Raw genomic sequence first — 84,994 nt, 5'->3', positions numbered from 1 at the left:
CCTGACGCCTGTCTCCCTTGCGGTCCTTCCTTTCGGCCCGCATCCGGTCGTGCGCGGCGCGGCGTTCCTCGGGCGTGACCTTGCCGTCCTTGTTGCCGTCCATTCCGTCGAAACGCTGGAGCGCGGCGGCGACGAATTCCGCACGGGTGATGCTGCGGTCGCCATCGGCATCGGCCTTGCCGAAGCCCATCATCGGGCCCTTCATGCCGTGACGATCACCATGCCGGTCACCGTGGCCACGACGTCGCTCGGGATGATCGCGGGCCGGGCCGTCGCTTTCGGGACCGGCCATATTGGCGCCTTCGGGCGGCGGGGGCATGTCGCGCATCCGCTCTCCGTCGGGCCGGGGACCACGATCGCCTTCGGGGCCGCGATCGGCCAGGAATTCGGCCTTTGAGATCGAGCCGTCGTTGTTGGTGTCAAGCTGGTCGAACATCGCTTCGCGCATCTGCTGGCGGCGGGCGTCGCGGTCGGCGCGGTCTAGCTTGCCGTCCTTGTTCACGTCCAGACGGGCGAACATTTCTTCGGCGCGAGCCTGCGCTTCCGCGCGGGTTTCGGTGCGTTCGGGGCCTCTTTCGCGGGCGGGAGAGGGCGTTGCGGGCGCCTGGGCACAGGCCACGCCTCCGATCGCCAGCGCGGCGGCGGACATGCCGAGGGTGATCTTTGAAAAGCGGTTCATCCTCAGGGCTCTCCTTCTGCGGGAACTTGCGAAAGCCGTGGGGCGGGGAAGGGAGGGGGAAGAACGGCCCCGCGGCTTTCTGTGATCCTGTCTAATCCCGGCCTGTCGCTCAGTTGTGCCGAACGGCGGCTTTATTGTCGCCAATTGTCACAGGCTTGGCAGTCCGCCCGGCAGGAGGCAAGCCCTGCACCCGGTGGTCGCCGGACGTCATCGCGGGCGATGCTGCGTTCCCGCCCCGGCGGTAACGAACAGCGCCGTGGCCGACCCCTCGACATCGGCGGTATGCCAGGCGCCGGGCGGGTTGATCGCATATTCTCCGGGCCGCAGCATCACCGTGCGCTCGGTGCCGTCCACAAGCTCCTGATGCAAGGTAATGGTGCCGCCCAGGCACACGACCAGTTCATCCCCGGCCGGATGCATTTCCCAACTGTCCCAGCTTTCGGCGAAATCGTACATCGAGACGAGACGGCCTTCGGCGCCGTCGGCCGCCGTGCGCTCGATATAGCCGGCGTACCATTCCATGCCTGTGAAGGCCGGCTGCGACCGCGCCACGGCGCCCAGGCCGAGGTGGACCGGATGAGTCCTGAGATCGTGCACTTCGTCCGCCATGGCAACGACTCCTCCCGACACCAAGCTGCCGGGAGGATGCGCCATCACGGCGCTGTCGTCAAAAAGGCCCCCTCATCAAAACGGCCCCCTCATCAAAACGGAAGGCACTGCTGCTCCAGCCACGCCTTCACGTCGCCTTCCAGCTGCGGGCCGATCACATTGAGGACGCGGGCGTGGTAGTCGTTCCACCATTTCACTTCGTCGGCGGTGAGGAGAGCGAGGTCCACCAGGCGGCGATCGATCGGAGCGAGCGTCAGCGTCTCGAACCCGAAGTATTCGCCGTCCGCGCCGGGGAAGCTGCGCGGCTCGACCAGCACCAGGTTCTCGATGCGGATGCCGTATTCGCCCGCCTTGTAGTAGCCCGGCTCGTCGCTGAGGATCATGCCCGCGAGCAGTTCCTGCGAGGTTCCCGCCTGTCCGCCCGCGGGCTTGCCGATGCGCTGCGGCCCTTCGTGGACGGAGAGGAAGCTGCCGACGCCGTGGCCCGTGCCGTGGGCGTAGTCCAGGCCCACCTGCCAGAGGAACTGGCGGGCGAGTGCGTCGAGCTGGCCGCCGTTGGTGCCCTTGGGGAAGACCGCGCGGTCGATGGCCATGGTGCCTTTCAACACGCGGGTGAAGCGGTCCTTCACTTCGGTCAGCGGCTTTCCGTTCCCGATCCACACGGTGCGGGTGATGTCGGTGGTGCCGTAAGGGTACTGACCGCCCGAATCGACAAGGTAGACGCTCTCGGGAACCAGCGTCAGGCTCGATTCCTCGGAAACGCGGTAGTGCGGGCTGGCCGCGTTGGGGCCGGCGCCCGAGATCGTGTCGAAGGAGAGATCCCGCAGGTCGCCGCATTCCTTGCGGAAAGCGTGGAGGCGGTCCGAGGCGCTCATCTCGGTCACTTCGCCCTTTGGGCCTTCCACCGAGAGCCAGTGCAGGAAGCGGGTTACGGCCACGCCGTCGATCGCCTGGGCCTGGCGCTGGCCTGCCTGCTCGACCGGGTTCTTCACGGCCTTGGGCAGGATGGTGGGATCGCGTTCCTCGACGATGGTGGCGCCTGCCGAACGCAGGGTCTCGAACACGGCGGCCACGGCATTGTCCGGATCCACCGAGACGCGCTTGCCCGCGAGCTTGCCCAGACCCGCCACGAAGGCGCCGCGCGGCTGCACGGTCACGGCATTGCCCAGATGCCGGAGCAGTTCGGGCGTGACCTTTTCCTCGGCGATGTAGAGGTCGGCCGTGCCATCGGCATGGGCGACCACGTAGGACAGGGCGACGGGCGTGCGTTCCACGTCGGTGCCGCGAAGGTTGAGCAACCACGCGACCGAATCGAGCGCGGTGATGACCGTGGCGTCGAGGCCGCGCGCAGTCAGCCATTCGGAAACGGCGGCGCGCTTGGCCTTGCCCGACTGGCCGGCAAGGCCGTCATCATGGACGAGCGCGGGGGCGGGGGAAGGCGCGGGCTGGTCCTGCCACACCGCGTCGATGGGGTTGCCCTCCACCGCGACGAGCGTGCCGCCGCTACGGGCCAGCGCGGCCCTTGCGGCTTCCACCCAGGTCGAGCCGTGAAGCCAGGCGTCGTAGCCGATCTTGGCGCCTTTCGGCGCATTCTCGCCCAGCCAGCGGGCGGGGCTGGTCTGCGGCACGCTTTCATAGGCGTAGAACTTGCCGTCCACCTGTTCGCGCACCTGAAGCGTATAGCGCCCGTCCACGAACATGGCGGCGGCGGGCGAAAGCGTGGGATCGGTCAGCACCACGGCGCTGCCGGCCGATCCTCCGAAGCCGGTGAGCCAGGCGAGGCGCTGCGCATAAGCGCCGACGTACTCGCTCATATGTTCGTCCGAGATGGGGATCACGAAGCCGTCGAGGCCGCGCGACTTGAGTTCCTGGCGCAAGGCATCGAGCCGCGCTTCGTGGGTATTCATCAACATGAGGTGGGTATCCGGCTTGCGGGGGTCATGTGTGCAACATAGATGGAGGCAATGGCAGATTCCACCCAGGCCCTTGCAGGTCCTCCACAGGCGGCGAAGAAGCCGCATTCCTTCACTCACCACGGCCTGAGCGTGGAAGACGACTACGCCTGGCTGCGTGACGCGGGTTATCCCGAGGTCACCGACAAGGCGGTGCTGGACCATCTCGAAGCGGAAAACCGCTGGTTCGAGTCGCGCATGGAAGGCCGCCAGGGGCAGATCGACGCGCTGTTCAAGGAAATGCGCGCGCGCATCAAGGAAGCCGACAAGTCGGTGCCGCAGAAGGACGGCGATTTCCTCTACTGGATCGAATTCGAGGAAGGCGCGGAATACAAGAAGTGGTGGCGCCGCCCCGTCGGCGCGCCTGACGATGGCAGCGCCGACCAGCTGATCCTCGACGAAGTGGCGCTGGCAGAGGGCAAGGAATATTTCAACCTCGGCGCGATTTCCACCAGCGCCAACGGCAAGCTGCTGGCCTACGCCTATGACGACAACGGTTCCGAGCGCTTCACCGCGCGGATCAAGGATCTGGAAACCGGCGAGCTCCTGGCCGACGAGATCCCCGGCACGCTCTCCGCGCTCGTCTGGGTCGCGCAGGACAAGGGCCTGGTCTACTCGCTGGCCAACGAGCAGTGGCGCACCGACAATGCCCGCCTGCACTGGCTGGGCCAACCGCTGGAAAGCGATGTCGAACTCTATCACGAGGACGACGAAGGCTTCCGCGTCGGTTCGTCGCTGTCCTCCAATGAGAAGTGGCTGCTGATCGGCGCCAGCGATCACGAGACCAGCGAATGCCGCATGGTCCTTGCCGACGATCCGCTGGGCCTGCAGATCCTGGTGAAGCCGCGCGCCAAGGGCGTGGAATACGACGTGGATGAGCGCGAGGGCGTGCTCTACATCCACACCAACGACACTCATGAGAACTTCCGCCTCGCCACGGCCCCGCTCGAAAATCCGGGCGAGTGGACGACCCTGATCGAGGGTTCCGACGCCTTCTATCTCACCGGCGCCGACCTGTTCCGCGATTTCTATGTGATCGAAGGCCGCAAGTCGGCCGGGCAGGGCGCGGGGCTCGACCGGATCGAGCTGCGCTACTACGACGATCCCGCCCGCGTGGAGCCGATCGAGTTCCCGGAAGCCAGCTATTCGGCGGGCCTGAGCAACAATCCCGAATGGCACATGGACGTGCTGCGCCTGACCTACGAATCGATGGTCAGCCCCTCGTCCGTCTACGATTACGACGTGAAGGCGCGCAGGCTGGACGTGCTCAAGGTCCAGGAAATCCCCTCGGGCTATGACGCTTCGCTCTACGCTACCGAGCGGCTGGAGATTCCGGCGCGCGACGGCACCATGATCCCCGTCTCCATCGTCTATCGCCGTGACCGGACGGGTGCGGGCCCGCTCCATCTCTACGGATACGGGGCCTATGGCATCTCGATCGATCCCGGCTTCTCGACCTCGCGCCTCAGCCTGGTTGATCGCGGCTTCGCTTATGCCATCGCGCATATCCGCGGCGGCGACGACCTCGGCCGCGCCTGGTACAAGGCCGGCAAGCTGGAGAAGCGGGCCAATACCTTCAACGACTTCGTCGATGTGGCACGCGGCCTGATCGCGCGCGGCTTCACCGAGGCGGGCAGGATCTCGATCTCGGGCGGCTCGGCGGGGGGCGAACTGATGGGCGCGGTGGTCAACTCCGATCCCGAGCTGTTCGGCGCGGTGGTGGCTCATGTGCCCTTCGTGGACGTGCTGAGCACCATGCTCGACGACAGCCTGCCGTTGACGCCGGGCGAATGGCCGGAATGGGGCAATCCCATCGAGGACAGGGCGGCTTTCGAACTGATCCGCAGCTACAGCCCTTACGACCAGGTCAAGCCGCAGGCCTATCCGCCGCTGATGGTGACGGCTGGCCTCAACGACCCGCGCGTGACCTACTGGGAGCCCGCGAAGTGGGTGGCGAAGCTGCGCGAGCTGAAGACCGACGACAACGAACTGATCCTCAAGACCAACATGGGCGCGGGCCACGGCGGCAAGTCGGGCCGGTTCGAGAGCCTGAAGGAGACGGCAGAGGAGTTCGCCTTCATCCTCTGGCAACTGGGCGTGGAAGGATGAAGCCGCCATTCACCCGGACCTTCACGGCGCAGCCCAATGACATCGACATCATGGGCCACGTCAACAATGCGGTCTGGGTGCAGTGGATGGAGGCGCTCGCCACCGCGCACTGGGAGGCGGCGGCGCTTCCCGAGCATCAGGAGCAATACGCCTGGGTCGTGACCCGGCACGAGATCGACTATCGCGGCAATATCCGCGAGGGCGAGAGCGTGACCGGGGAGACGTTCATTCCCGAAGGCCCCACCGGCGCGCGCTTCGTGCGCCGAGTGGACTTCCGGAACGAGGCGGGCAAGGTGCTGGTCTCGGCCCGCACGACCTGGGCCATGGTCGAGATCGCCTCGCAGCGGCTGATGCGCGTACCGCCCGAGGTGGCCGCGCCTTTCTGGGGCGAGGGGGAATGATCGCCCGCGTATGAGCCCGTCGTCCCGGACTTGATCCGGGACCGCTGGCCTCGCGTCACCCAACTCTAGGCAAGGCGCCGTCCTGCAAGATGGCGCCTGAAGAATTGCCAGCGGTCCCGGATCAAGCCCGGGACGACGGGTTTATGCGGGCTTATGCGTCAGCCCAGAACCTCGCTCACCGGCACATAGTCGTAGCCAAGCTCGGTCGCGACCGCCTCGAACGTCACCTTGCCCGCATGGACGTTAAGGCCCTCGGCCAGATGAGGATCGGCCTTCAGGGCCGCCTTCCAGCCCAGGTTGGCGATCGCCAATGCATGGGGCAGGGTCACGTTGTTCAGCGCGTAAGTGCTGGTGCGCGCGACGGCGCCGGGCATGTTGGCAACGCAATAGTGGACGATGCCGTCGACCACGAACGTCGGTTCGGCATGGGTGGTGGCATGGCTGGTCTCGAAGCAGCCGCCCTGGTCGATGGCGACGTCCACCAGCACTGCGCCGGGCTTCATCGTGCCCAGCATCTCGCGCGTCACCAGCTTCGGCGCGGCGGCGCCGGGGATCAGCACGGCGCCGATCACCAGGTCGGCCTCGGCCACGCTTTCGGCGAGGTTTGCGGTGCTGGAGAAGCGGGTCTTGGCGCGCGCTTCGAAGTGGATGCCCAGGCGTTCGAGCACGTCCGGGCTACGGTCGAGGATGGTCACGTCGGCGCCGAGGCCCACGGCCATCTGCGCGGCGTTGAAGCCGACCACGCCGCCACCGATCACCGCGACCTTGCCCGGCATCACGCCGGGAACGCCGCCCAGCAGCACGCCGCGCCCGCCGTGCGCCTTCTCCAGCGCCGTGGCGCCGGCCTGGATCGACATGCGGCCCGCCACCTGGCTCATCGGCTTGAGCAGCGGCAATTGCCCGCCGGGGCCGGTCACCGTCTCATAGGCGATGGCGGTGACGCCGGACTTCACCAGGTCGGCGGTCTGTTCGGGATCGGGGGCGAGGTGCAGGTAGGTGTAGAGGATCTGGCCTTCGCGCAGCATGGCGCGCTCGCCCGCCTGCGGTTCCTTGACCTTCACCACCATCTCGCAGCCTTCGAAGACCTCCTTCGCGGTTGCGACGATCTTCGCGCCCTGGCGGGTGTAGTCGGCATCGCTGGCGCCGATGCCCTGGCCGGCGCCGCTTTCCACCCAGACCTCATGCCCGTGCGCCACGAGTTCGCGGGCGCTCTCCGGCGTCAGGCCGACGCGGTATTCGTGGTTCTTGATTTCCCTGACGGTCCCGACACGCATAATCTTCACTCCGGCAAAATTCTCTCCTGCCCGTGAGATACACCCATGGCCCTGCAAAGTTTCACCGAATTGGGCCTTGTCAGAATGGCGAACAGGAATATTTCCCAAGCTTGTAACAAACGGCAAGAGAATTTTCCATGGACCGGGCTGACCGCGCACTCATCGAAGCGTTGCAGGCGGATTCCTCGCGATCCATCGCCGAACTCGCCGCGCAAGTGAACCTGTCCTCCTCGGCCTGTCATCGCCGCATCCGGGCGCTGGAGGAACAGGGCCTGATCATGGGCTATGCCGCGCGGGTCGACGCGAAGCGGCTGGGGCTGTCGATGGAGGTCTTCGTGGAAATCACGCTGATCAGCCAGAGCCGCGAAGCCATGGAGCGCTTCGAACGCGCGGTGGGCGATTTCGACGATATCCTCGAATGTCACCTATTGTCCGGAGCGGCGGACTATCAGCTGCGCGTCGCCGCCTCGGACCTCGACCACTACGACCGCATCCATCGCGACTGCCTGGCCCGCCTGCCGGGGGTCTCCTCGATGCGGACCAGCTTTTCGCTGCGGCGGATCAAGCGGTTTCAGGGCTATTCGGTCCCCTGAAATGGCTTAATGTGCGTCGCGCAGGTCCTGGGTCAGGATATGGTCGCGGGCGGCGCGCAAGTCGCCGGTTTCGTACTGGATCGAGAGACGCTCCTTGTCGCTGGAGCGGTACATTTCCTCGGCATTGTCGATCTGTTCGACCGAAAGGCCGAGGTCTTCCAGAGCAGAGCGGGCCATGGCCACGGCCGATTCCATGACTTCGCGGACCATGAAGGTAACCGGCGCATCCATCAGCCGGATCATCGCGCGCCGGTCGTAGACGCGGGCGAGAATGCGGGCATCCGGGAATGCCTCGTGGACATTCCGGAGGAAGCTTTCGGAAAGCTGGTCGCCGTCGATGCAGAACACGATCATCTGCGCATGGCCCGCGCCCGCCTGGCGCAGCAAGTCGATGCGGGTGCCGTCCCCGAACCAGACTTTCGCGCCGAAGCCGCTGGCAACGTCGATCATCTCGATGTCAGTGTCGATCAGGGTGACCTGGATCTCGGCGGCGATCAGCACTTGCGCCACGGTCTGGCCGAAGCGCCCATAGCCGACCACCAGCGCGCTGGCGCCGTCCTTGCGGGGGCCTTCGCGGGTTTCCTTGGATGTGGGCATCTCGCGAATGCGCGCGGTCGCCATCATCAGGAACGGGGTGGTCACCATGGACAGCGTGACGATCGCGCTGAACAGGCTGGCGGCCTGCGGCTCGATCAGCCAGGCGTTCTGGGCCTGCGCGAACAGCACGAAGCCGAACTCGCCGCCCTGGCTGAGCAGCAGGCCAAGCGCGAGCGCGCTGCGCCAGTTCATCCTGAACAGCAGCCCGAGCCCGAAGATCACCGAAGCCTTCACCGCGATCAGCGCCAGGGCCATGGTCGCCACAAACAGCGGCCGTTCGGCAATGGCGGAAAGGTCCAGCATCATGCCCACGGACATGAAGAACAGGCCGAGCAGGATCGAGCGGAACGGCTCGACATCGGCTTCAAGCTCGTGGCGATAGGGCGTATCGGCCAGCATGACGCCGGCGATGAAGGCGCCCAGCGCGGTGGAAAGGCCCAGCACCTCCATCAGCGCGGCTGAGGCGATCACCGTGAACAGGGCCGCGAAGACGAACATCTCGCGCTCGCCGAGATTGCCGATCAGGCGGAACAACGGGCGGATCGCGAAGCGGCCCGCCAGGATCAGGCCGACGATGGCGGCCAGCGTCTCCAGCACCAGGATCCAGCCCGGAGGCCCCTCGGGCAAGTGCGGGTTGCGGTTCATCGCCGCGATGATCGTGATCAGCGGGATGATCGAGAGATCCTGGAACAGCAGGACCGCGAAGGAACGTTCTCCGAACGGCGTGTTCAGCCGTCCCGCGCTCTGGAGCATCGGCAGCACCTGCGCGGTGGAGGAAAGGCCCAGCGGCAGGCCCAGCGCCAGCGCGGCGGCGACGCTGAAGCCGGTCGAGTAGTAGATCACCGCCGAAACGGCGAGGCCGCAGAGCGTCACTTGCAGGAAGCCGAGGCCGAAAATCTCGTTGCGCATCCGCCACAGTCGACGCGGCGCCAGCTCCAGCCCGACGATGAACAGCAGCAGGGTGATCCCCAGTTCCGCGATCCCCAGCTTGTTCTCGGCATCGCCGACGAGACCGAAGGCGTAAGGGCCGAGAATCGCCCCTGCCAGCAGATAGCCCAGGGTGGCACCCAGGCCGAGGCGCCGGAACAGCAGGACGAAGGCCAATGCCGTGCCGAGCAGCAGGAAGCCGTCTTTCAGCAGGAAAGCCTGGGTGTGATCTTCCATCGGGGTCTTTCGGGCCGGAAGCGAAACGGTGTGGTGAAAAGGCTGCTTAGAGGCTCTCGCCGCGCTGCGTAACCCTGGATGATTGGAGGGGGAGCGTTATTCGTCGGAAGGGTGGATGTTGTTCGTCTTCCCGGACTTGATCCGGGACCGCTGGCCATGATCAGCCGAACCTTCGGCAGGGCGCCCTGCTCGCGGGGGTGCGCCTCAAGTATTGCCAGCGGTCCCGGATCAAGTCCGGGACGACGTACTGCTTAGCGTGCTACTCAGCGCGGCAGAACGCCGGTGCAGACGTATTTCAGCACCAGCCCGTCTTCCCCCGCCCATTGCACGCGGGAAACGGCGGGGCTGGCATCGCTCCAGTCGCGCAGGACCGTGCCGTTCGGCTGGACGATCCGCCAGTGATGGGACAGCACGCGGCTTCCGGCGCAGTCCACCGCGCGGTCGGTATAGAGCACGGTGCCTTGCGGATAACCGGCATTGGCGCGCAGCAGCACCTGCATCTGGCGGAACTGCCGCCCGATCAGGCCCGGCCCGACGCTGGCCTTGTCGATATAGATGCTGCGGCCGAGCGTGTTTTCCACGCTGGGCACGAACAGGCGCTGCCACTGCGGCGCCGGCTCGGCTGCAAGGGCGGGCGCTGCAAGCAGGCCCAGTAGCATCAGGCCGCGCCTCACCGATCGCATCAGAGCGGGCTGCCGTTCTCGTCGCGATAGATGTCGCGGCGGCCGACATGGTTGGCGGGGCCGACGTAGCCGTCGTTCTCCATGCGCTCCACCCACTTGGCGGCGGTGTTGTAGCCCACGCCCATCTGGCGCTGGAGCCAGGAGACCGAGACCTTCTGGTTCTCGAACACCAATTGGCAGACCTGCCGGTACTTGCGCTCTTCCGGCTGGTCCGAGGCGGTGGCGTCCAGGTCGTCGAAGCCGAACGAGCCTTCCTCGGGCTCGTTGGTGACGGCGTCGACGTAGTCGGGCTTGCCCTGGCCGCGCCAGTGATCGGCGACGTGCTCCACTTCCTCGTCCGAGACGAACGGGCCGTGGACGCGCTTCACCGGGTCGGAGCTGGGCTTGTAGAGCATGTCGCCCTTGCCCAGCAGCTGCTCGGCGCCCTGTTCGCCCAGGATGGTGCGGCTGTCGATGCGGCTGGTGACGGCGAAGGACACGCGGGTCGGCAGGTTGGCCTTGATGACGCCGGTGATGACGTCGACCGAGGGGCGCTGCGTCGCCATGATCAGGTGGATGCCCGCCGCGCGGCTCTTCTGCGAGAGGCGCTGGATCAGCACTTCGATTTCCTTGCCGACGGTGACCATGAGGTCGGCCAGCTCGTCGACGATGAGGACGATCTGCGGCAGCGTCTCGTAATCGAGCTGGCGGTCCTCGTAGAGTTCCTCGCCCGTCTCGGGGTCGAAGCCGATCTGGATGCGGCGGCCGAGCGGCTTGCCCTTGGCGGCGGCGGCCCGGACCTTTTCGTTGAAGCTGGCGAGGTTGCGGACGCTGATCTCGCTCATCTGGCGATAGCGGCGCTCCATTTCCTCCACCGCCCACTTCAGCGCGCGAACGGCCTTGGGCGGTTCGGTGACGACCGGCGAGAGCAAGTGCGGAATATCGTCGTAGCTCTTGAGTTCCAGCACCTTGGGATCGACCAGGATCAGGCGGCACTGGGCCGGCGTCAGGCGATAGAGCAGCGAGAGCAGGATCGTGTTGAGGCCGACGGACTTACCCGAACCGGTGGTACCGGCGACCAGCAAGTGCGGCATCGTCGCAAGGTCTGCCACCACCGGCTCGCCGGCGATATCCTTGCCCAGGATGATCGGCAGCATGCCCTTGTGGTTGGCGAAGGCTTCGGAAGCGACCATTTCCTTGAACGAGACCATCTGCCGGTCCGCGTTCGGCAGTTCGATGCCCATCACGGTGCGGCCCGGAATCGACGAGACGCGGGCCGAGATCGCCGACATGTTGCGGGCGATATCGTCGGCCAGGCCGATCACGCGGCTGGACTTGATGCCGGGCGCGGGCTCCAGTTCGTACATGGTGACGACCGGGCCGGTGCGGACGGCGGTGATCTCGCCCTTCACATTGAAGTCGTCCAGCACCGTCTCCAGCAGGCGCGCGTTGCGCTCCAGGCTGAGCTTGTCGATCTTCGGCTGCGAGTTCGGCGGCGGATCGTTCAGCAACTCCAGGCCGGGCAGCGCGAACTTGTCGAACATGTCCTTCTGGCGATTGCCGATATTGAGTTGCGCGGGCGTGGGGCTCGCCTTGGGGTCGCTGATTTCCGGGGCCTTGCGCGGCTTTTCGGCCGGACCATCGAAGCCGGCGGGGGCGGGCGCATCGATGCGCCGGGCAGGACGCGGCTTGTCCTCGGCCTCGTCCTCCGGCTTCGCGCGCTCGGCGGCGGTGGCGGCAATCTTGGCGGGAGCAGGAGCGCCGTCCTTGTTGAGGCGGCCGATACGTCCGGGCAGGGTCAGCAGGCGCAGCCAGTCGACCGCGAAGACCTGCCCGATCAGGGCGACCCCGGCAAGCGCGCAGAGCAGCGCCAGCACGAGCTTGATCCAGCCCTGCACCACTTCGGGCGCGAATGCGGCAAGCCCGGCAATGCCCTTGGCGCCGAGCAGGCCGGTGATGCCGCCCATCGAAGCGGGCAGCACGCCGCCGGGGGCGGTGAACACCATGGACATGACGGTGGCGATCAGGGTCATGGCGATGGCCAGCACCGCCACCGGGCGCCACCAGCGCTGGTTGGAATGCTCGATCTCGTTGTCGTCCTCTTCCACCAGCAGCCAGAGCTTGCGGGCGAAGACGTAGAGCAGGGGCACGAACAGCGCGGCAACCGGACCGAACAGCACCAGCGCCCGCTCCGCCACCCAGGCGCCGACCGGACCCATCCAGTTCTGCGCCGGACCGCCCGCCGCCGTGGAAGCGGAAGGGTCTGTCTGGTGATAGCTCACCAGCGACAGCGCCAGGAACGCCATGGCCGCGAACAGCGCCAATGCCCCGCTCAATTCGGAGGCGCGGCGCAGCGAGCGCTTGAGGACGGCGCGCCAGTTCGGCTTGGTGATGCGCCGTCCTGGTGCGAGGGGCCGGGTGGCCATTGGAAATTCCCCTGAAGATCGGGCCGTTGATCAGGCCTCGGATAATGCGCCGTGGCGGGACTCGCCGTCAAGAATGGATCGGGAACAGGCTTGTGGGCTAACCGGCAAGCCCCTGGATCGCGGCCCATTTCCGCGACGGCAATGTGCGCGCCCGATGCACCGTCATGCCGCCCAGTGCAATCGCCGGGACGACGGCACGCGCCGCGAGGAGGTGGAAACGCACCCGGCCGAGCGATACGGCGCCGGGATGGGAGCGGGTCGGGAACATCGGCGAAAGCAGCACGGCATCGGCGCGGGAGCGATGGGCGGCGGCCAGTTCGCGCAGGGAATGCACGGTGACGAGACGCAGGGTTGCTGGGCCGGAGGCCAGCTTTCGGGCCGCGCCATAAGCACCGTCCGCTTTCCAGGCCCGTGCTTCCCGTGCCGATCCGGATAGCACCACGCAGTGCCCGAAACGTCGCGCGATCCGGCGGAGAACCTCGAACCGGGCGCGCCGATCGGCGGGGGGGAGATGATAGTGCCGATAGATCAGCCCCGACCCGCGTGGCAGGCGGGCGAGTGTCCGCTCCAGCAGGTGGTCGTTGCGGGCATCGCTGATCAGCCAGATATGGGGAAGAGGCGGGTGGCGGTTCGGCACGAAGACGCTATAGCAGCGCGCCATGGATCAGCCAGCAACTCCTCTCGAAGACATTCGCGCTCGCATTGCCCAGGCCGCCCGCATCGCCGGACGCGCGCCGGGATCGGTCGAACTCGTCGCCATTTCCAAGACGCATCCGGCAGAGGCCATCGCGCCGCTCATCGCCCAGGGCCAGCGCGCGTTCGGCGAGAATCGTGTGCAGGATGCCGAGGCCAAGTGGCCCGCGCTGCGCGAGGAAAACCCCGAAGTGCGGCTGCACCTCGTCGGCCAGCTTCAGTCCAACAAGGCCGAGGACGCGCTGGGCCTGTTCGATTGCATCCACTCGGTAGACCGTCCCTCGCTGGTAGCCTCGCTGGGCAAGGCGATGGACAGGACGGGGCGCCGCGTGCCTTGCTTCGTGCAGGTCAACATCGGTGCCGAGGAGCAGAAGGGCGGCTGCGCTATTTCCGAAGTGCCCGCGCTGCTGGCTTCCGCGCGCGAGGCGCAGATCCCGGTGGAAGGACTGATGTGCGTGCCGCCGCTGGGCATAGAGGCCGCGCCGTTCTTCGCGCTGCTGGCGAAGATCGCGGCGGATAACGGCGTATCGCAGCTGTCGATGGGCATGAGCGACGATTTCGAGACAGCGGTGATGCTGGGCGCAACGCATGTGCGCGTGGGCAGCGCGCTGTTCGGCGCGCGGGGTTGATTAAAGGTTTGAAGTCCTCGTCGTCCCGGACTTGATCCGGGACCGCTGGCCGCGCCACGCTGCCTCGGATGGGCAGCGGCGGCTTCACCTACATGATGACGAACCGAGAATTCGGCGTGCTCTACGTCGGCGTGACGGCGGATATCCATGCAAGAATCGTGCAGCATCGCGAAGGGCGTGGCTCGGAATTTTGCCGGAAATATGGGCTCGACCGACTGGTGCTGGTCGAGCCTCACGCTACCATTCAGGAGGCTATTGCGCGCGAGAAGCAGCTCAAGCGGTGGCGGCGTGAGTGGAAAGTCGAGCTGATCGAGAGCGCCAATCCGCTTTGGGAGGACTTGGCGGCTTACTTGTAGGTGGGTGGGCGCGGCCAGCGGTCCCGGATCAAGTCCGGGACGACGTGTTATTACCTATCACACGGGTTATTACCCGATGACTCAGCCGCGCCCGCCCCCTCAGTTCGGCGTATCCAGCTCGTTGCCGGTGAGCGTCACGACATGCAGCAGGTTCGTCGAACCCGGCGTGCCGAAGGGCACGCCCGCCAGCGCCACCAGGCGTGTGCCGGCGGCACCGAAGCCGTGGCGCAGGGCCATGCGCTTGCCCTTGGCGATCATCTCTTCGAAGCTGCCGATGTCCTTGGTGGTCACAGCGTGCGCGCCCCAGAGCAGGGCGAGGCGCCGCGCCGTCTTCGGCGAAGGAGTGAGCACCAGCATCGGCGCGGCGGGACGCTCACGCGCCACGCGGCGCGCCGAGCCGCCTGAGCCGGTGAAGACGATGATGCCCTCGATCGGCAGGGTATCAGCGATCGTCGCGCAGGAGGCGGAGAGCGCGTCGGCGGTGGTGGCGTCGGGCGGGGTGTGGGTCAGGTGGATACGCTCGCGATAAGTGGAGTCGGTCTCCACCTTCACGGCGATGCGGTCCATGATCGTCACGGCCTCTACCGGCCACTGACCCGCCGCCGTCTCGGCCGAGAGCATGACGGCATCGGCGCCGTCGTAGACGGCATTGGCGACGTCGGACACTTCCGCGCGGGTGGGCGAGGGGCTGGTGATCATCGATTCCAGCATCTGCGTGGCTACCACCACCGGCTTGCCGATCGCGCGGGTCTTGGCGATGATGTGCTTCTGGATCGGCGGCACTTCCTCGGGCAGGAGTTCCACGCCCAGGTCGCCGCGTGCGACCATGATCCCGTCCGAAAGCTCGATGATGCCATCGATCGCATCGACCGCCGCAGGTTTCTCGATCTTGGACATCAGCGCGCAGGCCCCGCCGATCAGACGGCGCGCCTCGGCCACGTCCTCGGGACGCTGGACGAAGGACAGGCCGATCCAGTCCGCGCCCTGCTCCACCGAGAAGGCGAGGTCGCGGCGATCCTTGTCGGTCAGCGCGGGGACGGGGACGATCGCGTCGGGCACGTTCACGCCCTTGCGGTCGGAGATGAAGCCGCCGACTTCGGCAGTGCAGAGGATCGAATCGGCATCCGGCCTGATCACCACCAGGCGCAGCTTGCCGTCGTCGATCAGCAGGCGCTGGCCCTTCTGGAGGATGCCGAAGAGTTCGGGATGGGGCAGGCAGACGCGGTTCTCGTCACCCGGCGTGGGATCGCGATCCAGCGTGAAGTGCGCGCCGTGGCGGATGAAGGCCTTGCCTTCCGCGAAAGTGCCGACGCGCAGCTTGGGGCCCTGGAGGTCGCAGAGGATCGCCACGGGGCGCATCAGGTCTTTTTCCACCGCGCGGATATTGGCGATGGTTTCCCGGTGGGTATCGTGGTCGCCGTGGCTCATGTTGACGCGGAAAGCGTCGGCCCCGGCTTTCAGAAGCTTGGCGATCGTCTCCTTGTCGCGGCTGGCCGGGCCCAGCGTGGCGAGGATTTTCACCTTGCGCTGGCGCTTGATCCCGCGATGGTGCGGCGAACGGCGAAACGGAGGGGTGGTTGCCAAAATCTGTCTGCCTCTCTTTCGATATTTCGGCGACATATGGCAAAGGCGGCATGACAAACCAAGGACGATCGGCAGAAATATGAACGTAAACGACCAGATCGACGAACTCGACGACGCCGTGGCCGCCGCCGCGTTCCGCCGGCTCGTGCGTCACCTCCAGACCCGTCATGACGCGCAGAACATCGACCTCATGGGCCTGGCCGGGTTTTGCCGGAACTGCCTGGCGGACTGGATCCGCGACGGCGGGTTCGCAGGCGACAAGGCGGCGGCCCGCGAAGTGATCCACGGCATGCCGTTCGGCGCGTGGAAGGACGCATACCAGACCGAAGCGACGCCCGAGCAGCTCGCGCGCATGGAGGAAAGCCTGAAGAAAAACGATCCGGCGCATTGAGTGCGCGCCGCTCGCTTTCGAGGGTGGGGTTCAGGAACTCGCCAGCTTCATCAGGACCAGTCCGATCAGGATCATGCCGGCGGCGGCAAGACGCATGGCGCTGACGGTTTCGCCCAGCATGACGATGCCGAAAATGAAGGCGCCCAGCGCGCCGATCCCGGTCCAGACCATGTAGGCCGTCCCCAGCGGCAGTACGCGCATCGACCAGGAGAGCAGGGCGAAACTGGCGAACATCGCGACGATCGTGATCACGCTGGGCCAAAGCCGGGTGAAGCCGTGCGACTGTTTCATGGCCGAAGCCCAGACGACTTCGAACAGACCGGCGATGACGAGAACAATCCAGGGCATTACGGCAACCTTCTTCAACGGGTTGCCGGGCCGTCCCGGTCTTGAAACTCCGCCGCCAATCGATTTCGGTGACGAAGGCGGGAACGTTGTCGCCGCGCCGGGGGGCTCATAGAAGAACGGGGACGGAGAGGCAACTTCGTCACTTATTCGCTGTTTGCGCACAGGATTTCCACAGCCCCCCGCTTTGCCCGAATCCGCGACTGCCGCTATCAGCGCGCGCCATACCGATTCACACCAGATTTTTCCGGAGCATTACCCGATGGCCGAAACCACCGACGATCGCCTGCGCCTGCTGATCGAGCGCGTCGAGCGCCTCGAAGAGGAAAAGAAGGGCATCTCGGACGACATCCGCGACGTCTATAACGAAGCCAAGGCCGTCGGCTACGACGTCAAGATCATGCGCCAGATCGTCCGCATCCGTAAGATGAAGCCGGACGACCGCCGCGAAATGGACATGTTGCTCGACACCTACAAGACGGCGCTCGGCATCGACTGAGCGGACTGTCTGGAAGTTCGCTGAAGGTGAATTTCCAGACAAATATCATCCTGCGCTAACCACCAAGATGCACCAGCAGCATGGTCGCCGCATTGGCGCCGGCATGCTGGAGCATCGCGGCGGGCAGGCCGATACGCTGGCGGGTGAAGCCCAGCAGCAGTGCCGCCCAGAGCTGCGGCAATACCAGCGGCAGCGACAGCATCGAGATGCTCGGATAGTTCGACAGGTGCACGCCTGCGAAGACGAGAGCAGTGATCCAGAACACTGCGGGATAGGCTGCGACATACCAGCCTGGCGGTATCCGTCGCTTGCGCAGTGCGATCCAGCCGCCGATCGCGCCGACAAGCACCACCAGCACCAATCCACTCAGCACCAGCGGAGCCGTGGCTGCCGCCGAAGCGGTCAGGACCGCGAAAATCACGCCGCCGCCCAACAGCCATAGCGCGCGGGGATAGCCGGTCTGCCAGCCGCGAAAGGCAATTTCCTCGGCCACCGGGGCGATCAGGATCGTGAACGGCAACAGCCAGCCTGACGGCAGCTTCTCGAAGGCATCCGGGGTCGGCAGTTGCATGGCCTGTTGCCAGAACGTTATCAGCGGCAGCACCACCAGTAACAGACCGCCGACATGAAGCGCCTCCAGCGTGCCCAGGGCCGCCCAGCCTTCCCGCGAGCGCAGTCCCACGGGCGCGAGGATGACCGGACGTATCAGGTAATGCGGCAGTTCGCGCAGTACGCCGAGAGAAGGACGCGGTGCGACAGGGTTGGTCCGGGTAGCCATGAGCGCAATCTAGGCCCGTTTCCTTTTCAAATCGTTTGGGCACTTGCTGTCCCGCGCCCCGCCTCACCCTGAGCAGGCTCTACGGGAACGGGCGGTTGCCCTTGGGTGCCGCCCTGTTGTAAGGCGCGCCCTGCGTCATTTGGCACATATCATTCACCGGACCTCATTGACCGGGCCTCGCGGAAATCCGCAGGCAGGCAGACGAGCGAAGCAAGAGCGGACCCATGGCAGGCCATTCCAAATTCAAGAACATCATGCACCGCAAGGGCGCGCAGGATAAAAAGCGTTCGGCGCAGTTCAGCAAGCTCAGCCGCGAAATCACGGTCGCGGCGAAGATGGGCATGCCCGACCCGGACATGAACCCGCGCCTGCGCGCCGCCGTCAACGCGGCCAAGGCGCAGTCGATGCCCAAGGACAACATCCAGCGCGCGATCGACAAGGCCAGCAAGGGCGATGCCGAGAACTACGAGGAAGTGCGCTATGAGGGCTACGGTCCCGGCGGCGTCGCCCTCATCGTCGAGGCGCTGACCGACAACCGCAACCGCACCGCCACCAACGTGCGCACCGCGTTCTCGAAGAACGGCGGCAACCTTGGCGCATCGGGCGCTGTTTCGCATGGTTTCGAGCGTCTCGGCCTGATCGAGTATCCCGGCAGCGCGGGTGACGAGGACAAGGTTCTCGAAGCCGCCATCGAAGCCGGTGCGCAGGATGTCGAAAGCGACATGGGCGATGGCGACGAGAATCCGGGCAGCCACCAGATCTGGGTGCCGGTCGATTCCCTTCACGAAGTCGCCCGCGAACTGGAAAAGGTTCTCGGCGAAGCGGAAGGCGTGAAGCTGGCGTGGAAGCCCAACCTCTCCGTGGACGTCGATGCCGACACCGCCGGCACGTTGATGAAGCTGGTCGATACCCTCGAAGACGACGACGACGTCCAGACCGTCTGGGGGAACTACGAGATCTCCGACGAAGTCATGGAAAAGCTCGGCTGATTTGGCCCATGCCGGGCTGCGAATGCGCGTTCTCTGCGCTTCCGGTGCTCACGTACTGAAGTACGCTGCGCTCCGGTTCTCGATAACGCCCATTCTCGCTCCTGCTTGGGCCAAATCTTCTGCGAGGCGGATAGCATGATCATCATCGGGCTAGATCCGGGCCTGACCTGCACGGGCTGGGGTATCGTCGCCAAGAGCGGCAGTCGCCTCAGCCACGTCGCCAACGGACAGATCCGCACCGACGCCAAGGCCGGGATGGCCGAGCGGCTGGTCGAGCTGGACGCGGCGCTTACCGACGTGATCCTCCACCATCGCCCTGATACGGGCGCGGTGGAGGAGGTCTTCGTCAACGTGAATCCGCAGTCCACGCTCAAGCTGGGCCAGGCGCGGGGCGTCGCCATGCTCTCGATCGCGCGGGCTGGCCTGCCGGTGGCCGAATATTCCACCAAGGTCATCAAGAAGGCGCTGGTCGGCACCGGCGGCGCCGACAAGAAGCAGATCCAGCACATGCTCAAGGTCCTGCTGCCCGGCGTGAAGCTGGCGGGCGAGGACGCCTCGGACGCGCTGGCCGTGGCCATCACCCATGCGAACATGCTCGGCAGCCATCGCTGATCCCGATGCCGCGCCGCGCATCAACAGCCATGGCTTGACGGGGCTGGCGCGGGGCGATTGTTCCTGCCATAGGAACAAACCATGATCGCCAAGCTTACAGGTCTGCTCGACGACACCGGCCCCGACTGGGCGATCATCGACGTCAATGGCGTCGGTTATCTCGTCCATTGTTCGGCGCGGACGCTCGACCATCTCGGCATCCGGGGGGACAAGGTCGTCGTCCATACCGAGATGCAGGTTTCCGAAACCGACCAGCGCCTCATCGGCTTCACCAGCGGCGCGGAACGCAACTGGTTTCGCCTGCTGACGGCGGTGCAGGGCGTCGGTTCGAAAGTGGCGCTGGCGATCCTTTCGGCGCTGACCACCGAGGAATTGCAGCGCGCCTGCGCGGGCGGCGACAGCGCCATGGTAGCGCGCGCCAACGGTGTCGGGCCGAAGCTGGCGAGCCGCATCGTCAACGAGTTGAAGGACAAGGCGGGCGGCATGCCCACAGCGCCCGGAGCACCGGGCCTTGGCGCCGTCTCGGCACCGGCCGGCTTCTCCAGCGCCGATGCGGTTTCCGCTCTCCAAAACCTCGGCTTCAAGCCCGCCGTCGCCAGCATGGCGGTCGGCAAGGCGGTGGAAGAACTGGGCGAGGATGCCGGGCTCAACGATCTCGTCCGCGTGGCACTGAAAAAGGCTGCCGGGTGATCACGCCGCTTCACCAAACACCACGTCATCCTGAACTCGTTTCAGGATCCATTTCTCGACAGACGCCGAGCCTATGACCGATAACCCCATCCTCACGCCCACGCGCCAGCCTGAGGACGCCGATGCGGCGCTGCGGCCCAAGACCTTGGCCGAATTCGTCGGACAGGCGGCGGCGAAGGACAACCTTCGCGTCTTCATCGAAAGCGCCAAGTCGCGGCGCGAGGCGATGGACCATACGCTGTTCTTCGGTCCGCCGGGCCTCGGCAAGACCACGCTGGCGCAGATCGTCGCGCGCGAACTGGGCGTGGGGTTCCGCGCCACGTCCGGGCCGGTCATCGCCAAGGCGGGCGATCTTGCCGCGTTGCTGACCAATCTCGAACATGGCGACGTGCTGTTCATCGACGAGATCCACCGCCTCAATCCCGTGGTCGAGGAAGTGCTCTATCCGGCGATGGAAGACCGCGCGCTCGACCTGATCATCGGCGAGGGCCCCTCGGCGCGATCGGTGCGCATTGACCTCCCGCCCTTCACCCTGGTCGGCGCAACGACCCGGCAGGGTCTGTTGCAAACGCCGCTGCGCGACCGTTTCGGCATTCCGGTAAGGCTGCAGTTCTACACCGTGGAGGAACTGGAAAAGGTCGTCACGCGCGGGGCGGGCCTGCTGGGCATCGGCATGGACAAGGGCGGGGCGACTGAAATCGCCCGCCGTGCGCGCGGAACGCCGCGCGTGGCGGGCCGGCTGATGCGCCGGGTGCGCGATTTCGCTCATGTAGCGGGCAGCGATGTCATCACCCACGAGATCGCGGACGATGCCCTGACGCGGCTGGAAGTCGATTCCATCGGCCTCGACGCGCAGGACCGCCGTTATCTCAAGATGATCGCGGGGATCTACAAGGGCGGGCCGGTCGGCGTCGAAACGCTGGCGGCCGGCCTGTCCGAGCCGCGCGACACCATCGAGGAAGTGATCGAGCCCTATCTGATCCAGCTCGGGCTGATCGCGCGAACGGCGCGGGGGCGCTGCCTCAACGATCATGGCTGGCAGCACCTCGGCATGACTCCGCCCAACGGCGGTCCCCAAGGCGGCCTTTTCGATTCGGACGGAGACTGATCAAGGGACGTTTTTCGCGCAATAAACTGTCGGGCGCGTTTACAGATGGGCGGTCCGACAGTCCCGCTTCGGCACAGCTTCTCGGTTACCTCCGAAAACTAACGCATTTTCTGCATCGGCACTGTCGAATCTCGGTAAATGCCATTGTTCCGTTAGCCTCTCTCTGCGTTTGTTGAGTTCAAGTCGGCTCCGATTTTTCCCTGTGGGATATATTTCGGAGGGAGCGGGGCCGAACGGAACGAAGAGAGAGACGATCATGTCGGTTCGGATGGCCCTCGCTAAATTGTCTGCCTGCGCAGCGGGCTGCGCCATCATCGGTGGCGGTGCGGTGCATGTCGCCGAGACGCAGAGCAAAAAGGTCGAGTACCGCAAGGTCAAGCAGGCCAAGACCGCCAAGCCGGTGCGCCCGGCCAAGCGGCTGGTGCGCAAGGATCCGCCGCGCGAGATAAGCCGCGCGCGCCGTATCATCGATCGTCCGGCCATGCCGCAGACGGCCTATGTGCCGCTGCCTCCCGCTTATGTCCCGCCTGCGCCGGCCCCGGTCTATGCCGGCGGCGGAGGCGGCGCACCCGCCGTGATCGGCGGTGGCGGCGGTGGTTTCGGCGGCTTCGGAGGAGGCTTCTTCGGAGGGTTCTTCGGGGGCGGCGGGTCTGGCGGCGGCAATGTCATCATCTCGTCCACCTCCAGCGGCGGTTCGACTTCCAGCTCGTCCTCGACCGGGGGGCTGACGACCACTGGCGGATCGACTTCGACGTCCAGCTCCACGGGCGGCCTTACCACGACCACCACGGGCGGCTCGACCTCCACCTCCAGTTCGACGGGCGGCCTGACCACGACGACGACCACGGGCGGCATCACCTCGACCACCACGTCTTCCAGTTCGGGCGACGTCTCGACCAGCACCAGTACGTCGAGTTCCTCGTCCACCTCGTCCTCGACCTCTTCGAGCACGTCGTCATCGAGTTCGACGTCTTCCTCCACCTCCGGTTCGTCCTCGACGTCGACCTCGTCCGGCGGGGGCAATCCGCCGCCTACCGATCCGCCGACCGACGTTCCCGCGCCGCCGATGCTCATCCTGTTCGGTGCCGCCGCCGCCGCAGTGATCGGCCGCCAGCGTCTGGCCCGCAAGAAGTCCGCCTGAGGGGGCAGCCAGCCAAGAGCCGCGCAAGCTGGCCGGGCTGGAGAAGGGGTGAGCGTCGGGGGCGCTCACCCCTTTTTCGTGTCCTGCTCCTGCCGTGATCGGCAAACCGGTGTCATCCTGAACTGGGTTCAGGATCCATCGCGCCGCCCGCACTGTCCCTTGATCAGCAAGACGCCGTTCCCGCGCTTTGTTGCCGCTGTCCGGGGCAGGCTGTGAAATGGATCCTGAACCCAGTTCAGGATGACGAGGGATCGGAGGTCGGTCGGGCGCGCGCGTCCGGCAGCGGTCGCCCAACGAAAAACCCCGCCCCGCGTGAGCGCGGGACGGGGTTTTTTCTCAGCCTTGCGGCTGGCTGCGTTTTAGGCAGCCAGCTTGCGCAGCACGTACTGCAGGATGCCGCCGTTGTTGAAGTATTCCACTTCGTTGGCGGTATCGATGCGGCACAGCGCGGTGAAGGTGAAGGTCGAGCCATCCGGACGGGTGACTTCGACTTCCACGTCCTGGCGCGGCTTGAGGCTGGCGACGCCCTTGATCGTGAAGGCGTCGTCGCCGGTCAGGCCGAGCGACTGGCGGCTGTCGCCGTCCTTGAACTGGAGCGGAAGCACGCCCATGCCGACCAGGTTCGAGCGGTGGATACGCTCGAAGCTCTCGACGATCACGGCGCGAACGCCGAGCAGGTTGGTGCCCTTGGCCGCCCAGTCGCGCGACGAACCGGTGCCGTACTCCTTGCCGGCCACGACCACCATCGGCGTGCCCTGCTCCTTGTACTTCTGCGCGACGTCGTAGACCGGCAGAACCTCTTCACCGAAGCGGCTCATGCCGCCTTCGATGCCGGGGACCATCTCGTTGCGGATGCGGATGTTGGCGAACGTGCCGCGCATCATGACTTCGTGGTGGCCACGGCGCGAACCGTAGGAGTTGAAGTCCGCCTTGGCGACCTGGTGCTCCATCAGCCACTGGCCCGCCGGGCTGTCGGCCTTGATCGAGCCGGCCGGCGAGATGTGGTCGGTGGTGATCGAATCGCCGAGGATCAGCAGGGGCTTGGCCTCGATGATGTCGTTCACCGGCGCCGGGGTCATTTCCATGCCCTCGAAGTACGGTGGGTTGGCGACATAGGTCGAACCGGCGCGCCACGAGTAGGTGTCAGAACCGACGACGTTGATCGCCTGCCAGTGCTTGTCGCCCTTGTAGACGTCCGCATAGCGGGCCTGGAACATACCGCGGTCGACGCAGGCGTTCATCGTGGTGCTGACTTCGAGGTTGGTCGGCCAGATGTCCTTGAGGAACACGTCGTTGCCGTCCTTGCTGACGCCGATCGGGGTGGTGGTGAAGTCTTCCACCACGGTGCCCTTGAGAGCGTAGGCAACGACCAGCGGCGGCGAGGCCAGGAAGTTGGCGCGCACGTCCGGCGAGACGCGGCCTTCGAAGTTGCGGTTGCCCGAGATCACGGCGCTGGCGACCAGGCCGTTCTCGTTGATCGCCTTCGAGATCGGCTCTGCGAGCGGGCCCGAGTTGCCGATGCAGGTGGTGCAGCCGTAACCGACGAGGTTGAAGCCGATGTTGTCGAGGTGCGACTGGAGGCCGGCCTTTTCGAGGTAGTCGGTGACGACCTGCGAACCCGGCGCCAGCGAGGTCTTGACCCAGGGCTTCGGCTTCAGGCCCAGCTCGTCGGCCTTCTTGGCGACGAGACCGGCGGCAACCAGCACGCCCGGATTCGAGGTGTTGGTGCAGCTGGTGATGGCGGCGATCATGACGTCGCCGTCACCGATGTCGAAGTCCTTGCCTTCCACGGGAACGCGGGCGGCGGTCTTCTTGTAGGTCTCGGCCATGTCCTTGTTGAACACGTCGTCCACGTCGGGAAGCGCGACCCAGTCCTGCGGACGCTTCGGGCCGGCGAGCGAGGGCACGACGGTCGACATGTCGAGTTCGAGGGTCGAGGAGAAGATCGGGTCGGCGGCGGCCGGGTCGATCCAGAAGCCCTGCTCCTTGGCATAGGCTTCGACGAGGGCGATCTGCTCTTCCTCGCGGCCGGTGAGGCGCAGGTAGTCGATCGTCTTGTCGTCGATGCCGAAGAAGCCGCAAGTGGCGCCGTATTCCGGGGCCATGTTGGCGAGCGTCGCACGGTCGGCAAGGCTCAGCGAGGCAAGGCCCGGGCCGAAGTATTCGACGAAGCGGCCGACCACGCCGTGCTTGCGCAGCATGGCGGTGCAGGTCAGCACGAGGTCGGTGGCGGTCACGCCTTCCTTCAGTTCGCCGGTCAGCTTGAAGCCGACGACTTCGGGGATGAGCATCGAGACCGGCTGGCCGAGCATCGCGGCTTCCGCCTCGATGCCGCCGACGCCCCAGCCCAGCACGCCCAGGCCGTTGACCATGGTGGTGTGGCTGTCGGTGCCGACGCAGGTGTCGGGATAGGCGACCAGTTCACCGTTCTGGTCCTTGCTGGACCACACGGTCTTGGCGATGTTCTCCAGGTTGACCTGGTGGCAGATGCCGGTGCCCGGGGGAACGGCATAGAAGTTGTCGAGCGACTTGGAGCCCCACTTGAGGAAGTCGTAGCGCTCCATGTTGCGCTGGTATTCGATTTCCACGTTCTCTTCGAACGCCTTGGGATGGCCGAATTCGTCGACCATGACCGAGTGGTCGATGACGAGGTTCACGGGGACCAGCGGGTTGATCTTGCTGGTGTCGCCGCCGAGGGTGGCGATGGCATCGCGCATGGCGGCAAGGTCGACCACGCAGGGCACGCCGGTGAAGTCCTGAAGCAGAACGCGGGCCGGGCGGTACTGGATTTCCTCGCCCGTGGCAGGGTTCTTCTGCCAGTCGGCAATCGCCTGGATGTCCTTGGTGGCGACGGTGAAGCCGCCGTCCTCGAAGCGCAGCAGGTTCTCGAGAAGGACTTTCATCGAGAACGGAAGGCGCGAAACGTCGCCGATCTTTTCGGCGGCCTTCTTGAGGGAGTAGTAGGCGATCTGCTTGCCGCCGACTGTCATGGTGCTGCGGGTGCCGAGCGTGTCCTGTCCGACCTGGGTCATTTGGGTATTATCCCCTTCTGTATGGAGCGTGCCACGGTTGAAGCGCAGCTATCCCGAAACCCACTAGCCCAGGTTGCGGAAATGATCGCCGTGCTGCATCGCGACAAGCGGATTCTTCGGCCCCGCCGATGCGCGCTCGCGGCCATAAGGTCAAGGGGGCGCGGCGTGGTGACTAGGACTCCACTTTTGCGTTTCTTGCACCTATCCAGCAGCCGATAACGATCGTTATCGCACCGGCAACAGTCGGGAGATCGAGCCGCTCCCCGAACATGAGCCAGCCCAGCAGCGCGGCCCAGAGAAAGCCGGTATATTCGATCGGCAGCAGCACTTGCGTCTCGGCGCGGGCATAGCCCCAGGACAGGAACAGCAGCGCGGCTGTGGCCAGGGCTGCCCCGGCCAGGATCAACAGGAGGCTGTGAGGATCCGGTATCACCGGCAGCCACGGCGCGAAGATCAGAAAAATCAACGAAACCAGAAGGTTCTGGAACTGCGCGATCTCCACCGGCCCGGCAAGCAGCGCCTGCTTGCGCTGGAGGACGAGGTTCATCGCGTAGAACCCCGCCGAAAGCAGCACGGCCATGGTGCCCTCGACCGCCTGATCCGAGTACGTGCCCGAACCGAACCGTCCCAGGGCGATCACCATCACCCCGGCAATGCCGAGAAGCGAAGCGAGGACGGCCTTGGGGCGGATCGTTTCGCCCAGGACCAGCGCCGCGAAATAGAGGGCAATGATCGGAGAAACGAAGGAAATCGCGATTCCCTCGGCCATAGGAATTCGTACGAGGCCATAGAAAAAGAGTGCAGCCATCGCCGATGTGATCGCCGCGCGCAGGGCATGGACCTTCAGCACGGGGCGCGAGGGCATCGGCCGACCGACCATGAGCCAGAGCGGAAACGTCAGGAGGGTGCCGAAAAGATTGCGCAAAAGCAGCGCCGTATAGACCCCTACCGCGATCGAGGCGCCCTTGATCATGGCGTCCATGGCGCTGAAGGTGGCGATACCTGCCACTACCGCGAGCACCGGCAGAACGGGCCCGTGATCTCGGGAATCGGGGTTTGCACCTGTGCTCATCGCGTGGTGGCTGTTGCGGCCCGAGCGCTCGCGCGCAAGCGGCAATGCACGCAATTCATCGCAGCGACAGGCGAAATCCTTGAAGAAAGGATTATATGGGGGCAAAGCGGGATACCAGTTGCAGCCGATTTTTCGCGGCTGCGTTTCCTCCCATATCACTCCAGCATTACCAAGGGCGGGTTCAGATCAAGATGGCGAGTTTGAAGAGCATCGGTTGCAGCGTGCTGGCGGTCGTGGCGGCGACGGGTCTTGTTGCGCAACCTGCCCTGGCCCAAAAATCCCAAGCGAAGACGCAATCAGACGCAAAGACGCAGTCAGAAGCGAAGACCGAAGCGGCGAAGAAGGATGCGGGCAAGAAGAAGACCGTCTCTTCGCCGACGTCGATCCTGCCGACTACGCAACCGACCGCGACGCCAACCCCTTCGGCCAAGGCCTCCTCGAAGCCGAAAAGCCAGCAGGCGGTTCAGCCCGTGGTCCCGCCGGTCGCCGTGCCCACCGCGGTCCCCATGGTTTCGCAGCCCATGGTGCAGGATACGATCCTGGCCGAGCCGGTCATGGCCTGGTCGCTGGCCGATGCGAAGGCGCTGCTCTCCACCGTCGAATATATCGGCAAGGAAGGCCTGATCCCCGCCGACTACCAGCCATCGGCCCTGCGCGCCGCCGTCGCCAAGGGCGAGGGTGACGAACTCGACGCGCTGGCGAGCCGCGTGTTCGGCTGGCTGATCGAGGATCTGCGCGACGGCCGGACGCCGATGACGGCGCGCGTCCAGTGGTTCGCCGTCGATCCCGATCAGGACCTCATGCCCACCGCGCAGATCATGGCCCAGGCGCTTTCCGAGCACGACGTGCCCGGTGTGGTCGCCAAGCTGGCGCCGACCAATCCGGATTATGCCGCACTCAAGGCGGACCTCAACGCCACGCCCATGGCCAACAAGACGCGCCGCGCGCTGATCCAGGCCAACATGGACCGCTGGCGCTGGCTGGCCCGCGACCTCGGCGACGTCTACCTCATGACCAACGTGCCGGAGTTCCAGCTGCGCCTGGTGGTCAAGAACAAGATCATCCGCAGCTACAAGACCGTGGTCGGCAAGCCCGGCCGCACGGCGACGCCGCAGTTGGCCGAGACGGTGAGCGCGGTCGTGTTCAACCCCACCTGGACGGTGCCGCAGTCGATCGTGAAGGGCGAAGGCCTCGGCGCGAAAGTGCTGAACAATCCCGGCTGGGCGCGCTCGGCCGGTTACAAGGGCACCAAGAACGGCGACGGCACGATCACCGTCGTCCAGCAGCCGGGCCCGAACAACTCGCTGGGCCTGATGAAGATCGACATGCCCAACCCGCACGCGATCTATTTCCACGACACGCCCGCCAAGCAGTATTTCAACTCGGAAGTGCGCGCCTTCAGCCACGGCTGCATCCGCACCGAGCGCGCCGTGGAACTGGGCATGACCATGGCGATCCTGGGCGCGCAGAAGTCGGCCACCGAGGCGGCCGAAATCTCGCGCTCCGGCAAGTATACCAAGGTCGAGATGACCCGGACCTTCCCGGCCTACCTGACCTACTTCACTTACGCCCGCTCGATCGACGGCCAACTCAAGCCGTTCACCGATCTCTACGCCCGCGACAAGCCGGTGCTCGACAGCTTCGCCGCCGCGCGCCAGCTCAAGACCACCCAGCGCGCGAGCGAGGAAGAAATCATCAAGCTCGACAATCCGCTCTGATGCATTTCACGGCCCCCGGTTAACGCGAGAGCGATAGCCGGGGGCTTGCCTCCCTCCCTCCCGGTGGCCACCTAGATTGGCAGGAATGGCCGGGAGACGAAGGATGAGCGAGCAGACCACCGGCAGCGATGCCCGGATCGAGGAAGCCACTGCGCGCATCGTCGAACTGGAAGCCGAACTGGAAGCTTCGGGCACCACCACCCGCAAAGCCGCCGAACTGGCGCGGGCCAAGGCGCTGCTGCATGATTGGGTGGAAAGCGTCGTCGCGGTGGTGGCGACGCCGGGCGTGGGCCGCGCCGTCCTGATCCACGAAAACGGCACGGAATCCCGCATTGCCTCGCCGGACCTGCCGTTCCGGCTGGCCATCCCGGTTTCTTTCGAACCTCGCGAAGGTTAGACGGGAAACCGGCGCCGCAATTGCACCAGTGTCTGGTCCAGGCTGGAAAGATAGCGCGAACGGTCGGTCTTGCCGAAAGGCGGCGGTCCGCCCACTACGTCGCCGCCGGCCCTGAGGTCGGCCATGATCGCCCGCGTGGCTATGGCGCCGCCGATGGATGCCGTGGTGAAGGGCTTGCCGTTGGGGGCCAGCACTTCCGCGCCAAGCTTGAGGCAGCGGTCCGCCAGCAGAATGTCGGCGGTGATGACCACGGTGCCGGGCGCGGTGTTCTCGACGATCCAGTCGTCGGCGGCATCGAAAGCGTCGCTCACCAGCTTGCGCGAGATCAGCGGCGACTGCGGCACGCGGATCGGGCTGTTGCTCACCACCACGACCGGCACTTTGTAGCGCGCGGCGACTTTGTAGGTTTCGTCTTTCACCGGGCAGGCGTCGGCGTCGATCAATATGCGGATCATGCGGGCTCCTAGAGCATTTTCTAATCAGGTGGAATCACCTGATGACTCGGAAAATGCGTCAACCAGAAGGTCGGAGCAGTTGATCCGATGTAATCGGATCGGAAACTGCTCAAGCGCCCTCGCGGGCGGATTGCGAATGGCGGTAACGGCGTTGGCTTGAAAAGATCGTCGTCCCGGACTTGATCCGGGACCGCTGGCCGAGCCGCGCCTAACTCTGGGCAGGGCAATCGGCTTGCCCAGAGGCGTGTCATCGCAAGGGTGTGCCTAAAGATTTGACAGCGGTCCCGGATCAAGTCCGGGACGACGGCTGATCCGGGTTGGTTCAAAACTGCCGCAGCACGCCGAGAAACGCCTCGCCATAGGCTTCCAGCTTGCGAGCACCAATGCCGCCGATCTCGCCAAGCTCAGCCAACGAGGAAGGACGCGCGGCGGCCATTTCGCGCAAGGTGGCGTCGTGGAACACCACATAGGGCGGCACCCCGGCCTCTTGCGCGAGATCGCGGCGAAGTGCGCGTAGAGCGTCGAACAGTGGATCGCCCACGGGATTGGCGCCGCTGTCCGCCGCGCCGCGTCCGCCGCGCCGTTTCTTCTCGCGCTTGGGCGGAACGACGATCAGGACCGAGGCTTCGCCCTTGAGGATTTCGCGCGCGTCGCCGCCCAGCGACAGGCCGCCGTGCTCGGTCGGCAGCAGGCTGCCGCGCGCCTGGAGCGCACGGGCAAGAGGCTTGAGCAGCGGCTGCTCTTCAGCGGTGAGAATGCCGAAGACCGAAAGCTGGTCGTGCCCGCGCTGGAGCACGCGGTCGTCGCTGGCGCCGGTCAGCACTTTTTCGAGATGGCCCAGGCCATAGCTCTGGCCAGTGCGATAGACCGCCGACAGCAGCTTGCGGGCCAGTTCGGAAACATCGATCACGCCCGCCGGTTCGAGGCAATTGTCGCAATTGCCGCAAGTCTGCGCGGGCGTCTCTCCGAAATGCCGGAGTAGCACGGCGCGGCGGCATTCGGCTGTTTCGACAAGCCCGGCCAGGGCATCGAGACGCTGGCGTTCGCTTTGCAGGCGGTGCGGCTCGATCTCGGAAAGGCGCTGGCGGGCGCGGGCGAAATCGTCGGCACCCCAGAACATCACCGCCACGGAGGGATCGCCGTCGCGTCCGGCGCGGCCGGTTTCCTGGTAATAGGCCTCGATCGACTTGGGGATGCCCGCGTGGGCGACGAAGCGCACGTCCGGCTTGTCGATGCCCATGCCGAAGGCGACCGTGGCCACCATGACCATGTCTTCCGAAGCGACGAAAGCCGCCTGGTTGCGGGCGCGCACTTCGGGATCGAGCCCGGCGTGATAGGGCAGGACGCGGCGGCCGGTGGCCGAGGCGAGCGATTCCGCCAGTTGTTCCACGCGGGCGCGGGTGGGGGCGTAGACGATGCCGGGGCCGGGGTTCTCTTCCATCACCGCCTTCAGCTGCCGCATCGCATTGTCGCGTGGGCGGATGGTGTAGCGGATGTTGGGGCGGTCGAACCCGGCGACGATCAGGCCTTCCTCGGGGATGCCGAGCTGGGCGAGGATGTCGGTGCGGGTGTGATGGTCTGCCGTGGCCGTCAGCGCGAGGCGCGGGACTTCGGGGAAAGCTTCGAGCAGCGGCCTTAGCAGCCGATAGTCGGGGCGGAAATCGTGCCCCCATTCGGAGACGCAGTGCGCTTCGTCGATGGCGAAGAGGGCGACGCGCGACTGTTCCAGCAGTTCGCGGAAATGCGGCTGGCTGGCGCGCTCGGGGGCAATGTAGAGCAAGTCCAGCTCGCCCGCGCGGAAGCGGTCCATGGTGAGGCCGCGATCGGCATCGGCGCTGGTCAGGGTGGCGGCGCGGATGCCGTTGGCGGTGGCCGAGCGCAACTGGTCGTGCATCAACGCGATCAGCGGGGAGACGACGACGCAGGTTCCTTCCAGCATCACTGCCGGAAGCTGGTAGGTCAGCGACTTGCCCGCGCCGGTGGGCATGACGGCCAGGGTCGAACGGCCCGATAGCGCGCGGGTGACGACCTGTTCCTGCACGCCGCGAAAGGCATTGAACCCGAAGGTGGCGTGGAGCGCTTCGTGCGCGTCAGGCAGGAGGTCGGCGGATTGCACGCCAGCGCTTATGGCAGAGCGATGACGGGTCTGAAAACCGCTGAACCGATGATTTCCTCCGTTTCCGCCGCAATACCTTGCGATTCGACCGCGCGAGTAGTCGAAATGGTGCCAACGAGATCAGAGGAGAGAGATATGGCAGGTCGCGTGGCGGTCGTGACGGGGGCAAGCTCGGGAATCGGACTGGAGACGGCGCGGGCTCTGGTGGGGCAGGGGTTCCGGGTGATCGGTGTGGGCCGCGATCCGGGGCGCTGCGTCGAGGCGGAGGCCGATCTGGTCGCGAGCGGAGCACCCGTCGAGATGCTGCGCGCCGATCTTTCGCTGCTGGCCGAGGCCGAGCGGCTGGCGCAGGAGATCGCGGGCAAGGTCGATCGGATCGACGTTCTTGTGAACAATGCTGGCGGCATGGCGCGCGAGCAGGTGATGACCGGGGAGGGCTTCGAGGCGAATTATGTCGCCAATTTCCTCGCGCCATTCGTGTTGACCGCGCGTTTGCTGCCCCTCTTGCGCAAGGCTGCGGAGCAGGCCCCCGAAGGCAGCGTCAGGATCGTCAACACGGCGTCCGACGGGAGCGAGATGATCCCCGGCATCAATCTTGCCGACTTGCAGAACCTCGGCAACTGGAACCCGGGCGCGGCCTATTGCAGCGGAAAACTGGCCAACGTGCTCCACGCAAGGGCGCTGGCGCCGCGCCTGGCGGCAGACGGGATCGTCGCGCATTCGGTGCATCCGGGCACAGTTGGCAGCAACTTCTTCTCGCATACGCCCGACAGCGTGCAGGCGGCCTATGGCGACGCGCCGAAACTCACCACGGCGCAAGGCGCGGATACGGTGATCTGGCTTGCCACGGCAGAGGAGCCGGGCCGGTCCAGCGGGAACTACTGGTTCGAACGCGCGCCGCGAAAGCCCAATCCTCTGGTCGAGGATGAGGCTTTCGTGGAAGCATTCTGGCAGGCGGCGGAAACGCTGGCGGGGCGTCCGGGCACCTGAGGGAGGCCCCGCCCTTCTACTATAAGATGCCCTAGTCGAGGTTCGGGCGCAGCCAGCGCTCGGCCACGGCAACGTCCACGTCGCGCCGGTCGGCATAGTCTTCCAGCTGGTCGCGGCCGATGCGGGCGACGCCGAAATACTGGCTTTCCGGGTGGCCGAAATAGAAGCCCGAGACGGCGGCCGTCGGGAGCATGGCCTGGCTTTCGGTCAGGGTGATCCCGGCGTTGTCCTGTGCCTTGAGCAGGTCGAACAGGATCGGCTTCAGCGAGTGGTCGGGACAGGCCGGGTAGCCGGGCGCCGGGCGAATGCCGCGATATTCCTCGCGGATCAGCGCCTCGTTGGTGAACTGTTCGTCGGGCGCATAGCCCCAGAGCGTGGTGCGGACATGGCCGTGCAGACGCTCGGCGAAGGCTTCGGCGAAACGGTCGGCCAGGGCCTTGAGCAGGATGTCCGAGTAATCGTCGTGCGCGGCCTGGAAGCGTTCGAGGTGCGGTTCGATGCCGTGAATGCCGACCGCGAAGCCGCCCAGCCAGTCGCCCGCCGGATCGACGAAGTCGGACAGGCAGTAGTTCGCGCGGCCGCGGCTCTTCTTGAACTGCTGGCGCAGGAACGGCAGGCGCACGAAGTCAGGGCCTTCGTGAACGCCCTGCTGGATGGCGTCGTAGATGACCTGCGGATCCATGGCGCCGGTGCCGAGGATAACGTCGTCGCCCTTGGTTGCGGCCGGCCAGAAGGCGCAGACGCCCTTGGCGGTGAGCCACTTTTCCTCGACGATCCTGGCGAGCATGGCCTTGGCGTCCGCGAACAGGCTGCGGGCGCTTTCGCCCACCACTTCGTCATTGAGGATCGCAGGATAGGTGCCCGCGAGTTCCCAGGCGCGGAAGAACGGCGTCCAGTCGAAAGTCTCGACCAGTTCGTTGAGATCCCATTCCTCGAAGACATGGAGGCCGGGCTGGAGCGGTGCGCCGGGCTTCTGCGTGAAGTCTGCGCCGAAGGCATTGGTCCGGGCGGCGGCGATCGAAAGCAGTTCGCTCTGCCCCTTGCCTTCGCGGGCGACGCGGACCTTCTCGTACTCGTCGGCCACGGAGGCGACGAAGGGCTCGGCCTGGGTGTCGGAGAGGAGCTGGGAGGCGACGCCGACCGCGCGGCTGGCGTCCAGCACATGGACGACCGGACCCTTGTAGGCGGGGTCGATGCGCAGGGCGGTGTGGACCTTGGAGGTGGTGGCCCCGCCGATCAGCAGCGGAATGTTCATTTCGGCACGCTGCATTTCCTCGGCCACGGTCACCATCTCGTCGAGCGAGGGGGTGATGAGACCGGAAAGACCGATGATGTCGGCCTCGTTCTCGTTGGCCGATTCGAGGATCTTCGACCAGGGCACCATGACCCCGAGATCGATCACTTCGTAGCCGTTGCACTGGAGCACGACGCCGACGATGTTCTTGCCGATGTCATGCACGTCGCCCTTGACGGTGGCCATGATGATCCGGCCCTTCGCCTTGGTCTTGGCGTCCTTCTCCGCCTCGATGAAGGGGATGAGGTGGGCCACGGCCTTTTTCATGACGCGCGCGGACTTCACGACCTGCGGCAGGAACATCTTGCCCGAGCCGAACAGGTCGCCAACGACGTTCATGCCGCCCATCAGCGGGCCTTCGATGACCTCGATGGGCCGACCGCCGCGTTCGGCGATCGCCGCGCGGGCTTCCTCGGTATCCTCGACCACATAGGCATCGATGCCGCGCACCAGCGCATGTTCGATCCGCTTCACCACGTCCCAGCCGCGCCATTCCTCGGCGGCCTTCTCGGCGACGGTGTCCTTGCCCTTGTAGCTTTCGGCCAGTTCGATCAGGCGTTCGGTGGAGGTCTTGCCGTCCTCGCCCACGCCGGGGCGGCGCATCATGATGACGTCTTCGCAGGCTTCGCGCAGGGCGGGGTCGATCTGGTCGTAGACGTCGAGCTGCCCCGCGTTGACGATCGCCATGTCGAGCCCGGCGGGGATCGCGTGGTAGAGGAACACCGAGTGCATGGCGCGGCGCACCGTCTCGTTGCCGCGGAACGAGAACGAGAGGTTGGAAAGGCCGCCCGAGAAGTGGACGTGCGGGCAGGCCTTGCGGATCTCGACTACGGCCTCGATGAAGTCCAGCCCGTAGCGGTCGTGCTCCTCGATGCCGGTGGCGACCGCGAAGACGTTGGGGTCGAAGATGATGTCCTCGGGCGGGAAGCCGATGCCGGTCAGCAGGTTGTAGGCGCGCGAGCAGATCTCGATCTTGCGCTCGCGGGTGTCGGCCTGGCCGGTCTCGTCGAAGGCCATGACCACGACGGCGGCGCCGTATTCCATGCACTTGCGTGCCTGGGCCAGGAACGGCTCGACGCCTTCCTTCATCGAGATCGAGTTGACGATCGGCTTGCCCGACACGCACTTGAGCCCGGCCTCGATGACCTCCCACTTGGAGCTGTCGATCATCACGGGCACGCGGGCGATGTCCGGCTCGGCGGTGATCAGCTTGAGATAGGTCGTCATCGCGTGGACCGCGTCGAGCAGGCCCTCGTCCATATTGACGTCGATCACCTGCGCGCCGTTTTCTACCTGCTGGCGAGCCACTTCGATGGCGGCGGGATAGTCACCGGCCATGACCAGTTTCTTGAACCGGGCGGAGCCGGTGACGTTGGTACGCTCGCCGATGTTGACGAAACGGGCGCCGGAATGAATCGAGGTCATGGTCTGTCGTTCTCGTTGAATCAGTTCGCGAGGCTCAGGGCGAGCACGTAATCGTCGTAGGTCTTGCCGCCGACGTCGAAAGTCCGGGTGCCGATCGTCTGGAAGCCGTGCTTGGCGTAGAAGGCGAGGGCGCGGTGGTTGTCGTTCTTCACGCCCAGCAGCAGGCGCTTGTGGCCGAGGGCTGTCGTCGCTTCGCGCACGATGCGCATCATGGCGCCCGCCATCATCGATCCCTGGAAGCGCGAGAACAGGTAGATGCGCTTGAGTTCGAGATCGCCCTGCTGCGCGAGTTCCAGTTCGGGGGCGCAGATCAGGGCATAGCCGACCGGGGCATGGCCCGGCTCGACTTCGGCCAGCCAGGCCTTCGCGCCTTGCGCCAGGTACTTGCGGTAATTCTCCGCAGAGTGCTGCCTGCGGCAATGCGCCACGATTCCCGCACCGTCCACGAAGCCTGCGAAGCTTTCGAGGAACGTCGCAGAAGCCACCAGCGCAAGCGCTTCGGCATCGTCGGCCGTGGCCGGGCGGATGCGCCAGATGGGAAATTCGGTCATCGGCTCAGCCCACCATGGTGAAGGGTTCGAGCCCGGCGAGCCGCGTGACCGGCGTCAGTTCCGGCAATTTGCGCGGCGACAGGCCGGCGACCTTCTGCGCCATGGCGGCGATGTGGTCCGGGGTAGAGCCGCAGCAGCCGCCCAGCACGTTGACTTGTCCCGCGACCGCCCATTCGCCCACGAAGCCTGCCGTGGTTTCCGGCATCTCGTCGTACTGGCCGAGTTCGTTGGGCAGGCCCGCGTTCGGGTAGATCATGATCAGCGTGTCCGCGAGTTCGGACAGGGTCTTCACATGAGGGCGCAGCTGGGTGGCGCCGAACGAGCAGTTGAGCCCGATCGTCACCGGCTTCGCGTGACGCACGGCATGCCAGAACGCCTCGACCGTGTGGCCCGAGAGGTTGCGGCCCGAAAGATCGGTCAGCGTCATCGACATCATGATCGGCACTTCGCGGCCCAGTTCGGCTTCGAGGTGGCGCACCGCCATGATCCCGGCCTTGGCATTGAGCGTGTCGAACACCGTCTCGATCAGGATGAAGTCCGCGCCGCCTTCGACGAGGGCGGCGGCCTGCTCCTTGTAGACGTTCACCAGGTGGTCCCAGTCGATCTCGCGATAACCGGGGTCGTTGACGTCGGGGCTGAGCGAGAGCGTCTTGTTGGTCGGCCCGATCGCGCCCGCCACGAAGCGCGGGCGCCCGTCCTTGGCCTGATACTCATCCGCCAGACGGCGGGCCAGCCTGGCCGATTCGACGTTGATCTCGCGCACGAGATGCTCCGCGCCGTAGTCGGCCTGGCTGATGCGGTTGGCCGAGAAGGTATTGGTCTCGGCAATGTCGGCGCCGGCCTCGAAATAGGCGCGGTGGATCGATTCGGGCACTTCGGGCTTGGTCAGCGCCAGGATGTCGTTGTTGCCCTTCTGGTCGTGGGAAAGGCCCAGGTTGCCCGCATAGTCCGCTTCGCTGAGCTTCCAGCGCTGGATTTCGGTGCCGAAGGCGCCGTCCGTGATGAGGATGCGCTTGGCCGCTTCGGCGAGGAACTGTTCTCTGGCACTCATGGTCTTCATCCTTGATCGCCCGGTCCGGGCCCGGTCCTGCCGAACCGTTCGCGCGCGCCTTGCTGCACGAACGGCTCGGAGACAAGTCTGCTCAGGCTTCCGCTTTGGGGCGCAGACCCAGAAGCTGGCAGATCGCATAGGCCTGTTCGGCGCGGTTGAGCGTGTAGAAATGGAAATCGCGCACGCCGCCCTGATAGAGCCGGCGGCACAAGTCCGCGGCGGCGACTGCGGCCACCAGCGCGCGCGGGCCGGGGCGCTCGTCCAAGCCGTCGAACATCTTCTCCAGCCACGCCGGAATCTCGGTGTTGCCAGACATGCGGCGAATCGCGGCGAAACTGGTCACCGGCATGATGCCCGGCAGGATCGGCGCGGTGATGCCCGCCGCCAGCACTTTGTCGAGAAAGCGGAAGTAGGCATCGGTCGAGAAGAAGAACTGCGTGATCGCGCGATTCGCACCGGCATCCAGCTTGCGCTTCAGGTTGTCGAGATCGGAATCGGCGCTTACCGCTTCGGGGTGGATTTCGGGATAGGCCGCGACCGAGATGTCGAAATCATGGCGTGCCTTCAGGCCGGCCACGAGATCGGCGGCGCCGGTATAGCCTTCGGGGTGCGGGATGAAGACGCCGCCCTGGGCCGGCGGCGGATCGCCGCGCAGGGCGACGATATGGCGCACGCCTGCTTCCCAGTACTGGTCTGCGATTTCTGCGATCTCATCCTTGCTGGCGCCGACGCAGGTCAGGTGCGCGGCGGGAACCAGCGCAGTCTCGCGCACGAGTCGCGAGACGGTGGAATGCGTCCGCTCGCGAGTCGAACCGCCTGCGCCATAAGTCACCGAAACGAAGCTGGGCGCGAGCGGGGCAAGCTGGGTGATCGCGTCCCAGAGCTGTTCCTCCATCTTCTCCGTCTTGGGCGGGAAGAATTCGAAGGAAACGGAAATATCGCCCGGCAGATCCTCGAAGAGCGGGGCCGAGACCGGTCGTGGGGCAGGAGTCATGAGAGTTCGGTCTTTCTGTCTTGAATCTCGGAAATAGCCTCGGGATCGGCCGATGGCAGGCGGTGCGCCGTCCAAATCTTCACGGTCAGCGGATCGCCGGGCAGGATGGTCGGCAATTCCGGCGCGAATCCGGCTTCGGCCAATAGGGCGGCCATCTGCTCGTCGGAAAAGCCGAGGCGGGCGTGGGCATGGCGCTCGCGCAGATCCTCGCGTTCGTGCGCGGCAAGATCGACCACGGCGATGCGCCCGCCCTCACGCGTGACGCGCGCGGCTTCGGCCAGAACGACACCGGGGTTCTGCGCATAGTGCAGCACCTGGTGGAACAAGACCGTGTCGAAGCTACCGGCGGGGAAGGGCAGGGCCGTGAAATCACCCTGCACCAGCGAAATCTTGTCCGCCGGCAGGGTTTGCAACCGGGCGCGGGCGATCCGCAACATGTCCGGGCTCTTGTCCAGCGCGGTGACGTGATCGGCCGTTTCGGCAAGGAGTTCGGCCATGCGACCGGTGCCGGTGCCGACATCGAGCAGCGCGCCCAGCCTCTCGCGGCCGAAAGCGGCGAGCAGGGCCGCTTCCACGGGGCCGTCGGCGCCATGAAGCAGGCGCAGCGTATCCCACTCCGCGGCATGGACGGCGAAATAGGCCTGGGCGCTGGCTTCCCGAGCATCGCGAATCGCAGCGAGTTGGCGGCGATCCTCGGAGCAGCGCGCGGAAAACGCCGGATCGTCCCGTTCGGCGATCGTGAGCAGTTGCGCGGCCGCGGCGCCCATCGGCGGCTCGCTCTTTTCCTTTACGGCCGTGCGAAGGAAGACCCAGCTACCTTCCTTGCGACGCTGCGCCAGGCCCGCGTCGCACAGGATCTTGACGTGCCGGGAGACGCGCGGCTGGCTCTGGCCGAGCACCTGCGCAAGCTCTCCGACCGCCAGTTCCATATGCGCCAGCAGGCGCATGATGCGCAGCCGCGTCGGCTCGGAAAGAGCCCTCAGAAGGGGGTCGATTTTCATGCGATGGCATATAAAGATATCTTTATATGTGTGCAAGCCCTAGGATTTCTGCGGATTTCCGGCCTGTTACTTCCTATTTGCGTTGCACCATTGTCTCGTCTAAAGAATGGCACCGCAGGCTTGCCTGCAAGCGTTGGCCTATGCGCCAAACAATGCAAGGGGATTCGCATGAAGAAGATTGCTTTTGCCGCGTTCGCGTCGGCTGCCGCTCTGTCGCTCGCTGCTTGCGGTGGCGAAAAGCCCACCGAAGCTGCTACCGAGTCGGTTGAGACCCTGCCCGAGGAAACTCTGGCTGCTACCACCGAAGCGGCTACCGAAGAAGCCACCGCGGCTGCCGAGTAATCGGTTCGGGGGCTGCGCACCGACTTGTTCGGTTTGCCGGCCCCCAGATGCTTTCCCGTCCCCTCTTGAGAAACAAGGTGGGATTTACGGAAGGTCCGTCCGAGACGGAAAAAGCCCTCCCCTCCGGGAGGGTTTTTTATTGCCCGGCTTATGCGGCGCGACGGCTTATGTCAGGGGCACGGCGCGAACTGACCCTTCTTCGGTCCGGTCGCATAACGACACTTGCCGTCCTTCCCCTTGACCACGCTGTTGGTGACTTTTGCAGTCGTCACCTTGGTGGTCGTCTTCTTCGTGACCACGGTATTGCAGGGTACAGGCTTGCCCTTGCTGTCACGACAGGAATCCGCCGCGATCGAAGGGGCGGCTGCCAGCATTCCGCCCATGGCGGCAATGGCGATAAACTTGCGAATCATGATCGCTCTCCCTTTCGCACCCTCTCGATACCGCCTCGATCTTCTGACTGCGCCGGATGAGGTTTCGCTTCGATGAACCTCGAAACCGCCGTTCTGCCGCAGCATCCAGTATAACTTTCGTCGCTCGTAAATGTTTCTCTTGTCAGATCGAAAAAGCCGATCTAGAGGGCTGCCTCCCACGCCGCAGCGCCTGAGCCGCAGTGAGGGACCGGATCGCCCGCCCAGGTGCGATCCGCTGAAATGGACGGGGCCTTAGCTCAGCTGGGAGAGCGCCTGCATGGCATGCAGGAGGTCAGCGGTTCGATCCCGCTAGGCTCCACCATTTCCACCACGCTCACGCAAACATCCTGAAATCTCGAACGATCTCGCAACGATGATCGCCTGGAGTCGCTGTGCGTTTTCAACGCCTTTCCATCGGCTGAAAACCTGCCCATAGGCCGGCGATGATTTCCAGACTTCCGCCGCTCGCCTCGTGGACCTCCGCCCTCATCGCTGCCCTGATCGGGTTCGGGGGAACCGTCGCGCTCGTCGTTCAGGCCATGCAGGCGCTGGGGGCCGATGCCGGGCAAGTAGGCTCGGCGGTAACCGCGCTGTGCCTCGGCATTGCCGTAGCCGGCGCGATTCTCTCGCTGTGGCTGCGGATGCCGGTCGTGCTCGCATGGTCCACGCCCGGTGCCGCCCTGCTCGCGGCAAGCAACGGAGCGGTTGGCTGGCCGGTCGCGATCGGCGCCTTCGTCGCGGCGGCGGCGCTGATGTGCCTGCTGGGACTGGTGCCTGCGCTCGGCCGATTGGCGGCGCGCATTCCCGCCTCGGTCGCCTCGGCCATGCTGGCGGGCGTGCTGCTGCCGTTCTGCCTCCAGCTTTTCCGCACTTTGCAGGCCGATGCGCTGCTGGTGATCGTTCTGCTGCTGGTCTTCGTGATCGCCCGGCAGCGCTTTGCGCTCTACGCGCTGCTGCTGGTTCTGGTCTCCGGCGTGGCTGTGGTGCTTCTCCGCGGAGACGTGGCGGGATTCGCCCCGCGTTCGCTGATCGGCGGGCTGGAGCCGGTCGTTCCCGCCTTCGATCTCAAGGCCGTGGCCAGCATCGGCGTACCCCTGTTCCTGGTGACGCTGGTTTCGCAGAACCTGCCGGGCCTCGTGGTGCTGCGAAGCGCAGGTTATGAACCGAAGCCGCAGCCCCTGCTGCTCGGCACCGGCCTTGCGACCATGCTGCTCGCGCCCTTCGGCGCCCATGGGGTCAATCTTGCCGCGATAACGGCGGCGATCTGCACCAGCAGCGATGCGCACCCGGACCAGCGCCGCCGCTGGACGGTGGGGCTGATCTACGCCGGTTTCTACTTGGTGCTGGCCCTGTTCTCGGCGCCGCTGGTGCAGTTCTTCCTGACGATGCCCAAGGCCTCGATCGCCGCTTTCACCGGAATCGCGTTGATCGTTCCGCTGACGGGGGCGGTGGAGAACATGCTGGTGGAGAAGACGGAGCGCGACGCCGCGATTCTCACTTTCGCCGCAACCGCCTCGGGCGTCTCGCTGTTCGGTATCGGCTCGGCGTTCTGGGGGCTGCTCGCGGGCTTCGCGGCCCTGGCGGCGAAGGCGGTTTTCGCGCGCCGAAATTGACCTCTCGCCCGCCCCGCCGTAACGCGCGGGGCATGACCGTAACGCGCTTCGCTCCATCGCCCACCGGGCACCTCCACGTCGGCAATATCCGCACGGCGCTGCACAACTGGTTGTTGGCCCAAAAAGGTGCAAAGGGGCAGGCGGGCGGCCGGTTCCTGCTGCGCATCGACGACACCGATGCCGCGCGCTCGAAGGAAGAATATGTCGAGGGCATCCATGCCGACCTCGCCTGGCTCGGCATCGAATGGAGCGGCGAGGAACGCCAGTCCGCCCGCTTCCCCCTCTACGAGCGCGAATTCGAGCGACTGCAAGCGGCCGGGCGCGTCTATCCGTGCTGGGAAACCCCGCAGGAACTGGAACTGAAGCGCAAGGTTCTGCTCGGGCGCGGGCTGCCGCCGATCTACGATCGCGGCGCGCTGAAACTCACCGAGGAGGAAAAGGCCGCCAGGATCGCCGCCGGCGACTTGCCGCATTGGCGCTTCCTGCTCGACCATGACGAACCGATCGCCTGGGAAGACGGTATTCGCGGACCGCAGAAGTTCGATGCGGCGCAGATGAGCGACCCGGTGATTCGCCGCGCTGACGGTTCGTGGCTCTACATGTTGCCCTCCGCCATCGATGACGTGGACATGGGCGTCACCCAGATCCTGCGCGGCGAGGATCATGTGTCCAACACCGCAGCCCAGGTCCAGATGTTCACCGCGCTGGGTGCCGAGGTGCCCGCTTTCGCCCACGAGGCATTGCTGGTGGGCACCGAGGGCAAGCTTTCCAAGCGGCTTGGCTCGCTGGGCGTTTCGCACTTCCGCGAGATCGGCATCGAGCCGCAGGCGGTGGTGGCGCTGCTCGGGCGTCTCGGCACCAGCGATCCGGTCGATCCTGCGCTGGATGCCGAAGCGCTGGCCGCCGCCTTCGATCTTTCGCGCTTCGGCCGCGCGCCTGCGCGTTTCGACGAAGCCGAGCTGGAGCGGGTCAACGCGGCCGTGGTTCATGCGCTGCCTTTCGAGGCGGTCGCCTCCCGTCTGCCCGAGGAAATGGACGCGGGCGCATGGGAAACGATTCGCCCCAACCTTGCACATGTCCACGAAGCGCATGACTGGTGGCGCGTGGTGATCGGCCCGGTCGAGGCGCCTGCGCAGGGCGATGAGGATCGGGCCTATCTGGCGCAGGCGGTCGAGGTTCTGGCCGGGATCGAATGGGGCGCGGACGTGTGGAAGGCGCTGACCGGCGCGCTCAAGGATGCCACCGGGCGCAAGGGCAAGGGGCTGTTCCTGCCGCTGCGCCTGGCGCTGACGGGCATGGAGCATGGGCCGGACATGGGCGCGCTCCTGCCGCTGATCGGGCGGGATGAGGCTTTGGCGCGGTTGAAGGTTGCGGGGGTAAGAAGAAGGGGAAGTCCTGGGGGATGATCCCCCAGACCCTCGGAATGGCAGCGTCGCGCGCCGTCTTGCAGTAGTGCGCTCCTTGCGGCGCAGGGGGGCTACGCTCCCCTGCTTCTATCTTCACGTTCTTACTCCATGAACCACCCATGGCTCGCAATCAGCGACTGCCCGGTCAGCGCATTGGTCTCGAACCCCGCAAAGAACAGCGCCACTTCGGCGATATCGTCCACAGTGGTGAACTCGCCGTCCACGGTCTGGCCGAGCATGACGCGGCTGATGACCTCTTCTTCCGGGATGCCGAGTTCCTTGGCCTGCTCCGGGATCTGCTTGTCCACCAGCGGGGTGCGCACGAAGCCGGGGCAGATCACGTTGGTGCGCACGCCTTTCTTGCCGCCTTCCTTGGCGATCACGCGGCTGAGGCCGAGCAGGCCATGCTTGGCGGTGACGTAGGCGCTCTTGAGCGGGCTGGCTTCCTTGGAATGGACCGAGCCCATGAAGATGATCGAGCCGGATTTCTGCGCGTACATGTGGGGCAGCACCGCCTTGGAGGTGAGGAAGGCGCCGTCGAGGTGGATGGCCAGCATCTTCTTCCAGTCGGCATAGGCGAAATTCTCGACCGGGTTCACGATCTGGATGCCGGCGTTGGAAACGAGGACGTCCACCGTGCCCCAGGCCTCCACCACTTGCGCGACGCCTGCGTTAACCTGCTCCTCGCTGGTCACGTCCATGGCCACGGCCAGTGCCTCGGTGCCATATCTGGCCTTGATGTCTTCGGCGGCCTTTTGCGCCGCTTCGAGGTTGAGGTCCGCGATCGCCACTTTGCCGCCGGCGGCGGCGTACTTGTGGGCAATGGCGTTGCCGATGCCGCTGGCGGCGCCGGTGACGATGCAGGACTTGTCCTTGAGCTTCATGGATCGTCTCTCCTCGAATATGCGGTTCAGTGTCCGTTGCGGGGGCGGTCGGCCGAAAGGTCGAACGTCATGATCTCATCCGGCTTCAGGGCGCGCCCGGTCCAGTCCGCTTTCCGCAGCGACCAGAGCGCGTCGGCCTTGCCCGCTTCCCAGTGCTCGGTAACCGTCATCCGCGAAAATTCGTAGTCCTTGGACATGGTCTCGTAGCCGCGCGGACGGTTTATCAGGTGCATCACCGCCACCGCTCCGGCCGGGCGACAGCCGAGCAGCTGGTGCAGGTCGGGATCGTCGCACATGTCGTCCGGCAGCTTGCGTGCGAGCCGCTGGGCGGCGGCACGCATCTCCTGGAGGCGTTTGGAAAGATCGGTGTTCATGCGCGTGCGGCTGGAGAAGCGGATGTCCTTCTCTCGCTGGGCGATGTCGGCCATGGTCTTGGGCACGGCCCCGCGCGAGGGGAACAGGTCGACCTGGAAGATCGTCATCTCGCAGGGGCTGCGGTTGTCGAGCACGTATTGCAGCGGCGTGTTGGAGACGAGGCCGCCGTCCCAGTACCATTCGCCGTCGATCTGGACAGGGGGGAAGCCGGGGGGCAGCGCGCCGCTGGCCATGATGTGCTCGGGGCCGATGTTGCGGTCGGCATCATTGTCGAAATAGGCGAAATTGCCGGTCATCATGTTGACCGCGCCCACCGAAAACCGCGTTTCGCCGTGGTTGATGCGATCGAAATCGACGAGGTCCAGCAGGGTCTGGCGTAGCGGCGTGGTATCGTAAAAGCTCAGGCGGTCGAGTTCGTTTGGCCACTCGGGCAGGGGAGTGGGTAGGCGGGGTGTGAAGAAGCCGGGAATGCCGAAAGTCGCGGCCCAGGCGGCGGAAGTCTCGTTGAAGGCGCGTCGGGCGAACCCGTTGCCGACGTCCAGCCGGTAGAGCAGTTCATGGCTCACCCCGTCCCAGAACGCGCGAAGTTTGCGCACGCGATCTTCGGGGGCATTGCCGGCGATGATGGCGGCATTGATGGCACCGATCGAAATGCCGGCCACCCAGTCCGGCGCATGACCTTCCGCCGCGAGCGCCTCGTAAACCCCGGCCTGATAGGCGCCGAGCGCCCCGCCGCCCTGGAGGACGAGCACCGACTGCAGCGCGTCGGAAGACGTGGACGAAACGACAGCGTTTTCGGCATTCATGGGCAGGATCCTGCGCATGGGGATGTTGCGATGCAACAAGTGGGGCCATCGGCGCGGGGTTGCAATAGCTTACGTGCGATTTTGCAGGACCGACGCGGCGGCCTCTCCCTACGTCATCCTGAACTTGGTTCAGGATCCATTTCTGACCATCGACGACGGTCTGTTCGGCAAGATGGATCCTGAAACGAGTTCAGGATGACGAGCGTGTCGGGGCAGGCCGTGTGATGAAGACGGTTTGTGTGTCGGGGTATGGCGGCAGGCCCCGGAATCACGCCGCCACTTCGGTCAGGTTTCCGTCGCTGGCCGCTTCCAGCAGGCGGCGCTCGAGCGTCTTGATGCGGCTGGTGGAGGTGAGTTTCTCGCCGAGCAGATCGGTGACGTAGAAAGTATCCGCGGCCCGCTCGCCATAGGTGGCGATATGGGCGGAGTGGACCATGAGCTTCGATTCGAACAGCGCATGGGCCAGCCGGTTGAGCAGGGCCGGGCGGTCGCGGGCGTTCACCTCGACCACGGTGAGGCGGTTGGAGGCCTTGTTGTCCACCAGCACGCGCGGGCGCACGTCGAAGGCATCGGCGCGGGGGCGGGCATCGGGCCGGGCGACAAGTTGCGGCAGGATCTTGATGCGGTTGGCTAGGGCGTTCTCGATCGAGGAACGCAGGCGGGCAAGCTGGGTCTCTTCCATGAACGGCCGGCTGAGCGGATCCTGGACCAGGAAGTTGTCCACCGCGCGGCCGGTGCGGGTGGTGTGGATGCGCGCATCGATGATGTTGCCGCCGGCCAGGTGGATGCCCCCGGCGATGCGATAGAACAGGCCCGGATGGTCCGAGGCGATCACCGTGACCAGCGTCGCCCCGCGGGCTGGATAGTATTCGGTCGCGATCGACAGCGGGTCGTCCTGCGAGCTGTAGAACTGCGCGAGGTTCTTGGCGATGACGTCTTCCGGCTCGGCAATCCAGTAGGCGTCGGCGAACTGGGTGCCGAGTTCCGCAACGAGCGCGGCGGTTTCCGGAGTGCCGTCGGCGACGATGGCTTTCTTTGCCGCCACGCGCTTCTCGCGCCCGAATTCGACATGGCCCAAGCGCAGGCGTTCCTCGGTCGCGCCGTAAAGTTCGCTGATGAGCTGGCGCTTCCACGAGTTCCAGGTGCCGGGGCCGACCGCGCGGATGTCGACGATCGTCAGCAGGGTCAGCTGGCGCAGGCGGTCAACCGATTGCACGAGTGCCACGAAATCGGTGATCGTCTTGGCGTCCGACAGGTCGCGCTTGAACGCGGTGGCGGAAAGAATGAGGTGGTGCAGTACCAGCCAGGAGACCAGTTCCGTCTCCTCCTCGTCCAGACCGAAGCGGGGGCAGAGCTTCAGCGCGATCTCGGCGCCGATTTCCGAGTGGTCGCCACCGCGCCCCTTGGCGATGTCGTGCAGCAGCACGGCGGCATAGAGCGCGCGGCGCGAGCGGACCTTGTGGATGATCTCGTGGCTGAGCGGATGATCCTGCTTCAGCTCGCCTTTCTCGATGCGCGATATCAGGCCGATGGCGCGGATGGTGTGCTCGTCCACCGTGTAGTGGTGGTACATGTCGAACTGCATCTGCGCGTTGACGCGGCCGAATTCGGTGACGAAGCGCCCGAACACCCCCGCCTCGTTGAACGAGCGCAGCGCCGTCTCGGGATTGTTGCGGCTGGTGAGCAGTTCCATGAACAGCTCGTTGGCGCGCGGGTCGCGGCGCACGTCCTCGCGGATCAGCGCGGCATCGCGCGAGACGAGGCGCATGGTCTCGGGATGGATTTCCAGCCCCTCGCGGTCGGCGATGACGAAGATCTCGATCAGGCGCACCGGATCGGCTTCGAACCATGTCTCGCCGGGCGCCATGATGCGGCCGCCGAACACCTTGTAGCCACGAACCGAGCGCGGGCGGGCGCGGAAGCCCGCCAGCAGTCCGCGCGGCTGGCGCTTGGCGAACTGGTCGTCGAGCTGGGCCAGGAACACGCCGGTGAGGGTGCCGACCATCTTCGCCTGGAGGAAGAACATCTGCATGAACCGCTCGACCGCGCTCTTTCCGGGCCGGTCGGAATAGTTCATCCGCGCCGCCACTTCGCGCTGGAGGTCGAAAGTCAGGCGGTCCTCGGCGCGGCGGGTGATGGTGTGAAGATGGCAGCGCACCGCCCAGAAGAAGTTCTCGGCCCGGCGGAAGGCGCGGTATTCCTTGTGGGTGAGCAGGCCCACGTCCACCAGTTCGCTGGGATCGCGCACTTTGTGGATATATTTGCCGATCCAGTAGAGCGTGTGCAGGTCGCGCAGGCCGCCCTTGCCTTCCTTCACATTGGGCTCGACCACGTAGCGGCTGTCGCCCATGCGCTTGTGGCGTTCCTCGCGCTCGGCCAGCTTCTCGACCACGAACTGGCGCTCTGTCCCGGCGACCACGTCCTTCCAGAAACGCGCGCGCACGTCCTCGTAGAGATCCTGGTCGCCCCAGACGTAGCGGCCTTCCAGCATGGCGGTGCGAATCGTCAGGTCCGCGCGGCTCATGCGGACCATATCGTCCACCGAGCGGCTGGAATGGCCGATCTTGAGGCCCAGATCCCAGAGGAAATAGAGCATCGCCTCGATCACCTGCTCGCACCAGGCGGTCTGCTTGATCGGGGTTAGGAAGGCGAGGTCGACGTCCGAATGCGGCGCCATCTCGCCGCGTCCATAGCCGCCCACGGCGATGATCGACAGACGCTCGCCCTTGGAGCGGTTCATCGCCGGGTAGACGTGGGTGGAAACGTGATCGTGGATCACCCGCAGCAACTGGTCCACCAGATAGGCCTGCGCTTCGGCGACTTCGTGCCCGGCGGAAGGCTTTTCCACGAGGCGGCGGGCGATTTCCGCGCGGCCCTGCTCCAGCGCCTCGCGCAAGTGCTCCACCACCTGCTTGCGGCCCTTCGCGGCGCCGGTTTCGGCAACGACGGCTTCGAGGCGCTCGACCAGCGCGCGGCGGTCGATCACGGAACGGGGCGAAGGGATGCGGATCACGCTCATGTCCGGTGATATCTAGACATTCAAGGGCTTGAGGGGAACAGCGCGTGTCCGGTTCCCGCCGATTTTGCGGGGGCGTGGCGAAATCCGGCCTACCATCGCCTCGCAGGCTATGCCAGAAGGCGCCGGAAATGCACCGTCAGGCCGTCCGGCCCGGCGATCCTACGAGCTTCACGAGGTCGAGCACTTGTCCCTGACAGCACTTGCCGCAGCCGCCGCCGCAGAGGCGCACCAGCCGATCTATTGGGTCAACCTCGGCCTCAAGAACTACCTGTTCCGGATCGGCAGCTTCGAACTGCGCTGGTATTCGTTGGCCTATCTGGCGGGCATCATGCTCGGCTACTGGCATCTGACGCGCATGATCAAGTCGCCCGGCGCGCCTCTGGCGCAGCGCCATGCCGACGATCTGTTCTTCTACTGCACGATCGGCATCATCCTCGGCGGCCGCCTGGGCTATGCGACCTTCTATACCGGCGGAGACACCGGAATTCCCAGCCTTTGGGCGGATCCCGCCGCGCTGCTCTCGCTGTGGCACGGCGGCATGAGTTTCCACGGCGGGTTGATCGGTGTGCTGCTGGCGATGCTCTGGGTTTCCTGGCGCGGCGAACTCGATTTCCTGCGCGTCGCGGATTACATCGCGGTCTGCGTGCCGTTCGGCATGCTGTTCGGCCGTCTGGCCAATTTCGTGAACGGCGAACTCTGGGGCCGGGTGGTGACCAATCCGAACCTGCCCTGGGCCATGGTCTTCCCCGACGCCGGCCCGTTGCCGCGTCACCCCAGCCAGCTTTACGAGGCCGGTCTCGAGGGCCTGTTGCTTATCGTCATCATGCTCAGCCTGTTCTGGAAGACGCGCGCGCGGTTCCGTCCCGGCCTGCTGGTAGGCGTCTTCACCACCGGCATCGCCTGCGCGCGCTTCACCGTGGAATTCTTCCGCGAGCCGGATGCCCAGCTTCAGGACTTCGCGGCGCGCACCGGCCTGTCGATGGGCCAGTGGCTGACCATTCCGCTGATCCTGCTCGGCCTCGCCCTGATCGCCCGCGCGCTGTCGAAGCCCGCGCTGGCCACCGTGCGCCCGATCACCGCCTGAGCCAATGTCCAGAGCCGAACCGCTCTCGGCCGTGTTCCAGCGGCTGATCGCGACCTACGGGCCGATCTCGCTGCTGCACTACATGGGCGAATCGAACGCCCGCTACTATGCCGACAAGGATCCGCTCGGCGCGGCGGGAGACTTCATCACCGCGCCGGAGATCAGCCAGATGTTCGGCGAACTCGTCGGGCTCTGGCTGGCGGACGTCTGGATGCGGGCGGGCAGTCCCGCGCCGGTCCACTATGTCGAGATGGGGCCGGGACGCGGCACCCTGGCGCGCGATGCCCTGCGCACGATGAAGCGGGTGGGGCTCGAACCGCAGGTCCATTTCGTGGAGGGCTCGCAGGCGCTCAGGGCGCTTCAGGCCGAAGCCGTGCCGCAGGCGCAGTGGCACCATGACCTTAGCAGCGTGCCCACCGACGCGCCGCTGCTGGTGGTGGGTAACGAGTTTCTAGACGCGCTGCCGGTGCGCCAGTTGGTCAGGACAGCCAAGGGCTGGCGCGAGCGCATGGTCGATTGGGCAGAGGATCGCTTCCGCCCCGTGGCCGGGGACAAGCCGATGGATGCCGCCGTACCGGAAGCGCTCAAGGACATGCCCGAAGAAACCCTGCTGGAGACCTGTCCCGGCGCGGCCGCCGTCATGCAGGAGCTTGCCATGCGGCTTGCGGCCCAGGGCGGCGCGGCGCTGCTGATCGATTATGGCTATGCCGAGCCGCAGACCGGCTCCACCCTGCAGGCGCTGCGGGCGCATACCAAGGTGGACCCCTTTGCGACGCCCGGCGAGGCGGACCTCACCTGCCTTGTGGACTTCGCCATTCTTGCCGAGATCGCCGGCAAGGAAGGCGCGACGTGGCAGGGCACGGTCACGCAGGGGCACTTCCTGCGCACGCTGGGCATCGAGACGCGGGCCGCCAACCTCGCCGCCGCGTCGCCGCAGCACGCGGAGGCGATCGGCAGGGCCATGGATCGGCTTATCGGTGCCGATCAGATGGGAACGCTGTTCAAGGTCATGGGCGTGAGCGGGCCGGACTGGCCACAAGGCGCAGGATTCTAGCGCAGCACCCGTATTTTCAACGGTACATAAAAGGGGAGCGGATCGGCCCGCTCCCCCTTTTTCGGGCTCTCAGAGCGCCTGGGGCGTCCGGTCCTCTTCGGGAACCTTGCGCACCGGCACGGCGCCGAGCCAGTCTTCCAGCGCATCGAGGTCGATGGCGCCGCGCGTGCGGTTCGTTCCCTGGGTGAAGCCGCTGAAGCCGTCGCCGCCTTCCGCCAGGAAATTCACCACGCTGACGCGATAGGTCTTCGCCGGGTCGAGCGGCTTGCCGTCCAGCGTGATGGCGGTGATGCGCGAACCGGAGGGGCGGCGCATGTCGAAGGCTATCCGCGTGCCCTGGCTTGGCGAGAGCATCTGTTGATCACCCGCATCGTCCAGCCCCTGCTCCAGCGTCGCGCGGATCTGCGCGCCGGTGAGCGACATCGTGACGATTTCGTTGTTGAACGGCTCGACCGCATAGATCTGGCCGAACGTCACGGTGCCGTCGGCCGCCGGAACCAGCGCGGCGCGGATGCCGAACGGGTTGAGGAAGGCGATCTGCGCACCGGCCTTGCGCGAGGCGGCAAGCTGCGAATCCGCGATCAGGCTGCCGAGTGCGCCGCCGGTGGCAACGCCGTTCCCTTCTTCCTTGCCGAGCGGCGCGGAGAGGCGGCCCACCGGTCGGGCCACGAGGTGCAGCGAGGCGTCCTTGTAGCGCTGGACATATTCCGCCACGTCCGCGCGCGGCTGGAACTGCGGGAAGGCGGCGACGTTCGGCACCTCGCCCTTGGCCGACTTATAGGCCGGGGACTGGACGATCACGTTGTTCGCCTGCTTGCCGAGCAGCTCGTGCGTCGTCGGATCGAAACGCAGGGTGATGTCGGTCACCAGCTTGCCGTAGACTCCGGCGCTGGTCAGCAGGATCGGACCGGCCTTGGCATTGGCGGTATAGTTGCAGACGTAGGCCCAGTGGGTATGGCCTGAGACGACCACGTCCACGCCGGGGTCGAGCCGGTCGAGGATCGGCTGGATATCTCCGGAGGCCTGGTCGCAGCCGTTGGGATCGGCGGCGCCGCCGGTGCGCAGGCCCTGGTGGATCAGCACGACCACGGCATCGGCGCCCGCCGCCTTGAGCGCGGGCAAGGCGCGGTTGATCGTCTCCGCCTCGTCCGCGAAGGCCAGCCCGGCAACCCGGTCAGGCGCCACGAGAGTGGGCACGGACTTGAGGGAAAGCCCCACGAATCCCAGGGTGATCCGGTTCGGCCCTTCGCCGAAGGTCTTGAGCCCGGTGCCGGGGAACAGCGGCGAACCGTCGGCCAGCTTGGTGCTGGCGGCAAGGTACTTGTAGCTGGCGCCCTTGAACTGTTCGAGCTGGCACGGCTCACCGCGCGTGTTCTTTTCGCAGCCGCCGTTCTGGAGGCGGCGCAGTTCCTGCCAGCCCCGGTCGAACTCGTGATTGCCGACCGCGTTGAATTCCACGCCGACGCGGTTCATCACGCCCACCGCCGGTTCGTCGAGATAGAGCGAGGACGCAAGCTGCGAGGCGCTGGTGAGGTCGCCCGCTGCCACCACGACGTTGTTCGCATGCCGGGCCTTCAGCGAATCCACGGCGGAAGCCAGCCAGGCGCCGCCACCCGCGGGCACTGCGACCGCCTTGCCGTGGCCATCCGGCGCATCGACCGACTGGTTCGGCGGCTCCAGCGCCCCGTGGAAGTCGTTGATGGCGATCACGCCGACTTCGATCGGCGCGCTGGTTTGCGGGGCAGACTGGCGTGAAACCGGCGTCGTCGCGCAGCCGGCGAGCAGGCCAGCCAACAGCGAGGCGGACAGCAGCGGGAAGCGGCGAATGAATGGGAGAGTCATGGCCGCGTCCTATCGGATCATTTCGTGACAGGGCAATGGCTTTTCCTGTCCGTTGGCTCCGATTCCGAGCGGTTATTCGTCTTCCAAGGCGTGCATGTCGTCGTCGGAAAGGCCGAAGTGATGGCCTACCTCATGCACCACGACATGGGTGACCAGATCCTCCAGCGTGACGCCCGTCTCGCACCATTCGGCCAGCAGCGGTTGGCGATAGAGCGTGATGCGCGGGCGGAACTCCCCGGCGACCCAGACAGATTCCTCGTCCATCGGGCGGCCGTGGTAGAGGCCCGTGAGTTCCCAGGCGTCCTCCAGGTCGACGGCATGGAGCGTTTCCTCGTCCGCGAATTCCTCGACGTGGACGGTGATCCCTTCGAGGTGCTGCGCGAAAGGCTGGGGGATGCGCGCGAAAGCGGCATGGGCCAGCGCCTCGAACACCTCTGGGCCGGGCGCGTTGCCGAAGCGCTGCGAAAGGGGGGACGTCATCCGGGCCTCATTCCTTGGCGGCGGGAGGATCTATCATGCGTTCGATCCCGGCCGCCGTGGAGGGATGATAGCTCGCGCGCGCCTCCGCGAACAGGCTGCGGGCAAGCGGCTGGCCCCAGTCGCCCTGGTCCAGCAGGCCACGGTAAAGCGGATAGACGAGCAGCCCGCGTCCGATCGTCGAGAGATAGCGGCGCAGCACCGGCACGGCCGGATCGTAGCGATTGGCGATGGCCAGCTCCAGCCAGGCCGACTGAACATAGGCATTGCCCGAGGCGGAGAGGCCGAGCGTCTCGTCCAGTTCCTTGAGCCGCGCGGGCGTCTGGCGGCGTGGGATGCCGTTGAGGAAGCGCAGCCACTGCTGCGTCGTCCAGCCCTGCGGCTGTACGGCCGCGGCCGATCCGCCTGCGTTGAAGGCGGCAAGCTTCTCGTCGATCCGGGCCAGCGTCTCGCTGTGGACGCGCCGCGCATTGTCGGGCAGCCCGGCGGCATAGGCCCAGCGGTCGAGCTGGAGCGAGAGTTCGAGTTCCGGCTGGCCCTTCAGCAGGTTCTCGCGCAAGTCGGCCAGGAAGCCCGCCGTGGTCTGCGGCTGGAAGGCGTGACGGTCGAAATAGGACTTCAGGTAGGCGTCCCACTTCGCGCGGCCCGCGGTGTTTTCGATCGTGCGCAGGAAGTTGGAGCCCTTGAAGTAGTCGAGCTGGCCGCCCGTGGCGCCCGGATCGCCGTGCAGCCGGGTCGCCGCGCCGGTCTGGCCGCCATTGTCGGCGATATCCCGTTCCAGGCCGTCCCAATCGAGGTCGGCATACATCGCGGCGCGCTCCTTGCCGTAGAGCGATTCCATGATGCGGTTCTCGAAATAGGTGGTGAAGCCTTCGTTGAGCCAGGAATCCGACCATGTCGCGTTGGTGACGAGGTTGCCCGACCAGGAATGCGCCAGTTCGTGCGCGACGACGTCGGTGTTCGAACGGTCGCCCGTCACGATCGTCGGCGTCAGGAACGTGAGCATCGGGTTTTCCATGCCGCCGTAAGGGAAGGCCTGCGGCAGGACGAGCATGTCGTAGCGGCCCCAGCGGTACGGGCCGTAGAGCGCGGAGGCGGCGTCAATCATCTTCTCGACATCGACGAATTCCTTCGCCGCGCGGTCGAGCATCGGCGCTTCCGCCCAGACGCCGGAGCGCGGGCCGAGCGGCTTGAACTTCAGGTCGCCCACCGCGAAGGCGATGAGGTAGGGCGGCACCGGCTTGTCCATGCGGAAGCGGAAGGCGCGGCGGCCGTCGGGCAGCGCCTCGCCCTTGTCGCCCGAGAGTTTCTCGGCGCTCATCACCGCCACGAAATCGCCGGGGACGCGCAAGGTGGCTTCCCAGGTCTGGCGAATGCCGGGGCTGTCCTGCGTGGGCACCCAGGTGCGGTTGAGGATCGCCTGCCCCTGGCTGAACAGGAACGGCTTCTTCTTGCCGAAGGTCATTTCCGGCGGCAGCCATTGCAGCGCCGTGGCGCCGGGCTTGGCGCGGTAGACGATCCTGATCTTGCTTGCGCCGGCAAGCTCCACCGTCAGGGCCGAGCCGATATCGGCGTTCGCGGTATCCTTGGGGCCGACCGACCACTTCAGGGCCTTGCCGGCGGCATCGGTGACGGCCGAGACGTCCAGGTCGTTGACGTCCAGGACGATCCGCGCGGCGTCAGGCGCGGCGAGAATGTCCAGCGTGGCGCTTCCCGCCAGGGTCTTCGCCCCGAAATCGACGTCGAGGTCGAGCGCGACGTGGGTGACGCGGGCAACTTGGGGCTCGGCGTGGGTCCAGACGTCCTTCGCCTCGGGCGTGATCAGGATCGGGGCCACGGCGCCTGTCCGGGCGATGCCTTGGGCGGCGGGCGCTTTGGCGGCGGGCGCTTGGGCGAGAGCAGGCATCTGGGCGGTTCCGGCAAGCAGCGCGGCGACGAGGAGAATACGCATGGACGCGGGTTATGGTCGCGGCCATGGCGGCGCGCAAGCTCTGGCCGGGCAGGATGCCGGGATTTTACAGCTTCTTCAGAACGCCGGTCACGGGGATCGCGATGCTCGATCCTCCGGCGACGGGAGCGCCGTCGAAAGCAGCGCTGGTGCCGTCCTCGGCAGTGACGTTCACCGTGCCGCCGGCTTGCGTGAAGGTCAGCGTGCCGCCGCCCAGCGTCGGCAACTGCACTTTGCCCTCCTTGTTCGCCCGGATGGCGGCGGCGATGTCTTGCGGCGTGAGGTAGCCGGTCAGGATGTGGTCCTTGAGCAGAGCCGCCAGGGCGGTGTGGTCGTCGGCCTGGGTGACGTGCCTGGCTGTATCCCCGAGCCGGGCGAAGGCGGAGTCTTCCGGCGCGATCAGGGTGTAGCTGGCGTTTTCGCGAAACGCGCCCGCCATGCCGGTTTCCTTGAGCGCCTCGGCCACGGTCTGGAGGCCCGCTGCATTGTCGAGCGCCTGAGGCAGCGTTTCTGCCGGCTTACCGGCTTGCGCCGTGTTCGGGCTGTTTTCGGAACAGGCGGCGAGCATCAGCCCGACTGCGGCGAGAATGCCAAGGGCGAGAGTCAGCTTGCGCATTCGTTCCCTCCTGTCCGGCCCGCTCGGGCGAGTAGTTCGACGAGAGGATGATAAGCCTTTCGGCCGGGATTGTCGCCGGTCGTCGGGGCGGAACGTCGCGCGGCAGGTGCAGGTCGGCCAACGAAAAGGGCGCCCGGATCGCTCCGGGCGCCCCACTCGGCGAACTGATGCTCCTTCCGAAAGGAAGGAAGCGCGATCAGGCGCTGTAGTACATGTCGAACTCGACGGCCGACGGCGTGGTTTCCCAGCGCAGCACTTCCGGCCACTTCAGTTCGAGGTAGGATTCGATCTGGTCCACGGTGAACACGCCGCCTTCGAGAAGGAAGGCATGGTCGGCCTGGAGCGAATCGAGCGCTTCACGCAGCGAACCGCAGACGGTCGGCACTTCGGCGAGTTCGGCCGGCGGCAGATCGTAGAGGTTCTTGTCCATGGCTTCGCCCGGATGGATCTTGTTCTTGATCCCGTCGAGGCCGGCCATGAGCAGCGCGGCGTAGCAGAGGTAGGGGTTGGCCATCGCGTCGGGGAAGCGGAATTCCACGCGCTTCGCCTTGTCGCCCGCACCGTAGGGGATGCGGCACGAGGCCGAGCGGTTGCGGGCCGAGTAGGCCAGCAGCACGGGGGCTTCGTAGCCCGGCACCAGGCGCTTGTAGCTGTTGGTGGTCGGGTTGGTGAAGGCGTTCAGGGCCTTGGCGTGCTTGATGACGCCGCCGATGAAGTACAGGCACATGTCCGAGAGACCGGCATAGCCATTACCGGCGAACAGCGGGTTGCCCTTGTCCCAGATCGAGATGTGGGTGTGCATGCCCGAGCCGTTGTCCTTCATGATCGGCTTCGGCATGAACGTGGCGGTCTTGCCGTAGGCCTGTGCGACCATGTGCACGACGTACTTGTAGATCTGCATGCGGTCGGCGGTCTGGACCAGCGTGCCGAAGGTCAGGCCGAGTTCGTGCTGGGCAGCGGCCACTTCGTGGTGGTGCTTGTCGCAGGGCAGGCCCATTTCGAGCATGGTGGTGACCATCTCGCCGCGGATGTCCACGGCCGAGTCGACCGGAGCGACGGGGAAGTAGCCGCCCTTGGCGCGCGGACGGTGGGCCAGGTTACCGGTGTCGTATTCGCGGTTGGAGTTGCCCGGCAGCTCGATGTCGTCGAGCTTGAAACCGTTTCCTTCGTAGCCGTCATAGAACTTCACGTCGTCGAACATGAAGAATTCGGCTTCGGGGCCGACGTAGACGGTGTCGCCGAAGCCGGCCGACTTGACGAACGATTCGGCGCGCTTCGCGGTCGAGCGCGGATCGCGGGCGTAGAGATCGCCGGTCGAGGGTTCCACGATGTCGCAGAACAGGATGAGCATCGGGGTGGCCGAGAACGGATCGACGTAGACGGCGTCGAGGTCGGGCTTGAGGATCATGTCCGACTCGTTGATGGCCTTCCAGCCCTCGATCGACGAACCGTCGAACATCAGGCCGTCTTCCAGCTCGTCCTCGCCGAGGATCGAAGCGACCATGGTGAGGTGCTGCCACTTGCCCTTCGGGTCGGTGAAACGCAGGTCAACCCACTCGATCTCTTCGTCCTTGATGCGCTTGAGGACGTCCTTTGCACTCGCCATTAGAGTAGTCTCCAGTGATGCTCTTCCGATCCCGAAAGAGGCTTTGATGTTGCATTGTCTTCGGGATTTTCCGGTCATGCCGGTTTCCCGATCCGGCTGAAGCCGGGCAATCTGTTTCCGGCGCGGGCCGGATTGGATATTTCAGCTTTGACCTTACAGGGCGTCGTCGTCGCGCTCGCCGGTGCGGATGCGCACGGCGGTTTCCACGGGCACGACGAAGATCTTGCCGTCACCGATGCGGCCGGTCTGGGCGGCGTCGGCGATGGCTTCCACCACGCGTTCGGCCAAGGCATCGGGCACGACCACTTCGAGCTTCACCTTGGGCAGGAAGTCCACCACGTATTCGGCGCCGCGATAGAGCTCGGTATGGCCCTTCTGACGGCCGAAGCCCTTGGCCTCGGTGACGGTGATGCCCGAGACGCCAACTTCGTGCAGTGCTTCCTTCACTTCGTCCAGCTTGAACGGCTTGATGATAGCTTCGATCTTTTTCACGCCTGTGTTGACCCCTGCATGGTCCCGGATTTTTTCCGAAGACAATTCCGGTCCGGGAACCGGATGCCTCGCGCGCGATTGTTGAAATCGAGCATCCCTTATCGGGGATGTTAATCAAGAATCGTGCCAGTGCGGTTGGGCCCCTCGTAGGCCAAGTGGGCCGCCGCGAAAAGACCGGAAAAGCAGGTTTCGACACACCGAATGCACTGAGTCATGCGAGTGATGCCGGCTTCGCGACATTATGTGTTCAACTTTCAGGCACACCCTGCCTTAAAATTGTGCACGCCAGGCAAAAGTCCTTAGAGCTTCAACTCGAGAGGCCGCAAGCGCATGCAAGAAGGCGCCGGAAACCGCACGAGCTTCCGACGCCTTCTTGCACTGGCGAAATGTCGGCCGCGTTACAGCCTGAGGCCGGCGGTCTCGGGCAGGCCCGCCATGAGGTTGAGGTTCTGCACGGCAGCACCGCTGGCGCCCTTGCCGAGGTTATCGAGCATAGCGACCATGCGCGCCTGGGAGCCGTCCCCGGCGCCGAGCACGCGCAGCGTCAGCGAGTCCACCGGCGCCATCGAGCCGCGCAGCAGCAGTTCGTCGGGCTGGTCGTCGACCACGGTCACGATCTCGCTGCCCGCATAGAATTCGGCCAAGGCGGCGCGCAGGTCGGGGGGGCTGCCGGCCTTGGGCATCATCGAGAGGTGCAGGGGCACTTCCACCAGCATGCCGCGATGGGCCGGGACCACCGCCGGGGCGAAGATCGGCGCATGGGCCAGGCCGACATGCGCGGTCATCTCCGGCACATGCTTGTGGCCGAGCGCCAGGCCGTAGGCGCGGAAGGCGATATCGCGGTCTTCCTCGAAACGGCCGATCAGCGCCTTGCCGCCGCCCGAATAGCCCGAGACGGCGTGGCAGACGTAAGGCCAGTCGGCCGGCAGCAGGCCCGCTTTCACCAGCGGCGCAACCAAGGCGATGAAGCCGGTGGGGTAGCAGCCGGGATTGCTGACGAAGCGCGCGGCGGCAACCGCATCGCGGCCCACCACTTCCGGGAAGCCGTAAGTCCAGCCCGGCGCCACGCGGTGCGCCGAAGAGGCGTCGATCACGCGGGTCGTATCGTTGCGGATCATGCCGACGGCGGCCGTGGCGGCATCGTCGGGCAGGCAGAGAATCACGAAGTCCGCCGCGTTCAGGGCTTCGGCGCGGGCGGCGTCGTCCTTGCGGCGGGCGTCATCGAGGACGATCAGTTCGAATTCGGCACGGCCCGCAAGCCGATCGGCGATTTCCAGGCCGGTGGTGCCGGCGGCGCCGTCGATAAAGACCGTCTTCGTCATCAGGCTTCCGTCTCCAGAGCATCGAGCGCGACATAGCCGACCTGGCCCTGCTCGCCCAGCTGGCCCCAGGCCCAGCTTCCGGCGATGTCGAGCACATTGAACGTTTCACCGGCCGGAAGCTCGCGAATCGGTTCGGCGTCGGCGCGGCTCATGACGCGCAGCACGGCGCCCGACAGGATCCTGCGGGGCATCGGCACGGCATAGTGCGGCACGAAGTAAAGACCCGCCAGCCTGATATGCGCCAGATCGCCACGCACGGGGAGGCATCCGGGATCCGCGGTCACGCTCGGCCCGGTCATGGCAAGCAGTCCATCGATCCGGGGAGGGCGGGTATAGGAATCCTCGGTGGCCAACGCGGGTGCTACTCCAAAAGCAAAGATGCGCGCGCTTAGCGGGGGCATGGCGAAGACGCAAGTTCAGCCATGGTCGCCGGTGTAGCGCCGCTGCAACATCAGCCATGCCGCGCGCAGGCCTAGCGCATCGCCGCCCTTGGGCCGACCCGGCTTGGCGGCGGGGCGCCAGGCGAAGGTATCGAAGTGCGCCCAGTCCACGCCCTTGGGCACGAAGCGGTCCATGAACAGCGCCGCCGTGCTGGCTCCGGCAAACCCGCTGGACCCGGCATTGTTGATGTCGGCAATGTCAGACTTCAGGTATTCGCGGTAGCCCTCGTAGAGCGGCAGGCGCCAGCATGGGTCATCCACGGCGAGGCCGGCGTCGAGAATGTCCTGCGCCGTCTTGTCCTCACGCGTGAAGAGGGCCGGCAAGTCCGGGCCGACGGCGACGCGCGCGGCGCCGGTGAGGGTGGCGAAGTCGATCACCAGCTCCGGCTCCTTCTCTCCCGCCCGTGTCAGGGCATCGGCCAGGATGAGGCGGCCTTCGGCGTCGGTATTGCCGATCTCCACGGTGATGCCCGCGCGGCTGCGCAGCACGTCGCCGGGGCGGAAGGAATTGCCCGAGATCGCATTCTCGACCGCCGGGATGACGAGATGCAGCCGCACCGGCAGCTTCGCGCCCATGATCAGGCGGGCGAGGGCCAGGGCATGGGCGGCGCCGCCCATGTCCTTTTTCATCAGCAGCATTCCCGCGCCCGGCTTGATGTCGAGCCCGCCCGAGTCGAAGCAGACGCCCTTGCCGACCACCGCGATCCGGGGGTGCTTGGGATCGCCCCATTCCAGTTCGATCAGGCGCGGCGCATGGGCACGTCCCGCCGCGCGGCCCACGGCGTGAACCATCGGATATTCGCGCTCCAGCATCTCGCCGCGCGTGATCTTCACTTCCGCGCGGAAGGCCTTGGCGAGAGATTCGGCTTCGGATTCGAGCTGGCCGGGCCCCATATCCTCGGCCGGGGTGTTGACGAGGTCGCGCACGAGTTCGATCGCCTCGCCCTCGGCAATCACGGCGTCGATCGCCTTGACCTCGGTGGTCAGGAGAATGCGCGGGCCTTCTTCGGAAGGTTCGGAACGATAGCGATCGAAGCTGTATTGCCCGGCGATCCAGCCGAGGGCGGCTTTTCCGAGTTCGCCGCCAGATTTTCCTGGGCCAGGATTTCCAGAAACACGGCGATAGGTGCCCGCCGGCAGGACGTCGGCCAGTTTGGCGAGGCACCAGGTCGACAGCACGTCCGGATCGGCCACGCCCGCAACGACGAACCAGCCGTCGCCATCGGGCACGATCGCATGGCTGCCCGTGTCCCCGACGAACTTCTGCGCTGCGAGCGCGGCGCGCTGGGGCGCGGACAGTCCTTTGACGAATGGCTCGAAGCTATCCTTGGCAAGCAGGTGGATAGCGACGGCCTTCTGGCCGCGATCAGGCTGAATCAATGCGTTCTTGTCGGTCATGATTACATTCTCTAGCCTCGCCGCGAACCTGAGCCGAGAGGAAAAATGATGCGATTTGGTGCCTGGTGCCTGGCTTCCGCTGCAACCGCGGCCCTGCTGCTTGGCGGCTGCAAGGGCGAGACGCCCGCTCCCACTGCATCGGAAACCGCCTCGGCCGAAGCGCCGAGCCAGACCGAAGCCGCAACCGAGCCCGTCGCGGACGCCAGCGAAGTCGCCGTGGGCGGTGGTCGCGCCGAGAAGGTGGAGAACGACACTTACGAGTTCAGCTATGCCTACCCCGATGCGGTAGGCGCGATTCCGGGGCTGAAAGCCAACCTCGACAAGCAGCTTGAGGCATCGCGCGCCGATCTCGTCAGCAGCGCCAAGGAAGGGCAGGCCGACTCCAAGGAGAACGATTATCCTTACCACGCCTACAGCTATGGCGAGGAGTGGAAGGTCGTCACCAACGTGCCGAACTGGCTTTCGCTGTCCTCCGAGATCTACACCTATTCCGGCGGCGCGCACGGCATGACCACCTTCGATGCCCTGCTGTGGGATCGCCATGCAGAGACGGCGCGCAAGCCGATCGATCTCTTCACCAGCAAGGAAGCTCTCTCCAGGGCGCTGCGCACGCCCTTCTGCGCGGCGCTTGACAAGGAGCGCGTCAAGCGCCGGGGCGGCCCGATCGACAAGAGCGACGAGATGTTCTCGGAATGCATCGATCCGGTGGAGCAGGTGGTGATCCTGGGTTCGTCCAACGGGCAGACCTTCGATCGCATCGGCCTGCTGGTGCCGCCTTACAACGCCGGGCCTTATGCCGAGGGCAGCTACGAGGTGACGGTACCCGTAACCGGCGCGGTGATGGCCACGCTCAAGCCGCAGTATCGTTCGAGTTTCTCCATCGCGAAATAGAACCGGGCGGGCGAGTTCACGCCCGATCTCGCAATTTGCGCGCGCAATCGTTATGTAGGCGTCATGACCGAATACCAGATCGTCGAACCCGGAAGCGAAACCGTCCTGCGTGACGGCACCATCAAGCTGCACGGCCCGGAAGGGTTCGAGGGCATGCGCAAGGCCGGGCGTCTTGCCGCCATGATCCTCGACGAGATTGCGCCCATGGTGCAGCCGGGCGTCACCACGGCGGCGATCGACGACAAGGTGCGCGAAATGACGCTGGACGGCGGCGCCGTGCCCGCCACGCTCGGCTACCGGGGCTATGCGCATTCGTGCTGCATCTCGATCAACCATGTCGTCTGCCACGGCATTCCGTCGGAAAAGACGATCAAGGACGGCGATATCGTCAATATCGACGTGACCCCACTGCTGGACGGCTGGCACGGCGACACCAGCCGCATGTACCTGGCCGGCGACGTCTCGCTGAAGGCGCGCCGCTTGGTGGAAGTGACCTACGAGTGCCTGATGATCGGCATCGAGCAGGCCAAGCCGGGCAACCGCGTGGGTGACATCGGCGCGGCCATCCAGGCCTATGCCGAATCGTTCCGTTATGGCGTAGTCCGCGAATTCTGCGGGCACGGCCTCGGCCGCCTGTTCCATGACGCGCCAGAAGTGGTCCATGCCGGCCGCCCCGGCACCGGGCCGCTGCTCAAGCCCGGCATGTTCATGACCATCGAGCCGATGATCAACCTGGGCAAGCCGCCGGTGAAGCTGCTTTCGGATGGCTGGACGGCGGTAACGCGGGATAAGTCCCTTTCGGCGCAGTTCGAGCACTCGATCGGCATTACCGAGACCGGCTGCGAGATATTCACCACCAGCCCCACGGGGCTCCACAAGCCGCCTTACGCCTGATTGCCGTCGTCCCGGACTTGATCCGGGACCGCTGTCAGGTCTTTAGGCACGAGGTAGCGAAAGGGCGCCCTGCTTCGAGGTGGGCTGTTCATTGCTAGCGGTCCCGGATCAAGTCCGGGACGACGGGATTTTCCGCTCCTCACCACCGAATCATCGCCCAGGCGCATGGCCGGGGCGTGACCTGACGCGCACGCCATGACAGCCTCCTGCCCGCAAAGGCGAGAGGAAGAGCTATGGCGACCACAGTGATGGACCTCACCGGCGGTGTTCCCGAAGATCGCGAATTCGTCGTGGCCGAAAAACCCGACGATGGCCTGCGCGATGCCGTGAACGTCTGGGTCGAGGAAGAGAACGGCCTCTTCGCCATGCGGATCGGCGTCGAGGCGGTCGGCAATGCCTGGGATCGGCACGAGTTCTGGCTCGACGTGGCTTTCGCAGATGGCCGCGTACTCTCGAAGCGCGGCGATGGCGAGACGCATGCACCCTACGGCAAGGACGGGCGCCCGACGGTGCGGGGCACCGGGCCCGTGCGTTTCGAATGCGTCGAGCCGTTCCGCCGCTGGAACGTCAGCTACAAGGGGCCGGCAGCCGAGACTTCTGCGCAGCAACTGATCGACAATCCCGAATTCGCGGAGACGCGCTGGACCGACCTGGACATTGTGGTCGAGATGGACATGGCGGCACCGCCCTGGGTGCCCGGTTCGCTCCTGCCCGAAGCGGCCGAGGCCCTGGGCGGTGAGCAGGGCAGTTTCATGAGCCCGCGCTACGAACAGCTCTTCCGGTGCAGCGGAACGCTGATGGTCGACGGCGAACTTCGACCCTTCAAGGCCAACGGCCTGCGTATCCGGCGCACGGGCTTCCGCGCTTTCGCGGGGTTCTGGGGACATTGCTGGCAATCGGCGGTCTTCCCCGACGGCCGCGCCTTCGGCCTGAACATCTATCCCCCCCGCGAGGATGGCGGGCCGAACTATGCCGAGGGCTGGATCATCGACCACGACGGCCTGCGGGTGCCCGCGCGCCCGGTTCAGGTGCCGTGGCTGCGGCGCTTCGTCACCGGCGGAGAGGACGTCTCGCTGGTACTGGAAACCATCGACGGCCGCCGCGTGGCGATCGCGGGCACCACTTTCGTCAATGTCCGTTCCCGTGGCGGCTTTGCCAAGCCGGTGGACTGGCCGGCGGACTTCCCGCTGGTCCAGCAGAGCCACGCGTTCTACACCTGGGACGACCAACGCACGACCGGCATGATCGAGCGCTCCAGCAAGCCGAGCGTGATGGAGGCGTAGGCGAGATTCGCCGTCTTGTCCTTGCGTTAAACTCCTCACCGTCATGCTGAAACGAGTTCAGCATGACGGAGGTGGTTTGCCGTTAGGATGTCGTAGCCCCGGACAGTCAGCCGCCCGCTCCTTTCAGGCCGCCATCGCCGCCGTCGGCTTGCTCAGCAGTGCCAGCAGCGAAATGCGGTTGAAGAACCACATGCGTTGCAGTTCGAGCCCGCTATATTTGCGCAGGGTATTGGCGAACGTGTAGGGGCTGTACCAGACGTTGTGGTCGGGGTGGACGCCCTCCAGGAATGTCTCGGTCTCTGCCACATAATCGAAGTGGTGGGCACGGCACTGGAAGGCGTCGGGCACGGATATGAGGTAGAGGTTCGCGTCCACGTCTTCGATCTGGCGCAGGAATCCCGCGACGTCGGGGACATGTTCCATGACTTCGGGAACGAGCACGACATCGTAGCTGCCGGTCACTTGCGCGAAGTCGGTGAACAGCCGCCCCTTCACGAACGGCCGCAACTGGTCGAGGGCCTCTCCATGCGGATCGAGACCGTCCAGCTCGGCGCAATGCGCATCCAGAAGGACGTGGAGGGAGGTGCGCGGATCGGTGATCGGCCAGTCCGCGCAGCCGACATGGAGCACCCGCTGGCCGGAGAGCAGGCTGGCGAACACTTCCATCCGGCCGAGCGAGGCCAGTTCCGATCCCACCGGCACGCGCTGGAGGAAATAGGGCGCGTGAATGCGTTCGAGCGCCGATGGAGCGGGCCCCGTCATGGGCTGGTCGTTTGCGGAAGGCGCAGGTTGGGGCGGGGGCAGTCCGGCGGCCATTTCCGGCTTCGGCGCCTCGGCCACCGCGCCGATGCTGCCGACATCGGCCTTGTGCATGTCCTCGTAAGTCCGCAGCGTCGATCCCCAGAGCTGATGCGCATAGACCGGATCGCTGCCGCCATAGGCCACGCCGGTGAAGTGGCGCGGGATGAACATATGGCTCGGATATATCCGCAGGGGGGTATAGGCGAACTTGCGATAGCAGTCCGTCAGGCGCTGCGGCCCCACGGTCTTCCATGCCATGTCACCGATCACCGAAGGGCTCGCGGCTATGTCCTCCACGATCCGCCGCACGAAGGGATTGCCCGCCGTGCAGCCGAAGTAGCCCGCCGCGATGAGGCCGGGCCGGGCTATCTCGCTTTCCCAGCAGGCGAAAGCCTCGCAATCGAGCAGGGCTTCGTCGAGCGGGCGCAGGCAGATGGAATCGGCATCGAAGACCAGCCCGCCGTGTTCGAGCAGGATCTCCCAGCGCATCATGTCGGCCACGCCGTTGAGTTCGCGCGGCGCCATCTGCGCCATGTGACCGGCGTTGATCCAGTCGCGCCCTGCCAGTTCGGCATTGCCCCAGAGCCGGAACTCCCAATCGGGATGCGCGTCTCGCCAGGTGCGGATGCAGTTGTCCGGACGCAGGGTTTCGTCACCCACCCAGATGAAATGAAAACGCTTTGGAATCATCGCGGCGGTTCCCGGCGGAGGAAGGACTTCCTTCCCGAGAGGTAAAGCGGCGCGGTGTATCAACTCCGAAGACCGCATAAGGGCCTGCCCGTAGAAACGGTCGTTCCGGGAAAGCGCTTATCCACGCGTCAAAATGGGCCTGCGCACGGGGGTAACGCGGCAGGCCCATCCCCCACCGGAGAACGTGGAACTGATCAGCCGGAGCGGCACGCAAGTGCGGACTGGTGCCGCTCCGGGCGGGTGACCTCTGGGGGTATAGAGGTCAGTCCCGCGGGATGATCCAGCGGATCGTCCCCAGGTAGCTGCCGGTGGCCGGCTGGCCGTCGGCATTGGTGGCCGGCTCGAACCGGGCACGCCTGCTGACGTACTTGCAGGTGGCCTCGTCGAGGCCGGTAAAGCCGCTCGACGTGACGATGGAGCACTGGCTGACGCGGCCGCGTGCATCGATGTCGAGCCTGAAACGTACGCTGCCCTGGTGTTCGGCGCGCAAGTCGGCGGTGGGATAGTCCTGTGTCGTGACCCAGCCCGACGCCGCATTGCGCGGCAGCGCGCCCTTGGGCTGGAAGCGAGCCGGCGTTTCGGTCGGCGTCGGCAAGGCGATGGCGACCCGTTCCGCAGGCTCAAACGCGGTGGGCGTGGCGGTGGGGGGTGTGGTCGAAACCTGCACCGGCTCGGCCACCCTTACGGGAATGCGCGCCACGGGTGCTGTCAGTAGAGACTCTTCCGGCAGACGTTCAGGCTGAACTTGTGGTTCGGGAGGCGGTGGTACGGGAAGCGGTTCGAGCCTGATCTGCGTGGCTTCCGGACGTTTCGGCGGATCGCTTTTGAGCAGGGTGACGGCGAACCCGTTGACCAGAGCCAGAACAAGCCCGCCCTGCAACAAGGCTACTATACCGCCAGTCAGGGCCTTTTTATTGTTGTTGGCCCAACCATTATTATCGGAATGTCGATCGACGTAGGACATCGGCAATCCTCTCCATGGGTGTTCCGCGTTCTTGCGACGCCGTAACTTGCAATTCATCGCAAGTCCGGAACACTTCATGGCTCTGAAGCTATCACGTTTCGATACAAATCAAACAAGAATATACTAACCGTGACAAGTAATTAACGCGTGTTTGCAAAATGCCCCGCAGGGGCATTTTAGAGCGGCACCGGCCCCGTGTATTTCTCAGGCGCCCCCACCCTACCACCCGCAGGATACTACCGTTGGGTGGTAGGGAGGGGGCGCGGGCCGGTGCCGCTCAAATTCGCGTTTCGCGAATTTTCAAACCCATCCTCATCGCATGGCGGCCAGGGCCTTCTGCCGACGGCGTTGCACCGAGCTGCCCAGCCCGATCGCCTCGCGATACTTCGCCACGGTGCGCCGGGCGAGCTCGAAGCCCTTGCCCTTCAGCAGGTCCACCAGGGCATCGTCCGACAGGATCGCCTTCGGATTCTCGGCATCGATGAACTGGCGGATGGCGGCCTTCACCGCCTCGGCCGAGGCGCCCTCGCCGTCTGCGGCGGCCACGCCCGAGGAAAAGAAGAACTTCAGCTCGTAAGTGCCGCGCGGACAGTTCAGGTACTTGTTGGAAGTCACGCGGCTAACGGTCGATTCGTGCATGCCGATGGCCTCGGCCACGGTCCGCAGGGTCAGCGGGCGGAGCTGCGAGATGCCCTGCCTGAAGAAGCCTTCCTGCTGTTTGACCAGTTCGCTGGCAACCTTGAGAATGGTTTTTTGCCGCTGGTCCAGCGCCTTTATCAGCCAGTTCGCATCGGCCAGTTTTTCCGAGAGCCAGGCCCGCGAGCCCTTGTCTGCGCAATTTCCTCGCAGCTCCACATAGTAGCTGCGATTGACGATCAGGCGCGGCAGGCTGGCCTGGTTGATCGCCACGTTCCAGCCTCCCGGTCCCCCCTGCTCGGGATGGGCGGTGACAAGGATATCGGGCGTGACCGCAGAGCCGGCCTCGCCGCCGAAACGCAGGCCGGGCTTGGGATCGTATCCGCGCAGTTCGGCCAGCATGTCGGCGAAATCCTCGTCGTCCACGCCGCAGATTCGCTTGAGACGGGCGAGGTCGCCGCGCGCCAGTACGTCGAGGTTGTCGATCAGCCGCGCCATCCAAGGGTCGTGGCGATCCGCCTCGCGCGCCTGAAGGGCGATGCATTCGGACAGGGTGCGCGCGCCGACCCCGGTGGGATCGAGCGATTGCACCGCCTTCAACGCGGCCTGGGCCTCCGCGATGTCCACGCCGAGATCCTCGGCGACTTCGGCCAGAGTGACCGGCAGATAGCCGGCCTCGTCGAGGAGGCCGATGAGATAGCGCGCTATACCCGCCACCAGCGGGTCGCCGGTAGCCGTGCCGACCTGGCTTTCGAGGTGCTCGACCAGCGTGGTTTCGTTCCGGGCGCGCTCTTCTATGCCGGGAAGATCGTCACCCGCCGCCGATCCTTGGCGCAGGTCGGCCGACCATTCGCCGGTGTCGCGATCGCGGTCCAGCGCGGTGGTATCGATATCCAGAGGCCGGTCGTCCTCGCCCCGGCCCTCACCGATTAGCCGATCGACGGCGGACCCTTCGAGGCTGGTGCGTCGTGCCTCGTCTGGGGCATCCACTGCCTCGGCGACAGCCTCTGCAACTGGGGGCATGGGCTCTCCGCCCACGTCCAGCAGGGGGTTGGCCTCCAGCGATTCGCCGATGAAAGTCTCGATTTCGAGGTTGGACAGCGCCAGCAGCTTGATCGCCTGCTGAAGCTGCGGCGTCATGACCAGGGACTGGCTTAGAGACTGTCTTGGCCGGAGATCCAGCCGGGGTCCGACGGCCACGGCCTAGCGGCCCTGCAGGCAAACGCCTTTCGACAGGCTTGAGCCTGCCGCGAGGGTCACAGCGTGAAGCCTTCGCCGAGATAGAGCCGGCGCACGTTTTCATCCGCGACGAGCGCTTCCGGGCTGCCGGCAAACAGCACCTGACCGCCGTAGATGATGCAGGCGCGGTCCACGATGTCCAGCGTTTCGCGCACGTTGTGGTCGGTGATCAGAACGCCGATGCCGCGCGTCTTGAGATCCTTCACCAGATCGCGAATGTCGGAGATGGACAGCGGGTCGATGCCCGCGAACGGTTCGTCCAGCAGCATGATCGACGGCTTGGCGGCCAGGGCGCGGGCGATTTCGCAGCGGCGGCGCTCACCGCCGGACAGGGCCATGGCAGGGCTGGAGCGCAGGCGGGTGAGGCCGAATTCTTCGAGCAGGCGTTCCAGTTCGCTGGCGCGCACATTCTTGTCCGGTTCGTTGAGTTCGAGCACGGCGCTGATGTTCTGTTCCACCGTAAGGCCCCGGAAGATCGAGGTTTCCTGCGGCAGGTAGCCCAGGCCCAGAATGGCGCGACGGTACATCGGCAGGCGGGTGACATCCACGCCGTCCATCAGGATGCGGCCGGAATCAGGGCGGACGAGGCCCATGATCGAATAGAAGCAGGTGGTCTTGCCCGCGCCGTTCGGCCCGAGCAGCCCCAGAACTTCGCCCTTGGCGACCGAAAGCGAAATGTCGGTAAGGACGGCGCGCTTGTCGTAGCTCTTGGCGATCGAGATCACTTCGAGCCCGCCGGCTTCGGCGACGGTAGGAACGTGATGGGCCGGTTCCATCTGAGCCGGCTGCTGGGGAAGGTCGGTGGTTCCGGTCATGTTCAGAGCGGTTTACGCACGCCCGACTATCTCGGCAAGTCGGCAAATCGACGGATATGACGCCGATTGGCAGGTTTCCTGCATGGTCCGGCGCATTTGCCTGTACCGCGATGAAACAGGCAAGATTGTTGCCCGTTATTCCCCCAACTTGAAATCTCTACGTGCAAGTGGTCTATTGGTTACGAGATAGATCGAGGTCGCACACAAGAACGGGACAGCCAGGATGAGCAGGATCGGCAAACGGGACGCAGCACCAAATGCTCGGATTTTCGAGGGTAGAGGTGCCGGAATGTCGTTGCCCGGCGCTCTGCCGGATAAGCCGGTCGCACCCGAAGGCAGCTCCATGCACGAATGGGTCAAGGCGGATTGGCGCCGCAAGATGAGCGACAACATCGCTTACGCGCTGCTGGTATACACCGCGCTGCAGATTTTCGTCACCGTGGGCGCACTCAAGGCCCATGGCGAGTCGCTGCTGCCTTACCTGGCGCTGGTGATCTTGGTGGTGGCGATCATCCCCGCCTGCCGCCGCTTCGAGGCGCGCTGGAACCGCCTCGACGACGAGCAGGCCCACGACCCCGCGCTGGGCCGCTACTACCGTCGTGACCGCCTGCTGCTGTGGCTGCTGGCGATCGGATTGCCCTTCGCGATCACCGGCCTGTTCAAGGGGCTGTCGCTGCTGACGGCGTGAGGGTTTGAAAATTCGCCTGCCGGCATTTTTCAATCAGACTCCAGCCGGGCACGGGAGGTTTGCGCTTCGCCGGTTCGGGGTTTAGGGCTGCGCTCCCCACCATCGGTATCGCGCCGGTCCTGTGGGTTAGTGGAGACCCTAACAGATGCTCAGCCCCCAGGAAGCGCTCGACCGCGCCCAGGATCTTGTCGACCGCGCCCGCAAGGCCGGTGCGGATGCCGCCGATGCGGTGTTCGGGGCCAGTTCGTCCGAGGGCATCCAGGTCCGTCTGGGCAAGCTGGAGGATGTGGAGCGTTCCGAAAGCGAGCATATCTCCCTGCGGGTCTTCCTGGGCAAGCGCTCGGCCAGCATCGGCTCCTCCGATCTTTCCCCCCAGGCGCTGGACGAACTGGCGGCTCGTGCCATCGCGATGGCGGGCGCGGCGCCGGATGACGCCTTCGCCGGACTGGCTCCTGACGAGATGTTGACGCGCGGCCCCTGGGCCGAGCTTGACCTGCTCGATCCCTCGGAACCCAGCCCCCAGGATCTGCGGGCAGTGGCGCAGGAAGCGGAAGATGCCGCGCGGGCAGTGGCCGGCACCACCAATTCGGACGGTGCCACCGCCAGCGCCGGAACCGGCGTCTTCGCGCTCGCCACCAGCCATGGATTCGCCGGGGCCTATGGATCGACCAGCCATTCGATCAGCGTCTCGATCGTGGCGGGCGATGGGGCAGCCAAGCAGCGCGACTATGCCTGGCGTTCGGCCCACCACCGTTCGGACCTGCCGCCCCCGGCCGAAATCGGGGCGCTGGCCGGCCGACGCGCGGTGGCCCGACTGGAACCCGGCCGCATGGCGAGCGGGCAGATGCCGGTGGTCTTCGATCCGCGCGTGGGCGGCTCGCTGATCGGCCATCTCACCGGGGCGATCTCGGGCAGCGCCATTGCACGGCGCTCCAGCTTCCTGCTCGACAAGCTGGAAGAGCAGATCTTCGCGCCGGGGATCGTGCTGGTGGAAGAACCGCACACGCCGCGCGGGCTGCGCTCGCGTCCCTTCGACGGCGAGGGCCTGGCCACGCGCCCGCGCCATCTCGTCGAGGACGGCCGCGTTACCGGCTGGCTGCTGGACAGCGCCTCGGCCCGGCAGCTCGGCCTTGCGCCGACCGGCCATGCCGCGCGCGGCGGAGGCGGCGCGCCGGGCGTCTCGGTGGGCAATCTCCATCTTCAGCCGGGCACGGCGACGCCGGCCGAACTGATGGCCGACATCAAGGACGGCGTCTATATCACCGAACTGATCGGTAGCGGCGTCAACGGCGTTACCGGCGATTACAGCCGGGGCGCTTCCGGCTTCCGCATCGTCGGCGGCGAGATTGCCGGGCCGATCGCGGAGTTCACGGTTGCCGGAAACCTGCTCGCCATGTTCGCGAACCTGACCGCCGCGAACGATCTGGAATGGCACCGCGCGATCAACGTTCCGACCTTGCGGATCGATGGGATGACCATCGCCGGAGAGTGATGCCGGCCGGTACTTCGGGTTCAGAGTGGGGTGAACTCGAAGATGCCGCCGTCCATCTTCAGCGCCAGAAACAGGCGTCCATCGCGCAGGGTATAGCTCGCCACGTCGGGGAGGCGCGCGGCGAGCGTCTGGCCGATGTCCGGCTGGGGACAGAGCGCGCGGGTCGAGGCGATGGGACCGATCGTCAGCGTTCCGCCGGTGTTTCCACCGTCGCTCGGCGAGAGCTTGTACGATCCCCGACCGCGATTGCAGTCGAGCTGCAGGACGAGCGCGCCGTCAGTGCCGAATTCGAGCGTGTAGTCGCGTCCCTCTTCGGGCCGGGTCGTGCCCTGGGCATCGTCGGACGACTGGAAGGCCACGAATTTCCACGACGTTCCGGTCAGCCCGATGGGCGCCGACGGGGCAGATGTGGGAGCGGGAGCAGGGGCCGGTCCTGCCGTGTCGGTCGTGCATCCGCCCAGCAGGGCGATGCCGGCAGCAAGCGCCACGGTTGTCGGGAGCAGGGCGGTAAAAGCGGAACCTTTGCGCATTGCGTAACTCCGATGCTTCGGCAGCTTGCCGGGTTCAGTTGGTGAGGCCGATGTTCCAGCGAACCCCCATGCGGCCCACGAAGCCGCGATAGTCACGGGTGGGCACGTTGGAATCGTTGCTGGTGTAGCCGCCTTCGCCATAGAGCGAGAAACGGCGGTCCAGCGCGTATTCCAACCCTCCGGTCAGCCGGAACTGCGTGTCCTTGCGGGGATAGGGGAAGACGCGCGAAAAATCGTCCTTGTAGTCGCGGTGGACCAGGTACAACCGGCCGTATCCCATCAGCTTCTGCGCCAGCGGCGTGCGCGCGATGATCTGGGTGCCGTAGCCGTTGTAGGTGAAGCGGTCTTCCTCGGCATTGTTGTGCAGGCCCAGCAGCGAGGCCTGAATCCGCGTTCGGGCATTGCCGGGGCGCCAGACATGGCGCAGTTCGCCCATCCATTCGGACTGGTCGTAGCCGGTGAAGCGGCGCTCGGTCTGGTTGCGATAGCCGTAGCGCAGGCGCAGGGTCGAGACATGCTCGGGGTTGTGGCGGTGGATCAGCTGCCCGTCCAGGCGCACCCGGTCGAAGACCCGGCCATCGTTGGCGAAGACGTAGTCGTAGCCGGGAATCAACCGCAGGCGCGTTCGTCCCCTGGCCGCCAGCGGAATATCGATCTGTGCTTCGGCGCCCAGGCGGTAGCGGTTGTAGTCGGATTCGGCGGGAAACACCTGCACCCCGCCGAGGCCGCGCAGGATGACCGGCCCGGTGTCGTAGTTGATGCTGGCCTGGGTGCCGAGATCGGTGAAGATGCGGTCCTGGTTCACTGTGGAATCGATGACGTCCGGCGGCACGACGTCCCTGCCGACCCAGGCATCGCCCGCTATCCACGCATCTCCGGCCTTGGCGGCGGCAGCTGTCGGCACGAGGAAGGCCAGGGCAGCAGCGGCAGCTAAGGGCGTGAACATCTTCGGAAGGCCGGGGGTGACGCGGTAGGCGGTCATGACGTCTCCTGGTTTTCGGAAGCTTCGGGCAGTTCGGAAAGCGCGGGAATGGCGGTTTCCGGCAACCGGATCGTGTGGGGGCGGGTGTTGATGGGTATCGTGAGTGCCGATTCCAGCGTGTACCAGGCCCGAAGGCCGCGGAAGAAGGCATAGGACGGGAGCGAAAGCAGGGCGCGGGGCTCGCGGGCCAGGGTTATGGCGATGATCGCCACCAGCATCGGCGATCCGAACACCACCGCCGCAACCGCCTGCCACGAAAGCTGGGTGTTGGTTGCCCGCGTCATCAGCAATTCGAAGAAGCCGAAGATCAGGATCGGCACGGTCATGGCGCGACGGGCGTTGTTCATCAGCATGTAGGGCAGGATCAGCTTGCCGCGAATCGTCAGGCGCGGCGACAGGATCAGCGTCCGCGCCCGCGAACTGACGTGGTAGATCGAACGGAACCAGCGCAGCCGCTGTTCGCGCAAGTGGGCGAAGCTGGTAGGCACTTCGGAGACGTAGCGAACGCGCTCGTCCACCAGGGTGCGAAAGCCCAGTTCGGCGATGCGCAGCGAGATGTCGGTATCCTCGCCGTTCATCCCGGCGGCGAAGGCCCCGGCGCGGCGCAGCGCCTCTGCGCGGTAGATCACGAACATGCCGGGAATGCCGACGAGCCCGGTGATCGCGGTGAGGCCGGGCGAGTAGTAGCTGTGCTTCAGCAGCACTTCCACCAGACGGCCGCCATCGAACAGCGCGCCACCCGGCGGGATCGGCACGCCGCCCACGGCGCCGGTATGGGCATGGGCGAAGTTCTGCATCGCCAGCCGGAACGAGTCCGGCTCGATCTGCGTATCGGCATCGATGCGCACGATGAAGGCATGGCGGGCGATGGCGACGCCGGTGTTCAGCGCATGGGCCTTGCCGGGCCGCGCCACGTGCACCACCCGGCCTTGCGCCACCGTGCAGTCGGCCAGGACGGCGCGGGCGATTTCGGCGGTGTCGTCGGTGGAGGCATTGTCGAGCACGATCAATTCCACCGGCGCCCCGTATCGACTGGCGGCGCGTTCGATCTGCCGGATCGTTTCCTCGATCACATAGGCTTCGTTGTGCGCGGGCACGATCACGCTCAACGGCGCGGCGAAATCCTTGCGCGAAAGCAGGTGGCGCTCCACCGTGGCGATCACATAGAGTTGCAAGAACAGCAGGAACAGGAACAGCACCACGCCGGGTCCGATGCCGCCCAGCAGGGCCGCCTCTCGCAGGCCGTCCAGCGCCTCCAGGTCGTGGAAGCCTGCCCAGACCGACACGACGGCCGCGACAAGGCCGGTAAATGCCAGCCGGATCAGCGATCGCATCGCGAACTGCCGATCGATGCGCACGGGCACCGATTCCGGCATCGTCCCGCGCTCCAGGATGACGAAGGAAAAGATGCCGAAGCCTAGCAATCCTGCGATCACCTGGAGCACGCCCAGCGGATAGGGTTCTCCGGCCAGCCCGAACAGCGCCGCGCTGCCGAGATCGAGCAGGGCGCAGATCACCAGAAACCGCAGGATGAGATCGAGGGCGAACTCCACCCGCGCGCGGACCGAACCGGCGGCGAAGATCGAGAACGCCAGATAGAACGAGAGTATGAAGGTGCGGATCGATATCGCGTGTCCGCCCTGGTAGGGGCCGAAGACGTAGTCGTGGGCGGGCAGCCAGGCGTCGAGCCAGCCCAGTTCGAATGCCGCGAGCTGCACCACCGAAAGGATTGAGAACGTCAGGAGCAGGGCCGGTGCGCGCAAGGTAGAGACGGGAACTGCCAGCCCGCCCGGGCGGCTGTCCACCGACCGGAAGTTCGCATCGCGCCGGGCCAGTTCCTTGGCGGCGTCCATCACCTTTTCGGCTTCGATCCAGTTGGACTCGGCTGGGGAGAAGGCGTGGTGGCCAGTGGGGCGGGCGCTGGAGCAGGCGGCAGGTCCACCAGCAGCGCTACGAGCACAGCCACTCTGGCGGAAAGCCCCCGCGCCTGTGGGGAGAGCGGCTCCACCACCAGATCCTGCCGGCGATCCTCGGGATAGTGGAGGATCCAGGACCGTCCTTTCGGTCGCAGTTTCGCCGCCTGTCCGGCGACGTCGCCGGACAGGACGTGGATGGTCGACCGGGCGTTCCGGTCTTCGAACCGCAGCCGGTTGGGCGCCAGTTCGGCAAGGATGCGCGCCGCAGTCTGCGCGTCGGGTGCGGTGAGGGGGCTGCTGGCAAGCGCTATGGGCGGGTTGGCCTGAAGCGCCGCGCGCAGTTGCAGGATCGGCAGTTCCAGGCGGGGCCCGCCGCCCTGAAGCACCGTGGCGGGCAGCATTTCCGCCGCGATCAGCCGCATGGCGCCGCAGCGCATGTCGTCATGATCGTAGGAGGTCAGCGTCATCTCCAGATCGTTGCGCGCCATCTGGATTTCGGGCGGCAGGGCGATCGACTGGTTGAGGCGATCGTCTTCCTCGCTCAGGTGACGTGTGGCGAGAAGGCGTCCGTTCAGCGTGACCAGCAGGGTCGTGCGGGTATCCTCGATCGGGCCCATGATCATGCGCAGGTCGAGCGTCTTGGGCAGTTCGCGGTTCGGCAGGTCGGCGGCGGCATAGCTGTAGCGCCAGGTGGTCTCCCGGTCGAAACGGCGCGTGCCGGCGTTGGCGACGTCCGACAACAGCGGCACCGGATAGGCCAGCGGGCCACGTCGGCCGCGATTGTCGGGCGCTTGCTGCAGCAGGTCGGTCAGATCGTCCCCGGAAAGGCCCTTATCTCCGAAGTAAACGGAATAGCCCTTATCGACGAGCCGGGCGGCGGCGATCAGGCGCGGCAGGTCCGCAGGCTTATCGACCCCATCCCAGTCCACCGGCACCAGGCTGCCCCAAAGCGCCAGGCGGTCGCGCGTGGTGGAGAGCGGCTTGTCGAGCGTAACGTGAAGGCCGCTGGGCGCCTCGATCGCCACTACGGCCGACATCGCCTCGTTGGGCGTGCATTCCTGCAAGGGCCCGCGTCCGATCAGTGCCAGCTTCACTTCCAGTTCGCGCGAGGCGAGTTCGCTGGGCGTCAGTTCCACCCGCGCCTTCTGTTCGCTGCGCCCTTCGGCAAGGATCACGTCGGCCCGCTTGATGCCGTTGATGGTGATCCGCAGAGCGCCCTGCGCGCCCCTGGCGGCATCGACGCGAAAGGCGATTTCGTAAGTTCCGCTCACCGGGCGGCTGTCGATCGGCAGGCGGAACGTCTTGCTGGCATAGGACGGCAGGCCGGAGAGGATCAGCGGCGCGTCCGGGTGGACCTGCGCCACGAAGACGGATCGGCCCTTGATGTCGATGAAGTCGCTCGATCCGCGTTCGAAATCGTGGAAATAGGGGAGCGCCATCCGGTCTCGGTCGGTGAGCCCGTCGAACAGTCCGGTTCGCCCGATGACGATGAGTATCCCGACCAGAACCAGCGCCAGCAAACCGATACCCCAGAGTCTCATCGGCATTCCCCTTGCTTGGATCGTTCTCGTTCAGGCGGCGCCGCCCGGCGCAGCCCCTCTGGCGAAAGGAACGACCTTGTCGTCCGGTTCTTCCAGCCTCGCCCGCTCTTCCCGGGACCAGGCGGTGCGGGCGGGTATGTGGCGCGGATCCACCCTGTCGGCGAAGCGGCTGGAGATTTCGAACGTCTCCTGCAGCAGCCCCTCATGAAGCGTGATCGGATCGAGGCCGAGCGCGCGGAAAGTGGCGTTGCTGACTTCGAGGTCGTTTTCCGCGGCTTCCTTGCGCGGGTTGGGCCGGTATTCGATCCGCGCTCCGGTAACCTCGGAAACCAGTTCGGCCAGGTCGCGCACGCGCAGCGTCTCCGCGATCTGGTTGAGGATCTTGACCCGCTGTCCGCGCTGCGGCGGATGGGCGATGGCCAGGGCGATGCAACGCACGGTATCCTGGATGTTGATGAAGGCGCGCGTCTGTCCGCCGGTGCCGTGAACTGTCAGCGGATGGCCGATCGCCGCCTGGACCAGAAAACGGTTCAGCACCGTGCCGTATTCGCCGTCGTAGTCGAACCGGTTGATCAGATCGGGATGGCGCCGGGTTTCCTCCGTCTGCGTGCCCCAGACGATGCCCTGGTGCAGGTCCGTAATCCGCAAGCAGTCGTTCTGGGCATAGAACTGGAAAAGGAGCTGATCGATCGACTTGGTCAGGTGATAGACGCTGCCGGGGCGCGTGGGATAGAGAATCTCCCATTCGTGGCGCCCGCCGTCCCGGTCGGTGATATCGACGTTGAGATAGCCTTCCGGAATCTCGAAACCCGCACCGCCGTAACCGTAGACGCCCATGGTGCCGAGGTGGACGAGATGACAATCGAGTTCGCACTCCACCAGTGCGTTCAGCACATTGTGCGTTCCGCCGACATTGTTGTTGACCGTGTAGCGCTTTTCAGTGGCGCCGCGCATGGAATAGGGCGCCGCGCGCTGCTCGGCGAAATGCACGATGACGTCCGGCCGCTCTGCCGAAAGTAATTGGGTCAACTCAGCGTAGTCGTTTGCGACATCGACTTCGTGAAACCGGAGAACGGAACCGCTGACGGATTTCCAGACGTCGATGCGTTGCTTCATCGATACGATGGGGGTGAGACTACACACGCCCAGTTCATCATCGATCCGTCGACGAGAGAAATTGTCGATGATGATCACTTCATGCCCGAGGCTCGAAAGATGAAGCGATGTCGGCCAACCGCAGAATCCGTCGCCGCCGAGAACGAAAATCTTCTTGGGTGCTGCCATCAGGATTACACCCTCAATGGATTGCAGGCACGCGGATCATATCAGAAATAAATCGAGATCAAACAAGATAATCGCATTAGTTCAGGAGAATAGTTAAAGTCGGGGCGCAGGGCGTCGCATCCTGGAGTTGTTCGTGCCGATGGTGCGGCCCGTGTCCATGATGGGGCGCGGTCAGTCCCGCCCCACCATTCGACCGGGAATGCGCGGCGCCGCCGGGCGGGGCGGGAGCTGGCTCAGGGACGGGTGCCCGTCACCGGGAACTTGCCGAACGGGCCGTTGGAGGTTTCGCCGCTGAGTTTGCCGTCCCGCACCGTGACGTCGTAGCTAACGGTGATCGGCATCGGCATCGACGCCTTGCCCTGGAACTTCGCGCGGCCGTCCTTCACGCCGCCTGCCATGTCCACCGTGCCTTGGTCGGCAGTGATGCGACCCGTCACGACATTGCCCGCGACCTTCAGCTCCATCACTGCCTTCTGGGGGCCGACGGGGGTCTGGATGACCAGGTTCCACTTGCCCGCGAAGTCCTGTGGCCGGGCGTTGCTGGCCTGTGCCGCCTTGGCCTTGTCCAGCAGCGCTTTCTGCTCGGCCGGCGCGGCCTGCGCGCGGGCGCGCAAGTAGAAGCGCATGGTTTCCAGTTCCTCGTCGGTGAAGGCGGGGAAGGGCGGCATGCCGTTCATCTTCAGCGCGCCATCCTTCACCACCTGCCGGAACGTGTCGGCATCGGTAATCATGGGCGAGTAGCGCAAGTCCGGCGCCGCGCCGCCGCCGATCGCGTTCCAGCCGTGGCAGACCAGGCATGCGCGGGTGCCGAACAGCATGGCCCCCGCCTGGGCGCGGGCGAGGTCGGGCTTGAAATCCGGATCGGTGGGAGGGACGAGTTCGGGAAGCTGGAACGGCGGGATCACATCCTTGCCGTCCAGCGCGAAGGTCAGGACGCGGCGGGGCAGGCGATAGTCGGTGCGGAACGCGGCATTGCCGGGCGAATTGATCCCCGCGCCATTGCCGCCCGCGCCGGTTATCACGGTGACGTATTGCCGTCCGTTCGCGCGGTAAGTGATCGGCGCGCCGACGATCGGGCTTTCGGTCTTGAACGACCAGAGCTGCTTGCCGGTCATGGCGTCCCGCGCCACGAAGCGGCCGTCAATCTGGCCCTGGAACACCAGGCCGCCGGCGCTGGCCATCACCCCGCCCGGCCAGTTGCCCGGCAGTTCCGCTTCCCAGGCGAGTGACTGCGTGACCGGGTTCCAGGCGCGCAGGAAGCTCCTGTGGCTGCCGGGCAGCTCGACTTCCGGGATCAGCGTCACGCCCATGCCCGCGCTGATCTCACCGCCGCCCTCCTGGCCCTCGCCAATGAGCGCGCCCTGTTCGATCACCGGGATGTAGACCAGCCCGGTCAGCGGGCTATAGGCCTGCGGCATCCAGGAATGGGCCCCGGTAGGTCCGGGCCAGAGTTCGAACAGTCCCGGCTTGCCGACATAGCGGATGCCGGGGTTCTCCACCGGGCGCCCCGTCTTCCTGTCGATGCGATCCGCCCAGGTAACCTTGGCGATCTTCTCGGCCGAGATGAACTGGCCGGTCGCCCGGTCCAGCACGTAGAAGAACCCGTTCTTCGGCGCCTGCATCAGCACCTTGCGGTCCTTGCCGTCGATCTTGAGCGTGGCCAGCGTCATGTCGGTGGTGGCGGTGCAGTCCCACTGCTCGCCAGGGCAGACCTGGTAATGCCACTTGTAGGCCCCGGTGTTAGCATCCACCGCCACGATCGAGGCAAGGAACAGGTTGTCTCCGCCGCCGGGGCTGCGCTTCGACTGGTTGTAAGGAAAGCCGTTGCCAATGCCGAGGTAGACGAGGCCCAGTTCGGCATCGTAGCTGAAGGCGTTCCAGGCCGTGCCGCCGCCGCCGCGACGGGAGCCGTCGGAATTGGTCCAGCCGCTGGGCCAGGTCTTGCGCATCAGCGCCTCGGCCTTTTCGTTGCCGGGGGCAACGGTATCGCCGGGCGTCGTATAGAAGCGCCACGCCAGCTTGCCGGTCTTGGCGTCATAGGCCGAAACGAAGCCGCGCGCCGGGCTGATGTCCCCGCCGCCGAAGCCAACGATCACCTTGCCGCCGAACACGCGCGGGGCGCCGTTGGAATTGCGCGGAGCATCGTCGGGATAATCGAAGGTCTTCCAGACTTCCTTGCCGGTCCTGGCGTCGAGCGAGATCACGTAGCCGTCGGTGGTGACGAGGAAGACATGGCCCGAATCATAGGCGATGCCCTTGTTGCCCCACGACATCTGAAGCGCCGAAGTGGCCCGTTCGCGGGTGCCGCCGTTGTACTCCCAGACCTGCTTGCCGGTCACCGCATCCAGCGCGCGGATATGCGAGTGGCCCGAGGTGAGGAACACCTTTCCTTCGGCCATCAGCGGCGTGCTGGCGGTATAGCCGGGGTCGAGATCGAAGTGCCATGCCAGCTTGAGCTGGCCGACGTTGCCGGTGTCGATCTCGTCGAGCGGGGAATAGTGCGTTTCGCTGCCGGTGCGGCCCCAGCCCGGCCATTCGTCAGGATCGGCCACCATGGCCTGTTCGATCGGCTGGGCGGGCCGGTCGCAGGCGGCTGCGGTGAGCGAAAGGAGCAGGGCGAGAATAGGCCGCAAGGCGACCATGCTGGAACGTGCGATCACGACATCTTCCCCGATCCGGTCTTCTGTTCTGTGAGATCGGGCTATCAGCCTGCGGTGGGCTTGGAAAGAGATGCTAGCCTATGTGTATCATATCTTCCGAGCCATCGCCGGAGCGAACGAAAAAACCCCGGCGTCCTCCTGGGAAGCCGGGGTTTTCCTGGGGGGGGCAGGCCGAGACGAAACCGCCTCCGGCCCGCTGGTCAGTTCGTGCCGGCGCCCATCGGGATGGGGGTGCCCTGCTTCAGGTAGACCCGGTTGTCCTCGATGCGATCGACATTGTCGAAGGCGATATAGTGATGCGCGCCGTCCGAGCTGTCGGAGCGGGTGAGCTTGAGCTGGTCGTCCTTGACCTCGTCGATCGTGCCGACGTGCTTGCCGGTGTGATCGGTGACTTCCATATGCTCACGAATGCGCAGTTTCTCGAACATGGGGGGCTCCTTTTGCGGGGATGGTGATGCCTTTCCAACCCCCGGCCAGCCTGCTTCGTTCCGTCATTGATCGCTTCGGGAACACGGCTGGTGGAAGCCTCAGGGTTCGGCGCCAAGTCCGAAGGTGGCATCGCCGCGCGGCGAAAGCAGGATCCGGTCGCCGTCCACCCCGTCGATCTCCGACACGGCCACGAAAGACGCGCCTTCGCCTTCGAGAATGACTTCCTGCCCATCGACATGATCGACCACGCCGATCACCCCGCCATCGGCTGCAATCACGGTCATGCCCTTTTTGACGACCCCGGATTCGGTGGGCCAGGAGGTCTGGGCGGAATCGAATGGGGAAGGCGAAGCCATGGCGGGATCCTTTCGGAAGGCGGGATATCGAGGGAAAAACCCCCTGAAATCGGCGCGGTTCCACGATTCGCGCTTTTTCAGTGGCCCACAAGCCCTTGGGTGCCTATATTCGTCAAGCCCCCATATGTGCCTTTATCTTGTGTAAAAGCATCGGCCAACCCGCTCCAAAAGCGATGTAATCTGTTTATCGTGGTGGGCATCGGCATGGAGATAGCTCCGTGCTTCCAGGATCATGCGCCGGGAATGGCGCGAAGGGGCGCTGTCGGCCCTTCGAATCGCCCGGCGACCTTAACGAATCGAACCCCCGGAGTTGTCCGCCCATGTCCCTTCTCGAAGCCCGCAAGACCTACAAGCCCTTCGAATATCCCTGGGCCTACGACTTCTGGAAGACGCAGCAGCAGATCCACTGGCTGCCCGAGGAAGTGCCGCTGGGCGAGGATTGCCGCGACTGGGCGCAGAACATCTCGGAGCATGAGCGCAACCTGCTCACCCAGATCTTCCGCTTCTTCACCCAGGCCGACGTGGAAGTGCAGGATTGCTACCACGAGAAGTACGCCCGCGTCTTCAAGCCCACCGAGATCAAGATGATGCTCGCCGCCTTCTCCAACATGGAGACGGTGCACATCGCCGCCTATTCGCACCTGCTCGACACCATCGGCATGCCCGAGAGCGAATACGGCATGTTCCTTGAGTACGAGGAACTGAAGGCCAAGCACGATTACCTCCAGAAGTTCGGCGTCGACAACGACGAGGACATCGCGCGCACCCTGGCCATGTTCGGCGGCTTCACTGAAGGCGTGCAGCTGTTCGCCAGCTTCGCGATGCTGATGAATTTCCCGCGCTTCAACAAGATGAAGGGCATGGGCCAGATCGTCTCGTGGTCGGTGCGCGACGAATCGCTGCACTGCGAAGGGATCACCCGCCTGTTCCACGCTTTCGTGCAGGAGCGCGGCTGCCTGACCAAGGCGGTGAAGGATGACATCGCCGACCAGTGCCAGACCACCGTCCGCCTGGAAGACGCCTTCATCGACCTTGCCTTCGAGATGGGCCCGGTCCCCGGCATGACCGCCAAGGACATCAAGAAGTACATTCGCTACATCGCCGACTGGCGCATGAACCAGCTTGGCCTCAACCCGATCTACCTGATCGAGGATCACCCGCTGCCCTGGCTTCAGCCGCTGCTCAACGGCGTGGAGCACGCCAACTTCTTCGAGACGCGCGCCACCGAATATTCAAAGGGTGCGACGCGCGGCAACTGGAACGACGTGTGGTCGAACTTCGATTCGCGCCGCAAGGTGAAGGCGAACGACGAAGTGCTCGTCGAGGACGGTTCCGAGCCCGACATGTTCGGCGCGACGGAAGCAGCCGAGTAAACCAGACGGCACCAGACGCTTGAAAAGGGCCGGGAAGCATCGCTTCCTGGCCCCTTTTTCTTGGCCTTTTTCGTCAGCACCAGCTACCGCGACGTCCTTGCCATTGCTCGGCCAGACCTTCGTCGACCAGGGTCATGCCAAGGCTGTGGCCGCCGCGCGTGACGATGCGCAAGGCACGGCCGTAGCGGTCCTTGTCGCGGCCGTCTCCGCCGGGCTGGAGAGAGAAGGGACCGTCGTTCAGCAGCGCGATCAGCCGCTCGGTCGCCTTAGCGCCCAGCCGGGCTTCGTCGCGACATTCGGGTTTGCTGGTTTCGGGGGTATTGATGTCGGCCATGCGGATCTTGGTGCCGCGATACCAGAACGTGTCGCCATCGACGACGCAGGTCTTGCGGACCGGGCCGGAGCAGCGCGCGAAGCGGGCGCTTTCGGCATCGGGCGCAGCGGGAAACAGGCCGCCGCCCGGCACGCCGGTCTTCAGGCCATGCCAATAATAGAGCGCCGCGATCAGGACGAGGGGGAGCAGGATCCAGACCGGCACGGAAAATGCGCGCCGACGGTAGGGGGTAGGCATGGGGAGAGAGCGATCCTCAGGTTCCGTATTCCCGAGCCTCTGGCGTGTCGAATTCTCCCCGGCAAGTACGAATCAGCCGGTCCAGCTCGTGGTGATGGAAGGCACGGACCAGTCTGAAGCCCAGAGTTCCGTTGCCGCTCCAGCGTACCCGCGCCTCGAAGGGATCGGCACCTTCGGGAGCGACCACCAGCACTTCGCCATTCTCGATCGGTTCGGGGAACATGTCGGCGGGCATGACGCAGCCGATCCGGCAGCCTTCCTGCGAAATCTCGACCAGTAGTCCGGAGCCCAGGCGCCGCTCGCCGCGCAGAATCGCCACTACCCGGCGGACGGCATAGCGCTGGTGCGCGCGTATTCTCAGCATGTTCACAGGCAATGGCCCCCCGGCTATCTTCCGCTATGGCCTATCGCATACCGATGTTATCAATCGGTTACCGCTGGGCGCTCACTGGCGGATACGCCCCGTTCAGATCCACCATGTCGTGGGATTGGGCATGGGATCGTGCTTCTGGGCCGCCAGCAGGCTCATCACGCTGCGCACGATCACCAGCACGGCCACGGCCAGGAGCACCAACGCGCCGATCACCACGATCAACAGCATTATGCCCAGGATCGTACCCAGCAGGCCGATCCAGAAGGTCTGGATCAGATACTGGTAATGCGATTCCTCCCAGCCGCCCTTCGCCTCGCCGCGCCAGACATAGGCCAGCACCACGCCCACGATCGCCGTCACCCCGGTGAAGCAGGATGCGAGATAGAGCAGGCTGATGATGGTCGGGTGGTTGAACTCGAAACCGGGCGTCGTGCCGGGAGTCGGGTTCGGGCCATTTGTCTTGGGCCCATTCGTCTGGGGCCCATTCGTCTGGGGATGGTCCAGGTCGTCCATGGCGTTCCTACATGCTGTTCCCGGACCGGGATGCTGCCCGGTTTATGACCATGGCGCAAGCACTGGATTACGCGGCATTACCCGGACCGCCGGTTGGGCGGTCGAGGAGGAAAACGGGGAGGGATGCGCCGGACCCCCTTAGCCCGGCGCAAGGAAGCCAAAGGGGCGGTTCAGGCCGCCTGCTGGTCGGCCGGGCCGCCCTTGAGCACGAAACGGCGATCGCAGTAGCCGCAATCGACATAGCCCTTCTCGTCGATCTCCAGCCACACGCGGGGGTGGCCGAGGGCGGCGGGCTTGTAATTGCCGGCGGTGCGGATGTCGGAAGCCCCGTCGCAGGAAACGCGGTGGGAATCGGTGAAGACGGTTTCAGGCTGCGTGCTCATGGATCGGCCGATTACCAAGCCTTCGCGGCAATTTCCAGACGGCAAATGCGTTCCCGGCGCGCAAGGGTGCGCGCCGGGGGCAATCGTGATGTCGGCTCAGGCCGGAACGGCGAGGGCGCCGGCCTCGGCCAGGGCATCGGCAAGCGCCTTTTCGCGGACTTCCGGACCGATGGCGATGCCTTCGGCCAGCACGAAGACGGGATCGGTGATGCCCACGAAGCCGAGCACGGCGCGCAGATAGCTTTCGGCATGTTCGACGGCGGCCGCCGGCTGGCCCTCGCCATAGTAGCCGCCGCGCGAAAGGGCGACGTAGACCTTCTTGTCGCCCGCCAGGCCCTGCGGCCCTTCGGCGGTGTAGCGGAAGGTCTTGCCGGCCACGAGCACGCGGTCGAGCCAGGCCTTGAGCTGGCTGGGGATGGTGAAGTTGTACATGCCCGCGCCGATCACGATGACGTCGGCGGCCAGGAATTCTGCCAGCTCCGGCGTGCCGTCCGGATTGCCGAGCACGTCGAGGGTGAGGTGCGGCAGCGCTTCGGCGGCGAGGTCGTGGTAGGTGACGTCGAGCGACGAGTCCGCCTTGGTCAGGGTTCCGACGATGGCGGCCGAAACGGCGCGGCTCACCGAGTTTTCACCAAGGATGCTGGAATCGAGATGGAGAAGCTTCATGGGAGAGAACCTCGAAAGTAGTCCCGAACAGGGTGTAGGTTTGAAAATGTGACTGCCCCTAGCTATGTTGCACCGCGACAATCGCCAAGAGCGCATTTTTTCAGGACCAGGTAACATGGACGTGACCACCCAGGAGCCGCCGCAAGCCCCCGTGCTCGATGTGCCCGATGAGCCGGGCGCGCCCGATGTCGTGCATTCGGCAGGCGCCTGCCGCGTCATCGGCGACATTCTCAGCCGCGTGGGGGACAAGTGGTCGATGCTGGTGGTCATGACCCTGCTGGACGGCGACCTGCACTTCAACGAGCTGAAGCGCGCGATCGGCGGGATATCGCAGCAGATGCTGTCGCGGACGTTGCGCGCGCTGGAACGGGACGGGCTGATCGTGCGCACCGTGCATCCCAGCGTGCCGGTGCGGGTGGAATATGCTCTCAGCGAACTGGGGCATTCGCTCTCGCGGCCGGTGAAGGAACTGGGCGCCTGGGCCTTCGCCAACCGCCCCGCGATCGAGGCGAGCCGCTCGGTGTTCGATGGTCGCGAGGACGCCGGGAAGGCCTGAACGCCGGCCGGGGAAAGGGCGCAGACAGGACCCGGCCGCCTGACGGACCCCGAACGCGCTCTTTACTGGCGCGCCGTCCTGCCCCACATGCGGGCCATGACCAGCTCGAATTCCGCCGCCATCTCGATCCGCGACCTCAAGAAGCGCTATGCCCCTGCCGGAAGCGGCGAGGGCAAACTGGCGCTCAAGGGCGTCTCCTTCGATGTTCCGGAAGGCGGCATCTTCGGCCTGCTGGGCCCGAACGGCGCGGGCAAGTCCACGCTGATCAACATCATGGCCGGGCTGGTCCGCAAGACTTCGGGTTCGATCGACATTTGGGGCTTCGACATCGATCGCAACCAGCGCAATGCCAAGCGTTCGATCGGCATCGTCCCGCAGGAGATCGTGTTCGATCCGTTCTTCACGCCGTTCGAAGTGCTGGAGAACCAGGCGGGCCTCTATGGCATCGCCAAGACCCTGCGCCGTTCGGAAGACCTGCTGCGCGCCGTCCACCTGTCGGACAAGCGGGACGCCTACGCCCGCACGCTCTCGGGGGGCATGAAGCGCCGCCTGCTGATCGCCAAGGCCCTCGTCCACCAGCCGCCGGTGCTCGTGCTCGACGAACCGACCGCCGGCGTGGACGTGGAACTGCGCCGCCAGCTGTGGGAACTCGTTTCCGAGCTGAACCGCGAAGGCGCGACGATCGTGCTGACCACGCACTACCTAGAGGAAGCGGAGGAACTCTGCGACCGCATCGCCATCATCAACCACGGCGAATTGATCGCCAACAAGCCCACGCGCGAACTGGTGGGCATGGCGCGCGAGAAGATCCTCGTCCTCACGCTCGACCGTGACGTCACGGCGCTGCCCAGCCACCCGGGTTTCCTCAAGTGCGAGAAGGCCGGCGAGCGCGAGCTTCGGATCACCTACGACAAGGATCGCAGCAATGCTGGCGAGATTCTTTCGGCGGTCCAG

At 65.6% G+C, this 84,994-nt stretch carries 79 protein-coding genes and 1 tRNA gene; 30 read left to right on the top strand and 50 right to left on the bottom strand.

The annotated features are described in order from the left end of the window. The 3 genes from ACI3K3_RS12260 to ACI3K3_RS12250 all read right to left on the bottom strand — a co-directional run. On the bottom strand, positions 1-679 hold a 679-nt coding region (locus tag ACI3K3_RS12260; protein WP_404913994.1), incomplete at its 3' end, for an EF-hand domain-containing protein. 207 nt (positions 680-886) lie between these two features. Continuing rightward, positions 887-1,288 carry a cupin domain-containing protein gene (locus tag ACI3K3_RS12255; protein WP_404913992.1) on the bottom strand — a complete coding sequence of 134 codons (402 nt, stop codon included), beginning with the start codon at positions 1,286-1,288 and terminating at the stop codon, positions 887-889. A gap of 92 nt (positions 1,289-1,380) precedes the next feature. Next, positions 1,381-3,201 (bottom strand): aminopeptidase P family protein, encoded by a 1,821-nt coding sequence (locus ACI3K3_RS12250; RefSeq protein WP_404913990.1) that lies wholly within the window; start codon positions 3,199-3,201, stop codon positions 1,381-1,383. 42 nt (positions 3,202-3,243) lie between these two features. Here ACI3K3_RS12250 and ACI3K3_RS12245 point away from each other — a divergent pair, with 42 nt between their 5' ends. Next, positions 3,244-5,349 carry a S9 family peptidase gene (locus ACI3K3_RS12245; RefSeq protein WP_404913988.1) on the top strand — a complete coding sequence of 702 codons (2,106 nt, stop codon included), beginning with the start codon at positions 3,244-3,246 and terminating at the stop codon, positions 5,347-5,349. Continuing rightward, the gene (locus tag ACI3K3_RS12240) at positions 5,346-5,750 is read left to right on the top strand and encodes an acyl-CoA thioesterase (protein ID WP_404913986.1); all 405 of its coding nucleotides are present in this window, start codon (positions 5,346-5,348) and stop codon (positions 5,748-5,750) included. The genes ACI3K3_RS12245 and ACI3K3_RS12240 overlap by 4 nt, the downstream gene beginning before the upstream one ends. A gap of 158 nt (positions 5,751-5,908) precedes the next feature. Here ACI3K3_RS12240 and ald read toward each other — a convergent pair whose 3' ends face one another. Next, positions 5,909-7,024, bottom strand: coding sequence for an alanine dehydrogenase (ald, locus tag ACI3K3_RS12235; RefSeq protein ID WP_313435006.1), 1,116 nt, complete (start codon positions 7,022-7,024; stop codon positions 5,909-5,911). 137 nt (positions 7,025-7,161) lie between these two features. Between ald and ACI3K3_RS12230 the strand changes: the two genes are divergently transcribed. Continuing rightward, positions 7,162-7,617 carry an Lrp/AsnC family transcriptional regulator gene (locus tag ACI3K3_RS12230; RefSeq protein ID WP_404913984.1) on the top strand — a complete coding sequence of 152 codons (456 nt, stop codon included), beginning with the start codon at positions 7,162-7,164 and terminating at the stop codon, positions 7,615-7,617. A gap of 6 nt (positions 7,618-7,623) precedes the next feature. Here the strand turns inward: ACI3K3_RS12230 and ACI3K3_RS12225 are convergent, their stop codons facing one another. From ACI3K3_RS12225 to ACI3K3_RS12210, 4 genes are all read right to left on the bottom strand, one after another. Further along, positions 7,624-9,378: a cation:proton antiporter gene (locus ACI3K3_RS12225; protein ID WP_404913982.1), complete on the bottom strand. Its 1,755-nt coding sequence runs from the start codon at positions 9,376-9,378 to the stop codon at positions 7,624-7,626. A 263-nt stretch (positions 9,379-9,641) separates the two neighbouring features. Then, positions 9,642-10,037 (bottom strand): hypothetical protein, encoded by a 396-nt coding sequence (locus ACI3K3_RS12220; protein WP_404913980.1) that lies wholly within the window; start codon positions 10,035-10,037, stop codon positions 9,642-9,644. 23 nt (positions 10,038-10,060) lie between these two features. Continuing rightward, positions 10,061-12,466, bottom strand: coding sequence for a DNA translocase FtsK 4TM domain-containing protein (locus ACI3K3_RS12215; protein ID WP_404913978.1), 2,406 nt, complete (start codon positions 12,464-12,466; stop codon positions 10,061-10,063). A 97-nt stretch (positions 12,467-12,563) separates the two neighbouring features. Beyond that, positions 12,564-13,127 carry a thiamine phosphate synthase gene (locus ACI3K3_RS12210; RefSeq protein ID WP_404913976.1) on the bottom strand — a complete coding sequence of 188 codons (564 nt, stop codon included), beginning with the start codon at positions 13,125-13,127 and terminating at the stop codon, positions 12,564-12,566. On the opposite strand from ACI3K3_RS12210, the gene ACI3K3_RS12205 reads away from it, so the two are divergent. Continuing rightward, complete coding sequence (locus tag ACI3K3_RS12205) at positions 13,126-13,788, top strand: YggS family pyridoxal phosphate-dependent enzyme (protein ID WP_404913974.1); 663 nt, start codon at positions 13,126-13,128, stop codon at positions 13,786-13,788. The two genes, ACI3K3_RS12210 and ACI3K3_RS12205, sit on opposite strands and share 2 nt — an antisense overlap. Before the next feature lie 68 nt (positions 13,789-13,856). Beyond that, entirely contained in the window at positions 13,857-14,144 is a 288-nt protein-coding gene (locus tag ACI3K3_RS12200) for a GIY-YIG nuclease family protein (protein WP_404913972.1), read from the top strand. Between the two features lie 99 nt (positions 14,145-14,243). On the opposite strand, the gene pyk is transcribed toward ACI3K3_RS12200, so the two are convergent. Beyond that, a complete protein-coding gene (pyk, locus tag ACI3K3_RS12195; protein ID WP_404913970.1) occupies positions 14,244-15,728 on the bottom strand; it encodes a pyruvate kinase in 1,485 nt (494 codons plus the stop codon). A gap of 79 nt (positions 15,729-15,807) precedes the next feature. On the opposite strand from pyk, the gene ACI3K3_RS12190 reads away from it, so the two are divergent. Further along, entirely contained in the window at positions 15,808-16,119 is a 312-nt protein-coding gene (locus tag ACI3K3_RS12190) for a DUF1244 domain-containing protein (protein WP_404913968.1), read from the top strand. A gap of 30 nt (positions 16,120-16,149) precedes the next feature. Here the strand turns inward: ACI3K3_RS12190 and sugE are convergent, their stop codons facing one another. Then, positions 16,150-16,467 (bottom strand): quaternary ammonium compound efflux SMR transporter SugE, encoded by a 318-nt coding sequence (gene sugE / locus ACI3K3_RS12185; protein ID WP_404913966.1) that lies wholly within the window; start codon positions 16,465-16,467, stop codon positions 16,150-16,152. A 259-nt stretch (positions 16,468-16,726) separates the two neighbouring features. Here sugE and ACI3K3_RS12180 point away from each other — a divergent pair, with 259 nt between their 5' ends. Further along, on the top strand, positions 16,727-16,963 hold the full coding sequence (locus tag ACI3K3_RS12180) for a DUF2312 domain-containing protein (RefSeq protein ID WP_086492369.1): 237 nt from the start codon (positions 16,727-16,729) through the stop codon (positions 16,961-16,963). A 55-nt stretch (positions 16,964-17,018) separates the two neighbouring features. Here ACI3K3_RS12180 and ACI3K3_RS12175 read toward each other — a convergent pair whose 3' ends face one another. Continuing rightward, entirely contained in the window at positions 17,019-17,741 is a 723-nt protein-coding gene (locus ACI3K3_RS12175; protein WP_404913964.1) for a type II CAAX prenyl endopeptidase Rce1 family protein, read from the bottom strand. A 224-nt stretch (positions 17,742-17,965) separates the two neighbouring features. Between ACI3K3_RS12175 and ACI3K3_RS12170 the strand changes: the two genes are divergently transcribed. The 5 genes from ACI3K3_RS12170 to ACI3K3_RS12150 all read left to right on the top strand — a co-directional run bounded on the left by ACI3K3_RS12170 (position 17,966) and on the right by ACI3K3_RS12150 (position 22,281). After that, a complete protein-coding gene (locus tag ACI3K3_RS12170; protein WP_313434983.1) occupies positions 17,966-18,730 on the top strand; it encodes a YebC/PmpR family DNA-binding transcriptional regulator in 765 nt (254 codons plus the stop codon). Positions 18,731-18,865: 135 nt separating this feature from the next. Next, the gene (gene ruvC / locus ACI3K3_RS12165; protein ID WP_313434981.1) at positions 18,866-19,342 is read left to right on the top strand and encodes a crossover junction endodeoxyribonuclease RuvC; all 477 of its coding nucleotides are present in this window, start codon (positions 18,866-18,868) and stop codon (positions 19,340-19,342) included. 81 nt (positions 19,343-19,423) lie between these two features. Beyond that, positions 19,424-20,032: a Holliday junction branch migration protein RuvA gene (gene ruvA, locus ACI3K3_RS12160; RefSeq protein ID WP_404913961.1), complete on the top strand. Its 609-nt coding sequence runs from the start codon at positions 19,424-19,426 to the stop codon at positions 20,030-20,032. A 73-nt stretch (positions 20,033-20,105) separates the two neighbouring features. Further along, on the top strand, positions 20,106-21,140 hold the full coding sequence (ruvB, locus tag ACI3K3_RS12155; protein ID WP_404913959.1) for a Holliday junction branch migration DNA helicase RuvB: 1,035 nt from the start codon (positions 20,106-20,108) through the stop codon (positions 21,138-21,140). 256 nt (positions 21,141-21,396) lie between these two features. Beyond that, a complete protein-coding gene (locus ACI3K3_RS12150; RefSeq protein WP_404913957.1) occupies positions 21,397-22,281 on the top strand; it encodes a PEP-CTERM sorting domain-containing protein in 885 nt (294 codons plus the stop codon). Between the two features lie 359 nt (positions 22,282-22,640). On the opposite strand, the gene acnA is transcribed toward ACI3K3_RS12150, so the two are convergent. After that, a complete protein-coding gene (acnA, locus tag ACI3K3_RS12145; RefSeq protein ID WP_404913955.1) occupies positions 22,641-25,313 on the bottom strand; it encodes an aconitate hydratase AcnA in 2,673 nt (890 codons plus the stop codon). A 172-nt stretch (positions 25,314-25,485) separates the two neighbouring features. Beyond that, positions 25,486-26,385 carry a DMT family transporter gene (locus tag ACI3K3_RS12140; RefSeq protein ID WP_404913953.1) on the bottom strand — a complete coding sequence of 300 codons (900 nt, stop codon included), beginning with the start codon at positions 26,383-26,385 and terminating at the stop codon, positions 25,486-25,488. A 191-nt stretch (positions 26,386-26,576) separates the two neighbouring features. On the opposite strand from ACI3K3_RS12140, the gene ACI3K3_RS12135 reads away from it, so the two are divergent. Further along, the gene (locus ACI3K3_RS12135) at positions 26,577-28,103 is read left to right on the top strand and encodes a L,D-transpeptidase family protein (protein WP_404913951.1); all 1,527 of its coding nucleotides are present in this window, start codon (positions 26,577-26,579) and stop codon (positions 28,101-28,103) included. 103 nt (positions 28,104-28,206) lie between these two features. Beyond that, a complete protein-coding gene (locus ACI3K3_RS12130) occupies positions 28,207-28,500 on the top strand; it encodes a hypothetical protein (RefSeq protein WP_404913949.1) in 294 nt (97 codons plus the stop codon). Here the strand turns inward: ACI3K3_RS12130 and ACI3K3_RS12125 are convergent. Continuing rightward, positions 28,497-28,955 (bottom strand): YaiI/YqxD family protein, encoded by a 459-nt coding sequence (locus tag ACI3K3_RS12125; protein WP_404913947.1) that lies wholly within the window; start codon positions 28,953-28,955, stop codon positions 28,497-28,499. The two genes, ACI3K3_RS12130 and ACI3K3_RS12125, sit on opposite strands and share 4 nt — an antisense overlap. A 322-nt stretch (positions 28,956-29,277) precedes the next feature. Then, positions 29,278-31,071, bottom strand: coding sequence for a DNA helicase RecQ (gene recQ / locus ACI3K3_RS12120; protein ID WP_404913945.1), 1,794 nt, complete (start codon positions 31,069-31,071; stop codon positions 29,278-29,280). Between the two features lie 135 nt (positions 31,072-31,206). On the opposite strand from recQ, the gene ACI3K3_RS12115 reads away from it, so the two are divergent. Next, positions 31,207-32,061: an SDR family NAD(P)-dependent oxidoreductase gene (locus tag ACI3K3_RS12115; RefSeq protein ID WP_404913943.1), complete on the top strand. Its 855-nt coding sequence runs from the start codon at positions 31,207-31,209 to the stop codon at positions 32,059-32,061. Positions 32,062-32,092: 31 nt separating this feature from the next. Here the strand turns inward: ACI3K3_RS12115 and metH are convergent, their stop codons facing one another. The 5 genes from metH to ACI3K3_RS12090 form a co-directional block, all read right to left on the bottom strand. Then, positions 32,093-34,780, bottom strand: coding sequence for a methionine synthase (metH, locus tag ACI3K3_RS12110; protein ID WP_404913941.1), 2,688 nt, complete (start codon positions 34,778-34,780; stop codon positions 32,093-32,095). A gap of 20 nt (positions 34,781-34,800) precedes the next feature. Beyond that, a complete protein-coding gene (locus ACI3K3_RS12105; RefSeq protein ID WP_404913939.1) occupies positions 34,801-35,331 on the bottom strand; it encodes a GNAT family N-acetyltransferase in 531 nt (176 codons plus the stop codon). 4 nt (positions 35,332-35,335) lie between these two features. Then, entirely contained in the window at positions 35,336-36,382 is a 1,047-nt protein-coding gene (locus ACI3K3_RS12100) for a homocysteine S-methyltransferase family protein (RefSeq protein ID WP_404913937.1), read from the bottom strand. A 91-nt stretch (positions 36,383-36,473) separates the two neighbouring features. After that, positions 36,474-37,376 carry a methylenetetrahydrofolate reductase [NAD(P)H] gene (gene metF / locus ACI3K3_RS12095; RefSeq protein WP_404913935.1) on the bottom strand — a complete coding sequence of 301 codons (903 nt, stop codon included), beginning with the start codon at positions 37,374-37,376 and terminating at the stop codon, positions 36,474-36,476. Then, positions 37,373-38,377, bottom strand: a complete 1,005-nt coding sequence (locus ACI3K3_RS12090) for an ArsR/SmtB family transcription factor (RefSeq protein ID WP_404913933.1) — start codon at positions 38,375-38,377, stop codon at positions 37,373-37,375. Before ACI3K3_RS12090 ends, metF begins: the two co-directional genes overlap by 4 nt. Positions 38,378-38,545: 168 nt before the next feature. Here ACI3K3_RS12090 and ACI3K3_RS12085 point away from each other — a divergent pair, with 168 nt between their 5' ends. Then, the gene (locus tag ACI3K3_RS12085; protein ID WP_021232409.1) at positions 38,546-38,719 is read left to right on the top strand and encodes a hypothetical protein; all 174 of its coding nucleotides are present in this window, start codon (positions 38,546-38,548) and stop codon (positions 38,717-38,719) included. A gap of 170 nt (positions 38,720-38,889) precedes the next feature. Here ACI3K3_RS12085 and ACI3K3_RS12080 read toward each other — a convergent pair whose 3' ends face one another. Further along, positions 38,890-39,132, bottom strand: coding sequence for a hypothetical protein (locus ACI3K3_RS12080; RefSeq protein WP_404913931.1), 243 nt, complete (start codon positions 39,130-39,132; stop codon positions 38,890-38,892). Between the two features lie 246 nt (positions 39,133-39,378). Here ACI3K3_RS12080 and ACI3K3_RS12075 point away from each other — a divergent pair. From ACI3K3_RS12075 to ACI3K3_RS12065, 3 genes are all read left to right on the top strand, one after another. Next, positions 39,379-39,454, top strand: a tRNA-Ala gene (locus tag ACI3K3_RS12075). A 121-nt stretch (positions 39,455-39,575) separates the two neighbouring features. Next, positions 39,576-40,745 carry a benzoate/H(+) symporter BenE family transporter gene (locus tag ACI3K3_RS12070; protein WP_404913929.1) on the top strand — a complete coding sequence of 390 codons (1,170 nt, stop codon included), beginning with the start codon at positions 39,576-39,578 and terminating at the stop codon, positions 40,743-40,745. A gap of 32 nt (positions 40,746-40,777) precedes the next feature. After that, positions 40,778-42,151, top strand: a complete 1,374-nt coding sequence (locus tag ACI3K3_RS12065; protein ID WP_404913927.1) for a glutamate--tRNA ligase — start codon at positions 40,778-40,780, stop codon at positions 42,149-42,151. Between the two features lie 101 nt (positions 42,152-42,252). Here ACI3K3_RS12065 and ACI3K3_RS12060 read toward each other — a convergent pair whose 3' ends face one another. Continuing rightward, positions 42,253-43,035 (bottom strand): 3-hydroxybutyrate dehydrogenase, encoded by a 783-nt coding sequence (locus tag ACI3K3_RS12060; protein ID WP_404913925.1) that lies wholly within the window; start codon positions 43,033-43,035, stop codon positions 42,253-42,255. 26 nt (positions 43,036-43,061) lie between these two features. Then, positions 43,062-44,216: a patatin-like phospholipase family protein gene (locus ACI3K3_RS12055; RefSeq protein ID WP_404913923.1), complete on the bottom strand. Its 1,155-nt coding sequence runs from the start codon at positions 44,214-44,216 to the stop codon at positions 43,062-43,064. On the opposite strand from ACI3K3_RS12055, the gene ACI3K3_RS12050 reads away from it, so the two are divergent. Continuing rightward, on the top strand, positions 44,215-44,415 hold the full coding sequence (locus ACI3K3_RS12050) for a hypothetical protein (protein WP_404913921.1): 201 nt from the start codon (positions 44,215-44,217) through the stop codon (positions 44,413-44,415). The genes ACI3K3_RS12055 and ACI3K3_RS12050 overlap by 2 nt on opposite strands. Positions 44,416-44,484: 69 nt before the next feature. Here the strand turns inward: ACI3K3_RS12050 and ACI3K3_RS12045 are convergent, their stop codons facing one another. Further along, entirely contained in the window at positions 44,485-47,235 is a 2,751-nt protein-coding gene (locus ACI3K3_RS12045) for a [protein-PII] uridylyltransferase (RefSeq protein WP_404913919.1), read from the bottom strand. A gap of 184 nt (positions 47,236-47,419) precedes the next feature. On the opposite strand from ACI3K3_RS12045, the gene lgt reads away from it, so the two are divergent. Both lgt and ACI3K3_RS12035 read left to right on the top strand, forming a co-directional pair. Next, complete coding sequence (lgt, locus tag ACI3K3_RS12040; RefSeq protein WP_404913917.1) at positions 47,420-48,319, top strand: prolipoprotein diacylglyceryl transferase; 900 nt, start codon at positions 47,420-47,422, stop codon at positions 48,317-48,319. 4 nt (positions 48,320-48,323) lie between these two features. Next, the gene (locus tag ACI3K3_RS12035) at positions 48,324-49,373 is read left to right on the top strand and encodes a class I SAM-dependent methyltransferase (protein ID WP_404913915.1); all 1,050 of its coding nucleotides are present in this window, start codon (positions 48,324-48,326) and stop codon (positions 49,371-49,373) included. A gap of 69 nt (positions 49,374-49,442) precedes the next feature. On the opposite strand, the gene ACI3K3_RS12030 is transcribed toward ACI3K3_RS12035, so the two are convergent. The 9 genes from ACI3K3_RS12030 to ACI3K3_RS11990 form a co-directional block, all read right to left on the bottom strand. Beyond that, positions 49,443-51,215 (bottom strand): bifunctional metallophosphatase/5'-nucleotidase, encoded by a 1,773-nt coding sequence (locus ACI3K3_RS12030; RefSeq protein WP_404913913.1) that lies wholly within the window; start codon positions 51,213-51,215, stop codon positions 49,443-49,445. A 72-nt stretch (positions 51,216-51,287) separates the two neighbouring features. Continuing rightward, on the bottom strand, positions 51,288-51,695 hold the full coding sequence (locus ACI3K3_RS12025) for a metallopeptidase family protein (protein ID WP_404913911.1): 408 nt from the start codon (positions 51,693-51,695) through the stop codon (positions 51,288-51,290). 7 nt (positions 51,696-51,702) lie between these two features. Further along, positions 51,703-53,643, bottom strand: a complete 1,941-nt coding sequence (locus ACI3K3_RS12020) for a M1 family metallopeptidase (protein WP_404913909.1) — start codon at positions 53,641-53,643, stop codon at positions 51,703-51,705. Positions 53,644-53,707: 64 nt separating this feature from the next. After that, positions 53,708-54,256: a fasciclin domain-containing protein gene (locus ACI3K3_RS12015; protein WP_404913907.1), complete on the bottom strand. Its 549-nt coding sequence runs from the start codon at positions 54,254-54,256 to the stop codon at positions 53,708-53,710. A 196-nt stretch (positions 54,257-54,452) separates the two neighbouring features. After that, positions 54,453-55,862 (bottom strand): type I glutamate--ammonia ligase, encoded by a 1,410-nt coding sequence (gene glnA / locus ACI3K3_RS12010; RefSeq protein ID WP_404913905.1) that lies wholly within the window; start codon positions 55,860-55,862, stop codon positions 54,453-54,455. Positions 55,863-56,015: 153 nt separating this feature from the next. Then, positions 56,016-56,354 (bottom strand): P-II family nitrogen regulator, encoded by a 339-nt coding sequence (locus ACI3K3_RS12005; protein WP_008832116.1) that lies wholly within the window; start codon positions 56,352-56,354, stop codon positions 56,016-56,018. A gap of 398 nt (positions 56,355-56,752) precedes the next feature. Next, entirely contained in the window at positions 56,753-57,676 is a 924-nt protein-coding gene (gene argC / locus ACI3K3_RS12000) for an N-acetyl-gamma-glutamyl-phosphate reductase (protein ID WP_404913902.1), read from the bottom strand. Then, a complete protein-coding gene (locus ACI3K3_RS11995; protein WP_404913996.1) occupies positions 57,676-57,975 on the bottom strand; it encodes an SH3 domain-containing protein in 300 nt (99 codons plus the stop codon). The genes argC and ACI3K3_RS11995 overlap by 1 nt, the downstream gene beginning before the upstream one ends. Positions 57,976-58,092: 117 nt before the next feature. After that, on the bottom strand, positions 58,093-59,514 hold the full coding sequence (locus ACI3K3_RS11990) for a leucyl aminopeptidase family protein (protein WP_404913900.1): 1,422 nt from the start codon (positions 59,512-59,514) through the stop codon (positions 58,093-58,095). A 48-nt stretch (positions 59,515-59,562) separates the two neighbouring features. Between ACI3K3_RS11990 and ACI3K3_RS11985 the strand changes: the two genes are divergently transcribed. The 3 genes from ACI3K3_RS11985 (at position 59,563) to ACI3K3_RS11975 (ending at position 62,582) form a co-directional block, all read left to right on the top strand. Then, entirely contained in the window at positions 59,563-60,405 is an 843-nt protein-coding gene (locus ACI3K3_RS11985) for a DUF4163 domain-containing protein (protein WP_404913898.1), read from the top strand. Positions 60,406-60,468: 63 nt separating this feature from the next. After that, positions 60,469-61,299 carry a type I methionyl aminopeptidase gene (map, locus tag ACI3K3_RS11980; RefSeq protein ID WP_404913896.1) on the top strand — a complete coding sequence of 277 codons (831 nt, stop codon included), beginning with the start codon at positions 60,469-60,471 and terminating at the stop codon, positions 61,297-61,299. 233 nt (positions 61,300-61,532) lie between these two features. Next, the gene (locus ACI3K3_RS11975) at positions 61,533-62,582 is read left to right on the top strand and encodes a hypothetical protein (RefSeq protein ID WP_404913894.1); all 1,050 of its coding nucleotides are present in this window, start codon (positions 61,533-61,535) and stop codon (positions 62,580-62,582) included. Between the two features lie 123 nt (positions 62,583-62,705). On the opposite strand, the gene ACI3K3_RS11970 is transcribed toward ACI3K3_RS11975, so the two are convergent. The 4 genes from ACI3K3_RS11970 to lptB all read right to left on the bottom strand — a co-directional run bounded on the left by ACI3K3_RS11970 (position 62,706) and on the right by lptB (position 67,727). Continuing rightward, a complete protein-coding gene (locus ACI3K3_RS11970) occupies positions 62,706-64,073 on the bottom strand; it encodes a glycosyltransferase (RefSeq protein WP_404913892.1) in 1,368 nt (455 codons plus the stop codon). Positions 64,074-64,335: 262 nt separating this feature from the next. Further along, on the bottom strand, positions 64,336-65,037 hold the full coding sequence (locus tag ACI3K3_RS11965; RefSeq protein WP_404913890.1) for an energy transducer TonB: 702 nt from the start codon (positions 65,035-65,037) through the stop codon (positions 64,336-64,338). A 312-nt stretch (positions 65,038-65,349) separates the two neighbouring features. Then, positions 65,350-66,873: an RNA polymerase factor sigma-54 gene (rpoN, locus tag ACI3K3_RS11960; RefSeq protein ID WP_404913888.1), complete on the bottom strand. Its 1,524-nt coding sequence runs from the start codon at positions 66,871-66,873 to the stop codon at positions 65,350-65,352. A gap of 56 nt (positions 66,874-66,929) precedes the next feature. Beyond that, positions 66,930-67,727: an LPS export ABC transporter ATP-binding protein gene (lptB, locus tag ACI3K3_RS11955; RefSeq protein ID WP_404913887.1), complete on the bottom strand. Its 798-nt coding sequence runs from the start codon at positions 67,725-67,727 to the stop codon at positions 66,930-66,932. A gap of 289 nt (positions 67,728-68,016) precedes the next feature. Between lptB and ACI3K3_RS11950 the strand changes: the two genes are divergently transcribed. Beyond that, entirely contained in the window at positions 68,017-68,415 is a 399-nt protein-coding gene (locus ACI3K3_RS11950) for a hypothetical protein (RefSeq protein WP_404913886.1), read from the top strand. Between the two features lie 145 nt (positions 68,416-68,560). Beyond that, positions 68,561-69,907, top strand: a complete 1,347-nt coding sequence (locus ACI3K3_RS11945) for a TldD/PmbA family protein (RefSeq protein ID WP_404913885.1) — start codon at positions 68,561-68,563, stop codon at positions 69,905-69,907. A 20-nt stretch (positions 69,908-69,927) separates the two neighbouring features. Here the strand turns inward: ACI3K3_RS11945 and ACI3K3_RS11940 are convergent, their stop codons facing one another. From ACI3K3_RS11940 to ACI3K3_RS11905, 8 genes are all read right to left on the bottom strand, one after another. Further along, a complete protein-coding gene (locus ACI3K3_RS11940; protein ID WP_404913884.1) occupies positions 69,928-70,437 on the bottom strand; it encodes an META domain-containing protein in 510 nt (169 codons plus the stop codon). A gap of 34 nt (positions 70,438-70,471) precedes the next feature. Beyond that, positions 70,472-71,419, bottom strand: a complete 948-nt coding sequence (locus ACI3K3_RS11935) for a hypothetical protein (protein WP_404913883.1) — start codon at positions 71,417-71,419, stop codon at positions 70,472-70,474. Beyond that, complete coding sequence (locus ACI3K3_RS11930) at positions 71,416-73,272, bottom strand: glycosyltransferase (RefSeq protein WP_404913882.1); 1,857 nt, start codon at positions 73,270-73,272, stop codon at positions 71,416-71,418. The genes ACI3K3_RS11935 and ACI3K3_RS11930 overlap by 4 nt, the downstream gene beginning before the upstream one ends. Further along, the gene (locus tag ACI3K3_RS11925) at positions 73,272-74,876 is read right to left on the bottom strand and encodes a hypothetical protein (RefSeq protein WP_404913881.1); all 1,605 of its coding nucleotides are present in this window, start codon (positions 74,874-74,876) and stop codon (positions 73,272-73,274) included. The genes ACI3K3_RS11930 and ACI3K3_RS11925 overlap by 1 nt, the downstream gene beginning before the upstream one ends. Positions 74,877-74,906: 30 nt before the next feature. Further along, on the bottom strand, positions 74,907-76,160 hold the full coding sequence (locus tag ACI3K3_RS11920) for an NAD-dependent epimerase/dehydratase family protein (RefSeq protein ID WP_404913880.1): 1,254 nt from the start codon (positions 76,158-76,160) through the stop codon (positions 74,907-74,909). Between the two features lie 233 nt (positions 76,161-76,393). Further along, positions 76,394-78,820 carry a PQQ-dependent dehydrogenase, methanol/ethanol family gene (locus ACI3K3_RS11915; protein WP_404913879.1) on the bottom strand — a complete coding sequence of 809 codons (2,427 nt, stop codon included), beginning with the start codon at positions 78,818-78,820 and terminating at the stop codon, positions 76,394-76,396. Positions 78,821-79,020: 200 nt separating this feature from the next. Next, entirely contained in the window at positions 79,021-79,248 is a 228-nt protein-coding gene (locus ACI3K3_RS11910) for a DUF2171 domain-containing protein (RefSeq protein ID WP_404913878.1), read from the bottom strand. Positions 79,249-79,347: 99 nt separating this feature from the next. Then, positions 79,348-79,605 (bottom strand): DUF2171 domain-containing protein, encoded by a 258-nt coding sequence (locus tag ACI3K3_RS11905; protein WP_404913877.1) that lies wholly within the window; start codon positions 79,603-79,605, stop codon positions 79,348-79,350. Positions 79,606-79,925: 320 nt separating this feature from the next. Here ACI3K3_RS11905 and ACI3K3_RS11900 point away from each other — a divergent pair, with 320 nt between their 5' ends. Next, a complete protein-coding gene (locus ACI3K3_RS11900) occupies positions 79,926-80,978 on the top strand; it encodes a ribonucleotide-diphosphate reductase subunit beta (protein WP_404913876.1) in 1,053 nt (350 codons plus the stop codon). Positions 80,979-81,051: 73 nt separating this feature from the next. Here ACI3K3_RS11900 and ACI3K3_RS11895 read toward each other — a convergent pair whose 3' ends face one another. The 5 genes from ACI3K3_RS11895 to ACI3K3_RS11875 form a co-directional block, all read right to left on the bottom strand. Beyond that, positions 81,052-81,549 carry a thermonuclease family protein gene (locus ACI3K3_RS11895; RefSeq protein ID WP_404913875.1) on the bottom strand — a complete coding sequence of 166 codons (498 nt, stop codon included), beginning with the start codon at positions 81,547-81,549 and terminating at the stop codon, positions 81,052-81,054. A 16-nt stretch (positions 81,550-81,565) separates the two neighbouring features. Next, a complete protein-coding gene (locus tag ACI3K3_RS11890; RefSeq protein ID WP_404913874.1) occupies positions 81,566-81,913 on the bottom strand; it encodes a PilZ domain-containing protein in 348 nt (115 codons plus the stop codon). Between the two features lie 102 nt (positions 81,914-82,015). After that, positions 82,016-82,435: a DUF4870 family protein gene (locus ACI3K3_RS11885; protein WP_404913873.1), complete on the bottom strand. Its 420-nt coding sequence runs from the start codon at positions 82,433-82,435 to the stop codon at positions 82,016-82,018. Positions 82,436-82,605: 170 nt separating this feature from the next. After that, on the bottom strand, positions 82,606-82,818 hold the full coding sequence (locus ACI3K3_RS11880) for a zinc-finger domain-containing protein (protein ID WP_404913872.1): 213 nt from the start codon (positions 82,816-82,818) through the stop codon (positions 82,606-82,608). Positions 82,819-82,914: 96 nt separating this feature from the next. Next, positions 82,915-83,484 (bottom strand): FMN-dependent NADH-azoreductase, encoded by a 570-nt coding sequence (locus ACI3K3_RS11875; protein WP_404913871.1) that lies wholly within the window; start codon positions 83,482-83,484, stop codon positions 82,915-82,917. 115 nt (positions 83,485-83,599) lie between these two features. Between ACI3K3_RS11875 and ACI3K3_RS11870 the strand changes: the two genes are divergently transcribed. Together ACI3K3_RS11870 and ACI3K3_RS11865 are read left to right on the top strand one after the other, a co-directional pair. Continuing rightward, complete coding sequence (locus tag ACI3K3_RS11870) at positions 83,600-84,040, top strand: winged helix-turn-helix transcriptional regulator (RefSeq protein WP_404913870.1); 441 nt, start codon at positions 83,600-83,602, stop codon at positions 84,038-84,040. A gap of 96 nt (positions 84,041-84,136) precedes the next feature. Further along, positions 84,137-84,994, top strand: an 858-nt coding sequence (locus ACI3K3_RS11865; RefSeq protein WP_404913869.1) for an ABC transporter ATP-binding protein, incomplete at its 3' end; no start/stop codon positions are given.

It is taken from the genome of Novosphingobium sp. ZW T3_23 (assembly GCF_044987305.1).
Lineage (GTDB): Bacteria > Pseudomonadota > Alphaproteobacteria > Sphingomonadales > Sphingomonadaceae > Novosphingobium.
Note: the sequence above shows the minus strand (reverse complement) of the source record. Positions and strands in the feature narration are given on the sequence as shown.

Excerpts from the sequence above, each read along its gene's own strand:
- ACI3K3_RS12255 (WP_404913992.1), bottom strand. The coding sequence starts at position 1,288 with ATGGCGGACGAAGTGCACGATCTCAGGACTCATCCGGTCCACCTCGGC.
- ACI3K3_RS12250 (WP_404913990.1), bottom strand. The coding sequence starts at position 3,201 with ATGTTGATGAATACCCACGAAGCGCGGCTCGATGCCTTGCGCCAGGAA.
- ACI3K3_RS12245 (WP_404913988.1), top strand. The coding sequence starts at position 3,244 with ATGGAGGCAATGGCAGATTCCACCCAGGCCCTTGCAGGTCCTCCACAG.
- ACI3K3_RS12240 (WP_404913986.1), top strand. The coding sequence starts at position 5,346 with ATGAAGCCGCCATTCACCCGGACCTTCACGGCGCAGCCCAATGACATC.
- ald (WP_313435006.1), bottom strand. The coding sequence starts at position 7,024 with ATGCGTGTCGGGACCGTCAGGGAAATCAAGAACCACGAATACCGCGTC.
- ACI3K3_RS12230 (WP_404913984.1), top strand. The coding sequence starts at position 7,162 with ATGGACCGGGCTGACCGCGCACTCATCGAAGCGTTGCAGGCGGATTCC.
- ACI3K3_RS12225 (WP_404913982.1), bottom strand. The coding sequence starts at position 9,378 with ATGGAAGATCACACCCAGGCTTTCCTGCTGAAAGACGGCTTCCTGCTG.
- ACI3K3_RS12220 (WP_404913980.1), bottom strand. The coding sequence starts at position 10,037 with ATGCTACTGGGCCTGCTTGCAGCGCCCGCCCTTGCAGCCGAGCCGGCG.
- ACI3K3_RS12215 (WP_404913978.1), bottom strand. The coding sequence starts at position 12,466 with ATGGCCACCCGGCCCCTCGCACCAGGACGGCGCATCACCAAGCCGAAC.
- ACI3K3_RS12205 (WP_404913974.1), top strand. The coding sequence starts at position 13,126 with ATGGATCAGCCAGCAACTCCTCTCGAAGACATTCGCGCTCGCATTGCC.
- ACI3K3_RS12210 (WP_404913976.1), bottom strand. The coding sequence starts at position 13,127 with ATGGCGCGCTGCTATAGCGTCTTCGTGCCGAACCGCCACCCGCCTCTT.
- ACI3K3_RS12200 (WP_404913972.1), top strand. The coding sequence starts at position 13,857 with ATGGGCAGCGGCGGCTTCACCTACATGATGACGAACCGAGAATTCGGC.
- ACI3K3_RS12190 (WP_404913968.1), top strand. The coding sequence starts at position 15,808 with ATGAACGTAAACGACCAGATCGACGAACTCGACGACGCCGTGGCCGCC.
- sugE (WP_404913966.1), bottom strand. The coding sequence starts at position 16,467 with ATGCCCTGGATTGTTCTCGTCATCGCCGGTCTGTTCGAAGTCGTCTGG.
- ACI3K3_RS12180 (WP_086492369.1), top strand. The coding sequence starts at position 16,727 with ATGGCCGAAACCACCGACGATCGCCTGCGCCTGCTGATCGAGCGCGTC.
- ACI3K3_RS12175 (WP_404913964.1), bottom strand. The coding sequence starts at position 17,741 with ATGGCTACCCGGACCAACCCTGTCGCACCGCGTCCTTCTCTCGGCGTA.
- ACI3K3_RS12170 (WP_313434983.1), top strand. The coding sequence starts at position 17,966 with ATGGCAGGCCATTCCAAATTCAAGAACATCATGCACCGCAAGGGCGCG.
- ruvC (WP_313434981.1), top strand. The coding sequence starts at position 18,866 with ATGATCATCATCGGGCTAGATCCGGGCCTGACCTGCACGGGCTGGGGT.
- ruvA (WP_404913961.1), top strand. The coding sequence starts at position 19,424 with ATGATCGCCAAGCTTACAGGTCTGCTCGACGACACCGGCCCCGACTGG.
- ruvB (WP_404913959.1), top strand. The coding sequence starts at position 20,106 with ATGACCGATAACCCCATCCTCACGCCCACGCGCCAGCCTGAGGACGCC.
- ACI3K3_RS12150 (WP_404913957.1), top strand. The coding sequence starts at position 21,397 with ATGTCGGTTCGGATGGCCCTCGCTAAATTGTCTGCCTGCGCAGCGGGC.
- acnA (WP_404913955.1), bottom strand. The coding sequence starts at position 25,313 with ATGACCCAGGTCGGACAGGACACGCTCGGCACCCGCAGCACCATGACA.
- ACI3K3_RS12140 (WP_404913953.1), bottom strand. The coding sequence starts at position 26,385 with ATGAGCACAGGTGCAAACCCCGATTCCCGAGATCACGGGCCCGTTCTG.
- ACI3K3_RS12135 (WP_404913951.1), top strand. The coding sequence starts at position 26,577 with ATGGCGAGTTTGAAGAGCATCGGTTGCAGCGTGCTGGCGGTCGTGGCG.
- ACI3K3_RS12130 (WP_404913949.1), top strand. The coding sequence starts at position 28,207 with ATGAGCGAGCAGACCACCGGCAGCGATGCCCGGATCGAGGAAGCCACT.
- ACI3K3_RS12125 (WP_404913947.1), bottom strand. The coding sequence starts at position 28,955 with ATGATCCGCATATTGATCGACGCCGACGCCTGCCCGGTGAAAGACGAA.
- ACI3K3_RS12115 (WP_404913943.1), top strand. The coding sequence starts at position 31,207 with ATGGCAGGTCGCGTGGCGGTCGTGACGGGGGCAAGCTCGGGAATCGGA.
- metH (WP_404913941.1), bottom strand. The coding sequence starts at position 34,780 with ATGACCTCGATTCATTCCGGCGCCCGTTTCGTCAACATCGGCGAGCGT.
- ACI3K3_RS12105 (WP_404913939.1), bottom strand. The coding sequence starts at position 35,331 with ATGACCGAATTTCCCATCTGGCGCATCCGCCCGGCCACGGCCGACGAT.
- ACI3K3_RS12100 (WP_404913937.1), bottom strand. The coding sequence starts at position 36,382 with ATGAGTGCCAGAGAACAGTTCCTCGCCGAAGCGGCCAAGCGCATCCTC.
- metF (WP_404913935.1), bottom strand. The coding sequence starts at position 37,376 with ATGACTCCTGCCCCACGACCGGTCTCGGCCCCGCTCTTCGAGGATCTG.
- ACI3K3_RS12090 (WP_404913933.1), bottom strand. The coding sequence starts at position 38,377 with ATGAAAATCGACCCCCTTCTGAGGGCTCTTTCCGAGCCGACGCGGCTG.
- ACI3K3_RS12085 (WP_021232409.1), top strand. The coding sequence starts at position 38,546 with ATGAAGAAGATTGCTTTTGCCGCGTTCGCGTCGGCTGCCGCTCTGTCG.
- ACI3K3_RS12080 (WP_404913931.1), bottom strand. The coding sequence starts at position 39,132 with ATGATTCGCAAGTTTATCGCCATTGCCGCCATGGGCGGAATGCTGGCA.
- ACI3K3_RS12070 (WP_404913929.1), top strand. The coding sequence starts at position 39,576 with ATGATTTCCAGACTTCCGCCGCTCGCCTCGTGGACCTCCGCCCTCATC.
- ACI3K3_RS12065 (WP_404913927.1), top strand. The coding sequence starts at position 40,778 with ATGACCGTAACGCGCTTCGCTCCATCGCCCACCGGGCACCTCCACGTC.
- ACI3K3_RS12060 (WP_404913925.1), bottom strand. The coding sequence starts at position 43,035 with ATGAAGCTCAAGGACAAGTCCTGCATCGTCACCGGCGCCGCCAGCGGC.
- ACI3K3_RS12050 (WP_404913921.1), top strand. The coding sequence starts at position 44,215 with ATGGGCAGGATCCTGCGCATGGGGATGTTGCGATGCAACAAGTGGGGC.
- ACI3K3_RS12055 (WP_404913923.1), bottom strand. The coding sequence starts at position 44,216 with ATGAATGCCGAAAACGCTGTCGTTTCGTCCACGTCTTCCGACGCGCTG.
- ACI3K3_RS12045 (WP_404913919.1), bottom strand. The coding sequence starts at position 47,235 with ATGAGCGTGATCCGCATCCCTTCGCCCCGTTCCGTGATCGACCGCCGC.
- ACI3K3_RS12035 (WP_404913915.1), top strand. The coding sequence starts at position 48,324 with ATGTCCAGAGCCGAACCGCTCTCGGCCGTGTTCCAGCGGCTGATCGCG.
- ACI3K3_RS12030 (WP_404913913.1), bottom strand. The coding sequence starts at position 51,215 with ATGACTCTCCCATTCATTCGCCGCTTCCCGCTGCTGTCCGCCTCGCTG.
- ACI3K3_RS12025 (WP_404913911.1), bottom strand. The coding sequence starts at position 51,695 with ATGACGTCCCCCCTTTCGCAGCGCTTCGGCAACGCGCCCGGCCCAGAG.
- ACI3K3_RS12020 (WP_404913909.1), bottom strand. The coding sequence starts at position 53,643 with ATGCGTATTCTCCTCGTCGCCGCGCTGCTTGCCGGAACCGCCCAGATG.
- ACI3K3_RS12015 (WP_404913907.1), bottom strand. The coding sequence starts at position 54,256 with ATGCGCAAGCTGACTCTCGCCCTTGGCATTCTCGCCGCAGTCGGGCTG.
- glnA (WP_404913905.1), bottom strand. The coding sequence starts at position 55,862 with ATGGCGAGTGCAAAGGACGTCCTCAAGCGCATCAAGGACGAAGAGATC.
- argC (WP_404913902.1), bottom strand. The coding sequence starts at position 57,676 with ATGACGAAGACGGTCTTTATCGACGGCGCCGCCGGCACCACCGGCCTG.
- ACI3K3_RS11995 (WP_404913996.1), bottom strand. The coding sequence starts at position 57,975 with ATGACCGGGCCGAGCGTGACCGCGGATCCCGGATGCCTCCCCGTGCGT.
- ACI3K3_RS11990 (WP_404913900.1), bottom strand. The coding sequence starts at position 59,514 with ATGACCGACAAGAACGCATTGATTCAGCCTGATCGCGGCCAGAAGGCC.
- ACI3K3_RS11985 (WP_404913898.1), top strand. The coding sequence starts at position 59,563 with ATGCGATTTGGTGCCTGGTGCCTGGCTTCCGCTGCAACCGCGGCCCTG.
- map (WP_404913896.1), top strand. The coding sequence starts at position 60,469 with ATGACCGAATACCAGATCGTCGAACCCGGAAGCGAAACCGTCCTGCGT.
- ACI3K3_RS11975 (WP_404913894.1), top strand. The coding sequence starts at position 61,533 with ATGGCGACCACAGTGATGGACCTCACCGGCGGTGTTCCCGAAGATCGC.
- ACI3K3_RS11970 (WP_404913892.1), bottom strand. The coding sequence starts at position 64,073 with ATGATTCCAAAGCGTTTTCATTTCATCTGGGTGGGTGACGAAACCCTG.
- ACI3K3_RS11965 (WP_404913890.1), bottom strand. The coding sequence starts at position 65,037 with ATGTCCTACGTCGATCGACATTCCGATAATAATGGTTGGGCCAACAAC.
- lptB (WP_404913887.1), bottom strand. The coding sequence starts at position 67,727 with ATGACCGGAACCACCGACCTTCCCCAGCAGCCGGCTCAGATGGAACCG.
- ACI3K3_RS11950 (WP_404913886.1), top strand. The coding sequence starts at position 68,017 with ATGTCGTTGCCCGGCGCTCTGCCGGATAAGCCGGTCGCACCCGAAGGC.
- ACI3K3_RS11945 (WP_404913885.1), top strand. The coding sequence starts at position 68,561 with ATGCTCAGCCCCCAGGAAGCGCTCGACCGCGCCCAGGATCTTGTCGAC.
- ACI3K3_RS11940 (WP_404913884.1), bottom strand. The coding sequence starts at position 70,437 with ATGCGCAAAGGTTCCGCTTTTACCGCCCTGCTCCCGACAACCGTGGCG.
- ACI3K3_RS11935 (WP_404913883.1), bottom strand. The coding sequence starts at position 71,419 with ATGACCGCCTACCGCGTCACCCCCGGCCTTCCGAAGATGTTCACGCCC.
- ACI3K3_RS11930 (WP_404913882.1), bottom strand. The coding sequence starts at position 73,272 with ATGGACGCCGCCAAGGAACTGGCCCGGCGCGATGCGAACTTCCGGTCG.
- ACI3K3_RS11925 (WP_404913881.1), bottom strand. The coding sequence starts at position 74,876 with ATGAGACTCTGGGGTATCGGTTTGCTGGCGCTGGTTCTGGTCGGGATA.
- ACI3K3_RS11920 (WP_404913880.1), bottom strand. The coding sequence starts at position 76,160 with ATGGCAGCACCCAAGAAGATTTTCGTTCTCGGCGGCGACGGATTCTGC.
- ACI3K3_RS11910 (WP_404913878.1), bottom strand. The coding sequence starts at position 79,248 with ATGTTCGAGAAACTGCGCATTCGTGAGCATATGGAAGTCACCGATCAC.
- ACI3K3_RS11905 (WP_404913877.1), bottom strand. The coding sequence starts at position 79,605 with ATGGCTTCGCCTTCCCCATTCGATTCCGCCCAGACCTCCTGGCCCACC.
- ACI3K3_RS11900 (WP_404913876.1), top strand. The coding sequence starts at position 79,926 with ATGTCCCTTCTCGAAGCCCGCAAGACCTACAAGCCCTTCGAATATCCC.
- ACI3K3_RS11895 (WP_404913875.1), bottom strand. The coding sequence starts at position 81,549 with ATGCCTACCCCCTACCGTCGGCGCGCATTTTCCGTGCCGGTCTGGATC.
- ACI3K3_RS11890 (WP_404913874.1), bottom strand. The coding sequence starts at position 81,913 with ATGCTGAGAATACGCGCGCACCAGCGCTATGCCGTCCGCCGGGTAGTG.
- ACI3K3_RS11885 (WP_404913873.1), bottom strand. The coding sequence starts at position 82,435 with ATGGACGACCTGGACCATCCCCAGACGAATGGGCCCCAGACGAATGGG.
- ACI3K3_RS11880 (WP_404913872.1), bottom strand. The coding sequence starts at position 82,818 with ATGAGCACGCAGCCTGAAACCGTCTTCACCGATTCCCACCGCGTTTCC.
- ACI3K3_RS11875 (WP_404913871.1), bottom strand. The coding sequence starts at position 83,484 with ATGAAGCTTCTCCATCTCGATTCCAGCATCCTTGGTGAAAACTCGGTG.
- ACI3K3_RS11870 (WP_404913870.1), top strand. The coding sequence starts at position 83,600 with ATGGACGTGACCACCCAGGAGCCGCCGCAAGCCCCCGTGCTCGATGTG.